This window comes from Hahella sp. HNIBRBA332 (assembly GCF_030719035.1).
In the GTDB taxonomy this organism is placed as follows: domain Bacteria; phylum Pseudomonadota; class Gammaproteobacteria; order Pseudomonadales; family Oleiphilaceae; genus Hahella.
The window spans coordinates 3,977,844-4,093,186 of sequence record NZ_CP132203.1; the positions used below are offsets into that span (position 1 = coordinate 3,977,844).

General features: G+C 54.1%; 90 protein-coding genes and 6 tRNA genes (2 of these 96 cut by a window edge). 45 read left to right on the forward strand and 51 right to left on the reverse strand.

The window, feature by feature from the left end; genetic code table 11:
• Nucleotides 1–1,634 carry the 3' portion of a biofilm-associated metzincin protease Mep72 gene (gene mep72 / locus O5O45_RS17570; RefSeq protein ID WP_305900674.1) on the forward strand. Its footprint begins 211 nt before the window's first position, so only the last 1,634 of its 1,845 coding nucleotides appear in the window; the start codon falls outside the window, past its left edge; its stop codon occupies nt 1,632–1,634.
• Nucleotides 1,635–1,679: 45 nt separating this feature from the next.
• On the opposite strand, the gene O5O45_RS17575 is transcribed toward mep72, so the two are convergent.
• On the reverse strand, nt 1,680–3,248 hold the full coding sequence (locus O5O45_RS17575; RefSeq protein ID WP_305900675.1) for an ATP-binding protein: 1,569 nt from the start codon (nt 3,246–3,248) through the stop codon (nt 1,680–1,682).
• Between the two features lie 20 nt (nt 3,249–3,268).
• The gene (locus O5O45_RS17580; protein ID WP_305900676.1) at nt 3,269–4,006 is read right to left on the reverse strand and encodes a response regulator; all 738 of its coding nucleotides are present in this window, start codon (nt 4,004–4,006) and stop codon (nt 3,269–3,271) included.
• A 294-nt stretch (nt 4,007–4,300) separates the two neighbouring features.
• Between O5O45_RS17580 and O5O45_RS17585 the strand changes: the two genes are divergently transcribed.
• Both O5O45_RS17585 and O5O45_RS17590 read left to right on the forward strand, forming a co-directional pair.
• The gene (locus tag O5O45_RS17585) at nt 4,301–5,074 is read left to right on the forward strand and encodes a GNAT family N-acetyltransferase (RefSeq protein ID WP_305900677.1); all 774 of its coding nucleotides are present in this window, start codon (nt 4,301–4,303) and stop codon (nt 5,072–5,074) included.
• A gap of 32 nt (nt 5,075–5,106) precedes the next feature.
• A complete protein-coding gene (locus tag O5O45_RS17590) occupies nt 5,107–5,901 on the forward strand; it encodes a lysophospholipid acyltransferase family protein (RefSeq protein ID WP_305900678.1) in 795 nt (264 codons plus the stop codon).
• Here O5O45_RS17590 and O5O45_RS17595 read toward each other — a convergent pair.
• From O5O45_RS17595 to O5O45_RS17620, 6 genes are all read right to left on the reverse strand, one after another.
• Complete coding sequence (locus O5O45_RS17595; RefSeq protein ID WP_305900679.1) at nt 5,881–6,336, reverse strand: FKBP-type peptidyl-prolyl cis-trans isomerase; 456 nt, start codon at nt 6,334–6,336, stop codon at nt 5,881–5,883. The genes O5O45_RS17590 and O5O45_RS17595 overlap by 21 nt on opposite strands.
• Nucleotides 6,337–6,442: 106 nt before the next feature.
• Nucleotides 6,443–8,614, reverse strand: a complete 2,172-nt coding sequence (locus O5O45_RS17600; protein ID WP_305900680.1) for an acetyl-CoA hydrolase/transferase C-terminal domain-containing protein — start codon at nt 8,612–8,614, stop codon at nt 6,443–6,445.
• 295 nt (nt 8,615–8,909) lie between these two features.
• Entirely contained in the window at nt 8,910–10,451 is a 1,542-nt protein-coding gene (locus tag O5O45_RS17605) for a methyl-accepting chemotaxis protein (protein ID WP_305900681.1), read from the reverse strand.
• A gap of 331 nt (nt 10,452–10,782) precedes the next feature.
• Complete coding sequence (locus O5O45_RS17610; RefSeq protein ID WP_305900682.1) at nt 10,783–11,103, reverse strand: hypothetical protein; 321 nt, start codon at nt 11,101–11,103, stop codon at nt 10,783–10,785.
• A gap of 153 nt (nt 11,104–11,256) precedes the next feature.
• A complete protein-coding gene (locus tag O5O45_RS17615; protein WP_305900683.1) occupies nt 11,257–12,423 on the reverse strand; it encodes an alpha/beta fold hydrolase in 1,167 nt (388 codons plus the stop codon).
• Between the two features lie 85 nt (nt 12,424–12,508).
• The gene (locus O5O45_RS17620; protein WP_305900684.1) at nt 12,509–13,546 is read right to left on the reverse strand and encodes an NADP(H)-dependent aldo-keto reductase; all 1,038 of its coding nucleotides are present in this window, start codon (nt 13,544–13,546) and stop codon (nt 12,509–12,511) included.
• A 188-nt stretch (nt 13,547–13,734) separates the two neighbouring features.
• On the opposite strand from O5O45_RS17620, the gene O5O45_RS17625 reads away from it, so the two are divergent.
• From O5O45_RS17625 to O5O45_RS17650, 6 genes are all read left to right on the forward strand, one after another.
• Nucleotides 13,735–14,982: a glycosyltransferase family 4 protein gene (locus tag O5O45_RS17625; protein WP_305900685.1), complete on the forward strand. Its 1,248-nt coding sequence runs from the start codon at nt 13,735–13,737 to the stop codon at nt 14,980–14,982.
• On the forward strand, nt 14,942–15,469 hold the full coding sequence (locus tag O5O45_RS17630; protein ID WP_305900686.1) for a phosphatase PAP2 family protein: 528 nt from the start codon (nt 14,942–14,944) through the stop codon (nt 15,467–15,469). The genes O5O45_RS17625 and O5O45_RS17630 overlap by 41 nt, the downstream gene beginning before the upstream one ends.
• A gap of 186 nt (nt 15,470–15,655) precedes the next feature.
• Entirely contained in the window at nt 15,656–16,411 is a 756-nt protein-coding gene (gene minC, locus O5O45_RS17635; RefSeq protein ID WP_305900687.1) for a septum site-determining protein MinC, read from the forward strand.
• Nucleotides 16,412–16,500: 89 nt separating this feature from the next.
• Nucleotides 16,501–17,316 (forward strand): septum site-determining protein MinD, encoded by an 816-nt coding sequence (gene minD, locus O5O45_RS17640; protein WP_127972798.1) that lies wholly within the window; start codon nt 16,501–16,503, stop codon nt 17,314–17,316.
• Nucleotides 17,313–17,561: a cell division topological specificity factor MinE gene (gene minE / locus O5O45_RS17645; protein ID WP_011395660.1), complete on the forward strand. Its 249-nt coding sequence runs from the start codon at nt 17,313–17,315 to the stop codon at nt 17,559–17,561. Before minD ends, minE begins: the two co-directional genes overlap by 4 nt.
• A 350-nt stretch (nt 17,562–17,911) precedes the next feature.
• Nucleotides 17,912–18,538: an START domain-containing protein gene (locus O5O45_RS17650; RefSeq protein WP_305900688.1), complete on the forward strand. Its 627-nt coding sequence runs from the start codon at nt 17,912–17,914 to the stop codon at nt 18,536–18,538.
• A 6-nt stretch (nt 18,539–18,544) separates the two neighbouring features.
• On the opposite strand, the gene O5O45_RS17655 is transcribed toward O5O45_RS17650, so the two are convergent.
• Nucleotides 18,545–19,012, reverse strand: coding sequence for a CBS domain-containing protein (locus tag O5O45_RS17655; RefSeq protein ID WP_305900689.1), 468 nt, complete (start codon nt 19,010–19,012; stop codon nt 18,545–18,547).
• 163 nt (nt 19,013–19,175) lie between these two features.
• Here O5O45_RS17655 and O5O45_RS17660 point away from each other — a divergent pair, with 163 nt between their 5' ends.
• Both O5O45_RS17660 and O5O45_RS17665 read left to right on the forward strand, forming a co-directional pair.
• Complete coding sequence (locus O5O45_RS17660) at nt 19,176–19,844, forward strand: TetR family transcriptional regulator (protein ID WP_305900690.1); 669 nt, start codon at nt 19,176–19,178, stop codon at nt 19,842–19,844.
• 266 nt (nt 19,845–20,110) lie between these two features.
• Complete coding sequence (locus O5O45_RS17665; protein ID WP_305900691.1) at nt 20,111–21,493, forward strand: PhoH family protein; 1,383 nt, start codon at nt 20,111–20,113, stop codon at nt 21,491–21,493.
• Here O5O45_RS17665 and O5O45_RS17670 read toward each other — a convergent pair.
• The gene (locus O5O45_RS17670) at nt 21,488–21,949 is read right to left on the reverse strand and encodes an ATP-dependent zinc protease family protein (protein WP_305906222.1); all 462 of its coding nucleotides are present in this window, start codon (nt 21,947–21,949) and stop codon (nt 21,488–21,490) included. The two genes, O5O45_RS17665 and O5O45_RS17670, sit on opposite strands and share 6 nt — an antisense overlap.
• A gap of 188 nt (nt 21,950–22,137) precedes the next feature.
• Here O5O45_RS17670 and phrB point away from each other — a divergent pair, with 188 nt between their 5' ends.
• The gene (gene phrB / locus O5O45_RS17675) at nt 22,138–23,583 is read left to right on the forward strand and encodes a deoxyribodipyrimidine photo-lyase (RefSeq protein ID WP_305900692.1); all 1,446 of its coding nucleotides are present in this window, start codon (nt 22,138–22,140) and stop codon (nt 23,581–23,583) included.
• Here phrB and O5O45_RS17680 read toward each other — a convergent pair.
• The 4 genes from O5O45_RS17680 to hemA form a co-directional block, all read right to left on the reverse strand.
• Nucleotides 23,563–24,330: a molybdopterin-synthase adenylyltransferase MoeB gene (locus tag O5O45_RS17680; RefSeq protein ID WP_305900693.1), complete on the reverse strand. Its 768-nt coding sequence runs from the start codon at nt 24,328–24,330 to the stop codon at nt 23,563–23,565. The two genes, phrB and O5O45_RS17680, sit on opposite strands and share 21 nt — an antisense overlap.
• A 17-nt stretch (nt 24,331–24,347) precedes the next feature.
• A complete protein-coding gene (gene prmC / locus O5O45_RS17685) occupies nt 24,348–25,178 on the reverse strand; it encodes a peptide chain release factor N(5)-glutamine methyltransferase (protein WP_305900694.1) in 831 nt (276 codons plus the stop codon).
• 22 nt (nt 25,179–25,200) lie between these two features.
• The gene (gene prfA, locus O5O45_RS17690) at nt 25,201–26,283 is read right to left on the reverse strand and encodes a peptide chain release factor 1 (RefSeq protein ID WP_305900695.1); all 1,083 of its coding nucleotides are present in this window, start codon (nt 26,281–26,283) and stop codon (nt 25,201–25,203) included.
• Between the two features lie 78 nt (nt 26,284–26,361).
• Nucleotides 26,362–27,636, reverse strand: a complete 1,275-nt coding sequence (gene hemA / locus O5O45_RS17695; RefSeq protein WP_305900696.1) for a glutamyl-tRNA reductase — start codon at nt 27,634–27,636, stop codon at nt 26,362–26,364.
• A 343-nt stretch (nt 27,637–27,979) separates the two neighbouring features.
• On the opposite strand from hemA, the gene O5O45_RS17700 reads away from it, so the two are divergent.
• The 11 genes from O5O45_RS17700 to O5O45_RS17750 all read left to right on the forward strand — a co-directional run bounded on the left by O5O45_RS17700 (nt 27,980) and on the right by O5O45_RS17750 (nt 37,251).
• Nucleotides 27,980–29,758: a tetratricopeptide repeat protein gene (locus O5O45_RS17700; protein WP_305900697.1), complete on the forward strand. Its 1,779-nt coding sequence runs from the start codon at nt 27,980–27,982 to the stop codon at nt 29,756–29,758.
• Nucleotides 29,759–29,843: 85 nt separating this feature from the next.
• Nucleotides 29,844–30,464: a lipoprotein insertase outer membrane protein LolB gene (gene lolB / locus O5O45_RS17705; protein ID WP_305900698.1), complete on the forward strand. Its 621-nt coding sequence runs from the start codon at nt 29,844–29,846 to the stop codon at nt 30,462–30,464.
• A 50-nt stretch (nt 30,465–30,514) separates the two neighbouring features.
• Nucleotides 30,515–31,405, forward strand: coding sequence for a 4-(cytidine 5'-diphospho)-2-C-methyl-D-erythritol kinase (gene ispE / locus O5O45_RS17710; RefSeq protein WP_305900699.1), 891 nt, complete (start codon nt 30,515–30,517; stop codon nt 31,403–31,405).
• A 26-nt stretch (nt 31,406–31,431) separates the two neighbouring features.
• A tRNA-Gln gene (locus O5O45_RS17715) sits at nt 31,432–31,506 on the forward strand.
• A 64-nt stretch (nt 31,507–31,570) separates the two neighbouring features.
• Nucleotides 31,571–32,515: a ribose-phosphate diphosphokinase gene (locus tag O5O45_RS17720; RefSeq protein WP_305900700.1), complete on the forward strand. Its 945-nt coding sequence runs from the start codon at nt 31,571–31,573 to the stop codon at nt 32,513–32,515.
• Nucleotides 32,516–32,661: 146 nt separating this feature from the next.
• Nucleotides 32,662–33,288, forward strand: coding sequence for a 50S ribosomal protein L25/general stress protein Ctc (locus O5O45_RS17725; RefSeq protein WP_305900701.1), 627 nt, complete (start codon nt 32,662–32,664; stop codon nt 33,286–33,288).
• 6 nt (nt 33,289–33,294) lie between these two features.
• Nucleotides 33,295–33,882 carry an aminoacyl-tRNA hydrolase gene (gene pth / locus O5O45_RS17730; RefSeq protein WP_305900702.1) on the forward strand — a complete coding sequence of 196 codons (588 nt, stop codon included), beginning with the start codon at nt 33,295–33,297 and terminating at the stop codon, nt 33,880–33,882.
• 242 nt (nt 33,883–34,124) lie between these two features.
• Nucleotides 34,125–35,216, forward strand: a complete 1,092-nt coding sequence (gene ychF, locus O5O45_RS17735) for a redox-regulated ATPase YchF (RefSeq protein WP_305900703.1) — start codon at nt 34,125–34,127, stop codon at nt 35,214–35,216.
• Between the two features lie 64 nt (nt 35,217–35,280).
• Nucleotides 35,281–35,357 (forward strand) — tRNA-Met (locus O5O45_RS17740).
• 230 nt (nt 35,358–35,587) lie between these two features.
• A complete protein-coding gene (locus O5O45_RS17745; protein WP_305900704.1) occupies nt 35,588–36,331 on the forward strand; it encodes a substrate-binding periplasmic protein in 744 nt (247 codons plus the stop codon).
• A 185-nt stretch (nt 36,332–36,516) separates the two neighbouring features.
• Nucleotides 36,517–37,251, forward strand: a complete 735-nt coding sequence (locus O5O45_RS17750; protein WP_305900705.1) for a substrate-binding periplasmic protein — start codon at nt 36,517–36,519, stop codon at nt 37,249–37,251.
• A 7-nt stretch (nt 37,252–37,258) separates the two neighbouring features.
• Here the strand turns inward: O5O45_RS17750 and O5O45_RS17755 are convergent, their stop codons facing one another.
• Entirely contained in the window at nt 37,259–38,032 is a 774-nt protein-coding gene (locus O5O45_RS17755) for a lysophospholipid acyltransferase family protein (protein WP_305900706.1), read from the reverse strand.
• A gap of 260 nt (nt 38,033–38,292) precedes the next feature.
• Here O5O45_RS17755 and O5O45_RS17760 point away from each other — a divergent pair, with 260 nt between their 5' ends.
• Nucleotides 38,293–39,309: a hypothetical protein gene (locus O5O45_RS17760; RefSeq protein ID WP_305900707.1), complete on the forward strand. Its 1,017-nt coding sequence runs from the start codon at nt 38,293–38,295 to the stop codon at nt 39,307–39,309.
• 144 nt (nt 39,310–39,453) lie between these two features.
• The gene (gene fnr, locus O5O45_RS17765; protein WP_305900708.1) at nt 39,454–40,233 is read left to right on the forward strand and encodes a fumarate/nitrate reduction transcriptional regulator Fnr; all 780 of its coding nucleotides are present in this window, start codon (nt 39,454–39,456) and stop codon (nt 40,231–40,233) included.
• On the opposite strand, the gene O5O45_RS17770 is transcribed toward fnr, so the two are convergent.
• From O5O45_RS17770 to rnr, 8 genes are all read right to left on the reverse strand, one after another.
• The gene (locus O5O45_RS17770) at nt 40,230–41,147 is read right to left on the reverse strand and encodes an SDR family oxidoreductase (protein WP_305900709.1); all 918 of its coding nucleotides are present in this window, start codon (nt 41,145–41,147) and stop codon (nt 40,230–40,232) included. The two genes, fnr and O5O45_RS17770, sit on opposite strands and share 4 nt — an antisense overlap.
• A 154-nt stretch (nt 41,148–41,301) precedes the next feature.
• The gene (alr, locus tag O5O45_RS17775) at nt 41,302–42,426 is read right to left on the reverse strand and encodes an alanine racemase (RefSeq protein ID WP_305900710.1); all 1,125 of its coding nucleotides are present in this window, start codon (nt 42,424–42,426) and stop codon (nt 41,302–41,304) included.
• A complete protein-coding gene (gene dnaB, locus O5O45_RS17780) occupies nt 42,426–43,853 on the reverse strand; it encodes a replicative DNA helicase (RefSeq protein WP_305900711.1) in 1,428 nt (475 codons plus the stop codon). Before dnaB ends, alr begins: the two co-directional genes overlap by 1 nt.
• Nucleotides 43,854–43,993: 140 nt before the next feature.
• Complete coding sequence (rplI, locus tag O5O45_RS17785) at nt 43,994–44,440, reverse strand: 50S ribosomal protein L9 (protein WP_305900712.1); 447 nt, start codon at nt 44,438–44,440, stop codon at nt 43,994–43,996.
• Between the two features lie 123 nt (nt 44,441–44,563).
• The gene (rpsR, locus tag O5O45_RS17790; protein ID WP_011395632.1) at nt 44,564–44,794 is read right to left on the reverse strand and encodes a 30S ribosomal protein S18; all 231 of its coding nucleotides are present in this window, start codon (nt 44,792–44,794) and stop codon (nt 44,564–44,566) included.
• Nucleotides 44,795–44,810: 16 nt separating this feature from the next.
• The gene (rpsF, locus tag O5O45_RS17795; protein ID WP_305900713.1) at nt 44,811–45,230 is read right to left on the reverse strand and encodes a 30S ribosomal protein S6; all 420 of its coding nucleotides are present in this window, start codon (nt 45,228–45,230) and stop codon (nt 44,811–44,813) included.
• A 126-nt stretch (nt 45,231–45,356) separates the two neighbouring features.
• Nucleotides 45,357–46,100, reverse strand: coding sequence for a 23S rRNA (guanosine(2251)-2'-O)-methyltransferase RlmB (gene rlmB, locus O5O45_RS17800; RefSeq protein ID WP_305900714.1), 744 nt, complete (start codon nt 46,098–46,100; stop codon nt 45,357–45,359).
• Nucleotides 46,101–46,177: 77 nt separating this feature from the next.
• The gene (gene rnr / locus O5O45_RS17805; protein WP_305900715.1) at nt 46,178–48,604 is read right to left on the reverse strand and encodes a ribonuclease R; all 2,427 of its coding nucleotides are present in this window, start codon (nt 48,602–48,604) and stop codon (nt 46,178–46,180) included.
• 284 nt (nt 48,605–48,888) lie between these two features.
• On the opposite strand from rnr, the gene O5O45_RS17810 reads away from it, so the two are divergent.
• Nucleotides 48,889–48,975: transfer RNA gene (locus O5O45_RS17810), tRNA-Leu, on the forward strand.
• Nucleotides 48,976–49,260: 285 nt separating this feature from the next.
• Here O5O45_RS17810 and O5O45_RS17815 read toward each other — a convergent pair.
• From O5O45_RS17815 to O5O45_RS17825, 3 genes are all read right to left on the reverse strand, one after another.
• Nucleotides 49,261–49,335: transfer RNA gene (locus tag O5O45_RS17815), tRNA-Glu, on the reverse strand.
• A 25-nt stretch (nt 49,336–49,360) separates the two neighbouring features.
• Nucleotides 49,361–49,435: transfer RNA gene (locus tag O5O45_RS17820), tRNA-Cys, on the reverse strand.
• A 6-nt stretch (nt 49,436–49,441) separates the two neighbouring features.
• A tRNA-Met gene (locus O5O45_RS17825) sits at nt 49,442–49,518 on the reverse strand.
• A gap of 248 nt (nt 49,519–49,766) precedes the next feature.
• On the opposite strand from O5O45_RS17825, the gene rtcR reads away from it, so the two are divergent.
• Nucleotides 49,767–51,401 (forward strand): RNA repair transcriptional activator RtcR, encoded by a 1,635-nt coding sequence (rtcR, locus tag O5O45_RS17830; protein ID WP_305900716.1) that lies wholly within the window; start codon nt 49,767–49,769, stop codon nt 51,399–51,401.
• A gap of 16 nt (nt 51,402–51,417) precedes the next feature.
• Here rtcR and O5O45_RS17835 read toward each other — a convergent pair whose 3' ends face one another.
• Nucleotides 51,418–53,106, reverse strand: a complete 1,689-nt coding sequence (locus O5O45_RS17835; RefSeq protein WP_305900717.1) for a S8 family peptidase — start codon at nt 53,104–53,106, stop codon at nt 51,418–51,420.
• A gap of 375 nt (nt 53,107–53,481) precedes the next feature.
• Between O5O45_RS17835 and O5O45_RS17840 the strand changes: the two genes are divergently transcribed.
• Nucleotides 53,482–54,801: a Na+/H+ antiporter NhaC family protein gene (locus O5O45_RS17840; protein WP_305900718.1), complete on the forward strand. Its 1,320-nt coding sequence runs from the start codon at nt 53,482–53,484 to the stop codon at nt 54,799–54,801.
• Between the two features lie 64 nt (nt 54,802–54,865).
• Here the strand turns inward: O5O45_RS17840 and O5O45_RS17845 are convergent, their stop codons facing one another.
• The 4 genes from O5O45_RS17845 to O5O45_RS17860 form a co-directional block, all read right to left on the reverse strand.
• Complete coding sequence (locus O5O45_RS17845; protein ID WP_305900719.1) at nt 54,866–56,059, reverse strand: glycosyltransferase; 1,194 nt, start codon at nt 56,057–56,059, stop codon at nt 54,866–54,868.
• A 349-nt stretch (nt 56,060–56,408) separates the two neighbouring features.
• Nucleotides 56,409–56,897, reverse strand: coding sequence for a hypothetical protein (locus tag O5O45_RS17850; protein WP_305900720.1), 489 nt, complete (start codon nt 56,895–56,897; stop codon nt 56,409–56,411).
• Nucleotides 56,878–74,787 (reverse strand): LysM peptidoglycan-binding domain-containing protein, encoded by a 17,910-nt coding sequence (locus O5O45_RS17855; protein ID WP_305900721.1) that lies wholly within the window; start codon nt 74,785–74,787, stop codon nt 56,878–56,880. The genes O5O45_RS17850 and O5O45_RS17855 overlap by 20 nt, the downstream gene beginning before the upstream one ends.
• A gap of 240 nt (nt 74,788–75,027) precedes the next feature.
• Nucleotides 75,028–75,807, reverse strand: coding sequence for a hypothetical protein (locus O5O45_RS17860; RefSeq protein ID WP_305900722.1), 780 nt, complete (start codon nt 75,805–75,807; stop codon nt 75,028–75,030).
• 218 nt (nt 75,808–76,025) lie between these two features.
• Here O5O45_RS17860 and O5O45_RS17865 point away from each other — a divergent pair, with 218 nt between their 5' ends.
• Nucleotides 76,026–77,825 (forward strand): acyl-CoA dehydrogenase C-terminal domain-containing protein, encoded by a 1,800-nt coding sequence (locus O5O45_RS17865; RefSeq protein ID WP_305900723.1) that lies wholly within the window; start codon nt 76,026–76,028, stop codon nt 77,823–77,825.
• 35 nt (nt 77,826–77,860) lie between these two features.
• Here the strand turns inward: O5O45_RS17865 and O5O45_RS17870 are convergent, their stop codons facing one another.
• Nucleotides 77,861–78,946, reverse strand: coding sequence for an AI-2E family transporter (locus O5O45_RS17870; protein ID WP_305900724.1), 1,086 nt, complete (start codon nt 78,944–78,946; stop codon nt 77,861–77,863).
• A gap of 195 nt (nt 78,947–79,141) precedes the next feature.
• Between O5O45_RS17870 and O5O45_RS17875 the strand changes: the two genes are divergently transcribed.
• Entirely contained in the window at nt 79,142–79,333 is a 192-nt protein-coding gene (locus O5O45_RS17875; protein ID WP_305900725.1) for a hypothetical protein, read from the forward strand.
• A 44-nt stretch (nt 79,334–79,377) separates the two neighbouring features.
• Here the strand turns inward: O5O45_RS17875 and O5O45_RS17880 are convergent, their stop codons facing one another.
• The gene (locus O5O45_RS17880; protein ID WP_305900726.1) at nt 79,378–79,935 is read right to left on the reverse strand and encodes a MaoC/PaaZ C-terminal domain-containing protein; all 558 of its coding nucleotides are present in this window, start codon (nt 79,933–79,935) and stop codon (nt 79,378–79,380) included.
• A 312-nt stretch (nt 79,936–80,247) separates the two neighbouring features.
• Between O5O45_RS17880 and O5O45_RS17885 the strand changes: the two genes are divergently transcribed.
• The 7 genes from O5O45_RS17885 (at nt 80,248) to O5O45_RS17915 (ending at nt 88,024) form a co-directional block, all read left to right on the forward strand.
• On the forward strand, nt 80,248–81,366 hold the full coding sequence (locus O5O45_RS17885; protein ID WP_305900727.1) for an alpha-hydroxy acid oxidase: 1,119 nt from the start codon (nt 80,248–80,250) through the stop codon (nt 81,364–81,366).
• Complete coding sequence (locus O5O45_RS17890; RefSeq protein ID WP_305900728.1) at nt 81,363–81,875, forward strand: VOC family protein; 513 nt, start codon at nt 81,363–81,365, stop codon at nt 81,873–81,875. The genes O5O45_RS17885 and O5O45_RS17890 overlap by 4 nt, the downstream gene beginning before the upstream one ends.
• A 59-nt stretch (nt 81,876–81,934) precedes the next feature.
• Nucleotides 81,935–82,855: a phytanoyl-CoA dioxygenase family protein gene (locus O5O45_RS17895; protein WP_305900729.1), complete on the forward strand. Its 921-nt coding sequence runs from the start codon at nt 81,935–81,937 to the stop codon at nt 82,853–82,855.
• A 3-nt stretch (nt 82,856–82,858) separates the two neighbouring features.
• Entirely contained in the window at nt 82,859–84,172 is a 1,314-nt protein-coding gene (locus O5O45_RS17900) for an aminotransferase-like domain-containing protein (protein ID WP_305900730.1), read from the forward strand.
• 20 nt (nt 84,173–84,192) lie between these two features.
• Nucleotides 84,193–85,095 carry a DMT family transporter gene (locus O5O45_RS17905; RefSeq protein ID WP_305900731.1) on the forward strand — a complete coding sequence of 301 codons (903 nt, stop codon included), beginning with the start codon at nt 84,193–84,195 and terminating at the stop codon, nt 85,093–85,095.
• Nucleotides 85,096–85,145: 50 nt separating this feature from the next.
• Entirely contained in the window at nt 85,146–85,349 is a 204-nt protein-coding gene (locus O5O45_RS17910; RefSeq protein ID WP_305900732.1) for a tautomerase family protein, read from the forward strand.
• Between the two features lie 290 nt (nt 85,350–85,639).
• Nucleotides 85,640–88,024 carry a glycosyl hydrolase family 18 protein gene (locus O5O45_RS17915; protein ID WP_305900733.1) on the forward strand — a complete coding sequence of 795 codons (2,385 nt, stop codon included), beginning with the start codon at nt 85,640–85,642 and terminating at the stop codon, nt 88,022–88,024.
• 60 nt (nt 88,025–88,084) lie between these two features.
• On the opposite strand, the gene O5O45_RS17920 is transcribed toward O5O45_RS17915, so the two are convergent.
• Nucleotides 88,085–88,468 (reverse strand): hypothetical protein, encoded by a 384-nt coding sequence (locus tag O5O45_RS17920; protein ID WP_305900734.1) that lies wholly within the window; start codon nt 88,466–88,468, stop codon nt 88,085–88,087.
• 326 nt (nt 88,469–88,794) lie between these two features.
• Here O5O45_RS17920 and O5O45_RS17925 point away from each other — a divergent pair, with 326 nt between their 5' ends.
• From O5O45_RS17925 to O5O45_RS17935, 3 genes are all read left to right on the forward strand, one after another.
• Nucleotides 88,795–89,679: an immunoglobulin domain-containing protein gene (locus O5O45_RS17925; RefSeq protein WP_305900735.1), complete on the forward strand. Its 885-nt coding sequence runs from the start codon at nt 88,795–88,797 to the stop codon at nt 89,677–89,679.
• A gap of 263 nt (nt 89,680–89,942) precedes the next feature.
• Nucleotides 89,943–90,605, forward strand: coding sequence for a hypothetical protein (locus O5O45_RS17930; RefSeq protein WP_305900736.1), 663 nt, complete (start codon nt 89,943–89,945; stop codon nt 90,603–90,605).
• A 341-nt stretch (nt 90,606–90,946) separates the two neighbouring features.
• Nucleotides 90,947–92,275: a glycerophosphodiester phosphodiesterase family protein gene (locus tag O5O45_RS17935; protein ID WP_305900737.1), complete on the forward strand. Its 1,329-nt coding sequence runs from the start codon at nt 90,947–90,949 to the stop codon at nt 92,273–92,275.
• 48 nt (nt 92,276–92,323) lie between these two features.
• Here O5O45_RS17935 and O5O45_RS17940 read toward each other — a convergent pair whose 3' ends face one another.
• From O5O45_RS17940 to O5O45_RS17980, 9 genes are all read right to left on the reverse strand, one after another.
• Nucleotides 92,324–93,136 (reverse strand): crotonase/enoyl-CoA hydratase family protein, encoded by an 813-nt coding sequence (locus O5O45_RS17940; protein ID WP_305900738.1) that lies wholly within the window; start codon nt 93,134–93,136, stop codon nt 92,324–92,326.
• A gap of 23 nt (nt 93,137–93,159) precedes the next feature.
• Nucleotides 93,160–93,903, reverse strand: coding sequence for a 4'-phosphopantetheinyl transferase family protein (locus O5O45_RS17945; RefSeq protein ID WP_305900739.1), 744 nt, complete (start codon nt 93,901–93,903; stop codon nt 93,160–93,162).
• A gap of 242 nt (nt 93,904–94,145) precedes the next feature.
• Complete coding sequence (locus tag O5O45_RS17950) at nt 94,146–95,354, reverse strand: IS256 family transposase (RefSeq protein WP_305900391.1); 1,209 nt, start codon at nt 95,352–95,354, stop codon at nt 94,146–94,148.
• 170 nt (nt 95,355–95,524) lie between these two features.
• Nucleotides 95,525–95,689 (reverse strand): hypothetical protein, encoded by a 165-nt coding sequence (locus tag O5O45_RS17955; RefSeq protein WP_011395591.1) that lies wholly within the window; start codon nt 95,687–95,689, stop codon nt 95,525–95,527.
• A gap of 168 nt (nt 95,690–95,857) precedes the next feature.
• Nucleotides 95,858–97,204, reverse strand: coding sequence for an ABC1 kinase family protein (locus O5O45_RS17960; RefSeq protein WP_305900740.1), 1,347 nt, complete (start codon nt 97,202–97,204; stop codon nt 95,858–95,860).
• Nucleotides 97,205–97,367: 163 nt separating this feature from the next.
• Nucleotides 97,368–97,766 carry a hypothetical protein gene (locus O5O45_RS17965; RefSeq protein ID WP_305900741.1) on the reverse strand — a complete coding sequence of 133 codons (399 nt, stop codon included), beginning with the start codon at nt 97,764–97,766 and terminating at the stop codon, nt 97,368–97,370.
• Between the two features lie 183 nt (nt 97,767–97,949).
• Nucleotides 97,950–98,909 carry a sensor domain-containing diguanylate cyclase gene (locus O5O45_RS17970; protein ID WP_305900742.1) on the reverse strand — a complete coding sequence of 320 codons (960 nt, stop codon included), beginning with the start codon at nt 98,907–98,909 and terminating at the stop codon, nt 97,950–97,952.
• A gap of 42 nt (nt 98,910–98,951) precedes the next feature.
• Nucleotides 98,952–99,968, reverse strand: coding sequence for a response regulator (locus O5O45_RS17975; RefSeq protein WP_305900743.1), 1,017 nt, complete (start codon nt 99,966–99,968; stop codon nt 98,952–98,954).
• Nucleotides 99,969–100,103: 135 nt separating this feature from the next.
• Complete coding sequence (locus O5O45_RS17980; protein WP_305900744.1) at nt 100,104–100,292, reverse strand: hypothetical protein; 189 nt, start codon at nt 100,290–100,292, stop codon at nt 100,104–100,106.
• Nucleotides 100,293–100,319: 27 nt separating this feature from the next.
• Between O5O45_RS17980 and tcdA the strand changes: the two genes are divergently transcribed.
• Together tcdA and O5O45_RS17990 are read left to right on the forward strand one after the other, a co-directional pair.
• Nucleotides 100,320–101,111, forward strand: coding sequence for a tRNA cyclic N6-threonylcarbamoyladenosine(37) synthase TcdA (tcdA, locus tag O5O45_RS17985; RefSeq protein ID WP_305900745.1), 792 nt, complete (start codon nt 100,320–100,322; stop codon nt 101,109–101,111).
• Between the two features lie 187 nt (nt 101,112–101,298).
• Nucleotides 101,299–102,066, forward strand: a complete 768-nt coding sequence (locus O5O45_RS17990; protein WP_305900746.1) for a substrate-binding periplasmic protein — start codon at nt 101,299–101,301, stop codon at nt 102,064–102,066.
• 3 nt (nt 102,067–102,069) lie between these two features.
• Here the strand turns inward: O5O45_RS17990 and O5O45_RS17995 are convergent, their stop codons facing one another.
• From O5O45_RS17995 to O5O45_RS18005, 3 genes are all read right to left on the reverse strand, one after another.
• The gene (locus O5O45_RS17995) at nt 102,070–103,287 is read right to left on the reverse strand and encodes an osmoprotectant NAGGN system M42 family peptidase (RefSeq protein WP_305900747.1); all 1,218 of its coding nucleotides are present in this window, start codon (nt 103,285–103,287) and stop codon (nt 102,070–102,072) included.
• Between the two features lie 10 nt (nt 103,288–103,297).
• The gene (gene ngg, locus O5O45_RS18000) at nt 103,298–105,058 is read right to left on the reverse strand and encodes an N-acetylglutaminylglutamine synthetase (RefSeq protein ID WP_305900748.1); all 1,761 of its coding nucleotides are present in this window, start codon (nt 105,056–105,058) and stop codon (nt 103,298–103,300) included.
• An 84-nt stretch (nt 105,059–105,142) separates the two neighbouring features.
• On the reverse strand, nt 105,143–106,915 hold the full coding sequence (locus tag O5O45_RS18005) for an N-acetylglutaminylglutamine amidotransferase (RefSeq protein ID WP_305900749.1): 1,773 nt from the start codon (nt 106,913–106,915) through the stop codon (nt 105,143–105,145).
• Between the two features lie 214 nt (nt 106,916–107,129).
• On the opposite strand from O5O45_RS18005, the gene O5O45_RS18010 reads away from it, so the two are divergent.
• On the forward strand, nt 107,130–107,597 hold the full coding sequence (locus O5O45_RS18010; protein WP_011395580.1) for a MarR family winged helix-turn-helix transcriptional regulator: 468 nt from the start codon (nt 107,130–107,132) through the stop codon (nt 107,595–107,597).
• A 79-nt stretch (nt 107,598–107,676) separates the two neighbouring features.
• On the opposite strand, the gene O5O45_RS18015 is transcribed toward O5O45_RS18010, so the two are convergent.
• Both O5O45_RS18015 and O5O45_RS18020 read right to left on the reverse strand, forming a co-directional pair.
• Nucleotides 107,677–109,851 carry a malate synthase G gene (locus tag O5O45_RS18015; protein WP_305900750.1) on the reverse strand — a complete coding sequence of 725 codons (2,175 nt, stop codon included), beginning with the start codon at nt 109,849–109,851 and terminating at the stop codon, nt 107,677–107,679.
• 413 nt (nt 109,852–110,264) lie between these two features.
• Nucleotides 110,265–110,732 (reverse strand): carboxymuconolactone decarboxylase family protein, encoded by a 468-nt coding sequence (locus tag O5O45_RS18020; protein WP_305900751.1) that lies wholly within the window; start codon nt 110,730–110,732, stop codon nt 110,265–110,267.
• Nucleotides 110,733–110,876: 144 nt separating this feature from the next.
• Between O5O45_RS18020 and O5O45_RS18025 the strand changes: the two genes are divergently transcribed.
• Both O5O45_RS18025 and O5O45_RS18030 read left to right on the forward strand, forming a co-directional pair.
• Complete coding sequence (locus O5O45_RS18025; RefSeq protein WP_305900752.1) at nt 110,877–111,770, forward strand: LysR family transcriptional regulator; 894 nt, start codon at nt 110,877–110,879, stop codon at nt 111,768–111,770.
• A 285-nt stretch (nt 111,771–112,055) separates the two neighbouring features.
• Nucleotides 112,056–112,856 carry an immunoglobulin domain-containing protein gene (locus O5O45_RS18030; RefSeq protein WP_305900753.1) on the forward strand — a complete coding sequence of 267 codons (801 nt, stop codon included), beginning with the start codon at nt 112,056–112,058 and terminating at the stop codon, nt 112,854–112,856.
• Between the two features lie 78 nt (nt 112,857–112,934).
• Here O5O45_RS18030 and O5O45_RS18035 read toward each other — a convergent pair whose 3' ends face one another.
• The 3 genes from O5O45_RS18035 to O5O45_RS18045 form a co-directional block, all read right to left on the reverse strand.
• Entirely contained in the window at nt 112,935–114,086 is a 1,152-nt protein-coding gene (locus O5O45_RS18035; RefSeq protein ID WP_305900754.1) for a methyl-accepting chemotaxis protein, read from the reverse strand.
• A 45-nt stretch (nt 114,087–114,131) separates the two neighbouring features.
• The gene (locus O5O45_RS18040; RefSeq protein WP_305900755.1) at nt 114,132–114,680 is read right to left on the reverse strand and encodes a hypothetical protein; all 549 of its coding nucleotides are present in this window, start codon (nt 114,678–114,680) and stop codon (nt 114,132–114,134) included.
• Between the two features lie 223 nt (nt 114,681–114,903).
• Nucleotides 114,904–115,343 carry the 3' portion of a fumarylacetoacetate hydrolase family protein gene (locus tag O5O45_RS18045; RefSeq protein WP_305906223.1) on the reverse strand. Its footprint extends 214 nt past the window's final position, so 440 of the gene's 654 nt are visible here — the last part of the coding sequence; the start codon falls outside the window, past its right edge — the gene reads right to left on this strand; its stop codon occupies nt 114,904–114,906.

Below are 115,343 nucleotides of genomic sequence, written 5' to 3' on the forward strand. Positions count from 1 at the left end.
TTGTCGGCTCGGAAAAGATCAACTCAAACTATGTTTATGTAAACAGCTCCAACTTAGATTCCTTCAGTCGCAATAGCACTGTTGCCTCACTGCGTCAGAAGTATGGCGCCGATCTGGTAACCCTGATCAACCTGCGCGAACCCATGAATGGCGGCTATGTGTGCGGTATCGGTTATGTTCCACCAGGAAACGCCAGCTCAGGGCAGCTTTACAGCAACGCCGCGTCAGCCGGTTTCAGTCTGGTCGGCGTAGATTGCGGATACAGCACTTTCACACACGAACTTGGCCATAACATGAGCCTTGGCCATTCCTACGTTCAAAACTCGCAAGGCGGCATCTGGTCATGGGCCCGCGGCCACGGCGTGTACGGCTCATTCAGTACGATCATGGCCTACCCACACGCTTACAACACCCGTAACCAGCTGCAGATGATCTCCAACCCTGACATCAATAAATGCGAAGGTCAGGCTTGCGGCGTCAGCGCCGGACAGAGCAACGGCGCCGATGCGGCGCAAAACCTGCGTAAGATTGGCGATCAGATCGCAGCATTCTTCCCCACCAAGATCGACGACGGTGGAGATGGCGACGACAACGGCGGGGATGATAATGGCGGAGATGACGGCGGCGATAATGGAGACAACGGCGACGACACTACCGTATGCAGCAAGCCGGAGTTGAACGACAACCTGGTAGAAGACGGCGACTTCAATGAGCTGTCCAGCTGGACAAGCTACAGCAATGCTGGCGATCTGGGGCAGGCTTACCTTAAGAAAGACTGCGGCCGCGACTATATTCTGGAAATTACCAATCGCTCAGCCTATTACTCTGGCGCTTACCAGAAATTAACAGGCAAACTGAAAGCTGGCGTTGAATACAAGTTAACCGCCAAGCTCGGCCTGGGTGAAAACGGCAGCCGTGAGAATATGCGCGTTGTATTTAAAATATCCGATGACAGCGGCACGCACTATCAGTACCTCTCCCGCGCCTCTTTCACCAGCAGCGAAATGTCCAAGTATGAACGCACCTTTACGCTGGACGCCAAAGGCTCAATCCGTGACGTAGGCATGTTGATTTACGGCGCCAGCGCTGGCGTAGACATGCTGGTTGACGAAGTGAAGATTGTTCCTCTCAACCGCGACGGTGACGATGGCGACGACAACGGCGGCGACACTAACAATCCCGGCGGCAAAGAAATCATCAATGAAGGGTTTGAGAATGGAACTCGCGGCTGGAGCAACTATTTCGGAACCAGACTTTACCTGAGCGACACCGCCGCTTCGGGCAAGTACAGCCTGCTCAGCAGCTACCGCTATCGCTGGTACTCTGGTCCTGGATTCAATGCACATGGCCTGTTGGAAGCTGGCAAGCCTTATCAGGTCAGCGCTGACGTTTACCTGACCAGCAGCCGCCGTTCGTCCGATAAAGCAGAATTGTGGGTTTACTACGTTGATAATTCCGGTGGCCACTGGAAGAAACTGGGCGGCCAGGATATCGCCACCTCGCAATGGCAGAACATTAGCGGCGAGTTGAACCTGTCTCCGAATGGGACTATCTCTCAGCTGCGTCTGCATGTGATTGGCGCACAACCATCCACCAGCATGTACATCGACAACCTGAAAGTGATCAGCAAGTAGGGAAAGCGATATAGATTTGAAAGCGCAGCTCAAGCTGCGCTTTTTTTATGCCCCTTGTTTACGGGGCCAGACCAGACTGAACTTGGCGCCGCCAAGGTTTTCGCTGCGACCGACAAAAGCTTGGCCGCCATGCCAGTATAGAATTCGACGAACAATGGAAAGACCCAAACCGTATCCACCGGAACTACGGGTGCGGCTATCATCTAGCCTGGCGAATGCCGTAAACACGCGCTCCCAATCCGACTCAGGAATGCCCGGACCATCGTCTTCAACATCAATACGGCAGGTTTCCTGGCCGAAATTACAATGCACAACTACTTTGGATTTAGCGTAGCGCGTTGCATTGCCCACTAAATTCTGCACGGAGCGATGAATATAGCGGGGCTCGACCTCAGACACTTTCCAGCGATCCGAACCTCGTACAAATTCAGCGCTGATTTCCAGGTTTGGTTTAACAGAACTCTGCTCTCCCACCACCTGATTGACAATGTCTTTAACGTTCGCTTCCTGGAAGTCCAGGATAGGCCCGCCCTGCTCCAAACGGGCGTATGTGAGGATTTCATCAATCAGCTCGTTGAGTTCCTGTATATCCGAATCGATTCCCGACAACTGCTTGTGCAGGAACTGATCTTCAGTACTGTCTTCAATCATCTGCACGCCAAAGCGGATGCGGGCGACCGGCGTACGCAATTCGTGCGATACCGCATGAATCATTTCCCGCTGCACCGCCACCAATCGCTGAATATGCTCCGCCATGCGGTTAAATACCGTTCCAAGGCGACCAACGGCGTCAAACCGGTTGTCATCCACCCTGGCGTCCAACTCTCCTCGCGCAATGCGACTGGCCACGGTTTCCAGTTTACGCAAGCGGCGCTCAAGCTTTTCCAGCAGCAAATAAAGTGTGGCGCCGATACATACCAGCCCGGCGACAATCAGCGTCGTCAACACCGGCCAGGCCCAGGGATTGAAAGTCGGCACTGGGTCAATTTGTAAGATGAACTGCTTATCGAAAGAGACAGCCAGCGCATCGCCTTTGCGCCCTTGCGACGGCAATGAGGTCCATCCCTCTTTTAGAAAGCGTCCCTGAATGTTAGCGGGCCACTCTGCAATCACACTAAGGGGGGCAAGGCTTGCTGACAGGTTGAAGGCCCTTCCCAACTCCAACAGCGTGTCTTCACGAGACTCCTTGGCGACAGCGCGAGTCTGCAACGAAATCAGTCGCGCCGCCCACAAAGCGCTTTCCAATGGCAGGTCGGCGAAATAGGCGCCCAGCATTTTATCTGGACCAGCTTGAGCGAAGGCATGTATGCCGGCGTTATTGGAGAGCACGATGGTTTGCCCGTAGGCCAGGCGCTCCCGCTCCAACCGGCTGAACTCAAACTCCGCTGGAGCGAGCAAATCAAATGTCAGATCGGCGGTGGTGATGGATTTAAGGAATTCCAGCCGTTCTTCCGGCTGTTCTATGACCCAGTTGAATAGCGGCGCCACGCGTTGTTCACGATACTGCAGGTAGCGCACGGCGTTGATGGAGTGGAAAAGGCCCAGTGCTATAACTGCATATACAAGCAACGATAACGCAACGCCGCTGTATACGCGCAGAAAGACGTTATTCACAGTGAGCCCTGTTGTCCCGGTTAGGCTTCTTTAACGAAGAGGTATCCTTTGCTACGCACCGTTTTGATTCGTCTGGGATGCACCGGATCGTCCCCAATCTTGGGTCGAATACGGGAAACTCTGACGTCGATGGAGCGGTCCTGCCCATCATACTCAATACCGCGCAGTGCGGTGAAAATCTCTTCCCGGCTGAGCACCCTGCCGGCGCTGCTGGCCAGCAACCACAATAAATCGAATTCCGCGCTGGTCAAGTCGATGCTCTGATCTTCCAACCAGGCTTCGCGCATAGAGCGATCGATTACCAGGTTATTGAATATCAGACGCACCGGGCCGTCTCCGGACTGTTCGGCGACCGGCGACTCTGCGGCCGCTTCGCCCTGCTCCTTCACCCTGCGCAGCAACGCACGGATTCTCGCCAGCAACACCCGCGGGCGCACCGGCTTACACATATAATCATCCGCACCCATTTCCAGGCCCAATACCTGGTCCAGGTCATCTGTACGCGCTGTCAGCATCAGAATGGGGCCGTTATAACTCGGTCGTACTTTACGGCAAATGGAAAGACCGTCTTCGCCCGGCAGCATCAAATCCAATACGACCAGATCGGGTTGCTCATTCTGAATTCTCTCAACAGCTTTACTGCCATTGGGCTCAACGGAAACCATCAAGCCATTCGATTCAAGATACTCTTTGGTAAGATCGGCCAAACGTTCATCATCTTCAACGATCAATATGCGCCAAGCTTCATTAGTATCCACGGTGTCCGTATCTCTCACATTATAGATTTTGAGTCCCGTCCCTGCCCCTGTCGCCACCCTTTCCTGAATGGCCCCCAATAAAATTTAGAATTATTCGTGACTTATAGAAAAATAGCACTTTTATCCACATAAGTATAACCAGTCTTACAAAAATTACCCCTTTCTCAGTCAAGCCATTTAGCAAGTACACCAACGCTTACTTAAAAACAATTGTCATAAAGCAGTAACTACAACGTCACCCCCCTGTCACGTGATCGCCATAGTATCCGCCAAAACACTATAAAGAGAATTACTATGCACACATCAGGTCAGCGAGTCGTCTTAGCCAAGGCGGAATCAAAGAAAGCGGAGCTCTTCGTTCGCGTGGCGCAGCGTAGTGAAGAGGTGATCATGGCGCAGCAACTGCGCTACCGGATATTTACGGAAGAGTTCGGCGCCAACCTCCATAGCCCGGTTCCAGGACTGGATTGCGATAGTTTCGATCCTTTTTGCGATCACCTGTTGGTGAAAGACAACATCAGCGGACAAGTGGTGGCCACCACTCGTTTGCTTGCCGATGACAAAGCCAGACTGGCGGGCAGTTTCTATTCTGAAAGCGAGTTCGATCTCAGCGCAATCTATCAGCTGCCGGGACGCAAACTGGAAATTGGCCGCACCTGCGTGCATCCGGCTTTCCGCAACGGAGCCACCCTGGCGTTGTTGTGGTCCGGCATCGCCAAGTACGTCATTGATAATGAATTCGACTATTTATTGGGATGCGGCTCTATTAGCGTGATAGAGGGTACGGCGGAAGCCTGGTCTATCACGCGCCAGTTACAGGAGCGCTGCCTCACGGCGGAAAACGCCAGAGTCATCCCCAAACGGACCTTGCCCCAGCCTGCGGGCCCTGTTCCCAGCAAGTCGGCGGTTCCTCCTTTGATCCGTGCTTATATGCGCCTAGGCGCCCAGATTGGCGGCGATCCATGCTGGGATCCTGATTTCCAATGCGCCGATTTGTTTATTTTGCTGCACATCGATGCACTGGCTGCTCGCTACGCGAAGCACTTTATGAAAGAAGCACAAGCCTGACCACTGCGCCTGACGCCTGGAGGAAGGACGCCATGAATTCAGTACGCCTGTTCCTGAGAGCCTCGATTCTGATCCCCTACCTGATGTGGGGCGCAGTGCTTGCCGCGGTTGTGAGCGTCATTGACGCCATCAAGCCAGGCCGACTGCAGCGCGCGCCAATCGCTCGCTTCTGGCTGGCGGGTTTATGCCGGGTACTGAACCTGCGCATTCACGCTTCCGGTGAACTCCATGACGGGCCGGTGATGGTGATCAGCAACCATATTTCATGGCTGGATATTCCGGTTCTCGGCGCTATTAAGCCGTTACACTTTCTGTCCAAAGCGGAAGTCAGAAGCTGGCCATTCATTGGCTGGCTGGCGGCGCAGGCCGGCACCTTATTCATTACTCGAGGCGGCGGTAAGGCGCGGCAAGTGGTGACGGAACTGGAATCCTGCATGCGCGACGGCGCCACGACGTTGATTTTCCCAGAAGGCACAACGACAGACGGCCAGCGGGTCAAGAAATTCCATGGTCGTCTATTGAATGCCGCGATTCAGGCGCAAGTTCCGATACAACCCATCACTCTGCATTACCGACGGGACAATGTGCCGGATGCTTATGCGCCTTTTATCGGTGACGACGAATTCGTGTCGCATTTGGTAAGACTGATGAAAGCCACGCCGACAGATGTCTACGTGGCGATTCACCCGGTCATGGAAGTCGCAATGGATACGCCTGCGGAAAGCGTCGCCAGGACGGCTCAACAGCAGGTTGAAACATCGCTGCAGCAAATGTACTGGAGCAACGATCCCAAGCCTGACTGGGCGTTAGCCGACGGCGTAGCCTGATTTGATTTCGTCATCGGTGGCTTCGCGCACCGATCTGACGTGAACTTCGAAGTATAGAGTCAATCCCGCCAGAGGATGGTTGGCGTCCACAAGCACTTTTTCTCCGTGGAGGCTGACCACCTTGATCACTTTGCGCTCGTCCCCGGATTGAGTCTGAAACAGCATGCCCGGCTTTAATTCGTCAACGCCTTCAAACTGATTGGCTGGCACCAATTGCACCAGTTCTTCCTTCAGGGCGCCATAAGCCAGCTCAGGAGGAATCGTCAGCGATACAACATCGCCTGCGGTATGCTCCGCCAACCCTTGCTCAAACCCTGGGGTCACCTGCCCCGCGCCCTGCATGAACACCAGAGGCTCGCCGCCAAATGACGTGTCGACCACCTCTCCTTCGGCGTTTTTCAGGTTGTAATCCACGGTAAAAACTTTCGGTCGCATAATTCTGTTCCGCAAAAAGGCGGGATTCTATCACGAAGCGCCTCGCCTGTTTTACGTGAAGCCGCTAATTTATGGCGAAGACGCTGTCTTAGACTCAGCCCTCGGTTCAGCCAGCCATTTCCGCAATCAACAGCTTCTGCTCCATGCGTTCTCTGATTTCCTGGGGCTGATCCAATTTCATACGCTTGAGTATCGGCGCAAGCTCCAATGGCGTCTCCCGCACATGAAAAGCGCGCCACAGCGCCTGCGCCAAGCCTAACTTGGTTGAAGTTTTCGCTTTCAACGCCTTCAGCGCTTTGCCTATCTTCAGCTCTTCCTCGGTAAACTCACACCCGAACGGAAAGGCGGGGAACAGGCCTTTGGCGCTGTACTTTTGATGCAAGGTGCGGAGTTTTTCGGGCGTATTGCTACGGTAGGCCTCCGGCAGAATATAGTCCGCCGGCACTTTACCCGCGTGCTTCGCCTGTTGTAGCAACTCATCCTGAAAGCGTGAATCTGCGACTTTGATCAGCTCGATGTACACATCTTTATCCGATTTGCCGCGCACATCGGCAATGCCGTATTCAGTCACGAAAATATCCCGCAAATGACGGGGTATCGTCATATGCCCATAGTTGAAAATAATGTTGGAGAGACTGCGCCCACCGGAGTTACGTGTGGATTTCAGCTTGATGATGGAACGCGCCTGAGGGATCTCGTGAGCCATAGCGACAAAGTTATACTGCCCCCCAACGCCGCTGACCACTTTCCCATTGCACAGCCCGTCCGAAATCACCGCGCCGTTCAACGTCACCATCATCGCGGAGTTGATGAAGCGGGACTCGGCGCGCTGCGCCACCTTCAACGCCTGTGCGCCAAACTTGTGGTCATACAGGTGATTAATGAAGTTGACGCTGGTCATGCAAAACTTTTGATGCTCTTCGTCGCTGAGCCCATGCAACATGTCATAAAAGCGTTGCGGGCCCAGGAAAAAGCCGCCATGCATGACAACCCCGCCTTTCAAACTCTCGCCCAGGCAGATCGCTTCGATCTTCGTACGCGCTTCCTGAGAACTTAAATCCGGTTCGATCGGCTCCCCTTGCCATACCAACGCACCGCCTTTGAATTCAACCTGGGGTTTGAAAATGCCGTACTTAATCAAATACTGCACATCCCGGGCGCGCAGTTTGGCATGAATGACATCCGCGTCGACCAGCGCGTCCAGGATGCGCAGATCCACCTTGGTGGAGATATCCCCCTGATTCAGCAGCCTTTGCAGAACCAGGTCATCAAAGACTTCACGGGTGAGAATGCCAGCCTTATAGAGATACATAAAGCCATCGACCATCATCTCACTGCATCCATATAATCCTTGGGACAAAGGATCATCTCCGCCAATGGCTTCAACGACCGGAAACTTGTCACACAAGTCCAGATCCCGCATCAGTTCACGGTATACCTGATTCTGCTCCCTGCGCAGGATCGTGCTGTAAACCAATGCGCTGCCTAGAGAACCGATCCCCACTTGCAGCGTGCCGCCGTCACGAATCAGCGTACTGGCGTGGAAACCAATAAAGTGATCCGAAGGAGATATAGTCATGTTAGGCGTCGCGAACAGAGGATGATCAAAGTCCCGGCTATCCACTACGAAATCAACCCGCTCTGGCTCCAGTACGGCATGATTGTGCATAAAAGGCAAACGGCGATTGACCATACCCACTATAGCGATCGGCGCCCCCTGCGCAGCTAGTTCGTGCAGCATGGGCTCCAGGTCGATGGACAGATCCGGATTACAGCTGAAGCTATAGTAGGGCTTACCATCGATTTCGCGATAGGCCAACATCTGCAGCACCACATTAACGCCGTTAGCAATCAGATCTCTTGCGGCGTGAGTGTAGTTGCTGCTCATGTAATTCTGCTGTTGCCGGGCGTTGTTCAAATAGCTGCCGGCTTTAAAAAAGAACTCCGCCACCTCCACATTACGGGGCAGACTGTTGTTACGAAGGTCAAGCACGTAGTCCAAGTCGGGGACGCCGGCGAATTGCCGTTCGACGAAAGGTTCCAGGAAGTTGCGCTCTAATTTGCTGCGGCCAACCGGCTTTTCCAGAGACAGTGCGGTGACAATTTTCAAACTAAGACTGGCGTCATCTTTGGCCCGCTGGTAGATCGCATTCACGAGAGGAACAGGCTTACCCAGGCCAAGAGGCAGGCCAAGCACGATCTTTTTCCCCACTCTTTCAATAATAGCGTCGACGCAATCGGACAACTTCCTGAAGGTCCGTGGACGTTCTTGACTCATAATCGCTGGTTCCTTTTGTTATTTTTCGCCAACCACAATTCGACGGCATGCAACCCAACCCGCGGTCAGCCGTCATAAACTTGACGTTGAAGACTGTCGCTCTGGGAACGCTACATGGCGTCAGGGATCGCCGCCGTGACTCACGCGCCCAGTATGTGAATGAACACTAGGAAATGACTTGACGATCGTCAATAGAGAATCAAACCGACCATAGGATAAATCCTAGCGCACTAAAAAAGCGGCGCATTTGCGCCGCTTAGCGTAGCAAGGTCGCATCCATGCGCGGTTATGAAGGTTAAATCTTGAATTGACGCACCAAGTCGCGCAGACGTTTGGCGTCCGCAGAGGACTTCTGGTTCGCTTCGACGGTTTCGCCCGCACGGACAACGGAGTCTTCCGCCACTTTGGCGATATTGACCACGTTTTCGTTGATCTCTGATACCACTAGGCTCTGCTCGTGGGCGGCTTCTGCAATGAATGTGCTCATCTCCGTAATCTTGTCCACCGCTCCGGCGATGATTTCGATAGACTTGCCCGCCTCCTGAACCTGAGTTACGCCATGTTGCGCCTGATCTTTCACCAGTCCCATACCCGCTTTGACTTCCTCGGTGGAGTGTTGCAATCGCGCGATGATCTGCTGAATTTCGTCGGTAGACTCATGAGTGCGTTGCGCCAGGGTACGCACTTCGTCCGCCACCACGGCGAAGCCCCGCCCCTGTTCGCCAGCTCGCGCCGCTTCGATTGCCGCGTTAAGCGCCAGCAAGTTTGTTTGCTCGGAAACACTTTTGATAACGTCCAGGACCGTGCCGATATTCTGACCTTCCACCGCCAGCTTCTCCGTCACGTCCGTCGCATGATCCACTTCTTTGGCCAGGCTTTGAATAACCGTGATGGCCTGCTGCACGACTTTCTCGCCCTGCTGCGCCGTTTCATCCGCCTTCTGCGTAGCCTCTGAGGCCTGCGCCGCACTTTTGGCGACGCCATCGATAGCGGAGGACATTTCCGTACTGGCGGTGGCCACCATATCTATTTGTTGCTGTTGATTGCTCATCTCCCTGGAGATTTCCTCCACCTTGCCGCTCGACTCGGTAAAGCTGTGCAACAATTGATCCGAAGTCTCCACGACCTGCCCGATAATGCCCTGTAGCTTCTCTATAAATATATTGAACTGCTCGCCCAAAGCCGCAAATTCGTCTTTACGCTTGAACTTCAGACGCTGCGTCAAATCTCCGTCACCCTGCGCGATATCACTGATGGCGCGGGTGACGTTATTCAATGGCGTCAGCACTGTGGTTTTCAGCAGCAAAATCATGACCGCCGCCAAAATAGCGTCCAGAACGATAATCTGCACCACCGCTTTCATAAAGACTCGATCCAGAGCGACCTTGATCGGCGTCTGATCAATATAGAGTTCAACTTTACCGACTTTATTTTCCGCACCACTTTCCACATAGATCAAATCGCGACTCAAAACCATATCCTGACTCAGGTCGGGCAGATCGGCGCCTTCTTCGACCTTTTTAATTTCTCCTTCGCTGCTTTCCTTATATTGGGCGGCCAACCTGTTTTCTTCGTTACTAACGACGATGCCGGCCACAATTGCGTCCTGCATTTCCGATTCGATGTTACGGTTCAGGAATTCCGTTTCGTAGTTCCATATAGGAGCCGGCAGGCTCAGCGACAACCGTCCAAGTATGTTATTCGCGCTTTTTTCAAGTCTCGCCTGTACTTCGCTTTTCGTCGTCGAGTAATCGAAGTATCCGAAACCGATCAACATAAGCGTCGCCAGACTTAGAAACAGCAACGGCAAACGGACACTGATACTTGATAAATTCATCACACAGCCTCAAACCGGATCACATGACAGAAATTTGGGCGTACGGAAAGAATTTTCAGGGTTATTCCAAGCTATCCTGGATAACGACCTGATATATGTCGGGAAAGTTTTCCGCACGTACTTAATGAATAAGTCTATACCATGCTGTGTAATTCGCCATTTTACGCAGGACAATCAGGGCGCAGGCGAAGGAAAAAATTGTAAAAGGTCAAAAAATAGATAAGAGGGGGGAAGAACTTGCTTGGAGGTCAGCTGGAAGGGATTAACGGTGGGATTTAGCGCCAGACTCGCGCCCTGACAACGCCAGGAGCGCCTACTCATCAGAAATTATTCAGAAGTTCCAGGAAACAGAAACGCTTACACCTTCTTCGATGGCGTCAAAATTATATTGGGGACGGGAAAGCACTTGTCCGAAAGTCGAAGGACGATGGCCTTGAGGTTCGACGTCTACGGCGCCTTTCAGAAACTGGTTGGCCAGCATCACCAGCGCCCGACGTACGCAATCACCAGCGCCACCTTCACTGACTGCGCCCTGAGCGGTGTAATTTTGATCCGCTGGCCACACTGCATGAACGGGTTCTGCTGCATCTACGCGGGAGACCTGACCGGCAACATTCAGAACCAGAAGGAGGGCGAATAGTCTTAACATCATGGCGCTGGTCTCCGAAAACAACTTACGGGTTCATTTCTATGGCTTTAATACTACTGTATAAAATTCACCCGCGACGTGACTAAGTTATCAAAAGCCATACTTTCGTCTTATTTTGGCCATAATTATGACAAAAAGTAGTCTTTGTCACGTTTTTTATGCCTGTGACGCTTTTTCGCCAGACCTTTGCGCCAGCCAGTCGGCGCTGATCGCCCATACGTTTTGCGGCGCTTTTGCTCCAGCAAACACGCCGGCATGGCCGCCGGGAGCCACACAGAACTCCTTGTCTTCAGTAGAAACAATGTCCAGCACCTTGTGAGCGGCTTTAATGCTGACCAATTTATCCGTGTCGCCAGCGAACGCCAGAATCGAGCACTTGATGGCGGAGAATTCCGCAGATGTCTCCCCCATCTTCATACGCCCTCTCGCCATCTGGTTCTGCAGGCCCATCGTCACCAGCATCTCTTTGATGGTTTGCCCTGGATAATCCACCATATCGTTAAACCACTGGCTCATGGTGGTGTGATTCTTGACAAACTCCCGGTCCCACAGATTCACCAGCAGCTCCAGCGAGCTGATCAGGCTGCCCATTGGATTGGTGAGCTTGAACGCCAGAGAGTTCACCCAACCTGGGATGTGCAGAAAGCGTGCAGGCAGGTCCATGAGCGAGAAGTTTAATACCCGGGAAATAATATTGGCGGGCCGGTAAACCAAGGACAGAACCCTTCCCGCCATACCGCTCTGGTGCATGTCCACAGGGCTCGCCACTGTCACCAGATTGCGAATATTCGGGTCCTGAGTCGCCGCAGCGTACATTAAAGTGAGTAACCCACCCATGCAGTAGGAGAAAAAAGAAACGTCTTCGCGACCGCTATGCAGACGTATTTGTCGCAACGCGTCGGGCATCCATTGCATGACATAGGTTTCCAGGGACAAGTGGGAGTGGTCTTCGGTCACTTCTCCCCAGTCGATCAAATAGACGTCAAAGCCTTTGGCGAGAAAGTAACGGACAATGCTGCGTTGCGGCAGAATATCGAAAATCATTGAGGTCGCCGCCAGCGGCGGAACCAGCACCAGCGGCGTGTGCTGTTTCACTCTTTCGACCGGGATGGCTTCATCGCCGACCTGAATTTCATCCTCTTCAAGCGGGAGATAATGGCGCACTGACATAATGCCGTCGCGATAGATTTCTTCATACGGGCTCAAGTTTGCGATGAAGAAATTCTCGGAAAACAGATAGCGTTCAAGGGCATTGAGGGCGCCCCACATTAGTTTCTCCGACCAGGCTGGGGTTGGGGTTTCCGCCTTTACATCCGCGACCATATTTTAGTGCTCTGTGCTGTTGTTATTGTATTTTCATCCGCTCATTCAGATTGTTACGCCAACCTGAATGAGCGAGGCATGCCTGCTAGGGGCATGGGAAAGTATAACGCTGATGCGCCTCTTCCAGATCCTGCAACACCTCGTTACTGAGGGTTATTTCGCTGCTGCCGATATTCGAGCGCAGCTGCTCCATGCTGGTGGCGCCAATAATGTTGCTGGTGACAAAAGGACGAGAAGTCACGAACGCCAACGCCATCTGCGCGGGGCCGAGTCCATGTTTCTCCGCCACTTCCACGTATGTTTGCGTCGCCAGCTCAGCTTGCGCGCCCAGATAGCGACTGAAACGGCTGAATAATGTAATACGCGCATTGGCGGGACGCTGGCCGCCCAAATATTTTCCACTAAGAATGCCGAAGGCCAACGGAGAATAGGCCAACAATCCAATACGCTCGCGATGCGCCACTTCCGCCAGCCCGACTTCAAAGGTGCGGTTCAATAAATTGTAGGGGTTTTGAATGCTCACCGCTCTTGGCAGTCCAAGTGATTCAGCATACCCCAGATACTTCATCACGCCCCAAGGTGTCTCGTTTGACAGCCCGATGTGCCGGACCTTGCCGCATTTCACCAACTCACCCAGCGCTTCAAGCGTTTCGAGAATGGGCGTGGAGTCCTCTTCTTCCTTGTGCTCGTAACCCAGCTTGCCAAAGAAGTTTGTGTTGCGATCCGGCCAGTGCACCTGATAAAGGTCCACGTAGTCGGTCTGCAAGCGCTTAAGGCTGGCGTCTATGGCTTCGTTGATATGGGCCGCCGTCAAGCGCGGTCCGCCGCGCAGATAACTAAATGAAGCAGCGGGACCAGTAACCTTGGTGGCGATAATCAATTTATTGCGGTCGCTGCGTGTCTTCAGCCAGGAGCCCAGATAGCTCTCCGTGCGCCCCTGCGTGTCCGCCTGAGGCGGCACCGGGTACATTTCCGCCGTATCAATGAAATTAATCCCCTGACCTACAGCATAATCCAGCTGCTCGTGCGCTTCTGCTTCCGTATTCTGTTGCCCCCAGGTCATTGTGCCCAGACATATGGCGCTGACGTTCAGGTCCGTTTTTCCTAACTGACGGTATTGCATGGCATCCCCTTCTGAATAATCACATTAGCGGCGAACAGGCATGCAGCCTGCGAAATATGGCGGCTGACCGCAAACCATAACGGTCGACTGCAAAAATGGCAATCGTCACAAATCTGCAATCTACGATTAGTTTTTCTGTAACTTTGCGGGAGGAAGGTAGTCCTAGCCAAGCCATATTTGTGAGATGCATGATTTTAAAGCACAGCTTGCAGGACATTCAGGGACGAGCCGTTGATGCGGACCGGGAACGTCCGCGCCCCAAAATAGCCATTGTGACCGAAACTTTCTTTCCCGAAATCAATGGCGTCGCCAATACCCTGCGCTATGTAAGCGAGGGATTATCCCGCCAATACCGGGTGCAAGTGGTGCGTCCCGATCAGCCTCTCGGAGAGAAGCGCGAGCTGATTGACGCCATGGAGCATATTCTGGTGCGTGGGCGCCCGATTCCCGGATACGGCGAGCTGAAGTTTGGCCTGCCCTGCCGCCGTCGCTTGTTGAAAGTCTGGCGTCAAGACAGGCCAAGCGCCGTTTATGTGGCCACTCAGGGCCCTTTGGGCTGGAGCGCGGTGAGCGCAGCTACTAGGCTGGGCGTACCAGTGGTCAGCGGTTTTCACACCAACTTTCACAGCTACAGCGCCTTTTACGGATTCGGCTGGCTAACCAAACTCATCACCCGCTACCTGACCTGGTTTCATCACCGCACCTTGCTGACGCTGACGCCGACCCGGCAAACTGCTGAGGCCGTTTCCGAGATGGGGGTGCGCAACACCCGGGTCTGGAGCCGCGGCGTAGATTGCAGCCAGTTCAACCCCTCGCTTCGCTGCCAGAAACTACGCGAGGAATGGGGAGTACGGGAGGAAAGCCCCGTATTCATTTATGTAGGACGCCTCGCCAGCGAGAAAAATATTCATCTCGCGATCGCCGCCTTCCGTCGCGCCCAGCAACAGGTCAGCAAGGCGCGCATGGTCATGGTGGGCGGCGGCCCCCTGCGGGAACGGATCGCCGTCAAGCATCCGGATATCATTCTGACGGGGGTCAAACGCGGCGACGATCTGGCGCGCCACTACGCCAGCGCGGACATATTCCTATTTCCCAGCCTCACCGACACTTTCGGAAACGTGGTCCTTGAGGCCATGGCCAGCGGCCTGGGCATCGTCAGTTTCGATGACGCCGCCGCCCGAGAGCACCTGGAGCATGAAGTCAGCGGCATGTTGGCGCCGCAACAGGACTGCGATGCGTTCTGCCGTCACGCCCTGACGCTGGCGCTGCGTCCGAGCCATCTCAAGCGCCTTCGCGCCGCGGCGCGCGGGCGCGCATTACCGTTGGACTGGAGTCAAATTGTCGATCGTTTCGCACACATTCTTTTGTCCGGAGAAGCCAAAGGGGAGCACCAACATGAATCAGCCAAGAGCCTCAGAGCTGTTTCGCCGAGCTGACGAGCTTGAGCAAAGCATCTGTCGCACCGCCATCGCCTGGGCCAGACGCCGCCGGCTCGCGCCGTTTTTCCGCCTAGTAAGTCGCCTCGGCGACGGAGTGTTCTGGTACGCCCTGATCGGCGTCGTATGCGTCATTGAAGGTTGGGAAACCGGGCGTTTCATGATTATTACCGCCCTCACCTGCACCCTGATCTATAAGCTACTCAAGCTCTGGCTGGTGCGTGAGCGTCCTTTTATCACCCATAACGATATTACTTGCGACGCCAAAGTGCTGGATAAATACAGTTTCCCCAGCGGCCATACTCTGCATGCGGTGTGCTTTACCCTGCTGACAGCGGAAATCAGCCCCGTTCTGGCGCTGTGCGTGCTGCCTTTTACGCTTTGTGTCGCATTATCCCGAGTGGTGCTTGGCCTGCATTATCCCAGCGACGTGCTGGTAGGCGCCGCCATCGGCTTTTCCGTTGGGGCCACGGCCTTGGCCGTATAGGCCTATAGAGCTAGAGAACAGGCTGTATAAAAAAAGCCTAGAGGGCATATGACAAATAATTAACCCTCTCCCCCAGGGGAACGCGCTGGAATCGCCTTCCGCACGCGTTTATCCCATGGACCCTGGGCGAACGATTAAAGTACAATCCCGGTAACGACAAAAAAACGATAGGGATTAACTTTTATTATGCCGCAGGCGACTGCCGACCTATTTTCGTCACCTTGCTTGCAGTTCAAGGGTAGCATGGTTCCCCTAACCACTCTGGAACTGTTGTATTTCGAACCGGATAAATTTTCCGAAGAATTACGGGAAAAGGTGAAGCAAGCTCCCAACCTGTTTCATAACCTGCCTATCGTCGTTGGACTCGAAAAACTGGCTGAAGCCCACTCTCCTCTTGATTTCTCCTTGATTCAAACGCTTTGCGAACAAGAAGGCATTCGCCTGATCGGGGTGAGAACAGATGCGCCGGAACAGACTTCCGCCGCGCAGACTGCCGGGCTGGCGGTGTTTCAACCGTCCCGAGGAACCCGTAACGCAGAAGCGGAAACACCTGCGCAGGAGTCGCCGGCCCCCGCCGCCGCTGAGACCGGGCGGGATGAAGCGCCGCCCCAGCGCATCGCCAATCGCGTCATCACCACGCCCGTCCGCTCAGGGCAACAGGTGTACGCCCCCGGCGGCGATTTGATCGTGTTGGCGCCAGTCAGCGCCGGCGCGGAAATTCTGGCCGACGGCAATATTCACGTCTACGCTCCATTACGTGGACGCGCGCTGGCCGGAGTGCAAGGAGACGTCAGTGCGCGCATATTCTGCCAGAGCCTGGAAGCCGAGCTTGTATCAGTAGCGGGGCAGTATAAAATCAGTGAAGACTTACAGGGCGAGCATTGGAAACAAGCGACGCAAATATGCCTGGACGGGGAAAAGCTGACAATAAAGGCCATGTAGCGGCTGCAAAAAACAGGATCGACGGGTTGCTTTGGGAAAGAGCTTTATAATTTTCAACTTACAGAGATTGAGTGGAAAGGGTTACCAAATTGAGCAAAATTATCGTAATTACCTCAGGTAAAGGCGGTGTAGGCAAAACAACCACCAGCGCGTCGATTGCTTCAGGTTTGTCGAAGCTGGGCCATAAAACGGTAGTCATTGATTTTGATGTAGGCCTGCGCAACCTCGATCTGATTCTCAACTGCGAGCGCCGTGTTGTTTACGACTTCGTCAACGTGATCAACAATGAAGCCAGCCTTAATCAGGCGCTTATCAAAGATAAATACACAGAGAATATGAGCATTCTGCCAGCGTCGCAGACTCGGGATAAAGAAGCCCTCTCGAAAGAAGGGGTGGAGCGGGTTCTGAACGAGCTGTCCGAAACGTTTGAATACATTATCTGTGACTCTCCGGCGGGTATTGAGCATGGCGCCATGATGGCGTTGTATTACGCCGATGAGGCCGTTGTCGTCACCAACCCGGAAGTTTCCTCGGTACGCGACTCCGACCGCATTCTGGGCATCCTGCACAGCAAATCCCGTCGCGCGGAAATGGGTCTCGACCCGGTGAAAGAGCATTTGCTGCTGACTCGCTACAATCCAGAGCGCGTGCAAAACGGCGAAATGCTGAGCGTGCAGGACGTAGAGGAAATTCTGGCGGTGCCGTTACTCGGCGTTATTCCAGAGTCCAAGTCCGTATTGACCGCCTCCAACCAGGGCGTTCCGGTTATTCACGACCAGCAGAGCGACGCGGGCCAGGCCTATGCGGACGCTGTCGCCCGTTTGTTAGGCGAGGATCGCGAACACCGTTTTCTGGACGTGCAGAAAAAAGGCTTCTTCCAACGCGTGTTTGGAGGTAAGGCATGAGCTTCTGGGATTATTTCCGCAGCAACAAACAGGCGACCGCTTCCGTAGCGAAAGAGCGTCTGCAGATCATCGTTGCCCACGAACGATCCCAGCGCAATCAACCGGATTATCTGCCGCAACTGCAACAGGAAATCCTGGAAGTCATCGGTAAGTACGTCAAAATCAACCGGGAAGACATCCAAGTGCAGATTGACCGCAACGATGACTGCGCCGTTTTGGAGCTGAACATCACCCTCCCTGAATGAGATTTCAGCCTGCGCTTCACACAGCTTGACGCGCAGGCTTGCTTCTTACCTCTCGTTTACATCCCCTTTCCCCCTTATATATCTTGCCTGTATCCTGCGCCACTCCCTCCATCCTGGACCCAGTTTAGCCGCCACCTGTAAATGGGCGTTTCTTATCATTTTGACGTTGTCGCAAGTGCTAACATAATTGCCCCACAGCGGCTCCAACCGCTCAGGCATCTTATGGAGAAACAACTATAACAATGCGGCGTTTACATCAGACACTCACTTCCCCGAGACATACCCTCAGCGGCGTTCTGCTTAGCGTCTCTCTACTGTCTACATCGATTCACGCCAGTGCGGAGATCCCAATGGACTCTGAACAATGGCGACTTGAGTTCAATAAAGACGGGGTGAAAATCTTCACTATGGATTTCCCAGGCTCCGACTTCAAAGCGTTCAAAGCGGAAACTGTATTGAATACGCCATTGCGTTCTATTCTGGCGGTCATGGCGGACCCCACTTCCTGCATGAAGTGGGTGCATGGCTGCATTGCCTCAGAAGAAGTGGAGCGCGGCAGCTTCACCAAGCGCTATGCGTATTCCGTGAATGATTTGCCCTGGCCAGTGCGCGATCGTGACTACGTGCTGGAAATCAGTACTCAGCGCGATCCCGCCACCGAGGAAGTGACCATGGATATGTACGCCGTAGATGGTAAAGTGCCGGAAAAGGACAAGTATGTGCGGGTGCATCAGCAAGAAACGCACTATTCGTTCCAGCCCCAGGGTGAGACTCAAACGCGCATGACATGGCTGCAACACACCGAGCCCGCTGGCGCCATCCCCAGTTGGCTAGTGAATTCGCTGATTGTCGACATCCCCTACAAGTCCATGCGCGCCCTGGAGAAGCTGGCCAACAGCGATCCCTATCGCAATGCCCGCGTCCGCTACGATGATGCGGGAAACGTAGTCGGTGTGGAAACCAAGGCCGAACAGTAGCCGAAATTAATTCAGACTTTCTTTCAACACTTTCAACATGTCATAGGTGGTGATGATTCCAACCACCTTCTTATCGCGCATAACGAAAATCCGGTGCAGGTGCTCTTTCATCATCAGCTCCGCCACTTCCGACAAGGGCGTGCTTTCGGTGACATACAACAGGATGGGGGACATAATGTCCCCCACCTCCACCGGCACTTTCACCATTTCCTCAAAAATGAACTGACGCAAGCGGCGGGCTTCTTTTTGCTCCTCCGGCGTCATTTGCGCGTCGTAATTGGTGTCAACGTGATTGAGATGAAAGTCCGCGATATCGGACAAGGTAGCGATGCCAACCACTTCATTGCGGTCGTTCACCACAGGACTGCCGGAAATGCCATTCTGCGCCAGAAACGCGCCGAATTTTTGCATCGTCCAGCTTGCAGGTACTGATTTGATGTGGGGCGTCATGATGTCGCTTGCGACCAGAGTCATCGTCCAAAATCCTCTTCAGGTCGGCGGAATTGTTATCGTTGCGCGAAACATTCTACTCTTCCCCCATAGCCATGCCTAGTTCACAACACGTGAAGAGAGCTTAAATGCTAGAATAACGACGTCTATCGTTTAACGATGTAGTACTAAGCAGGTAAACGTCTCAGTGAAACGCCCAACCCGGCGCAGCCGCGCTATTGATGAACAAGAAAAGGCCGCACGCCGACTCAGCATACTGGAAGCCGCCCGCGCGCTTTACTTACTGCAACCCGCACAGCTGCCGTCAGTGATCAGCATCGCCCAACAGGCTGGACTGGCCAAAGGGACAGTGTATCTTTACTTCAAAACGAAAGAAGAAATCTTTCTCGATCTGCTTGGCGGCCTGTATCAGCAGCTATTGCAAGAGCTGGCGGAGGTCGCCGAAGACAGCGACAAATCTAACGAAGACCTTATCGGCGGGCTGATCAATCAAACAACCCGGTTTGTACAGGAACACCCTCATTTCATGCCCTTGGCTTCTATGACCAGCTCCATTCTCGAACGCAACGTTGAAGCAGAGCGCGTTGCTGACTTCAAAGCGGAACTGATGGGACGCATTCAAATACTGGCTGTCGGATTGCGCCGCCATTTACCGCAGATTACCGAAACTCAATGCCTCAATTTGCTGCTTCACACTAATGCGCTGCTGTTGGGGCTATGGCAGATGCAGAGCGTGCCAGCCCAAGTCAAAGAAGTTCTAAAGCAGCGTAACCTGGACGCACTGGTTCCGGCCTTTGAACCCGCATTACGGGAATCCATGAACCTGCTTTGGCGTGGAGTCCTGCAACCAACCTAATCTATTATTTTGTTATTTCAGGTGCTTCCAAAATTACATGCGTAGGTTATTATGCAAGTAAGGGACATTAAATGACTGTTCGGTTACCGTAGAGAGAAACCCAGTTTTTTAACGTCGAACAATAACCAGACATCAATGGCAGGGAGTGGGTTGTTGATTCAAACCTACATATTCCTCACATATCCTCGCATTCGACCATCAGGCGCGACCTGCGCCAACCACTCCCAGATACGTTGCTGCTCATCAACCGGCAAAGGAAATAAAGCATGGCGCGATCCCGTTCGCAATTGAAGAACTATGTGCTTGACACCAACGTCCTTATCCACGATCCAAACGCCATTCTCAACTTCGAAGAACACCAAGTCGTCATTCCCATTACTGTGCTGGAGGAGTTAGACCGTCTGAAAACCGGCAAATCATCCATTGCCGCCGATTGCCGTCAGGCGATTCGCCTGATCGATAAATTACTGGGGGACGCCACGCCCAAAGAAATAGAGAAAGGGGTCCCTATCGTACGCGTAGCTAAAGGCGAGCCTCTGGGAACCATTTCCATCCTGATGGACCTGGAAGGCACCCATCAGGTGCAGCTGCCTGAAACCCTCAATGATAACAAGATTATTAACGCGCTGGTCACACTCCAGAGCAAGCACAAATCCCGCCCCACCATCCTGGTGAGCAAAGACATCAACATGCGCCTGAAAGCTAGGGCCTGTGGCGTGGAAGCAGAGGATTACCACACTGACCAGTTGATCGACGATATTGATCTGCTGCCTAAAGGCTACCAAGAGTTCAACCATAGCTTCTGGGACAACATCAATAAAGTGGAGACGCTGCAGAAAGACGGACTCACCGAGCACGTTATTCCGCGTCTGCCGGAGTTGAAGGACCTGAATCGCAATGATTTCATCATTGACGAACAAGGGTTCGTGGGGCGCGTTTCCGAATTTCGCGACGATCACATGGTGGTGCGAGACCTGTCTCGCGATAAATTGCTGCAGCAGGAAGCCTGGGGACTGACGCCCCGCGATATCTATCAGGCGGTAGCGCTCCAACTGTTGCTGGACCCGGATATTCACTTAGTGAATCTGACTGGCGCCGCTGGCTCAGGCAAGACCATTCTGGCTCTGGCCGCGGCCATCGAAATGACAGTGGCGAGCAAACGCTACAAGCGCATCATCGTCACCCGCAGCACCCAGGGACTCGACGAGGACATCGGCTTTCTGCCCGGCACCGAGGCGGAAAAAATGGAGCCCTGGCTGGGCGCCATTACCGATAACCTGGAGGCGTTGCATCACGATGATGAAAACATGTCCGCCAGCGTGGAGTATATCCTGCAAAAAGTGCCGATACAGTTCAAATCACTGAACTACATCCGCGGCCGCAGCTTCCAGCACAGTCTGATCGTTATCGACGAGTGCCAAAACCTCACGCCGCATCAAGTAAAAACCATCATCACCCGAGCCGGAAACGGCAGTAAGGTGGTCTGCCTTGGCAACTTGGCGCAGATCGACACGCCTTACTTGAATGCGCCCAGCTCAGGTTTGACTTATATGACCGAACGCTTCCGCGGCTTTAAGCACGGCGCGCACGTTCATCTGCGCGGTGTGCCCAGATCCGCTCTGGCTGAGTTTGCGGAAGCCAACTTATGATTTCTTGATTTTCCCCATTAGATAAGAGGCGGCCGGATTCACTTGTATCCGGCCCGCCATAGCAGTGCGTCCCAGCAGCATACGAAAGCGCATGCTGTCGCGATTGGTTAGCGTCATCTCCACTGGCCAGGCTTGGCCGCCCACCTGAAGCAGAGTGCTGATCACAAAACGCATTTCCCGATGGCCGCCGGAATCCGACACCATTCGCTGATCAATGACGGCTGCATCGCATTCAATGACTTTCTCACTATTCCCCTGAACCGGGTGGATAGCGAAGCGCACCCGAGTTCCCGTCGGCGACTCATAAGACTCCAACTCAAACGCATGCAGCGCGGAAGTTCTCGCTCCGGTATCCACCTTTGCCTTGATTCTGGGGATGCCTAATTCCGGCAACGCCACCCACTCCCGCCAGCCAACCACCAAGCGCTCTTTTCCACTTTGAGGATCGCTTTTCATCGCCTCTTCCAGCTTGTTCACTGCGCCTTCAGTCATTCTCACATCCACTCAACATGCTTCACAGCCACTCCACATTTATTTCGCGCCAGAAAATTTTATTCCGGGGCGTCCATTCATAAACTTTATGCGTAAATAAAATAACCCGAGATACGTAAATCGCAAACAAATAATCCCTTAAAGGAGACCACATGCCGCGAACCCTGCACTGGTTCCGCAACGACCTGCGCACCCGCGACAACCCGGCATTATACGCCGCCGCCCAGCGCGCCCGAGAGCAGAATTCGGAGCTCATCGCCTGCTTTTTGTTGAGCCCGGAGCAATGGCGCAGCCATGACATGGCGGATATCAAGCTGGACTTCATGTTACGCAATCTCAAAGCGCTGCAAGCTGAGCTGTCCAACTTGAATATGCCTCTGTTTATTCTAGACGCTTCCCGATTTGACGAAGCGCCGGCCAAGCTTCTTGCGTTTATGCAGCAGCATCAATGCGACGCATTAACCTTTAATGAAGAGTTCGGCGTTAATGAGAGGCGCAGAGACAAAGCCGTTAAGGCGGCACTGAACGCAGAAGGATTTGAAGCCCTCAAGTTTCGTGATCAAAGCATTCTTCCAGCTGGCTCCATCCGCACCGGTCAGGGAACTCCCTATGCCGTTTTTACCCCTTATAAACGCGCCTGGTTTTCACAATGCCCAGAGCACATTGAACTTTGGCCAGCGCCGGCGAAGCAGCCATCGCCAACGCAAACGCCCACGGGGGATATACCTGAATCCGTCCCAGGCTTTGACAAGGTCTCTTCAGAGGCTTACACCGCCGGTGAGGGAGCCGCCCTGCAGAAGCTGGACGAATTTCTGGAGCAAAAGGTTGACCGCTATCATGAGCAACGAGACTTTCCCGCTATTGATGGCGTCAGCCAACTATCCCCCTACCTCACCCTGGGCGTACTCTCCGGCCGGCAATGCTTTCACGCCGCACAACGACATCGCCATGCATCGCCAAATACCGGCCAAGGCGTGGACACCTGGATAAATGAATTGATCTGGCGGGATTTTTACATTCACATTTTGTATGACTTTCCTCGCATCAGCATGGCGAAAGCCTTTAAGGAAGAAACGGAAAATCTGCAGTGGAGGCGCTCTGACAAAGACTTCCTGGCCTGGTGCGAAGGAAAAACGGGAATCCCCATCGTCGACGCCGCGATGCGGCAGTTGAACCAGACTGGCTGGATGCACAATCGCCTGCGCATGATCTGCGCGATGTTTTTGAGTAAAAACCTGTTGTTGGATTGGCGCCAGGGCGAGCGCTACTTTATGCGCAAATTGATAGACGGCCATCTCGCAGCCAATAACGGAGGCTGGCAATGGAGCGCTTCCACTGGCGTAGACGCTGCGCCTTACTTCCGCATGTTCAATCCGATATCACAGAGTGAAAAGTTCGATCCAAACGGGGACTTTATTCGCCACTATGTGCCCGAGTTGGCCGAACTATCGACCAAACTCATCCACCAGCCCCCGTCTGACGTCAGGATTCGGCTGGGCTATCCCGCTCCGATTGTGGATTTAAAAGCCAGCCGCGAGCGGGCGCTGCAGGCGTTTCGGGGGCTTAAAGACCGGGCCTCATCTGCACACAGCGCATGATGGGTCTTTACGCACCTTGAATTCACGCCACTGCATGGTTTTTCCGTCGAACAACAACAGTCTGCCGGCGCAGGCGTCGCCAAATCCGCTAAGAACTTTTACTGCTTCCAGCGCTTGCAGACTGCCTATAACGCCCACCAGAGGCGCAATGACGCCTGCTTCAGAACAAGTCAGTTGCTGCTCGGACAACATCCCGTAAAGGCAGTGATAACAGGGCGCGTCGTCTCTGCGTGGATCAAACACCGCCAGTTGGCCTTCAGAACGAATCGCCGCACCCGACACCAGAGGCTTGCCGTGACGCACGCAAGCCTCGTTAACCGCTGATCGGGTAGCGAAATTGTCAGTACAATCCAGCACGACATCCACATCCGCAACCGCGGCGGACAATGACTCCTCCTGCAAAGGCCGGGTAATGGTCTCCACGCTGACATCCGGATTGATATCAGCAAGCGCGCGCCGAACGGACTCCGCCTTGTTGACGCCAACGTCTTGCTCTCTATGAGCGATCTGACGCTGCAGATTGGACAGATCCACCGCATCGAAGTCCGCCAGCACCATACGTCCACAACCGGCCGCGCCCAAATACATGGCGGCGGGACATCCAAGACCGCCTAACCCGATAACCAGCGCAGAGCTGTTGCGCAGCGCTTCCTGACCCGCGATATCGAAATCCGGCATCATGATTTGCCGGTTGTAGCGCATCAGCAGCGTATCGTTCATTTCATCCCGCATAGCATCATCCTCCATACCTCGGCGCGCCAGCTCTATACAGGCAAGCGACCCAGAGTGATTCGGTCATGTCCCGCCAAGTCTTGATGAGTTTGTACGTCAACGTAGCCGGCAGCGGCAAAAATTTCACGCACCGCAGCGCCTTGATCGTAGCCGTGCTCCACCGCCAGCAAACCGCCCACCTGCAAATGGCGTTCGCCGCCAGCAGCAATCAGGCGTATGTCCGCCAAACCCTGATCTGCAGCCACCAACGCAGACGCTGGCTCAAAACGCACGTCCCCTTGCTTCAAGTGGACATCCAGGGCGTCAATGTAGGGGGGGTTACTGACAATAACATGGAATCGTTCATTCGCTATTGCCTCGTACCAGTTTGAGCGCAGGCATCGCACGTTCGCCAGTCCAAGCGACTGGACATTGGCCATCGCCAAGTTAACCGCTTCCTGGCTGAGATCCACCGCAGTTAAGCGCCAGTCGGGACGCTCATGAGCCAGCGCACAGGCGATAGCGCCGGTTCCGGTTCCCAAATCCAACAATGTGGCTCCGGTAGGCAGCGCTTCCTCAAGGATCAGCTCAACCAGCAATTCGGTTTCCGGCCGGGGAATCAACGTGGCGGGACTGACTTGAAACTCCAGCGACCAAAATTCCCGCTTGCCGATCAAATGCGCTACCGGCCGACCTGTTTCACGCTCGGCGATTAGTCGCTGATACGCCTGCAAGACGCATTCATCCAACAGGCTGTCGATATGACTGATCAGATAAGTCCGACCTTTCTGCAGTACATGGGCAAGCAGCACTTCGGCGTCCAGCTTGGGACTTTCCGTCTCAAGCCGGCTTTTCGCCCAGGCCAGGGCTTCGTCTATGCGCATAAGTCCGGTCCCGGTTTATCGCTTATTCGCTGATGCTGGCCAGCATTTCCGCCTGATACTCTTGCAACAAAGGCTGGATTACCGGATCAAGATCGCCCTGCACCACTTCCTCCAGTTTATACAAAGTCAGGTTGATGCGGTGATCAGTGATACGTCCTTGCGGATAATTGTAGGTACGGATACGTTCGGACCGGTCGCCGCTGCCCACCAGCGATTTACGGGTCTGAGCCTGCTCTTTCGCCTGCTTTTCCTGGGCGGAGGACAGCAACTTGGCTTTCAGCAACGACATCGCCTTAGCGCGGTTTTTGTGCTGCGAACGCTCGTCCTGACATTCCACGACAATGCCTGACGGTAAGTGGGTGATACGAATGGCGGAATCGGTTTTGTTAACGTGCTGACCACCCGCCCCGGAGGCGCGGTAAGTATCCACACGCAAATCCGCGGGATTAATGTCGACGTCGCCCACTTCCTCGACTTCCGGAAGAATCGCCACGGTGCAGGCGGAGGTGTGAATGCGGCCTTGCGATTCCGTCTCAGGCACCCGTTGCACACGATGAGCGCCGGATTCGAATTTCAGCAAACTGAAGACATTGTCGCCGGCGACGCGACTGATCACTTCCTTATAACCGCCGTGCTCGCCAGGACTTTCGCTGACGATTTCCACCTTCCACTTTTTCAGTTCAGCGTAGCGGGAATACATGCGAAACAGGTCGCCTGCGAAAATAGCCGCCTCGTCGCCGCCAGTGCCTGCGCGGATTTCAAGAAACACGTTGGAGCCATCACGCGGGTCGCGGGGCAAAAGCAGGATCTGCAGGTCTTTCTCTAATTGCTCGCTGGATTCTTCCGCCGCCGCCAATTCCTCTTTCGCCATCTCCCGCATGTCCGCATCACTGTCATTGAGCAGCAGCTTGGACTCTTCAATAGCGTTCAACGCATTCTGATATTCCCGATAGCAATGCACCACCGGCTCCAGCTCCGCGTACTCTTTCGACAACTCTTTAAACTTTTCCTGGACGCTGATGATATCCGGGTCTGAGAGCAGCGCCCCCACTTCCTCATAACGATCTTTCAAAAGATCGAGCTTTAACTTAATCGATTCTTTCATAAACCAATAACCATAGTGAAATTACGCAGTCGACCGAAACGGGGATAGAGGTTGGCCGGATAACGGCCTCAACGGACGCTAATCGTTCTTAACTTTTTCATCCGGAAGCTGAAACAGATCCCGCAACCAGCCGCTCACTTCCTGACGCCCTTCCGCGGAAGCGCGACGAACCTGAACGGTAGGATGGTGTATCAGCTTATTGGTGAGTCCATGAGCCAGCATGCGCAGGACGGATTCGGGGTCGTCCCCCCGGTTAAGCAGTCTGATGGCTTTCTGCAGCTCTGCGTCACGGACGCCTTCCGCCTGGTCGCGAAAGCGCCGCAAAACCGACACCGAATCAAGAGCGCGCAGATGATACATGAAATCCGCAGCGCCTGCCGCAATCAAACGCTTCGCTTCTTCAGCGGCGCCTTCTCGCGACTTCATGTTGTCTTCGATGACCTGACGCAGATCGTCCACGGTATAGAGGTATACGTCGGCGAGTTCGCTGACTTCTTCTTCTATGTCTCTGGGAACAGCAATATCCACCATAAACATGGGTTTATGCTTGCGTCGCTTGAGCGCCTTCTCCACCGCGCCTTTGCCAAGAATAGGCAGCGGGCTGGCGGTGGAAGCGATAACGATATCCGCACGGTGCAGATATTCCGGAATGTCGGAGAGACCTATGGCGCTGCCATGGAATTCGGCGGCCAGATCTCTGGCCCGGGAGAGCGTACGATTGGCGACAATCAGCGAACGCACCCCGGCGCGATACAAATGACGCGCCACCAGTTCGATTGTCTCGCCAGCGCCAATCAACAGAGCGGTATTCTGCGCCATACTGGAGAAAATGTGCGACGCCATGCTCACCGCCGCATAAGCAACAGAGACCGGGTTTTCACCGATGGCGGTTTCAGTCCGCACCCGCTTCGCTACAGCGAAAGCGTGCTGGAAAAGGCGATCCAAGGGGCCGCCTAACGAACCAGCGGCTCTACCGGAAGCATGCGCTTCTTTCATCTGCCCAAGAATCTGAGGCTCGCCCAACACCATAGAATCAATGCCGCTGGCGACGCGCATCATGTGCTGCGCAGCGTCCTCATCATTATATATATTGCAGCAGGCTTTCAGTTCGGTGAGGCTGACTTGATGGTACTGTCCAAGCCACTCTATCAGGCTTATTTCATCCGGTTCTCCCGGCGTGGAGCAGTACAACTCCGTGCGATTGCACGTAGACAGGATCGTGACTTCGTCGATGTCGGGGCGGCAGCGCAGGCGCCCCAATGCATCGGCCATCTTTTCCGGGCCGAACGCCACCTTCTCCCGGATCGCAACCGGGGCGGTTTTATGATTAATACTTATAACAAAAAGCGCCATAACAACCAGGACATCTCCCAAGCCGGCGACCATTTTAACGCGCTGACCGCTGCGCACAATGACTTATCTTAAAAAATATACCGAAATCACGACGGCGAAGTTTTAATCTAGAACAAATTATAGGCGGCCAATCCCGAATTTTCCGCTTCCGGCGCCCTCCCTCAGCTCAGTCGAAAAGCATTGCAAAATAAACTACGAAGAGCAGGATTTACCTCACATCAACAAAGGCTTTGAGCGGTTAACAAGCTTTAATGAATAGAGCTATGCTAAGTAGGAGGTATATGCTAGCTTGTCAGCAAACCTCTCGATAAAACGTCATAAGACCGGTAATAAGATAGTATCAATGAAATATTTGCATCGAGCGCTGCTCAGCGCGGTGGTTTGTGTTGTTTTCCCCGGTTGCAGTCAGATCGCCGGCCTGCAAAAAACACAAGAGGTGACGGACCCCGTCACACAACGCCCCATCCCGGTGCTCCAAGCCTACGACGACTCCGAGCTTGCTCCCGCCCCGGACGAACAATCTCCATATCCGCAACAATTCAGCCGCTCCACGCTGTTGGACTTGCTTACCGCCGAAATCGCGGGGCAGCGTGGCCAAGTTGACATGTTGTTGCAAAATTACCTGAAAGTCGCCCGCGAAACTCGCGACATCGGCGTTATACGCCGGGCCCTCAACGCCGCACAATATATAAAAGATGACGCGGCCATGACCGAAATGACGCTGCTGTGGACCGAAGTGGAGCCAGAGAACGTAGACGCCCACCAATTGGCCGCCTTCCAGCTCATTAAGCAAAAGCAGTATCCAGAAGCGCTGTCTCATATGGAGCATGTGCTGGAACTTGAAGGACCGACAACGTTCGACCGCCTCGCCGTCCATGCCAAAAACCTGACCGACGAGGAAAAGAAAGAGCTGCTCAACCTGTACCAAAAGATCCTGGAGCGCCACCCAGAGAACGGCGAACTCATGTACGGCTATGCCGTGCTGCAGGAAATCAATGGCATGGAGGAAGCCGCTCTCGCCAGTACCGATCCACTGCTGAAGACCTCTCCGGATAATCCGGCGGTGATCGCCTTGCGGGCTCGCCTGCTGAAAAGCGTCAAAGGCGTTGATGTTTCTCTCGCCTATTTGAAAAAGCAGTACGCCAAGCATCCTGATGAAGTACAAGTAGGCGCGCTATACGCCCGCACGCAGATTGAAGCGCACAATTTCGACGCCGCACAGTCTATATATAAAGAGCTGATGAATCGCTTCCCGAATACGCCGCACCTCAAGCTCTCTTATGCGCTGGTCTCTCTGGAAAATCAGCATACACAGGAAGCCCGCAAGCATTTAGAAGAACTGGTCAAGCAAGGGCAGCATCTCAATGAAGCTCACTTTTATCTGGCGCGCATCGCCGACCAGGAAGACAGAGTCGAAGACGCCATCCAGCATTACCAGAACGTGACCCGTGGCGGCCATTACTTCAACGCCCTCGCGCGTTCCGCCTATCTCCTGATCCGCTCAGGCCGCCAAAGCGAAGCGGAAGCCGCGTTCACCGAAGCCCGGGAAAATTTGCCTTCCCAGGCCAGCCAGTTATGGGAATTGCAAATCAATCTCATGTTGGAATTGGATGACCTCGACGCCGCGCTGAAGCTTTCAGACCAAGCGGTAGAGGAGTACCCCGAAGACCTGCAACTGCTGTACGCCAGGGCCATGCTGAAAGACCGTATGGGATTACTGGAAGGTATGGAGGACGATCTGCGCCATATCATTGCGCTTGATCCAGATAACGCCGTCGCACTTAATGCACTGGGCTACACCCTCGCGGACCGCACTGAACGCACCCAAGAGGCATACAATCTGATCAACAAAGCGTTGGAGCTGGACCCCGGCAATCCCGCCATACTTGATAGCATGGGCTGGGTGCTGTTCCGCTTAGGCAAGTCCGGCGAAGCAGTCGGATTCCTCCAGGAAGCCTACTCCAAGTTTCCTGACCCGGAGGTCGCCTCTCATTTAGGTGAAGTGCTCTGGTCCCTCGGCAGACAGGACGATGCAAAAAATATTTGGCGTGAAGCGCTGAACACAAAACCTGATCACCGGCTTCTGAATGAGACCTTGAAGCGCCTGGACGTAGACCTTTAATTCCCTCACAACCTATTTTCGGGCGGGAGCCTCATCCCGCCCGACTGCCGATTCGGCCAAGCCATCCATATAACGGACGCGATAGATGTCAAAAACATTTTCTGGCGGACGCCTTCTTGCCGCCCTGCTTACAACACTGGTCGCTTTAAGCGGTTGTCAGCTAGTTCCCCCCAAAGAAACAACCCTGAATGAACCAAGTGACTGGCCGCAACGCAAAAGCGCCCTACTGGCGTTCGACCACTGGCGACTACAAGGCAAACTAAGCGTACGCAGAGGAGACCGATTGGATAGCGCCCTCATCAATGAGTGGAGCCAGCAGGGTGACCGCTTCGCCATTCATGTTTCTTCTTCTTTATTAGGATTAGGCGCAACACAGATAGAAGGCTCGCCAAAAGGCATCCGCCTTTCACAACCCGATAACGAACCATTATTCTCCGAACGCCCACAGCAACTATTGGAGCACGCTCTCGGATGGTCAATTCCTATTGAGTCACTCCCCTATTGGGTGCGCGGCGTGCCTGACGCGAAAGAGTCTAACCAACTTACATTCAGCGTTGATGGCGAGCTGGTCAGCATCGAGCAGAATGGCTGGTTGATAGAATATGGTCGCTTCAAACAGGTCGGCGACCTGTCGCTACCGGAAAAAATCACCCTTACCAGCGAAGACGCCCGCGTCAAGATGGCCATAACGGAGTGGCGTCCCTAAGCGCCACAGTCTCAGCCGAACAATCACCAGCTTTCATCTACTCACCCTCTATGCGCAACGAAACCCTGACACTAAGCTCTCCAGCGAAACTTAATCTTTTTCTGCACATCACTGGCAGACGCCCCGATGGCTACCACGAACTGCAAACGCTGTTTCAACTGCTGGATTACGGCGACCTCCTGAGCTTCACTCCTAGAGATGATCAACGCATAACGCTGGAGCCAAACCTCCCTGGCGTGCCGGAAGCAGATAATCTCATCATAAAAGCCGCCCATTTACTGAAAGAGCACATGACGGCGACAAGCCCAGCCATGATCGAGCAAATCAGAGGAGTCTCCATTTATATAGACAAGAAGCTGCCAATGGGCGGCGGCATCGGCGGCGGCAGTTCAAACGCAGCGACAACGTTATTAGCGCTAAATAAATTGTGGAATGCAGATCTTGATACCAAGACTCTGGCTGCATTGGGACTAAAACTCGGCGCGGACGTCCCCGTATTCGTCCACGGCTCGACGGCTTTCGCTGAAGGCGTGGGAGACATTCTCCACCCCGCCGACACTCAGGAAAAATGGTATTTAGTCATCCACCCGAACCTTCACATCTCTACCGCTAAAATTTTTTCAGATAAGTGGTTGACAAGAGACACACCAAAAAGCACAATAGCGCCCGCTCTTGAGGGAGATCTCGAAAACCTCCGAAACGACTGTGAAACAGTGGTTTGCAGGATGTACCCAGAGATTCGCGAGGCGATAAATTGGCTAGATCAATTTTCGCCAGCTAGATTAACCGGAACAGGGGCCTGCATCTTTGCAAGCTTCTCCGAAAAAAAGCGAGCGGAATATGTTCTCTCCCAAATGCCGACAAAATATCACGGCTTTGTCGCCAAGAGCATTAATGAGTCGCCAGTTCATTCAGAACTCAAAAAATGGCGTCATCATTAAAACTGATAGCAGAAATGCGACTCCACTGGGGTGTAGCCAAGCGGTAAGGCAGCGGGTTTTGATCCCGTCATGCGTAGGTTCGAATCCTACCACCCCAGCCAACTTCCAAACCCATTCCTTTAAAAATTCATTATTTGCCTAGACGCTATTATGAAGGTACGTCCCGTGTCCAAGTTAATGGTTTTTACCGGCCAAGCAAACCCCGAACTAGCCAAGAACGTTGTTGATACGCTCCATATCCCTATGGGCGCCGCCTCCGTCACCCGCTTCAGCGACGGTGAAGTATCGGTGGAAATCAACGAAAACGTGCGCGGCCGGGACGTTTTCATCATTCAGCCTACTTGTGCGCCCACCAATGATAATTTGATGGAGCTGGTGGTTATGGCTGATGCGCTCAGAAGAGCTTCGGCAGGTAGAATCACTGCAGTCATTCCCTATTACGGTTATGCTCGTCAGGATCGCAGACCCCGTTCTTCCCGTGTCCCCATCAGCGCCAAAGTCGTTGCGGACATACTTACCGGCGTCGGCATCAATCGCGTACTGACCGTCGATCTTCACGCAGACCAGATTCAAGGCTTCTTCCACATCCCAGTGGATAACGCTTACGCCACCCCGGTCATGCTTGACGATATCGAGCGTCGCAATTTTGAAAATTTCGTTGTCGTCTCCCCGGATGTTGGTGGCGTTGTGCGCGCCCGCGCATTCGCCAAGCGACTGGACGACGCCGATCTGGCGATCATCGACAAACGTCGCCCACGCGCCAACGAAGCTCAGGTCATGCATATTATCGGCGAAGTACAGGATAAAGTTTGCATCCTGGTCGACGACATCGTGGACACAGCAGGCACCCTCTGCAAAGCCGCCAACGCACTGAAAGAGCACGGCGCCAGCAAAGTTATCGCTTACATCACCCACCCTGTACTGTCCGGTCCAGCTATCGAGAACATCGAAAACTCCGTACTGGACGAGCTTGTAGTCACCGACACAATTCCATTGAGTGACAAAGCCCAGAAATGTGATAAAATCCGCCAGCTTTCTTTGGCGGGCCTATTGGCCGAATCGATTCGTCGCGTTTGCAACGAAGAGTCGATCAGCGCCATGTTCGGATAATTATCCCGCCATATTCGGGATAAAGCGACAAAGCTTCCTTCAGGGAAGCTTTGTTTGTTTAAGACACCGGCGATTGTCGACCGGTAACCACAACGCCCTTCAGGTCTGGTCGCGGGCCTGCCGGGTTTAAAACTGAGGAAATAATCATGAGTAATGAATTTAGCTTAAACGCTGAAAAGCGTGACGTTCAGGGGAAAGGTGCGAGCCGCCGCCTACGTCGCGTAGACGGCAAGGTTCCTGGCATCATCTACGGCGGCGAAACTGCGCCCGTAGCCATTTCTGTCAGCCATAACCAACTGAGCCGCGCCCTGCAGAATGAAGCGTTCTACTCTCACATTCTGACTCTGGACGTTGAAGGAACTAATGAGTCCGTCATCCTGAAAGATCTGCAACGCCACCCATACAAGCCGATCATCATGCACGCAGACTTCCTGCGCGTACAAAAAGATCAGAAGCTGCACGTAAACGTTCCTCTGCACTTCATCAACGAAGACAAGTGTGAAGGCGTACGTCAAGGCGGCGGCAACATCACTCACCAGCAAACAGAAGTTGAGGTAGTGTGTCTGCCTGCCAACCTGCCTGAGTTCATTGAAGTCGACATGACCTCCGTTCAGATCGAGCAGATTCTGCACCTTTCTGACCTGAAACTGCCTGAAGGCGTTGAGCTGGCCGAGCTGGTAAAAGGCGCGGACCACGACCTGCCTGTTGTTGCAGTACACAAGCCAAAAGGCGCCAAGGCTGACGAAGCTGAAGGCGAAGGCGAGGCTGAATAAGGCTCCATGTCGAAGCCTGTTCGCGCCATTGTCGGGCTGGGAAATCCCGGCCCCGACTATGCCCAGACCCGGCATAACGCCGGGGCTCTCTGGTTAGAGCATCTAGCCAGAAGGAAAGGGCAATTCTTAAGACCGGACAAAAAGCTTCACGGTGACTACGGCAAAATATCCATCGCCGGCGAAGACATCCATTTATTATTTCCCACCACCTTTATGAATCGCAGCGGTCAATCCGTTCTGAGCCTCAGTCAATTCTACAAAATCGAACTGGAAAACATACTGGTGGCGCACGATGAACTCGACATTGACGCCGGAACGCTTCGCCTCAAATTTGGCGGCGGACACGGAGGGCACAATGGCCTGCGCGATATCATCCGCTGCTTCGGCGGAAATAAAGACTTCCCCCGCATGCGACTCGGAATCGGCCACCCCGGAGATAAAAGCAAAGTGACAGGCCACGTCCTGGGAAGAATCAACAAAGAGGACATGGACAAGCTGGAATCAGCATTTTATCAGCTGGACACCCACCTGGAGGCAATCATTTCCGGCCAGTGGGACACCGCCATGAACCGCCTGCACAGCTTTCGCGCCTGACGCAATTCCTCCCCAGCTAACTGGCTCACGCCTCTTCGAATGCGTATAATTTGCGCCCACTAACGCGCCTAAAGCGCACCGGTTTCAAGATCACCACCCGCAGCCCTCAAAGTTTGAGCCTGCGGCTTAGTTTTTCCGCCTTCCACCCCAGACAGCAAGTTATTGCAATGTCTGCGCAGGATGGGCCGACGAGACTTAGTAGAGACCTAATTACTTAAATTTCCGAGCTTTGAGGACATATCATGGGATTTAATTGCGGCATAGTCGGACTCCCTAACGTAGGCAAATCAACTCTGTTCAACGCACTCACCCAAGCGGGCATCGACGCCGAAAACTTCCCTTTTTGCACCATTGAGCCCAACTCTGGCATCGTCGCCATGCCCGACCCTCGACTGCAAAAGCTGGCGGAAATCGTCAAACCGCAGAAAGTCATCCCAACCACCATGGAGTTTGTCGATATCGCAGGCCTGGTGGCCGGAGCTTCCAAGGGAGAAGGCCTAGGAAACCAGTTTCTGGCGAACATCAGACAGACCGACGCCATCGCTCACGTAGTGCGCTGCTTTGCAGATGAAAATGTGGTTCACGTGGCGAATAAAGTCGATCCAGCCGCCGATATCGACGTCATCAATACTGAGCTGGCTCTCGCCGACCTGGACACAGTAGAAAAAGGCATTAAGCGAATCTCGCGCATCGCCAAAGGCGGGGATAAATTCGCCAAACAGCAAATTGAGGTGATGGAAAAATTACTGCCGCACCTGAACGAAGCCAAGCCCGTACGCGCTTTGAGTCTCAGCGCAGAGGAAATGCTGGCGATCAGAGAGTTATGCTTGCTAACCGTAAAGCCAACCATGTATATCGCCAACGTTGCTGAAGACGGTTTTGAAAACAACCCTCACCTCGACGTAGTGAGAGCTATCGCAGAAAAAGAAGGCGCTATCGTCGTCCCTATCTGCAACAAGCTGGAATCTGAAATCGCAGAACTGGAAGACGAAGAGAAAGCCGAATTCCTGGCCGATCTCGGCATGGAAGAGCCCGGTCTTGACCGCGTCATCCGAGCGGGCTACAAACTCCTTGGCTTACAAACCTACTTTACCGCAGGCGTCAAAGAAGTTCGCGCATGGACTGTCAAGATCGGCGCCACCGCGCCACAGGCGGCAGGCGTCATCCACTCCGACTTCGAACGCGGATTTATCAGAGCGGAAGTCGTCGGCTACAAAGACTTCACCTCCTTCAATGGCGAACAAGGGGCTAAAGAAGCAGGAAAATGGCGCCTGGAAGGCAAGGAGTACATCGTTCAGGACGGCGACGTCATTCATTTCAGATTTAACGTGTAAACTGATGATTTTTAGGGTTGACAAGCCCTGCAAAAAACAACAGAATACGCGCCTCAAATGAGACGGCAAGGTAGCTCAGTTGGTTAGAGCACAGCACTCATAATGCTGGGGTCGGCGGTTCAAATCCGCCCCTTGCTACCAAGTTTCGAAAGCCCGCTTATAAAGCGGGCTTTTTTGTTTCTACCCGTCCATTCCCTGCACCATCATCACGCATCAAACGACCAAAACGCATCGAAATATAGCCCCTCTATTTCCAGTGTGTACTTTTGTTAATAAAATCAACAAAATAACAAAAAAAATTCTCGGCATACCGTGGATTTTTCGGATAGACGGACTATCCTTAATGGGGTAGCTACATTCGAGGTTAAGACATGTATTATTTTCGCTCCCTTCTTTTGGCGTTATTCGCCACTCTCTGCTTGCCAGCAAATGCGGAAGAGGTAACTTTTAATCTGGTTACTGAAAACTTCCCTCCCTACAACATGAGCGTTAATGATGCTGAGTTTGAACACAGACCCGAGGATATCACCGGTCTGATTACTGATGTTGTTAAACAGATTTTTACCAAGGCGAAAATCGGTTACACCATGAAGCTGCGTAATTGGAGCTACGCATACAACTACGCTCAGCGCAAAGAGTTCCGAGGAGTATTTGGAACCACTCTCACTGACGCCCGTAAACCACTTTTCAAATGGGTCGGCCCTATCGCCTCTGACGGCTGGGTGCTGTACGCCAAGGGTGGCTCAACCATTCAAATCAACTCTATTGAAGACGCAAAGAAGTACAAGATAGGCGCATATAAAGGCGACGTCAGAGAACAGTGGCTACTTTCCAACGGCTTTGAGACTTCCAGTCTCGACGACGATGCCCTGAACCCTAAAAGACTACAAAGCGGCCAGATTGATCTTTGGATATCCGGCCCGGTCTCCGGCCCCTACTACGCCGCCAAGAATGGCGTCACCAACATAAAACCTGTATTCACTGTTAAAGAGACGCAACTTTATTTGGCAGTAAACAAGGAAACGCCAGACGAGTACATAAGCAAGCTGAACGAGGCCCTGGAAAAAATGCGTTCCAGCGGCGAATTGGACAAAATTACCGCCAGATACAGATAAACAACAGAGCCTTACAAACCCTGCGAAGCCCCATACCAAGGGCCTCGCAGGGCCTTTCCCTCATTTTTCTTTTCTCTTATCCGGAAAATTACTTATTCGGAAGTCACCTACACCGGCTGTTTAATAAGCAGCCAGACTAAACGTTAGTCAGAACACCATTCCGCCCAGCCGTTTGAGGTGATTTAATGATCGCTAAGAAGCTATTGTTGGTTTCTGTTCTCTTTCTGTCCGCCATTGCTCGTGGCGAAACCTTTAACCTGGTCACGGAAAATTTCCCGCCCTTCAACATGGGCGAGGAAGACCACAAGTACGAACACAAAGCTGACGCCATCAGCGGCATCAATGTGGATATTGTCAAAGAGCTCTTCAAACGCTCTGGTTATGACTACCGCCTGAAACTCAGAAACTGGAACTACGCTTACAACTTTGCGCAACGCAAGGAGTTCCGCGGCGTATTCGGCACCACGCTGACCGACGCTCGTAAACCACTGTTCAAGTGGGTCGGACCGCTCGCCAAGAACGACTGGGTCTTCTTTGCAAGAAATGACACAACTATCAAAATTAACTCTGTAGAGGACGCCAAGCCTTATCTCATTGGTTGCTATAAGGATGACTCCAGAGCGCAATTTTTGAAGAACAACGGCTTCAACGCTTCAGAGCTGGAAGATGACAGCCTCAACCCCAAGAGACTGCAACAACGACAAGTGGATCTCTGGATCTCCAGCACCGCATCAGGCTACTACTACGCCAAGCTGGCCGGAGTTTCCGATATCAAGCCTATATTTACTATACGAGATACCAGTCTATATCTGGCGATGAACAAGGACACGCCTGACGAGCACATAGAGCACCTCAACAAAGTGCTCGATAAGATGCGTACTGAAGGCTATTTGGACAAAGTTTACTCAAACTACAAATAGAGAGCCTTTACACCTGACTTAAGGCGGCTGAAGTCCGCCTTATCCACTCCTCCATCTCCTTGTGAACTTCGTCGGTAGCTCGACCACTGGTCTCAATGGGAGCGCCTACTTTCACCTTAATCAATCCAGGGCGCTTGCTGATACTGCCTGCCGGCCAACAGTCGCCAGCATTATGCGCAACCGGCAGCAAAGGAACGCCTGCGCTGACCGCCAGCAAAGCGCCGCCCTTGTTGTACTTACCAACCTGCCCGGGACGAACCCGCGTTCCCTCAGGATAGATCACAACCCAATAACCTGACGTCAAACGCTCTTTACCTTGCTTCAGCAACTGTTTAAGCGCCGCCGACGGTTTACTTCGGTCAATAGCGATAGGCTTCAATCTTTTCAGAGCCCAACCAAAAAATGGAATTTTCATTAACTCTTGCTTAAGCACAGTGCATTGAGGACGGAATATTACCCCCAACAAATATGTTTCCCAGGCGCTTTGGTGATTGCTGACAACCACACAACTCGTTTTCGGAATATTCTCCAGCCCCTCAATCTCATAACGTATGCCACAAACAACCCGCGCCCACCAAAGAGCGAACACATTAAACCGAGACACGATGTAATAGCGCTTTTCAAAATTGACGTAAGGACCGACCAACATCCCAAACAAAGAAGTGATGATGACGCCCCAAGCATACCCAATGTAAAAAACGAAAGACCGAAATAGCTGAAATGCCTGCACTTTTGCCCGCCTTTTTTCAATGCCCGCAAAGGATATCAACTCCCCGCCCAAAGCTGCAATGAATGTTATCCCTCAACGCCCCAGAAACCCAATGTTTGAGGGCTTTTGCGACTAAAGTACACCCTCTTAAGCGGCCACCCGCTCACCCCTTGACCAATATCAAGACGCCCTATCGGGAGCTGGATACACTGAACATGGAGAGAGGGGGGATCCACTTGCCAACAAGTGTGACAGCAGGCGCGCGCGCTAAAATCGCCGACCATGATAATCAAACGCGCGCAGGTGTTTTCTTACCTGGTTGGAGACCCAATATGCCAGTTGGAAAGGTTGTCGAACAAACAAAACAAAATGGGGGTAACGATAGCTGGGTCTATTTGCTCAACTCCCCCCCCAAGGAATTCTCCAATGAGAACTGGAGCGTCTTGGACGAGGGAATCTATAACGCAGACTATCGCAACAGCTCCCTGGCTCGATATTACGAAGGCGGATTCGCATTGAGCATTCAGGCGCCTTGTTTTAATACACTCGTTAGCGCGGAAAATTACACCCGCCGACTCCCATCCATGAACGCAAATCTGCAGAAGTACATCGACTATGTCGTCAAGGAAGTGAGGCTACTCAAGCAGAGCCTTCCTATCGGTTGTCAGGTTAAGTACCTGCATTGGTTCGGCGATCTGGTGCGCCAGCTTACTCCCGCAGCGCAAACGCAGGTGATGTACTATTTAGGCCGGGAGTTCAAGCTGAACTTCGGCGCCGATGCCCGCCATGTCATTGAGCTGGACGCCCGCCCAGACTCAGAGGAAGCGCTAGCACTGATCAAGGGATTGGGTTTTAACATCATCTGCATCAATGACCCCGGTGAGTATGCACAGTCCTGCCCTATTGAGGAGCTTAAGGATTGGCTGCAAACCATCAGGGCATTCGACTTCAGAGCCGTTTACCTGCGCCTGAAAGTATCTCCAGCCACCTACCCCACACTGTCCCAGCATCTTGAGGAAATTCTGACGGAAAGACCGCAAGGCATTCTTCTTTCCAGCCATAAGCCAGAATTCGCCAGCACGCCAGGTCTGGAAGCAGCGTTAAAAGATTTCAAGCGACGCATTAAGTCCGCATCGTTTATTCCGATCACACAGGACTTTTTCGCTCTACCCTGGACGGGCTTAATAAGCCAAGGAGTCAGCTGTCTACATGGTGTCGGATTGGGCGCATTCTCTTACACGCCCCATTACCAGTTGCGCAACGCCACACAGCTGGATGACTACTACAAAATCCTCGACAAAAGCGAGCTCCCGGCAAGAGCAATTCGTTACACTCAGACACAGCTGTAACAAAAGGTGAAAGCTATGTAAAAACATTGGCGAGTGTAGGTTTTCCCTGTAAATTTCCTGCTGTGGGGATTTGCTTTTAAACAGCTATTGGCTATCCTAGAAGCCTCTTTAAGCAGTTTCACTCATTCAGCCACGAGGCGACCGATGGAAAGCAAGCATATAGCAACCTCCTCTCCTTTTACCTTACACAGGGGCTGCCATGAATGTAACTTGAGCAAGCTTTGCATTCCTATCGCAGTCGGGGCTGAAGACATTGATCGCCTGGAAGAAATCATTCGCCAAGGGAAGATGCTGAATCGCGGCGAATATATCTTTGAGCAACATACGCCATTCCGCTCCTGTTTCGCAGTTCGCAGCGGCGCAATCAAAACATTCACCGTGTCAGAGGAAGGCGAGGAGCAGGTAACTGGCTTCTACCTGCCTGGCGAGATTATCGGCTTGGACAGCGTCAGCATGGAAAAATATTCCTGCTCCGCCGTCGCCCTTGAGCGCACCAGCGTATGTGAAATTCCTCTGGAAAAGTTTGAAGACCTTGCTTCAGACATCCCCAGCCTACAGCACCATTTTTTCTCATTGATGAGCAAAGAGATCCAGGAAAGCAGGCAGCTCACCATGTTATTGAGCAAAAACTCTGCTGAAGAGCGCATTGCCTCGCTTTTACTATCCCTGTCGACTCGCTTTAGTCGTCGTCGCCTGTCCGGCACAAACTTCAGACTCCCTATGCCTCGCAGTGATATAGGCAACTATTTAGGCTTGGCCGTCGAAACTGTAAGCCGGGTTATTACCCGCTTCCAGAACAATGGCATTATTAAGGTCCAGGGAAGGGAAGTTCAGATATTGCAATTGGAAGAGCTGCAGAAAATTCTTCGCCACGATACCAAGTGTCTGGAACACCAGAAGGAATCAGCCCTTAACGCTCGTTAACGGGTCTCTTCCAAGCAGTTTTTAGCTGGCTTCACGCCGCCGCGCTGCTGACACTGCTCAATCAACGCAGGCAGATAGCGGCGCCAGGGAAGCTGCTTGACGCCGAAAGTGTTGCGCAACTTGATACACCCCAACGCCCCATTTGCGGGAAGCGCCACCCCAGGCAACACGTCAGCGCCTTTTTTCTCAATCAGAGCCTGCAACATTTCTTCCTGACCAAACGCCTGCAGCACAATCGCCTTCAACAATTCATAATGGGTGACAGCTTCAGCGCCGGCATAATGGTAAACGCCCCACACAGAGATATTACAGCTCAACTGCTTGATAACAGCGTCTACGACCCTCGCTACATCATCCACCGCAACGGGAGTCAGTTGCATATCGGTGCTGGCGTTCAGGCGCTTACCTGAAGACAGTGCTGAAAGCATGGTCTGCAGCCAGCCTTGAGCGCCCGCCTCCAGTAACCAACCAACCCTCAAGATCAGATGCTTGCTATAGTTTTCCTGAAACCATTGCTCACTCTGCAACTTTGTCCGCCCATACACAGAAAGAGGACGCCCTTTATTGGCGGAAATATAGGGATTCTTTTTGACACCATCAAAAACAAGATGACTGGAGATGTGAATAATCGGCGCCTTCCATAAACCCGCTACCTCTGCCACCGCCTCGCAAGCGGATACGTTAACTTGGTACGCCAGGTCCGGATGCTGCTCCGCCTTGAACAGATCGCTCATCTCCGCGGCATGAACGACGAAATCCGCTGACGGCATCGCCTTCATTCCCCTCACAATCGCATCGTTGGTCATCAGAAACTGCTCATAGGGAACGCCCTCCACCGCCATGCCGCTCTGCTGCAAACGCTGAGCTATAGCCCTGCCTAATGGCGAATCAATTCCCGTCACACAAACAATCACTCATGTACCCCTTAAATGCTTCTCTTAGCCTTTGGCAACCCCCAGAATGCGGGCCGCACGAAGATATTATGTTAACAATATTGGCTGCTTGATGGGATTTTCGCAAACCCGATACACCGGGCTCTATCCGCATCATTTCGCTTAACGCTGCGCTTTAAATTCCTTCCAAACGATTAAGGTATACCCTGGGAACCCGCGAGGTCATGCCCGTAAATAAAGTATAGGAGATTGTTGACGCATATCCTGCAACCTCATCAGCAGAAACAGCCCCGCCCCACAATTCCACTTCCGACCCAATGCGCGCCTCTGGAATATGAGAAATATCCACCGTCAGCATATCCATTGATACCCGACCGATTATTTTTGTCCGCTTACCACACACTGCAACAGGCGCCCCATTCTGCATCTGCCTTGGATAACCGTCGCCATACCCTACCGCAACTACCCCCATTCTGGTTGGGCCGCTCGCAGTCCAGGCGGCGCCATAGCCAATAGAATCCCCAGCTTGCAGCTCCCGAGTAGCAATCAAGCGCGACTCAAAGGTCATAACTGGCTTCAACCCAAAATCCGCCCCCGTCTTATCAGCCATGGGCGACGCGCCGTACATCGCAATTCCCGGGCGCACCCAATCCAAATGAGTTTCGGGGTATTGCAGCAAGGCTGCCGAATTAGCGGAGGAGTAGCTCCACCTGCCTGATCCCGTCGCCTGCATACCAGCCTGAAACGCCTGCCACTGTTTCTGCTGCAGCAGACTATCCAGCTCATCAGCACATGCAAAGTGAGTCATTAGCCCAATAATAGACAACCCGGGGAACTGCTGCAGCATCTCAACGACGCCAGCTAGCTTATCTAACGACAATCCCAACCGGTTCATACCCGTATTTAACTTGATCCAGGTTTGCATCCTGGCGGAGTTAGGGCCCACCTTACGCAGGGGCGCCACATCAGACAACATGTCCAGTTGCTCCAGGTCATGCACGACCCACTCGATATCACGCCAACGCGTGGAATCGGCCAACTCTTCCGAACTGTAGAAGCCTTCCAACACCAAGAGCGGCGTCGTAACGCCCGCTTCACGCAGACTCACGGCCTCATCGTAGCAGGCCACCGCCAACTTGGGAGCTTCCCCTTTCAGGGCGCGGGCAATTTCCACTGCGCCATGACCGTATGCATCAGCTTTAATTACCGCTGCGCAGCGAGCGTTTTTAGCGATGGAATTCAACAAGCGAATATTGTGACGCAGAGCGTCCAGGTCAATAAGAGCGCGGGATGGACGCATTACTCGTAATCCCCGCCATAATCGTGAGCCAAATCTTCAAACCTGGTGAATTTACCCATAAATGCTAAGCGCACTGTCCCGATGGGGCCGTTACGCTGCTTACCGATAATAATTTCTGCAATACCTTTGTCTGGACTATCCTCGTGATAGACCTCATCCCGGTAGATAAACATGATCAAGTCAGCGTCCTGCTCAATCGCTCCCGATTCTCGCAAGTCGGAGTTAACCGGTCGCTTATTGGGGCGCTGCTCCAAGCTACGGTTAAGCTGGGACAGCGCGACCACAGGACAGTTCAACTCCTTCGCCAACGCTTTTAAGCCCCGCGAAATTTCAGAAATCTCGGCCGTACGCCCCTCCGTCATCCCCGGCACCCTCATCAACTGAAGGTAATCCACCATGATCAAGCCTATTTCGCCATTGTGATCCCGAGCCACTCTTCTCGCCCTGGAGCGCATCTCCGTAGGACTCAACGCCGCCGTGTCGTCAATATATAAGGGCTTATCTTTCAGCATGTTAACGGCTGACGTCAGACGCGGCCAGTCATCTTCATCCAGCTTCCCGCTCCGCACTTTAGTCTGATCAATACGCCCCAAAGAAGACAACATACGCATAACGATAGAGTCGGAAGGCATCTCCATACTGAACACCAAAACAGGCTTGCCACCCAGTATCAGCGCGTTCTCCACCAAGTTCATGGCGAATGTGGTCTTACCCATGGATGGACGACCTGCAACGATAATCAGGTCTGAAGCCTGCATCCCCGAGGTGCGATCATCCAAGTCACGAAATCCTGTAGTAACGCCGGTGATAGCCCCATCCGAGTGGAACAGTTCATCAATTTTCTTCAGTGTCTTCGTTAGAATCGGATTGACCGATTCCGGCCCACCCTGATTGGGCCGCGACTCTGCTATCTGAAAGACCCGCCGCTCTGCGTCGTCCAATACCTCTGTGCTGGTGCGCCCTTCTGTCTGATAGGCTTCGTCGGCGATTTCATTAGCGACGGTGATCAACTGGCGCAATACAGAACGTTCGCGAATGATTTCCGCATAAGCGCGAATATTGGCTGCACTGGGGGTATTTTTGGCCAGCTCACTCAGATAAGCCAGTCCACCCGCAGAACTCAACTCATTGCGATTATCCAGCTCTTCCGAGACAGTGATGGCGTCCAAGGGGCTACCAAGATTCGCCAACCGGGAAATTGAGCCAAATATCAGGCGGTGATCCAAACGATAAAAGTCTTTCGCTGTAATGATGTCGGAAATCTTGTCCCAACTGGCGTTGTCCAGCATCAGACCACCGAGAACGGACTGTTCCGCCTCAATCGAATGGGGCGGCGCTTTTACCACAGAGGAACCAACCAGGGCGGCGTTTGGGCCTTGCCCTTCCGAAGACTTGGTCGAATCTTTACGTATTACTGACTCATTCATAATGACTTGCAGAGCTTTTAAGAGTAGCGCTTATTATCGCTAATTTGCAGGCATGGACAACACGACCATGGTGAAGTCTTGAGAGCATAAAAAAAGGCAGTGCGCATAGAGCGGACTGCCTTTTCTTGTATGACCGGAGATTACTCGCCGACTACGATTACCTTAACGGTAGCGGTAACGTCGGTGTGCATCTGCACGTCTACTTCATACTCACCAGTGTTACGCAGAGCGCCTTCAGGCAAGCGAACTTCGCTTTTCTCAACTTCAACGCCCAAAGCAGATACTGCATCAGCGATGTCTTTGGTGCCAACAGAGCCGAACAGCTTACCTTCGTCGCCGGATTTAGCAACGATGGTCACTTCTTTACCGTTGATAGCTTCTGCACGAGCTTGAGCTTCAGACAGCTTCTCGGCAGCTGCTTTTTCAAGCTCTGCGCGACGAGCTTCGAACTGCTCAACATTTGCTTTAGTTGCAGGAACAGCTTTGCCGTAAGGCACTAGAAAGTTACGGCCATAACCAGCGCGAACCTTAACTTTATCGCCAAGGTTTCCGAGGTTGGCTACTTTTTCGAGAAGAATAACTTCCATCTTGTTTACCTCAAATCTTGTAACAATCGGAAGCTTCATAGCTTCCGATTGGCAAACCTTTAAGAACCTGATTTTTCTACGCCATTTCACTAACGATGAAATGGCGGGAAATTTTTCAGGCGCTTAGTCGTCGTGGCGATCAGTGTAAGGCAGCAGAGCCAGGTAACGCGCACGCTTGATAGCAGTGGCGAGCTGACGCTGGTAACGCGCCTTGGTGCCGGTGATGCGGCTTGGCACGATTTTGCCAGTTTCAGTGATGTAGCCTTTCAGTACTTCTACATCTTTGTAATCAATCTCTTTTACGCCTTCGGCAGTAAAACGGCAGAACTTTCTTCTGCGAAAGAAACGAGCCATGATAGCCTCCTATACCTTATTCTTCGTTGCTGTCTTCGTCGTCAGTATCGTCGTCAGAGTCGTCAACAACGACGCGGGCGGGACGATCTTCGCCACGAGGAGCGCGCTGTTCGCGGGACTCAGCTGCTTTGATGGGCGACACTTCGGTCACAGCATCCTTACGACGAATAACCAGGTCACGGAGGATGGCGTCGTTAAAACGGAAGTTGTGCATCAGTTCGTCGATGACTTCTTGAGAACACTCAATATTCATCAACACATAGTGCGCTTTGTGAATTTTGTTGATGGGATAAGCCATGTGACGGCGACCCCAGTCTTCCAGACGGTGAACTTTACCGCCGCCAGCATTTACGCTGGAGGTGTAACGCTCAACCATTGCAGGCACCTGCTCGCTTTGATCAGGATGAACCATGATCACGATTTCGTAGTGACGCATTGTAGCTCCCTTCGGTTTAACAGCCTTACGTTGCGTTTTCGTAAAGCAAGGAGTTGATGGTGGTTTTAAGAGGGCAGCATTCTATGCCTGTTCAGCAAGACTTGCAAGCCCGAAAGAGAACAGAAACTAACCAAACTGGCGCTGCCGCACCGCCTCGAAAAGACACACGCCCGTGGCGACGGACACATTCAGACTACTGACTTCGCCAAGCATGGGAATATTGACAAGACTATCGCAGTTTTCACGGGTGAGACGACGCATCCCTTTGTCTTCCGCTCCCATCACAATGGCGACGGAGCCTTTGAGATCCGCTTGATACAAACTCTGCTCCGCCTCTCCGGCTGCGCCAACTAACCATACGCCATAGGTTTGAATGTGCTTTAGCGTACGCGCCAGATTAGTGACGCGTATCAGCGGCGTTACCTCCGCAGCGCCACAAGCCACTTTTCTGGCCGCCGCATTCAACGGAGCGGATTTGTCCTTAGGCACAATCACGGCATGCACGCCCGCCGCGTTGGCTGAACGCAAACAGGCTCCAAGGTTATGAGGATCCGTGACGCCATCCAGAACAAGCAACAACGCAGGCTCTTCCAACTTCTCAAGCAACTCCTCCAAATCGGTCTCATTGCTCATTCGGTCCGCTTTCAGATAGGCTACAACCCCCTGATGCGCGCCATCGGCCGCCCTATCCAGCGCCGACTTACCCACCTGCGTAAAAGGAACCCGACGCTCCTGCGCCAGCTGCGCGATTTCCTGCAGACGGTGATCATGGCGCTGCTCCGATAACAGCAAACGGTCAATTTTACCCGGATGCTTCTGCAGCAGTGCTCTTACCGCATGCATCCCAAACACAATGTTTGATTCAGACACAGTTAAACTCGTTCAGTACGTTAAAAAACCGGCATTCTACCGGTTTAGTGTTTGCTTTACGCCAGCTTTTTATACTGCTATGAGCGTTTGCGACGTCCTTTTTTTTGCGGCTTGCGCAAAGGACCACTCGCCTCGGAACGCTTGCCTCCCTTGGCGCCTTTTGCAGGCTGTCCGCCGCCTGCTTTCTTTTCCTTTTTCCACTCTTCATTCCATTGCGCCAGAATTTCCTTGCGCTTGTTCTTTTTACCCGGCGCTGAGCGCTTGGGCTCGCCAATCATTTCCAAGTCGATCTTGCGATCTTCAAGCCCGACTCGAACCACTTGCACCCTCACCTCATCGCCCAGGCGATGCGTAACGCCCGTGCGCTCTCCGACAAGACGATGCTTCACCGCGTCGAATTGATAGTAATCGCTCTTCAGCGAGGAAACATGAACAAGCCCTTCGACATACAGATCCTTCAGCTCGACAAAGAGCCCGAACGCAGTGACAGCGGCCACAATGCCATCAAACTTCTCGCCTACATGCTGAGTCAGATACTCGCACTTGAGCCAACTCATAACATCGCGGGTGGCTTCATCCGCACGACGCTCAGTCATTGAGCACTGCTCACCAAGCACCAATAGCGCCTGCATGTCGTAATGATAACGAGCGCTTTTAGGTAAGGCTGGCGCACCCTCTACACGCTGCACATTCTTGCAGGGGCGCTCACCTCTAATCAGATCTCTGATCGCTCTGTGCACCAACAGGTCCGGATAACGACGAATGGGCGAGGTAAAATGCGTATACGCCTCATACCCCAACCCAAAATGCCCCTTGTTCTCCGGCTGATATACCGCCTGACTCAACGAACGCAACATCACAGTCTGCAGTGTGGCGCTATCTGGCCGACCGCGGATAATCTCCGTCAACGCCTGATAGTCTGACGGCTTCGGATTGGCGCCGCCCCCCAGGCTTAAACTTAGCTCGCCAAGAAACGCGCGCAGATTCTCCAGTCGTTCCGCCGTAGGCCCTTCATGCACACGAAACAGCGAGGGTATTTCATACTTCTCCAACAGCTTCGCCGTCGCAACGTTGGCGCACAACATACACTCTTCTATTAGTTTATGAGCGTCATTGCGCACTACCGGCACGATCTTGTCGATCTTGCGGTCCGAGTCGAAAAGGATGCGAGTCTCAACAGTTTCGAAATCAATGGCTCCGCGCTCTTCCCGAGCCTGCCTCAACGCCAAGTACAACTTATGCAGTTCGCGAATATGCGGAGCCAAGTCCGCGTACCTTTCCGCAAAGGCTCTTCCCTCTGCAGATTCCGGGTCATCTATATAGGCGCCCACCTTGGTGTAGGTCAGCCGCGCCTTGGAAAGCATCAATCCTTCATAAAATTTATAGCCGCTCAGCTTGCCCTTCTGGCTGATGGTCATTTCGCAGACCATGCACAAGCGCTCTACATCAGGATTGAGCGAGCACAAGCCGTTGGAAAGCACCTCGGGCAACATGGGAACCACCCGATTGGGGAAGTAAACAGAGTTCCCGCGCTGAAACGCCTCTTTATCCAACGCCGTTTGCGGCTTGACATAATGAGAGACATCGGCGATCGCCACATACAAGCGCCAGCCGCCAGACTTCTTCGCCTCACAATAGACCGCGTCATCAAAATCCCGCGCATCCTCGCCATCTATTGTCACTAACGGCAGATGTCGAATATCCACTCGATGCGCCTTATCGCTCGCACTCAACTTGGACTTGAATTTGGCAGCTTCAGCATCGACCTCTTCAGGCCAGCGGAAAGGAATAGAATATGTGCGCAGAGCGACATCGATTTCCATTCCCGGCGCCATGTGCTCACCCAGCACTTCTTTAACGTGCCCCATCGGGTTAACGCGCACATCGGGCTGACGCACAATCTCCAATGTCACGTATTGTCCATGCTTGGAGCCATTCAGAGCATGTTCCGGCACCAGGATGTCCTGAGTAATACGAGGATTATCTGGAACAACGAAGGCGACCCCACTCTCCATATATATGCGCCCAACAGCTTCGAATGTTCGCCGTTCGACCACTTCAACGATCACGCCTTCACGCTTGCCTTTGAATTCGCGACCTTCTTCGCGCACCAACACAATGTCGCCATCAAAGACCCGCTTCATCTGACGCGATGACAGGTACAAATCCGAGCCGCCCTCTTCAGGAATGACAAAGCCGTAGCCATCTTTATGTCCTTGCACCCGACCGCGAATCAGATTCATCTTCTTGGGCAAGCCATAGGCGCCTCTACGGTTGCACACCAGCTGCCCATCCCGACACATAGCGATCAATCGGCGACGCAACCCCTCATAGGGCTCAGGCTGCACCACATTAAAAGAGGAAGCTATTTCTTCGATAGTCGCGGGAGCGCCGCGCTCTTCAAGAAAGGTAAGAATAAATTCGCGACTTGCGGTGGGGTGTTCATAACGGGCGGCTTCGCGCTCCGCAAAAGGATCCAAACTACTCTTTTTCTTTTTTCCCATTAAAAGGACCTTAAATCTACAAAATTCATCAACATAGCGGGACCTGCGACCGATATGGTTGGTTTTCCGTCACATTAACATAAATCCCGCATTTAAAAACTACTCGCGGATGCGTCCGCCCTATGTACAAATTTAGAACAAACTGAGCGTCCAGAGCACTTTAACGCCTGTTTTTTATTCAATTTTTTCAATTTAAACCCTGCTTTTAAAAAAGTTAAAACTGAACCTCAAAAAAGCGTTGACAAAGATCCAAGCGACGCGTAAAGTTCGCGCCATCCTGAAGTGCCGAGGTGGTGAAATTGGTAGACACGCTAGCTTCAGGTGCTAGTGGGGGCAACCCCGTGGAGGTTCAAGTCCTCTCCTCGGCACCATTTGATTTAAGGATAAAGACATCAAAGAGTTGAATTTCAACTCTGAAAAATAAGCGCCTAAGGCGCTTTTTTTTGTTTCTGCCCCGGACACCTCTCCCTTCTTTCGACAATAGACAGCGTCAATCAAAACATCCAAAAAATTGGCTTACCTCGATAAGCCTCAGCCGTCAGCCGCCAATTCATAATCCGTTAAGCCCAAATTCAAACCATCTCCTTTAAGAAAAACCGTCCGTGCGTATAGGCGCATTCTTGAACATGTCTAAATTGACTACGAAGGGAAGTTATTGGTGCGCCAGGACGGAGTCGAACCGACATTACAAGGCTGAAAACCTTGCGTCCTCACCATTAGACGACTGGCGCAATGGGAAAGTGGGTATTTATGCGTTGGAGAGGTCGGCGGGATTTGAACCCGCGATCGTCAGTTTTGCAGACTGATGCAATACCGCTCTGCCACGACCTCTTTTTTTGGTGCCGCCTGTCGGACTCGAACCGACAACCTATGGCTTATGAAGCCAGTGCTCTAACCGATTAAGCTAAGGCGGCGTAAAGTGGCTCTCTTTCGCAGACGAGCCGGATTCTGAAGGTATGGCTGCCAGCCAGAATCTGTAGTTGTTATAGCGAACGGCGTGCCAACTTATTTTCACCCCACCAAATAGAACAATAAGATGTTGTTTTATATATATTTATAAGATTACAGAGTAGAAAACACAGTATTGGACGTAGCTTATAAGCGCGACAATAAATATCATGCCGGATATCAAAATATTGCCTTGGATACGCCCCAAATTTCGATGAAAAGTAAAAATATCGTCCTATCCATTCTCGGTACGACTTTGGATGTCGTGTCCAAGCGTCGCGGTAAGTTTGAGAAGCGCTGGGAGCGCTGGCGGCCGAATGTCTCCATCACTCAGCGCGCTGAGGTCTTCCCGGTGGATGAGCTGCATTTGCTCAGCGCCAGCAAAGACATGGCGCTTGCTGAAGAAGTCTCTGCGGATATCAATGTCGTCAGCCCGGATACACATGTCGCCATCCACGACGTCAGCTTTACCTCCCCATGGGAGCTGGAGGTCACCTATCTGCAGTTGCGAGACTTTCTTACCGACTTCAGGTTTGACCCCAGCGCCAATTATTTTTTCCACATCACTACTGGCTCGCATATCCAGCAGATCGTGATCTTCCTGTTACATGAGTCGCGCCTTTTTCCCGGTAAACTGTTGCAAACAGCGCCGCCGAAGGAGGGCTCAACTGAACCGCGCCATCAGATTATCGATCTGGATCTTTCCAAGTACGACGCGATTGCGGAGCGATTTCGCAAGGACCATCTTGAAGGCGAAGATTTTCTGAAATCCGGCATTCAGACTCGCAACCCGGCGTTCAACCGGATGATTCAGCAAATCGAGCTGGTCGCGCAGCGTTCTATCGCGCCTATGTTGATCACCGGTCCGACTGGAGCCGGTAAGTCCCATATCGCACGCCGCATTTATGAGCTGAAGAAAAAACGTAATCTGGTAAGCGGCGACTTTGTGGAAACTAACTGCGCCACCCTGGTGGGCGACAACGCGATGTCCACCTTGTTCGGCCACAAGAAAGGCGCATTTACCGGGGCCGTGGATAAGCGGGACGGCTTACTGAAACGCGCAGATAAAGGCATGGTGTTTCTTGATGAAGTCGGCGAGCTGGGCCTGGATGAACAGGCCATGCTGTTACGCGCCATCGAAGATAAATGCTTTCTGCCCATGGGCGCGGACCTGGAGGAGAAGAGCGATTTTCAACTGATCGCCGGCACCAATAAAGATCTCCGCAAAGAAGTGCAGGCAGGCCGCTTTAGAGAGGACCTGTTTGCGCGCATCAATTTGTGGACTTACCGCCTCCCCGGACTGGCGGAGCGAAAACAGGACATCGAACCCAATATCGACTACGAACTGGACCGATTTGAACGCAACCATGGCGAGAGAGTGACGTTCAACAAAGAAGCCCGCGCCCGCTATCTTGAGTTCGCACTGTCCCCAGAAGCGCTTTGGCCCGCCAACTTCCGCGATCTCAACGCCAGCATCGTGCGCATGGCCACTCTGGCGGACAAAGGGCGCATCAAGACGGATCATGTAGACGAGGAGCTGCAGCGGTTACGTTACCTGTGGTCCCATGCGGAGTCGCCGGCCATGGCGAGCAGCTTATCTCTGGATGACTTTCTGGCCCAATATCTCGACCTAGAACAGCTTGAGCACGTTGATTACATTGAAAAAGTGCAACTGAAAGCTGTCATCGAAGTGTGCAGAAATTGCCGGGACGGCGCAGAGGCGGGACGCACCATTTACAATGCATCCCGACTACGCAAAAAACAGACAAACGACTCCCATCGATTGCGTCAATATCTGGCCAAGTACGGCCTTCACTTTGACAGCATCAGGCAAGTCAATTCAGTCTGAAAGGGGTAAGCATTATCTAGGGTTTACGCCAGCTGGCGGTGACGCTGACGCCGCGATAGCTATGGCGTCCACGCAACCCGATAAACCACACGCCGGGCTCGGGATTGGGAAACACACATTGCTCTTCATTGCCGTCTATAAAAGGGCGGCAGTCATATTTATTCGGCGTGGGGCGCACATCGTCGGCGACATAGAGATCCACATCACCCGTCCCGCCAAAGCTTCTGACCACCATCTCAATGGCGCCGCGCGGCACTTCAAAGCGATAGTAGTCCCATGCGTTTTCCTCCCCTCGCAGGTTCTCCAGCCTTAACACGCCACGCGCTGGCAACGGCAGGTCGCCATTCAGAGCCGCCAGCGCCCGCGCTGCGTCAGCAATGCCTGCGCCGCATCCACCATCGCAATCCCCGGGCAATGGCCTCGCTCCCAGCTTTATGGCGCTTTCTATTCGCCCTGGCGTCGCCCCAGGGTCTGCTTCGTACATGAGCGCGGCTATCCCCGCCACATGGGGCGTCGCCATGCTGGTGCCTTGGTAGAACTGATAGGACTCCCCGCCTGGTACAGTCAGGCCGGTATTCCAAATGGACAGCACCCCATTATTGAGCACATCCGTCTCGCCGCCTGGCGCAGAGACGTCGACTTTGCGCCCGAAATTGGAGTACCAGGCCCGCGCGCCCGCTCTATTATTTGCAGCGACCGCTATAACGCCCTTGCAGTTCGCCGGCAGAAACTGACGAACATCCGCATTAGCGTTACCAGCGGCAACCACCACCGTGACATTACGCTGACGCGCCATGTTGATAGCTGACTGCATGGTCCCGCCACAACGCCCCTCCCCTGTCAGGCTCATGTTGATGACCTTGGCGGGATGCAGATTCTCCGGCGCGCCATCCACCGGCGCGCCCGCCGCCCAGACCAGAGCGTCAGCAATATCTGACAGGTACCCCCCGCATTTGCCCAGCACGCGGACCGGCAAAATACGCGCGTTAAACGCTACGCCCGCAACACCGATATGGTTATTGGTGACGGCGGCGATCGTTCCAGCCACATGCGAACCATGCCAGCTTGAGTCTTCCGCTTCCGCTCCGTCGTAACATTCGTTTTGCGCCACCCAATCCCCTGGATCGCTGGCGTCAGCGTCACGCCCATCGCCATCATTGGCGACAACCGGATCGCTGATAAAGTCATATCCGGGGACGACATTAGCGTCCATATCCGAGTGAGCGACGATTCCCGTATCCAGAACCGCTGCAATCACACCCGCGCCGGTCGCCATGGTCCATGCAGGGGGCGCATTGACGCCCGCCACTTCATCGAAGTATCCCCATTGTTCGCCATAGCGCGGATCGTCAGGCGCAACCGCCTTATGTAGCAATATGTCCTCTTCCACATCAAGGATGCTGGCGTCGCTAAGTAAGTCTCGTTTCAACTGCGCCAGCTCACTCTGCGTCAGCCAGCGTTTTGCCTGATACAAACGGCGGGCGCCAACAGCGAGGGAACGTAGATAATTGATGTTTTGCATGGCGCTTTGCGCAGAGGGAGAGATTAAAGAGAAGGAAAAGGAAGAAGATGGGGACGTCGATACATCGCCAGCAAAGTGAATAATAAGTCGTTGCGGTCGGAGAGCGGAGTCTTGCGCTAAAGTGCCCTCTCCCTGAAGTCCTGTCAATACTACTGCCGTCATCAACAACAAAGCTAATCTCATAACAATCATTCCTTGACTGAAGTTGCTTAAAGTACTGCAGTGAACAGCCAGCGCTCCCTACTTCCGGGGATGTAAAGAAGACCCGACGCCCGAAAAAGCTGACAGTTCGTTGACTCTACGAAAAACTTATGTCGCGCTCAAGGCGACGTCTGAGCGCCCTGCTAGGGCTGAAAATATAAGGATCTGTTTTTACGCCAAATATTTCTTTATGACCTTAAAACGCCGCGACTTATAACCGAAACAAAGCTCCCGATCACGATAAATTATTAGAGATTAATTTTCCGTTACCTATAATCTTTCGCCTTTTTATAGTCCGCGCCCTGTATCTGTACAGAACGGGTTAGCTCTTAATCATTCGTGGAATACAGAAGTAATATGTCCCAAGCATCTCCCTTAGCTTTGCTTCCGCTGGCGCTGTTTCTGGCGCTGTTTGTCGGCAGCGGCCTCTGGTATCAGTCAGAGGGCGTTGAGTACGCCTTTTATCAAATCTCCGCGCCGGTCGCGATCTTGCCCGCCATTCTGTTGGCGGTAATGATGGCGCGCGGAACATTGAATGAGCGCATAGAAACCTTTATCAAGGGCGTCGGCGACAACACAATCATCACCATGGTGCTGATTTATCTGCTGGCGGGCGGTTTCGCCAGCGTCGCCAAAGCCGTGGGCGGCGTGGACGCCACCGTTAACTTCGGACTCAGCGTGATACCGCCTTCTCTGGTATTGCCAGGACTGTTCATCATCACCGCTTTCGTCGCTACCGCCATGGGCACGTCCATGGGCACCATCGCCGCTATCGCTCCCATTGCAGTCGGCGTCGCCGATGCAACGGAACTCCCCATGCTGCTGACCATCGGCACCGTAGTAGGGGGCGCCATGTTCGGCGACAACCTGTCTATTATTTCCGACACCACCATCGCCGCCACTCGCACCCAAGGCTGCGAAATGCGCGACAAGTTCAAACTGAACTTCATGATCGCAGCGCCAGCGGCGGTGTTGACTTTAATCTGGTTGTACTTCCAGAGCAGTAACGCCGTGGTGGAAGCGCCTAAGGATTATGAATTGATCCGCATCCTGCCCTATGTCGCCGTGCTGGCGCTGGCGGTATTGGGCGTCAACGTCATGCTGGTGCTGTTCAGCGGCATCGTGCTGGCGGGAGGAATTGGTTTGTTCATGCAGCCTGACTACAGCGTGGCGTCCTGGTCCAAGGACATCTATGCCGGCTATACCGGCATGCAGGAAATTCTGATCCTGTCTCTGCTTATCGGTGGCCTGGGCGCCATGATGAAATCGCAAGGCGGCCTGGACTGGCTGGCGAAAACCATCGACCGTATCAGCAGACTGGGCGGCGCCAAGCAACATACCAGCCGCGCGGGCGAACTGAGCATCAGCGCCACCGTTGCCTTGACCAACGTCTGCACCGCCAATAACACTGTTGCGATTCTTCTATCCGGCAGCCTGGCGAAAGATATCGCCGACCGCTATCAGGTCGATCCACGCCGCAGCGCCAGCCTGATGGACATCTTCTCCTGCGTCGTCCAGGGCGTCATCCCCTACGGCGCGCAAGCGCTATTGGCCTCATCCCTGGCCAAAGTCTCTCCCGTAGAACTGATCGGCAATATTCACTACTGCTGGCTGTTGGGACTTATGGCGCTGATATCAATCGTCATCGGACTGCCGAAAGGCAAAGTCCAAAGTTAATGACTTGAATTGGAAGCCCGCTGTTGCGGGCTTTTTTGATGCAAATAACTGCGCTTATTGGCGCCTAGTTTTGCGAAAATACTGAGCGTACTTTTTCCCGCTGCCAATCCTGAGTTATAAAACTATAACGAGACGCTATTCCTTGTGCGCTTTCAGAATAGGACACATCTGCCAGAAGCCGCTTAAAAGACTCCTCACATTCCTCAAGATCAGCATTTTCCACAACCGAGCCTGCTCCCAAGTCCTGAAGCTTAAACGCATTTAGTTGCTGTTCCTGGTGATTTGGCGCAAGTAGCTGAGGCTTGCCTTTTAATAAGGTTTGGCACAAAAGCCCATTCCCGCCATGATGGACGACAATGTCCGCACCCTCTATCAACGAAACTACATCCACTGGGCTTGAAAAGACTTTCATAGTGTCACTGACATATTCAGAGGCGGCGACTCTTTTATCAGACTTAGGGACGTAAGCGATCACGTTACATCCCGAACGCGACAGCATTAGCATCAAAGCTTCGAAGAACATAGAGTCTGGCTTAACGTAAGCCAGAACTTTGGGTTTATCATGCTCAGTCCAGCGGATTTCAGATTCACCAAGCGTCATGGATAAAGGACCAAGATAATCTCCATCCACCCTTCTCTGGTAAACATCAATTTCTGGCAAGGTTGTTAGCAACGTTCCCTTTACTCTGAAGAGTTCATCCAGAGACTCCAGCGTCGCCATTTTTAAGCGGGATAAGACCCGATTAATATTGTCTTGCACCGCCATATGAAGATCGATGTCCTCAGGCTTTTCAGTTTCGCCTGTAATTTTGAGTCCATAGCGACTGGGGTCAGGTTCAGCAAAGCTGCTCCCAACAGCAACAGTATCAATACCCAAGCCATAAGCCGCGACTTGTAGCCCTGGCGCAAATTCACAAACAACTATCTGAGGCTGGTAATTTTGAAGCACTCTCTTCCAACCGCTGACGCAGTCATATAGACAAGCAAGATCCGTAAATCCAAAGTTATATAAAACTGTTGAAAAGCTAGATACATCATGAACAATCGACCTAGCTCTTCGTCTCCATGCAGGAGCCTGAATGAGTTTAATATTCGGGTCACGAATAAGCTTAGATGCCGCAACCTTATCTCTTACTGCAACAACAACCTCACATCCGGATTCCCGCAACGACTCAGCAACGAATAACAAGTTGCTTAAATGCCCTAAACCTTCACCCCACTCCCAGGCTAGTAGGATGTTTTTTTTATTAATACACATAATCCATACATCAAACTATTGAATATCAGGAAACTCTGCCCCCCAGCAATTGGAATATTTCTAACCACCTGGGAGTTTGATAAATCCTAATCAGAAGCTGTGTCCTTAGTGTATAGCCCACATGTTCAAGAGCTCTCACAGCTCTCGACATACCTTTATAGACACCCATATCAATCTATAAAATTCACGAGCACGAAATTTTAAGCGCCCTAGAGTTATATCGCTCAATGCTTCCTATTACTTTTCTTGCAGGAAGCCAAAATACATCTCACTCGACCTTTTTTGCATGGTAAAACTACAACCCCCCCATAGTAGGAGACTTTAGCACACAAATGAAAATGCACTCAAATCAATACATTTGATCATGAGAGTTGTACTCATACCTAAACCAGGCCAACAGCAAACCGATTACCAATAAATCCAAATCAACTTCACCTTGACAGAAAGCTTTAACCTCTACAGGGCTAAATAGCTTCCACTGCTTATGCTCAGTAACTATCGAAAACAGCCCATTCAATGCATCTATTTTCAGATAATTATTTAAAAATGAGTGCTCCTCAGGCATATAATTTCGTTTAATCCTTAACAGCTCAACATCCTCAGAGTCCACCACCCTGTCAAGCAACTTACCTTTATAGCACCTATATATATCCCACCTTTTCCCAATAGGATATTCAAGCTCACTTAGACAGTCACTTCTAGCAAAAACGTCATCATTTTTAACAAGCTTGATAAAACACTCACTCATATCATATTCATACATAGACAAGTCAACATCTTGGGATTTACAAGAAACACTTTTGGCAAAAAGTGAGGATTTAATAGTCGCTGTTATCATAGTCTTCACCCTCGTTAAATATATTATAAAAATCCTCCTCATTAGAGGTCTTATGACTCGCACCTCTCCAATCGATACCGAAGTCTAGCAATGGTGTTTTAAATTTAAAGTTAACTGCCGACCGAACTTGAGATGTAGTCAAGTTGTATCTTGCCCCGACCGAAATCCCTAGATCTATATCCGCATTGTTCCATGCTTTAGGTAATGGCAAGGAGAAAGATTTTGATGTTTTTTCAAGGATTACAGAAGTCGAATTATTGCCATCCCAATCAGAAGCGTATCTAACCACGTCATCAGTATTAAACCGCCCTTGTGTTCTCTCCCCAGTCGTATTGACATTCTTAAATTGCACCCCGTAAAAATCAGTCCCAACCACCACCTTCCCATTAATCACCTTCCTATCGCTATCTATAGTAAGCCTGATATCATCCTCCCCAGAGAAGATATCTGTAGCAAGCTCATCAATGATGAGGGGCGACGTAGTAGTAAAGTCTTTCCATGCAGATTCCCACTGTTCTACTTGGTATTGGCGTACCTTTGGCGATACAGCAATTCCACCAAGAGATAAGCCTGTATCAATTAGCCCAAACCCAATCTCAGCAGGGAATTTAATAAATGCTGCTGCAAAAGTTATAATACCACCATCGTCCTGTATTGCTGCTTGGTCAAGGTTGTCTAACACCCTTTGCTTCCCTAACTCCCATGCGCCTAAGAAATAATCATATTTCGTCCCTAATTCCCACCCACCGAAGAAATAATCATATTGCGCCCCTAACGATTGCAGCATACTAGGTTCCGTGGCATCTAGCGTCCTAAGCGCACCATCAGAATTTGTATTAATCTTTTCCTTATTTACATCCCCCCCTGTATTCGTTGGGTATTCAGGGAGGTCTTCCACCAATAATAAAGGAGAGTCAGGCAAGCTTATTGATATAGTACCATCCTCATATAAAAAGCCTGGCCGACCGTCTTCATATATAATTTTTTTAGGGTAGGTTGTTTCAGATTTTACTTCCAAAGCATTGCTACTCTGGCTTTTGGCTGCTTCAGCTTTTTCTTCCAATGCATTGCCACCCTGGTTCTTTGCTGCTTCAGCTTTTACTTCCAAAGCGTTGGTGCGCTGGCTCCTTCCTGCTAATCCATCAACAGCCAATCTACCTAAAGCACTCCCAACAACCCCCGCTATCATCCCCACATAATCAGGGCGGTAATCTTCGCTGTCATAAACAGCAGTCTTCACTGCTTCAGACACGACTCCCGACGTTATTCCGCTTACCGCTGAATAGGATAGAGGCGTGCTCAGGGGGCTCGGCATCCAGCTTTGCGCTTCCAGTCCGCTGTGAAGAATGCTGCCTGTTTTACCGAGTCCGGTTCCTCCCATAATGGCGCTCGTCGCCAGACTCGCGGCGACATCTCGCCATCTGAAGTGGGTCTCTTGGTCGACGAGTTTGCCTGCGGCGTAGTTTGCGCCTACCGCCGTTAAAGCTTTGCCGGCGGTTGCCGACCAAGATATATCTTTCCCCCACCCCATGTACTGGCTGACCCCAGCCGTGGCGGCGGCAGTAAGCCCTCCGCGTAGCGCAGACCGGAGTGAAAAGTGGTCCTGAAGGTCCAGCTCTTTTGCCGCAAGTTGAGAAACAGCGCTGCCTGCAAGGCCGCCGACAAATGCCCCCGCCGCTGTTGCAAAAGCGCTTGCGCCCGCTGTTAGCGTGGTTATGGTAGCGCCGCCTGCGCCTATGCTGGTAACGGTAGTCATACCTGCAGAAAACAGCGCATCGCCAACAACGCCCGCCATTGCCGGAGCCACTATAGCGGTTACGGCGATTGCGATAATCATCACAAATATCGCTGCGCCGGCGCATTTGCCCTTCTTGGGCGGAGGCGGCGGTTCAGGCAGTGTTGGCGTCGTATCGCCCAACGCCAGACCAGGATCGTAAGGCCTAAACGTTGACGCATTATTGTGGATATTCGTTACCACGTTCGGGACGACCAGATTCAGGTCTGCTTTTAGATCCTGATCTCCTGACAACCCATTCGCGTCAGCAATCAGATACCAAAGACTGGCGTCGCCCCAGAGTCTTGAAGCAATCGTCGCCAAAGTGTCGCCACTGTTTACGCGATAATATGTCGGCGCCTTACCCGGATAGTTCGAGTTTATAGGCTGGAAGTTTTGATCGAAGTCCGCAGAGGTAACAGGAACTATTCGCTTCAGATTTGAATACCCAACCTTACGCTTAACATCCCGATTGAAGGTAAAGTGTCCCTCTTTTCCAACCGGGATCGTCACCTGCTCCTGGCCAACAACGTGTTCTGTATCCGGCATGTTAGCCAGGTGCTGAACATAGTCAGTGCGAGATGGAACATCATCACTCCCCATATCGCCTCGAACAATACCGTTCAGATAGAAGAATTTGCGTCGGACCGGCGCCTTACCTCCTTTTTCCTCCCAGTCCACTTCATCCCGGAAAAGTATTTGCCCATTATGATTATTGACATAGCTCAGGCTACGGTCCGCTGCATGATCGTACACAAACAGATTATGGCCGTTGGCGTCGTATGCGTAATACGAAGTTCCTGGTTTCCAGTTATCTACGCCACTCTTTGTAGCCGTGATGGTAACTTTGCTTTCCTTATAAGTATCCCAGCGGTCTTGAGAATCATAGAAATAGTCAGTAACACTATTCGCATCATCGCCGCTTCCTTTAAACTCCGTTTGACGCAGAGTCTGACCGTCATTTAGATAGTGATATTTAATACTTCTATCGACAGCGCGGCTATCAGCGACAGTAATCTTACTTTCTAATAGACGGTTATCAGCATTATAGTCATAGGATTCTTCACTGACCTTGAACGTCTGAACGTTTCCATTATATTTTTCGTACTTATACTCGGTCTTCTTTTTAGTTCTTCCTAACGGATCAATATTCTCTCTCCGTGAGATTAAAACATACCCACCATCAAAGTTTGCGCCAGTAGCATCTTTAAATTTTTCGTCATATAACCAGATGGTTTCCAGGTTGCCTCTTTCGTCATAGCCGTATTTCTGCCGAACCTCTTGTGGAGAACCGCTATTTTCGGATAGTTGCGCGCTATCGCTACTGAGGCGACGCCCCATAGCGTCATACTTGATAGAATATCCCGTATTCCCGGCGCCTATCGTCCGCACTCCATTAGCGGCTTGATTGAGCGCCCCCATGGTAACCAGGAAGCGATTCTCTTTATCGTAGAGATAAAAGAAATCCTGCGTTAGCTTATTTTCTCCATATTTATCGCTTGAAATAGCCGCATTGTCATATTCAGCTTTCACCCGGCGACGATTGCCTACAGCGTCATAAAAGTAATTGAGCTTGTAGTCATAATCTTCAATTTCGTAGACACGATTTAGCGCATCATATTTAGCCGTCACATTTTGATAAGGAAGCGTGTCGTTTTCGAGCCCACCCGCCAAATCAGAAAATGGCTTACTACGATAGGTTTCTCCAACGACATTTCCATTCGCGTCATATCGAAATTCAGTAAAGCTTTTAGCTCCCTCATCAAGGACTTGATGCAAACTTCCATTCGCATAGTACCTATAATCAATCTTTTGTGACTTACGCTGCCTCACCCTATCGGCAATTCCTGTGTCTGTAGGAATGATGCTATCAGAGTAGTTAAATGCTGTATTGCTGGTTTGCTTTGTTAACCAGCCAGCTTGGTTATACTCATAATAGAATTCATGCCCCCCCAGATCCTTGTGGTAGCGAATTTTTCCAAAATAATCGACATCATCGGTTAAAAGGTGATTCGTTCTATAGTTAGCGTTGGTTTCTGTATTTAGACCATTTTCCGTCGTTTTTCTGAAACCGCCAATGCCACCAATTTCAGCGTCATAGGAATATTTATAATAGGTTTCTCTTCTTTCCCATTTGGCGCTGTTATTGGAGATATCGCCATCATCGAAGCTGATATGCTTAGTGATACGCCCTTCACCGTCATAAAAATACTTCTGTTGAAAGTTCGCCGCATTAGTATGAGTGATCCTATTGCCAGCTTCGTCATAACTATAACGCTCACTGGAATATGACGAGCCCTGGAGATAGTTGCTGAGGGAGCTAAATTGACGAACTTCCTGCAAACGGTTCGCTTTATCATAAATGAAAGAATGGTAGCGACCCAACTCATCGATCATTAAACGCTTATTGCCTAACTGATCGTACTTATAAGTCTTCTTCGCTCCCATCGCATCTACTTCAGACGCGACTTGTCCTACAGCGTACTCCTGACCACGATAAAATGCTGTATCGCCTTTCCATTCATTGGAATACCCCGATTTCTGTTGATGCAGATAGCTGTTCGCATCTTGACTTGCGACGAGGTTATTCTGACCGTCGTAATAGTATTTAGTTACAGGATGGGCGTTTAGCGACTTCAATGAGCTATTAGAATCGCCTGCGGACTCAGGCCCATGATCCTGATATACAGCCACTTTCGGATCAACTTTATAAGTAAGTCTGCCTTGAGCGTCATAGGCCATGTGAGTGGCGTTACCGTTACCATCCACCTCTTTTATAATCTCGCCAAACGCGTTGTATCTCTGACTGCGGTGAATCTGATAGCTTGACTGCTCACCTAACAACCAACTAACGCGATAATTTTGGATTACATTTCTTTGCTCAGGACTCTCTAACTTCCAGGAGCCGCCTATATTTTCTGACGATGTTGTCTGGGCTGACTCTGTGTGTGTTTTCTTAGATACTACGTAATTATGAATAAACTCATACTTATAGCCATCTACATTACCAGATCCCATTCCTACATAAACGCTGGCTGAAGCTCTATTTTGAACTCCCCCTTGTGCGTTACGTGTTTCATAATCTAACTGATATGCCCCTTCAGAAAGCGTAAAGTAAAATCTCTCTTTATATTTTATAGCCCGCCCGCCTAACTCTGCGGATTCAACAAAACTAGTACTTGTAGTTGAACCAGTTTTTCTCCCTTCCTGAAGAGAATAGTTATATACGCCATCAAAAACTTTAATATTACTTATGCTTGGAACATAAATACTAAAACCTACTGTCTGACCAGGAAAGTCATTACGACCAGATCTTTCGACCCGCCCTACATGGGTGAAAACAATATTTTGCTGCCCCGGGCTAACTATCTTTTCCTCGACCTTCTCAGAACTGGAAAATTTTATTTTTAGCGGAACCCCAAGCCGTTTCAGCTCAGGAGGAATTTCAACTGTATATGAATTATTCCATCTTGCAGTAGTTGGCCAACCGTATTTTTCATCCGCATATACAACATCTTCTTTCCCGTTGATTGTGACTGTTGTTTTACTTGGAAGCCCATGATCTTTTGGAGCAGAAAGCGAGCCCACAATTGAATCCAGAGTATTTGGCTCACCGATAATCAACATACCAAATTCAGTAGGTTTAGATACCCTCGTCGTTCGTCGCCCTTGATTTAACGAAAAACTATAACTACCTTCAAATAACTTTAAACCACCGAGTGATGGAACATAAATCTTAAAGGAGACAGTCTGATCATGAATCCCCCCCTTCCCGACACTCCCATTATGTTGAAACTCAACATAGTCAGAAATATTGGTCGGCACCCCTGTGTTAACCAGCTTAGACCCGTAATAAAAATCGACTTTTAATGGAAGCCCTAATTCTCTAAGTTGCTGTGGAATTTTTACTTTATATAAATTTTTCCATATTGCCGCAGTAGCTTGACCATATGTTCCTATAGCATGCGTTACATCTATTGCTCCTTCTATTTCCACCACATCCCTGCCAATAGCCTTGACCTCTCCTTTTTTTCCGCCTACCTTCACATACTCATCAACAACACTTCTTTCAAGCCTGACTCTCTTAGTGTCATGAGTGGTTTTCATAGGGGCAGTCACTGTCACAGTTCCACCACGCTCATAACTGATCAATACGTGATAACTGTTTTCCTTCTCCTCGATTTTGAGACTTGAAAGCGCCTCCGCGTCCAACTCAAGTTCAGGTTTGAAGGTAAACTCCTGCGTCTGCACATCACGATAGATATAGTAATTATGGGTTGCCCCTACTGGCTCAGCAGCTCGCCAGATTCGGACAGTTGTTTTGATATACCTATTTTCGTTTGCTGGATCTTTTTCCACTCTCTCCGCTTGCCAGGCGGAGTCGTAGCTATTGGTGGCGTTACTTAATGCAACGTCACTTAAGCCTTTACCTACTTTTGTTAACTCATACTGCAACGCCAGCGCAGATTCGACCTGAGTTAAATCAAAGCCATCGAATCCAATAGGAGAAGTAGAAGAACTTGTGCCTGGAGCACTGGAATAATACCCAACATTCTTTTCGTTATACTCTACCGTCGTTTCCTCTTTGACATCCTCCCAAGCTGTAAGCCCAGGCTGAGGCGCCTGCGTTCCCAGCAGTCGTTGCCTGTACTCCTCAAAGTCGACGGTTGAACTCCAATTCTTATCAACCTCCTCTTCCGTCAAGGAAGCGCTCAACTGGCTGTAATCATGAGGCGCTTCAAAGGTGTCCGTATGACGGTTGCGTTCGTCATACACGCTGACTTTCATTTGCGTCTGCAGCACGCCCAGCGCCTTCACCTGTTCCGGCGACGTCAGCGTCGCCAAGTCGATCAGATTGCCTGACGCGTCTTTCAGGTCGTCCACCAGAATGAATTCCGCCGAGGCGTTGCCGTTCTTGTCGTACAGGTAAAGCTGCGGCGCGCCGGTTTCCTTGTTGGTGCTGAACAGACGGCCCAGGCGGTCATACTTGAACTGCTCCTGGTATTGCCCGTTCATCCCTTTCGCCGTGATGTCGCCGTAGCCGTTATAGCGCGTCTCGTGACTCAGGCCGGTCGTGTCCACGCGTTTGATTTCACGACCCGCGCCGTCATACCAGTAACGGTTCCAGTAGCTCTGGCTGCCGCCTTCCGCCTGCCGCTGACTCCAGCTTTTCTCCGCCACCGCGCCGAACGCGTCCGTCGCGTAATCCGTCCGCGCGCCGCTGGCGTCAATGTCCGCCACCGCAAAGCCCAGCGCGTTCACCAGCGTGCGGCGGGTCTGGTTGGCGCCCGCCTCCAGCGCCACCCGCGTCTGCGTCACCTGACGTCCTAACGCGTCATAACCATAGGTCACGGTGGCGCGCGCCATGCGGCCTTTGTAATCCGTAAAGCTCTGTCCTTTCTCCGTCGTCTTGCGACCCAGAGCGTCGTAGGTCGTCTCCAGCGTACGCAGCGTCTCCGCGCCTTCTCCCGGCGCGATCGTGCGTTGCAGGCGGTTCAGGTTGTCGTAGTCGTAGCGGGTGCTGCGACTGCTCGCCGTGGTCTTCTTCGGCGCCCCGTTCACGAACTGGTAGTCCTCCACGCCGTGTACGGTTTCCGTGATCCGGCGTCCCAGGCGGTCATAGTCGTAAGTCTGTCTGCGGTCGCCCCGCACCAGTTTCTGCGCCACTTCCGCGTCGCTCAGGTCCGCCAGGTCGCGCCCGGCCAGCTTCGCCGCGTCGCTCTCCGCCGCCGCCCGCTGCGCCGCCACGTTCGCCAGCAGCTCCGCCAGGGTCGCCGTTTCTGCAGGGTTTTTCGCCTCATAGGCGTACTGGACCTGCTCCCGGATCTGCCCCAGTGCGTCCGTCGTCCATTGCGTCAGGGCGTGATGACGGGTCACCGTCACCGCTCCCCCTTCGCGCTGGTAATCCGTGACGCCCGCCGCCAACGTCGCCTGCAGGTCGCCCTGCGCCGTATAGAAGTGACGCGTCACGCCGCCGCGACCGTCCCGCTCCGCGATCACGTCGCCGTTACGGTTGTAGAGCGTTTGCGTCACCACCTCCTCCTGGCTGTACGCGGAGCTGTAGAAGCCCTTGCTCACGGCGCTTTCGCCCTGGGTCAGCGCCGCCAGCTGCTGATTGCTCAGCGCCAGATCAAAGTGGGTCTCGCCCCGGGTCCGCGTCTCTACCTGACGGTTGTTCAGGTCGAACGTGTAACGCAGTTCCCGGTAATCGTCCGTGTCTTTGCTCAATAACGTCGCCAACGCGCCATTGCTGGGATTGCTCAAGGCCTCGCCGTAACGTCGCTCCAGGATGCGGTTGCCGCTGGGGTCGTAGCCGGAGACGGTCACGGCGCCGGCCGCGTCCACCGCCGCCGTCACCCGATTCAGGTTATCGTATTCGAACAGTTGCTTGCGCTGCGCGCCCACCGCCGTGGTGGGTCGGTTGGCGCCGTCCACCTGAAACGCCTGCACGGTCTCTTTCAGTTGGTTGCCCAAGGCGTCGTATTCGCGCTGGGTCACCTGCCGCACCCGGTTATAGCGGCGGATCTCGCCCGCGTCGTTGGCGAAGCCAATATCGATGAGGTCCGACCACACCTGAACTTCCCGGTTCAGTTTGTCGTAAACGTATTCCGTCGCGCGCGTCTGCCCGCTGATGGTTTTGTAGGCGCCGTCCGCATCGCGATAGCCGCCTTCCACCACGCGAATGCGGTTGCCCAGCGCGTCATAGCTATTGCGATCGCTCAGACGCCGCTCTCCGGTCAGGCTCGCGTCGGCGTTGAAGGTCACCCGCACGCTGGGTTTGATGGTCTCCAGCAGGCGCCCCTGCGCGTCGTAACGGTAGGCGTAAACATGGCCGCCACGGTCGGTCCAGCTGATCCGGTTGCCCTGTGCGTCATAGCCGTAGCTTTCCACGACCTGTTGCGCCGAGGTCGCTTGCGCCGTCTGCGTCTTCAGTCGGCCCAGGCTGTCGAAGTCGCTGCGGGTGAGCTGGTCATGCGCCGCGTCCGCCGTCAGCATCGCCCGCGCCTGCGCCTCGGTTTTGCCCGCCAGGGACGCCGCGTTGATCCGGTTGGCCCAGCTGCGCTGGGCGATCACCTGTCCCGCCGCGTTGTAGGTGAAGTCCTTCGCCGCGCCGCCGGCGCTGACCTGCAGCGTCTGGCGATTGAGGGCGTCATAGAAGAAGTAGCCGGTGGCGCCGTTCGGGTCGGTCACCGAGGTGACGTTGCCGAACGCGTCGTACTGCGTATACGTCGTATAGCCTTCGCCGTTGGTTTCCGAGGTTTTCAGACCCCGCGCGTCAAACGTCTGCGATTTGCTGTAAATCTGCAGCAGCAACGCCCGGTGCTCGCCCTCGGGCAGGTGCTCCCGGCTCAGGAAGCTCAGCAATAACGCATTGTCCTTCAGCCACTGCGCCTGCTGGGACTGCCACAGTCCCGCGGGATTGGCCTGATAGTTTTCCGCCAGCAGGCGCAAACGCTCCCGCTCCCCTTTGGCCCAGTCGCTTTGGCTGTCAAGAATCTCATAGGCGCGCGGATCGATCACCCGCTCCACCTGACCGAAGGCGTCGTAGACGTAGCCGGTGCTGCTGGCGTTCGCCGTGCCGAACGCTTTGGTTTCTTTCACCACCCGGTTCAGGTCGTCGAATTCGTAGCGCGTGGTGCGCTCCAGGGCGGAGCCCTCCGCTTCGATCAGGGCGATGACGTTGCCGTAACGGTCATATTCCTTACGCGTCAACGTGGAGACGCCATTGAGCTCCGGCGTGCGGATGCGCTCCTGGCGATTGAGGGCGTCGTATTCGTAACGGGTATGCCGGTCTCCGCTGACCGGATCGTTATTCGCCGGGACGTTCGCCGTGGCGTAATCCGCCGCCGTGCGTTCATGGATCGACACTTCCGTGATGTACTGGCTTTCCTGAATCAGGTTATCGAAGCCGTCGTACTGGTAGCGCGTCACGGCGCCTTTGCGCGCGCTGGCGCTGATGTCCGCGTCGTCGACGGAATCCTTCGGCGTCAGTTTGGCGATCAGGCGGTTGTCCGCATCGTAGGCGAAGGTGGTGACGTTGCCCCGCGCGTCGGTCACCGCCGTGCGGTTGCCGTGGGCGTCGTAGGCGTAGCTTTCAGTAATCCAGGTTTCCGCGCCGCCGGTCATCAGCCGCTGCGACTGGCTGATTTTACGGCCGGCGTCGTCATAGGCGTAGCGGGTGATGCGGGTTTCCGCGTCCGGATGCAGCCCCGACAGGGCGCTCAGGGTCGCCGCCTGGGTCCAGGGGGCGGCGTAACGGCGTTCTTCCGTCACCTGCCCCTGTCCGTTGTACAGGGTTTCCGAGACGTAGTTCTCGCCGTCCAGGCTGTAGCGCAGGCGTCCCAGGGCGTCGTAAACCAGACGGCTGTGCTGGTTCGCCGCCGCGCTGCGATGGGCGTCCGCCGCCTGCGTCACTTGCGTCAGGGTCGCCGCGGCTCCGAGATTCAGGCTGGCGGCGTAGCGCACGCGATGGGTCAGACGACCGGCGTGGTCGTATTTCTGTGCGATGAGATGCCCGCCGGCGTCCACCCGGTAGATTTCCAGGCCGCGGGCGTCGTAGAAGATCTGCTCCACCCGGTCGCCAGCTGAGGCATGGCCTTGCACATAAGTTTCCAGCGCCGCCGCCGTCAGCGGCTGGCTCAGGTCATAGGCCGCGACGTAACTCAGCGTGCGCGTCACCTGGCCATTGTGGTCGTATTCCAGTTCGGTGATATGGCCCTGATGATCCAGCTTGAAGCGCGCCTGGCCCAGGCTGTCGTACACCAGGTAAGTATGTTGCGCCCGGGTCTCGCCCGCGACGAACTGCGCCAGCGCCGCTTCGCTGTAATCGGCGCCGCTGTAAGCGGTTTCGTAGCGCAGCGTCTGCGTCGCCCGGCCCGCCGCGTCGTAGCGGGTCTCCGTCACCTGCCCCAGGGCGTTCAGGCTGAAGCGCGCCAGACCGCGCGCGTCGTACGCCGTGCGCTGCGTGTGTCTACCATCGGCGATGGGCAGCTTACTCTCTATTCCGGCTTCGTCGTAAACAAGGCCCGCCAGCGATAAGGGGTTGAGGTATTTGTGCGTCGCCGTCACCCGACCGGCCGCGTCGTATTCCCGCTCCGTCACATGGCCCAGCGCGTCGATCTCAAACCGCGGCTGGCCTTTGGCGTCATAAACCACGCGTTCGCGGCTGCGCTCGCTGTTCTGCGTCGCGTCGCCGCTCATCCAGGCATCGCCAATCGCCGAGCCCTGCGCGTACAGGTTCGCCTGCGCCACATAGGTCTGCGTGGCGTCCACTGCATCCTTCAGGGTATGAATCAGGGCGTAGTTATCCTGCCCCTTGCGTTGCAGCAGGATGCGGGCGTCGCCGTCCTTCAGTTCAATCCGGAAACGGTCTCCCGCCTCCACGAACTGCATCGTCGCCGGCGCGATCTGCGTCCCCTTGTATTGAATCAGAACGCTGTGTTTCTCCGCCGCCGCGCCGTCCCGGTCGCGAATAAATACGCCCAGGTCGATTTCCTTAAAGTAGTCGTTCCCCGACAACCGCTCTTCCGGGTTCAGGTTGAAGCCCACTACACCCAGGGATTGGCCATTGACCAGTTGGTCTACGGTGAATTCCAGAACGCCTTCGCCGCCCATCAGGCCGCTTCCCGCGATTGCGCGGCCTGCGGTCAGACTCGCCGGTCCGCTGCGCGTCAGGCGTCCTCCTTGTTGGGACACCGCCGCATCCGTTCCCCAGTTCAATAACTGAGGCAGGCGCGACGCCAGATCCGCAGAAGCGGCGTCCACCGGATGCGCGTAGCGGCTCTTGTTAACCACCCGCCCTTGTGCGTCGTACTCGAATTCCGTGACGTACCCCAGGGCGTCGACCTCAAAACGCACCTGGCCTCTCGCGTCATACACCAAACGAGAATGCGAAGCCGGGGTTGCGCCATTCGCGAAGGTCTGCAGGGCGCTTTCGGTAAAGGCGGCGCCCGTGTAGGCATGGCTGTAGCTGAGTTTTTCGGTTATCCGGCCCAGCGCGTCGTAGCGGCTCTCCGTCACCTGGCCCAAAGCGTCAATCGTAAAGCGCGCCTGGCCTTTGGCGTCATAGACGTAGCGGGTCTTAACGCCCTCCGGCGTCAGCGCTACATTGCGTATCTCCGCTCCTGCATCAAAGAAGGACGTGTCCACAAAGTAGGCCTTACCCGCCTCTGGCAGGCGCTCTGATACATACGCTTCCTGATACTCGCTCTGGCCCGCCGGTCTCACGTAGTAATGCACGCGCCCGTCTTTCATCATAATGCGATAACGGTTGTCCGGGTGCTGCGTCACCCCCTCCATGTTCTGCTTCCAGACACCTTCTTCCCGGATCTGGATTTCCCCACTGATGTTAAACAGCAGTCCGTAATCAATGTCCTGATACGACTTCATCGTGTCCGCGCTGTTCAGACCCACGATCACTCGCTGTTGCGGCGGCGCAGCGCTGAACTCCACATAGCCCTCGCCTCGAATCACCTGCTTCGAGCGCGCGCCTTCCGACCAGTCACCCAGGCTTGCCAGACTCTTCACGCCGCTGCCGTTCACTTCCAGATGACTGGACACATCCCTCCAGATCACCTGTCCCAGCCCCACCACCAGCTCCGACTCGCTCCACGCCCGGCTTACATCTACTTTTACGTCATGACGCGATGTTTCCGTGACACGACCGAGGGCGTCGTAACGGTTCTCCGTGACGTAGCCCAGAGCGTCAACCGTAAAGCGCACCTGGCCTTTGGCGTCGTAAACCACACGTTCGCGGCTGCGTTCACTGTTCTGCGTCGCGTCGCCGCTCATCCAGACGTCGCCGATCACCGAACCCTGTGCGTACAGGTTCGCCTGCGCCACATAAGTCTGCGACGCGTCTACCGCATCCTTCAGGGTATGAATCAGGACGTAGTTATCCTGCCCCTTGCGTTGCAGCAGGATGCGGGCGTCGCCGTCCTTCAGTTCAATCCGGAAACGGTCTCCCGCCTCCACGAACTGCATCGTCGCCGGCGCGATCTGCGTTCCTTTGTATTGAATCAGAACGCTGTGCTTCTCCGCCGCCGCGCCGTCCCGGTCGCGGATAAACACGCCCAGGTCGATTTCCTTAAAGTAGTCGTTCCCCGACAACCGTTCTTCCGGGTTCAGGTTAAAGCCCACCACGCCCAGGGATTGCCCGTTGACCAGTTGGTCTACGGTGAATTCCAGGACGCCTTCGCCGCCCGTCAGGCCGCTCCCCGCGATCGCGCGCCCGGCGGTCAGACTCGCCGGTCCGGTTCGCGTCAGGCGTCCTCCTTGCAAAGACACCTCCGCATCCGTTCCCCAGTTCAGCCACTGAGGCAGGCGCGACGCCAGATCCGCAGAAGCGGCGTCCACCGGATGCGTATAGCGGCTCTTGTTAACCACCCGTCCTTGCGCGTCATACTCGAATTCCGTGACGTAACCCAGGGCGTCGACCTCAAAGCGCACCTGGCCTCTCGCGTCATACACCAAACGAGAGTGAGACGCCGGGGTTGCGCCGTTCGCGAACGTCTGCAAGGCGCTTTCAGTGAAGACGCCGCCCGTATAAGCATGGCTGTAGCTGAGTTTTTCGGTTACCCGACCCAGGGCGTCGTAACGGTTCTCCGTCACCTGGCCCAGGGCGTCAAGGGTGAAGCGCGCCTGGCCTTTGGCGTCATAGACGTAGCGCGTCTTGATCCCCTCCGGCGTCAGCGCCACATTGCGTAGCTCCGCGCCGGCGTCATGGAAGGAGGTATCCACAAAATACGCCTTATCCGCCTCCGGCAGGCGCTCTGACACATACGCTTCCTGATACTCGCTCTGCCCCGCCGGTCTCACGTAGTAATGCACGCGCCCGTCTTTCATCACGATGCGATAACGGTTGTCCGGGTGCTGCGTCACCCCCTCCAGGTCCTGCTTCCAGACCCCTTCTTCCCGGATCTGTATCTCTCCGCTGCTGTTGAACAGCAGTCCGTAGTCAATGTCCTGATACGACTTCATCGTGTCCGCGCTGTTCAGACCGACGATTACCCGCTGCTGCGGCGGCGCAGCGCTGAACTCCACATAGCCCTCGCCCCGGATCACCTGCGCCGAGCGCGCCCCTTCCGTCCAGTCACCCAGGCTCGCCAGACTCTTCACGCCGCTGCCGTTCACTTCCAGACGACTGGACACATCCCTCCAGACCACCTGTCCCAGCGCCACCACCAGCTCCGACTCGCTCCACGCCCGGTTTACATCCACCGTCACCTCATGACGCGATGTTTCCGTGACACGACCGAGGGCGTCATAGCGGTTTTCCGTGACGTAGCCCAGAGCGTCAACCGTAAAGCGCGCCTGACCTTTAGCGTCGTAAATCACGCGCTCGCGGCTGCGCTCACTGTTCTGCGTCGCTGTTCCGCTCATCCAGACATCGCCAATCGCCGAGCCCTGTGCGTATAGGTTCGCCTGCGCCACATAGGTCTGCGTGGCGTCCACCGCATCCTTCAGGGTATGAATCAGGACGTAGTTATCCTGCCCCTTGCGTTGCAACAGAATGCGGGCGTCGCCGTCCTTCAGCTCAATCCGGAAACGGTCTCCCGCCTCCACGAACTGCATCGTCGCCGGCGCGATCTGCGTTCCCTTGTATTGAATCAGAACGCTGTGCTTCTCCGCCGCCGCGCCGTCACGGTCGCGAATAAACACGCCCAGGTCGATTTCCTTAAAGTAGTCGTTCCCCGACAACCGCTCTTCCGGGTTCAGGTTGAAGCCCACTACACCCAGGGATTGGCCATTGACCAGTTGGTCTACGGTGAATTCCAGAACGCCTTCGCCGCCCGTCAGGCCGCTTCCCGCGATTGCGCGGCCTGCGGTCAGACTCGCCGGTCCGGTGCGCGTCAGGCGTCCTCCTTGCTGGGACACCGCCGCATCCGTTCCCCAGTTCAATAACTGAGGCAGGCGCGACGCCAGATCCGCAGAAGCGGCGTCCACCGGATGCGCGTAGCGGCTCTTGTTAACCACCCGCCCTTGCGCGTCATACTCGAATTCCGTGATGTAGCCCAGAGCGTCGACCTCAAAGCGCACCTGCCCCCTCGCGTCATACACCAAACGAGAATGCGAAGCCGGGGTTGCGCCGTTCGCGAACGTCTGCAGGGCGCTTTCGGTGAAAACGCCGCCCGCGTAGGCGTGGCTATAGCTGAGTTTTTCGGTTACACGGTCCAGGGCATCGTAGCGGTTCTCCGTGACGTAGCCTTGCGCGTCCACCTCGAAGCGCGCCTGTCCCTTTGCGTCATAAACGTAGCGGGTGGCGACGCCCGCGCTGTGATAGTCCGCGTCGCCGCTGAGCGCCACCGCCTCAATGGCCGCGCCCGCGCCGTACAGGTTGGTTTGCGCCGTGTAGTTCGCGTTTGCGTCCACCACGCCCGTGAGGGTCTGAATCAGCGTGAAGCCGTGCTGGCCAGAGCGCTGAAGCAGGATGCGCGCGTCCGCGCCCCACATTTCGATGCGCAGGCGGTCGCCAACCTTGATCGGCGTCGCCGAGGGCGGCTCCGTGCGCACGCCGTTCACCTGAATCATCAGGCTGTGGCCCTGAGAACCCGCGCCGTCCGGGTCGCGGATGAAGACGCCCAGGTCCACTTCGTTCAGGTAATCGTTCCCGGTCAGGACGGTCTCCGGGTTCTTGTTGAAGCCCACCGCGCCCAGGGAGGCGCCGGTCGGCAGCGCCGCCACGGTAAACTCCAGCGCGCCGCGGCCTTGTTGCAGCGCTTCGTTCGCCACCGCCCGGCCTCCGCTGAGCCCGGTGGCGGCGCTCTTGATAATCCGTCCCGCGTCGATCTGCACGACGCCATCGCCACGCCAGCTCGGCGCATGCGCCGCCAGCGACGCCAGGTTGGCGGCGTTCAGGTCCGCCGCCTTGTCGTAGCGGGTCTTCTTCGCAACACGCCCTTGTCCGTCGTACTCGTAGCCGGTGACATAACCCTGGGCGTCGATTTCGAAACGCACCTGGCCCTCAGCGTCGTAGAAGCGTCGCGTGGTGATCGCGCTCTGGCCCCCGGCGAAGGTCTCCAGCGCCGCCAGACTGACGTCGGCGCCGCGATAGGCGGTCTCATAGCGACGCGACTGCGTCACCCGCCCCAGGGCGTCATAGCGGTTCTCCGTGACGTAACCCAGGGTGTCGATCTCAAAGCGCACCCGGTCCTGGCCGTCATAGACGTAATGGGTCTGCGCGCCCTGCGCGTCCACTCTGCGGATCACCCGGCCCTGGGCGTCGTAATACTGTTGCGCCTTGCCCAGCAGCACGCCGCCGGCGTCGCGCTCCACCACGTCGATCAGCGCGCCGGCGCTGTTGTACGTCTTCACGCTTTGCAGGCCCGCCGCATCGCGGCTCAGGATGGTCGCGCCCTGGTATTCGGTCTGCGTGGTCACCGCGCCCAGCGCGTCCTTCACCGACAGCAGCCGGCCCAGGCCGTCGTAGACGTACAGCGTTTCTCCGGTGCGATGCCCCAGGCTCTCCGGGGCCGCGCTCGCGTTCTCCGTCAGCGCCGCCTGGTCGGGGTTGACCTGCTTCAGCAGGCGCCCTTCCGCGTCGTAGATAAAGTGCGTCGTCGCCGCGCCGATTCCCGCGCCCGTGGCGTCGGTCTTGCTGTAGCGGGTCTGACGGCTCAGCTGGCCGCGGAAGTCGTAGACGTATTCCGTGAGAGTGGTTCCCTGCGCCCGGGCGGCGCCCGTCCAGGTCTTCAGAGAGCCTTCGGTCAGCGCCTGATCGTGAGCCAGACCGCTCAGATCGTAGCGCGCCAGATACCCCTGGGTCGCCGTCAACTGGCCCTGGTTGTTGTAGCGGAATTCGGTGACGCCGCCCTGGGCGTCCACGCGGTAGCGCAAACGGTGTTCGCTGTCGTAAACGTAGCGCTGGGTGGCGCCGTCCGTCGTTTCCGTCAGGGTCTGGTTCTGGGCGTTATAGGTGTAGTCAGTGGCGCGGCCCAAACGGTCGGTATGGGTCAGCAGATTGCCCATGGCGTCGTAGCGGTAGGTCTCGCTGTGGCCGTCGGCGTCCGTGCTTTGGATGAGGTTGTCGTCGGCGTCGTAGGCGTAGCGGCGCACGCTCTGGGTTCCGTCCTGCTGCGGCAGGCGCAGCTCCACCAGACGCGCGCGTTCGTCGTAGCGCAGCACCGTCTGCAGGCCGCTCAGCGTCGCTGGGTCCAGCACCCGCGTCACCGTCGCCGTGCGCTGCGCCAGATCATAGGCGTAGGCGGTGACGATGGCGTCCGCGCCGTCGCCCTGGGTGACCCGGGTCACCCGGTATTCGCCGCCGATGTTCTGGTACTGGAAGCTCACTGATACGCCGTCGCTGGCCTGCATCTTCGCCACGCGTTTGCTGTCGCCGTCGTAGCTGTAGCGCGTCACGAAAGTGCGGCCGTCGCCGATGCTGTTGTCCGCCGGGGTCAGGTCCACCGTCACCGTCGTCAGACGGCCCTGGGCGTCATAGCCGTAATAGGTCTGGTTGCGTTGCGCGCCGTCCGCGCCCACCGTCTTCACCAGCACCGCCCGCCCAGAGCCGTCGTACTGAATCTCCAGTTTCTCCCCCGACGCCGTCGTCAGGGTCGTCGCGGCCGCGCTGCGGCTGATGGTCACCCGTCCCGGTTCGTCGCGATGGGCCAGCGCGCTCAGCTTGCCCTGCCAGCTGTACACTTCCTGGGAACCGCTCTCGCCTTCCGTCCACAGGAACGCGTCAGAACCGGTTCCGCCGCGGAATTCCAGGGTGTCGTGAGCGCCTTCGCCGACGCTGGAGACATACAGTCCGCGGCTCTCGTCATAACGATAGTCTGTGCGGCTGCCGTCGCCGGCGATCCGCGTGATCACGCTGCCGGCTTTGTTCAGATTGCCGCCGTTGAATTCCAAGCGCTGGTTGAAGCTGAAGTAGAAGTTGTCGCCGTTGTCGTCGGTGAAGCGGCCCTGGCTGTTGTAGGTGCGGATCAGGCTGGCGTCGCGCCCTGCGCCTAACAGCAGTTCATCGCGGCGCTGCAGCACCAGGTTGCCCGTGGCCGCATTGACGTAGACCCGCTCGCCGCCCTGGCCCACGCCCGCTTGCGACAGTCCCGCCCCCGCGCCTGACAAGGCCGCGCCAAACAATCCCAGACCTTCCCCTGATACAACCGCAACCATTTGATGACTCCTAAATACTTCCGACTGACTTTTTTAACGCATAAAAAAGCCGCTGACGGCAGACTTTGCGCCTGTCGTCAGCGGCCGATCGCTTTATATAAATGATGTAAACTGAGCTACGAGGATGAAATGCACCCTCATTACAGTATCCTTACAGCAATTCACCCACAGCTCTCTCTAAAAGAAAATACAATGTCATTTAATCACCACACACCATAACTGGCAACAATCTGACCTAAACTAAGTTTCGAGCAAAAAACGCTCATAATCGCTCAAATATTCAACAACCGTACATCTTTCTGGCTCAAGCCAAGGAATATCTTTAGCCCGCTCTAATATATCTAAAGCCAACTGCTGTCTGAGTCCAATAAAACCAGGCTTCATATGCAATGCTTTTTCAAGACTACTGGAAGACTCACACTCCTCTAACACGCCAAGATCATGACAAAAGGGTCTCTCTGCCGAACCAAAGCTTAAAAGAACGTCTTCGAAAGGACCTATTTTTCTAGCGTGATCCAAGCCCAAAATTTTTAATAACTTAAAGGAGTTTAAAACATGCTCCTTTGTGCATGCATAAACCCGATTAAGCACATCCACGCTTCTACTTTGCCCTTGAACGCCATCAACCAGTTTGAGGCCTTTAGGTGTATTAACTATTCTTTGTCCCCATACTCCATGAGGCACAATAGGCCTTTCAAACAATCGTTCAAGCAACAGATCAATCTGCTCTACGGATAGGAAGATATCGTCATCGACAGAAAAAAAGTAGTTAGCGGGTTCATGTGCAGCAAACTCAAATCTTATCCATGGTGGATAATGAACAACCTGCTGGATTAATCTTAGTTTTGGATGCTGCTCAATATATAGACAAAGATCGACATCAGGGTTGTTATTAGAAACAATTATCTTGTCAATATATTTGCTCTTTGCAAGTTGCCCAAAAATCCTTTGTATATTTTCAGGCCGTAGGTAGCTTAGCAATATTGCTGTAACTGAACACTCTTCATGAGCGACTCGCACTTTACTCCACCCTAATCACAACGCGAAACTAGTGACTTTATCACTTTTTAGCAGTCAAAAAATCATCCCCTTTTACAAAATATCTACTCCCCCTTTCGTCTGAAGTAGCATCATTTTTGTCAAAAACCACCAACGGCTTGACCAGCCCCTACAGGTAAACTGGGTGCATTGGCTGAGTATATTTGGCTGTTCGTGATTGATTAAGACGAGGTAGGCATATGTTGAACTACAAAGCTCCGCAGCGTGATGTGGCGTTTGTGATGGATGAACTGTTGGGTTTCTTCGAGCATTACGAAAAGCTGGGGTTCGCGGATGCGACGCCGGATATGGTGCAGGCGATCCTGCAGGAGGGCGGTAAGTTTGCGGAGAATATCCTGGCGCCGCTGAATGCGGTGGGCGATACAGAGGGCTGTTCCTGGCATGAAGGCGTCGTGACAACGCCCAAAGGGTTTAAAGAAGCTTATCAACAGTATGTCGAGGGCGGCTGGCCGGCCATGTCGCAGCCATTAGAGTATGATGGCCAGGGCCTACCGTATTCGCTGTCGAGCGTTCTGTCCGAGTGGTTCTCCGGCGCCAATCACGCTTGGGCCATGTACCCCGGACTGAGCCAAGGCTGTATTGAAACCATCCTCGCCCATGGTTCGGATTCTCAAAGGCAGCGTTTCTTACCTCACCTGATTGCAGGGCGCTGGACCGGCACCATGTGCCTGACTGAACCTCACTGTGGATCAGACTTGGGACTGCTGAAAACCAAAGCTGAGCCGCAACCTGACGGCGCTTACGCCATAACCGGGACCAAAATTTTCATCTCCGCCGGCGACCATGATCTGTCCGACAACATCGTCCATGTCGTCCTGGCCCGCCTGCCGGACGCACCAGCGGGCACCAAAGGAATCTCCCTGTTTATCGTACCCAAGTTCAACGTGTCCGAAAGCGGCGAAATCACGACGCCTAATACTTTATCCTGCGGCTCCCTTGAGCATAAGATGGGCATCAAAGGCAGCGCCACCTGCGTCATGAATTTCGACGGCGCGCGCGGCTATCTGATCGGCGAGCCCAATCGCGGACTCAACTGCATGTTCACCTTTATGAATGCCGCGCGCGTCGGCGTGGGACTGGAAGGTCTGGCGGCAACCGAGGCGGCGTTTCAAGGCGCTATCAGCTACGCGCGCGATCGCTTACAAATGCGCTCGCTCAAAGGCCCCGTCAACAAGGACAAACCCGCAGATCCAATCATCGTGCACCCAGATGTACGGCGCATGCTGCTGACACAGAAAGCGATCCGCGAAGGCGGACGCGCCCTGGCGATGTACTGCACTCAGCAGATCGACCTGACTCTGTACAGCGAAGACGCTGACGCAAAAGCCTCCGCCGAGGCGAAACTGGCGCTGCTGACGCCGATCGTCAAAGCCTTTTTGACGGAAACCGCGCAGGAGTGCACAAGCTACGGCATGCAGGTCTACGGCGGCCACGGCTTTATCAAAGAATGGGGTATGGAGCAGCTGGCCAGGGATACCCGCATTTGCACCATGTATGAAGGCACCACCGGCATCCAGGCAATAGACTTGCTGGCTCGCAAAATCATCGGCAGCAAGGGAGAGTTACTGCGCCAGTTTGTTAATGAGATACGCGCGTTTTGCGAAACTCAGAACACCGCCCGCCACTTTAGTGTCTGGACGGACGCGCTCCTGCAACACCTCGATGAATGGCTGCAACTTGCTCAGGGAGTAGCAGAGAAGGCCCAGTCAAACCCGGACGAAATCGGCGCAGCCTCAGTCGAATTTCTGATGTATTCCGGCTACGTTTGTCTGGCCTATTTCTGGCTGCGCATGGCGCTGACCGCCAAGGAGAAGCTGGATGCACAGAGCGGCGACAGTGACTTCTATCAAGCCAAACTGCACACGGCGGAGTTTTACTTTGAGCGTCTGCTGCCCCGCACCCGCTCACTCGCCGCCAGCGTCAAAGCCGGCTCGGACAGCTTGATGGCGCTGCCGGAGGAGTTGTTCCACCTCAACTGATAAGCACATCCGGGCGCAATACGCGCCCGGTTTTATCAGACTCCAGACGCCTCGTCTTCATCGACGAAGGTCTCTTCTTCGCCGTTATTGAACTCCTCCATAAAGATCTGCCAGAACGCCAGGAACAACGCGGTCAGTACCGGCCCCAGCACGAATCCGTTCAAGCCGAATAACGACAAGCCGCCCAGGGTCGATAACAGCACAAGGTAGTCAGGCATTTTGGTGTCGCGCCCCACCAGCACCGGGCGTAACACGTTATCCACCAGTCCAATGACAAAGAAGCCGAACAGCACCAGCACAACGCCTTTGAAAACATCGCCGCTGAAAAACAGATATGCCGCCGCCGGCCCCCATACCAAGGCGGACCCCACCGCCGGCAACAACGACAGCACCACCATCACCACGCCCCACAATAGCGCACCTTTGATGCCAAGCGCCCAGAAGATCAAACCGCCGAGGGAGCCCTGCACCATAGCCACTACTAAGTTGCCTTTTACGGTCGCCCGGGACACCTCCGCAAACTTTTGAAAGAGGTGGATTTCACGTGTGTCGCCCAAAGGTAGAGCGCGAATCAACAGCTGTATCAAACTGCGACCGTCTCTTAAAAAGAAAAAAGTCAGATAAAGCATCAGCACAAAACTGACAGTGAACTGCAGGTATTCCTGCCCAAAATTGAACGCCTGAGTGGCGAAAAACTTACTGCCCGTCAACGCCGCCTGAGACAGCATTTGTTTGACGTTGCCCAGATCAATCTCGAAGCGCTCAGCCAGTTCCTGTATCACCGGCATGGCGGCTCTGGCTTTGTCCACCAGTACCTGTAACTGTATCTCGCCGGAGCTGACCTGCTGATAGACTCTGGCCCCCTCCTTCGCCAGCATCGTCATCATCACCGCCAGCGGAATCACCACAATCAATAAGCTGGCCAGCAATGTCAGCAACGCGCTGACGTTATCCCTGCCGGGGAACCGCCGAATCAGCCAGCGATGCAGCGGCGCGAACAGAATGGCCAACATCGCCGCCCAGAATATGGCGTAAAAGAACGGCAAAATCAGCACGCCAAACCCAAAGGTCACAGCCAGCAACAGCAGCAAAAAGGATCGGTCTTCAAGGTTTCGTTGCATCTAAGGGGATCTCTTACAGGATATTTCGAAAGATGGGCGGAGATAATCTCATGTTTTTATTGGCTGCGCACCCAAGGGAACAACGCGGCGCGCCACCCTGCGCATAAAAATATGACATTTTTTACTTTTTTGACGGGATCCGCCAGAGAAGGTCGCTACTGAATGTAAGCAACAATAACTACGGGATACGACATCATGTTCAGCAAACTGCTTAGAGCCCTTACCCAAAAAGACGATTCCGTGACCACACTGCCTTTCGACAGCCTGCGCAAAGTCGCGGCGGCCCAAGTAAAAGTTATCAGCGACCAACAAAAGCAAGCTCCTTTAAGCTTTTGCACCGTCAGCGCAGGCGAAGTCAAAAACCTCGCCAGCCTGCAAGGTTTCTAGACAATCTCCAGATAGCGCTGAAGCCAGCCACTGCGCAATACACTCTAGGGCTTCAGCTCCGCACACAACACCAATAATGCAGCCGCCAGGGCAGGCTTTTCGCGATGATTAATACGCGCCGCGCAATTTATTCGATAGAGTGTCCCACTCGGCTTTTGTTGAATACTCTCCAACGTCGCTTCTAAGCGAATTTCATCGCCGCTCCGTACCGCCTCAAGAAAGCGCACTTGCTCCAGACCATAATTAATCAGTGCATAATCGCCCTCTGGCGGCGAGATCAACTCATATAACAGCCCCGGCAACAGCGACAGCGCCAAAAAGCCATGAGCGATGGGCTGGCCATAAGGGCTCTCCCTCCGGCACCGTTCCTCATCCACATGAATCCACTGCCTGTCACGAGTGCAATCGGCAAACTGATCAATCAGCGCCTGATCAACTCTCACCCATCGACTTTCGCCCAAATTTTCGCCTACCTGAAGATCCCGCATCGATTTAGCCATGGTCTGAACTCCTTTCATCCACTCATGAAAATGGTCATGTAGACATAGTCTAGCTGCGACGCCGGGATTGCATAGAAAAGTGAAAAACTTTCTTTTTCTCATTCTCACCACCTCACAGACGCCAACGGCAAGGGGGAGTTTTAATTCATAACGCCCGTTATGAGCAATGCATTCCCAATGTTCCCAACCTTCGTCATTATTCGAAATTTCATCAAATTTTCGTTGACAGAGAATTAATGAGGCCAATAGAGTAAAAAATACGTACAAATTAGAAAATTTACGAAAATATTCAATCAGAGACGAATCTGAATATTTTCCGTTATGTCCGTCTGGAGGAGCCCTTCGGATATCGTCAGAGGGCGCACTCCTTCACATTGAACGGACAGGGAAACCATCACACCAAAGGGAGCCTGCATGGAGCCGGTTTGTATTGAGGATTGGGAAGAGCTAGCTAAACGCCGCTTAGCTCCGGAAGTCTATGATTTTATCGCTGGCGGCGCAGGGCGTGAGCGGTCTTTGCAGGAAAATATCAGCGCCCTGGAGCGGGTCAAACTGATTTCCCGAGTCCTGCGCGGCATTAGCGAAGTCGATACGAGCGCGCCGCGCTTATCGCCACTCCAGAGCGCCCGCCCGCCAGCTACCCCACTTATCGTCGCCCCCAGCGCGCACCATCAACTTGCTCACCCTGAAGGTGAGCTGGCGACCCTGGCGGCCGCCAACCAATGCGGCGCGCCACTCATTATCAGCACCATGTCAGACACGCCGCTGGAGTCCCTCTGCAAACACTCCGCAGAGCCGGTCATGTTTCAGCTTTACCTGTACAAAGATCGGGGGCGCAATCGAGACATGATTCAACAGGCGCAGGACACCGGCTGCAGCGCCCTGGTGCTGACTGTTGACGTGCCACGCATGGGCGCTCGGCTACGGGATCGTCGCAATGGGTTCGATGTTAAACGCTACCAAAGCCGCGCCGACAAGCTTGGCGAGCCGCCTTACATGCAGGCGCCCATCCCCGGCCAGTCCGGCGTCGCCGCCTTTGTCGCCGAACAACTGGAGCCTGCGCTGTCCTGGGACGATGTGGACTGGGTGAAAAATCAGACCCGCATGCCGCTGATATTAAAAGGCGTGCTGCATCCGCAGGATGCGGAAATTGCACTGGAACACGACGTCGACGCTTTGTATCTATCGAATCACGGCGGCCGACAACTTGATCATCATGTCTCCGCCATCGACATGCTGCCACATATACGCCGGCGCGTAGGCGCAACCATGCCGCTCATTGTCGACGGCGGCGTGCGCAGCGGTGCGGACATTCTCAAAGCCCTGGCCCTGGGCGCAGACGCAGTAGGGGTGGGCCGCCCGGTTCTGTGGGGGCTCGCCGCCGCCGGCGTACATGGCGTCGCCGCCGTGTTACGACAACTCATCGATGATCTGACGCTCAGCATGCACATCTGCGGTTGCGCCACTCTTGCAGACATTAGCCAGGAAATTATTTGGACCGAACACCCCTCACATCAAGGAGAACCCCTATGACGACAGGTTGGGAAAGCATGTCTAAGTTAATGCTCAGGCATAAGGCGAAAAAAATCGATCACGTAGCCATTGCAGTGCTGGATCTGGAGCAGGCCATCGGCTATTTCAGCATGATGGGATTCACCCTGTCCGACCGCATGACCACTACCGGCGCTCACAGCGCTATGCATTCCGCCGTCATGGAGGCGGGCCCGATCAAGTTCGTTTTATTGGAAGGCGCCAACGAAGCCTCTCAGATTACCCGCTTTATCAACGAATACGGCCCAGGACCGCAGCACATCGCCATCGAAGTGGAGGACGTGGAAAGCCTGTGCAAGGAACTGGAAACGCAAGGGCTGGACTTCAGCACCAAAACCATCAAAGGCCCGGATCTCATCCAGCGCTTCACCGTGCGCTGTCCTAACTCCGGCGTCATGATCGAGTTCATAGAAAGAAACGAGGAAGAAGGCTTTTCGGAACAGAACGTGGAAGACCTGTTCCGCCAACTGGAAGCCAGCGACGCCTATTGATAAACGCCGCAGCTGTTGCGGCGGCTCTCTCCGACATTAAACATAGAAAGGAATATGACGTGTACATAGCGGAATACCCACTGAGCGAGCAGGAACATGCTCTATTGCCCAGCGATGAGGACGTGCGTTTTTACCAGGAGCATGGCTGGTTCATGACCGGCAAAGTGTTCACTGACGAGGAGCTGGACGCCTTCGCTCAGGAAAGTCGCGATTATTATGCAGGCAAGCGCGACAGACGCCTGCCGACCATGCCTTCCACGTTGGCCTACTGGACCCCGGAAGACGGCGACGTGGCTCGTAACAACGACTACGTGCACTATGAAAGCGATACGTTTCGGCGCCTGCTGACCAAACCAATCATTGGCGCCATCGCCGCCCGCTTGTCGCAGACAGATGAAATTCGCGTGTGGAACAGCGCCCTCATCACCAAACCCGCCCGCGGCGACTTTGCGGCGGAGGGCATGTTCCGCCCTGTCGTTCCCTGGCACAAGGACGCCCATTACTGGTCAACCTGCACGTCCAACAAACTGCTGACCGCCTTTATCAACTTTTATGATTGTTTTGAAGGCATGGGCGCCCTGGAAATGATCGACGGCAGCCACCGCTGGCGGGAGGTCGACGCAGACGACAGTGTCACCCGTCACTTCGGGCGACGCAGCGTCGAGGAACTGCACGCCATGTTGGAAGAAACGGCTCAGTTTAATGGCGACACCGTCAGAAAAATCGCCATGACCGGCAAACGCGGCCATATCAGCTTCCATAGCTGTCACACCTTTCATGGCAGCGCGCCTAACTACAGCCAAGTGGATCGAGTCTCGATTTCTCTGCACCTGCAGGACGCAAGCAATACCTATAAGCGACACACGCTGGCGGACGGAACCCTGTTGAAATACAACAACGACTATTTCTGCCGTAAAAACAGCCAGGGCGATCCTGACTATGCCGATCCGGACTTTTGTCCACAGATCTGGAAGGAGTAAATCATGAGCGCGATGCAACCTCAGGACAATCGCGAGGAGCTGCCGTTGCACGCCTCCCTGGCGGACCCCTGTCTAAACTCCATGACCTTTCTTAACGATATCGCCGGGCAATACCCCAAGGCGATATCGTTCGCGCCCGGGCGTCCGATCGAAACGGACTTTCGGATCGATGATATCGGGCGTTATCTGCAGCGCTACGTCGAGCATCTCACTCACACTGAGCATCGACCGGAGGGCGCCGTCATTACCCAGTTGTTTCAGTACGGACCATCCGAAGGGCATATTCGCGGGCTTATCGCCGATATGCTGGAGAAGACCGATGGCGTGGTCTGTCGTCCCGAAGACATCGTGGTCACCTCCGGCGCGCAGGAAGGAATGATTCTGACTCTGCGCGCCCTGTTCGCAGACTCTCGCGATGTCTTGCTGGTCCCACAACCGGTGTACGTCGGCATTATCGGCGCAGCCAGACTGCTGGATATCCGAATCGAAACTTTCGACGTACACGATCAAGGCGTGGAAATCAGCGATATCGAGAACAAGATTCAGGCGCTGGAAGCGGAAGGCAATAAAGTCAAAGCGCTGTATATCAACGCCGACTTCTGCAACCCCACTGGCGTCTCGTTACCGCTTAGCCAACGCATGGATCTGGTCTGGCTTTCGCACACCTACAACTTCACCGTGATAGAAGATAATCCCTACGGTATTTTCGGCGCGGCGAGCGCCATCAAACCTACGCTGGCCTCGCTGGATAGACACGGCCGTTCTGTGGCGTATCTGGGTTCGTTCTCCAAGACTCTGTTTCCCGGCGTGCGCTTGGGGTTTATTGTATCCCGTCGACTGGCGGAAGCGCTTACCAAAATCAAAAGCATGCTGACGCTCAATACATCGCCGATCTGTCAGGCAGTGGTCGGCGGCGTGTTGTTGGAATGCAAGGGAGACCTGCGATTGCATTGCGAGAGCAGAATCCATTTCTATCAGCACAACCTGAAGCATTTGCTGAATCAGCTTGAGATTGCCTTTCCCAAAGGTTCGCCCCTGCGTTCGCAAATAACCTGGAACAGACCGGACGGGGGCTTTTTTCTCGTGCTCACGCTGCCGTTCACTGTTAACCTGAAGCAGCTAAAAGCCTCAGCGGAACAACACGGCGTGCTATGGACGCCGATGGAAATGTTCTATTCGCCGCCGCGGGAATCCAATGAAATCCGGCTCTCATTCAGCTACCTGACGCCGGAGCAGATCAGCGAAGGGGTTTCCCGCCTGAGCAAATTTATCAAGGAATGTCTGGCCCTGCGCGCGCCTGAGGCGGCCGCCAGCTAGAGCAAAGGAGACAAGCTCGTATGACCGCTTTTCTATATATCGCCTGTATTCTGGTGTGGGGCACGTCATGGATCGCGATCCACATGCAGTTGGGCGAAGTTCCCATCCTGACGTCCATTTTCTATCGCTTCGCCATCGCCGCGTTATTGCTGCTGCCCGCCCTGTTTCTGCTAAAAAAAATCCAGAAGACCCAGCCTGTCGACCACCTGTGGTTCGCCGGGCAGGGGTTGTGCTTTTTTTCCCTGAACTTTCTGTGTTTTTATCACGCCACCCAATACATCCCCAGCGGCATCGTCGCGATCATTTTCTCCACCGTGTTGCTGTTCAACAGCGTCAATCGCTGGCTGTTCCTGCGTCAAAGCACTTCGCAAAGCGAGTTCATCGGCATCACTTTCGGCATAGTCGGCATTGTGCTCCTGTTTTGGCGGGAACTGACTCAGCAAAACTTTGGCGCGGACTTTTTTACCGGAATGCTGTTCGCATTACTGGGCACATTAATATTTTCACTGGGTAATATGATCTCCGTGCGTAACGGAGCCAAAGGCATTACGCCGCTCACCGGCAATGGTTATTCCATGGCCTACGGCGCTGTGGTGCTGCTGCTTGCCGTGTTCGCCACCGACACGCCGCTCAGGTTCAGCTTCACCTCCCAATATATTTTTAGCCTGCTGTATCTGGCGATTTTCGCGTCGGTGCTCGGTTTTACGATCTATCTGACTTTGGTGAACAAAATCGGCATCAACAAAGCCGCGTATTGCATGGTGGCTTTCCCTGTCGTCGCGATCCTGATCTCCACGCTGTTTGAAGACTATCAGTGGGACGCCACAACGTTCTCCGGCGTTGGCGTCATCATCTTCGGTAATTTCTTGATGGTCTCCAAACTTTGGTGGCGTCCCGCTTCGCTGGCCAGACAACAAAGCTGATGCATCTATCCGTTTATATCGGCCTACCAACCTAAAATAAGGAGTCTCTCATGCCCGTCGTCACCATCGCGCAATCCCCCGGCCGGACCCTGGAGCAGAAACGGGAGCTGGTGAAAAAGATAACCGACGCCTTTGTGACCAGCTACGGCGTCAAACCGGAGTCGGTCACTATATTTTTGCAGGACTACGACGACAGCAATTGGGGAAAAGCCGGCTTGTTGCACGTTGACGCCAAAGCTGGCAAAGACGGTTAAAGGTTTCTCCGGCAAAATAGCATAACTCTCTATTTTAGCGGCGATTTTCTTCCCCCGACCGGCCTATTGCCAATAACGGGTAAAAAGGTTAAAAACTCACCAATTACTATAAAGAACTTCTGCAGTACCGGGCCGGATTCTTCGCTCCCCGCGACGAGTCCGGCCCACATAAACTGACCGTGCGCCGGTCCAGCACGGGTGCGCTCGGCCACCGCTTGGCGAAGCCATTTTGGTGGTATGACAGTTGGCTGACCCAGGATTGTTAACCAACCACACGAGAGACATGGACCATGAAGAAGCTATTGGCCACCCTCTTAATTGGCGGCGTTTGGACCATCGCCGCCAATAGCTACGCTTATGACTGCACCGACGTAGCCCCCTTTGAAACCGGCGCTATCGGCGCCAACGCCATTCGTCAACATCACGACAACGCTTATCGCTGCAACGTCAGCGGTTGGTGCGGGTTAGGCGGCGCCTATGAACCCGGCGTAGGCTGGGCTTGGGAACAGGCCTGGAACGGCCTCGGCGCCTGCGATGGCGGTTCGCCACCTGATGACGGCGGCCCCGGTGACGACCCCGGCGCCTGCGATGCTCCACAGTATTCCGCCGGAACCAGCTACAGCGCAGGACAGGTTGTGCAAAACCTTGGCGACGACTATCGCTGCGACATCGCCGGCTGGTGCTCGTCCGCCGCCGCCTGGGCGTATGAGCCGGGCGTCGGCAGCAGCTGGAGTTCAGCCTGGACCTTAATTGGACCTTGCGGAACAGACGATCCCGACAACCCTGATGATCCCGGCCCTGGCCCGGATACGCCCTTCTGCGCCAGCGCCTGGAGCGCCAGCAAAGTCTATCGCACCGGAGCCGTGGCGGCGTATCAAGGCGGCGTTTACCAGGCCCAAGTGGACGTTTGGGGCATTCCCCCTAACGATCCCACCTACCCTGATCGCTGGAAGCTGGTGGGGGTTCCTGATGACAGCCTGTGCCCAGTGCCGATTCCCAACGACATCGACTACGGCGATCCGCTGCCTGTCGACGGCAACCCCAACGCCGGCGTCACCTTCTCTGGCGGCGCCATCGGCGCGGCGCGCATCTCCAATACGCCGTCCACCGGATCGCCGCGCTCTTCAGTCCCATCCACCGATCCGGGCGGGGATCATCCCGGCTTTGACGCTGATAACGGCGCCCGGGTTTCCAAACTGCCTCCCGGAACCGTGCCGTTGCAGCACAATACGTACTCCCTGCGTGCGGGAACGGAAATTGTCACCTACATCGGCGACTGGGCGATTTATGGTCGGCGCTATGATTTCACCAAACTCCCTGTAAAAAACCTGCACCGCATCGTCTACGGTTTTTCTGGCATCTGCTATCCGGATGCGTCCAGCACTCAGGATCCGGGCTTTCCCACGTCCGCTCCAGCAGCGGTGAACCGCACTTGCAACCAAAGCAATTTGCCGGATGGAGCCATGGCTATCGCCGATTTTGAAGCAGCGTTTGTGCGCAATGTAGGCGTTCCCGGCAGCGTGACAGGGACGGAAAGCATGTATGAACTGGAACCTGCCAGTGTCGGAGGCGTATTCGGCGTACTCTATAAACTGAGAAAAGATAATCCGCACCTGAAGCTGGATCTCTCCGTCGGCGGCTGGACCCTCTCTGAAGGCTTCGGCTGGATGTCGCGGGATGACACCAGACGCAAAGCGTTCGTCGACTCCTTGATCCACTTTTTACAACGCTTTGACTTCGACGGTATCGATATCGATTGGGAATACCCCGCCTCCGACGGCGCTGTTCCAGATGCGGATACGCCGGAAGACGCCGCCAATTACGTGCGTCTGTTGAAGGAAATACGCGCGGGCATGGATTGGCTGGGGCAGAAAACCGGCAAGCATTATCGCCTGTCTTCAGCGATCCCTGCGAGGACCGGTCGTCTCGACCTGATCGACTGGCCTGCCGTGCATCCGTATATGGATCGCTTGTATGTGATGACCTATGACCTCACCGGCGCCTGGGAGCGCGAGCTGAGCAATCACACCCCCATGCAGGTCAACCCGAGCGCTCGGGGCTCGTCCGCCAATACCTCGGTCACAACCGCGATGACTTACCTGCAAGGAAAAGGCGTCCCCAATAACAAACTGATGGTCGGTGTGGCGAATTATCATCGCGCCAAGCGCCTCAATAGTGCGGCGGATATCACCGAGTACAGCAATGGCGTCGCCGGCGCGACCACCCACCAGCCCAATCAGGCGCCGGGAACCACTGACTTTATTCTCGCCATCGCCGGATACGGCAGTTGGGAAGCTGGCGTTCTGGAAGGCTATGAGATGTATCAAAGCTTCCTTGACCCGTCATTACGGCCTTACAACGGGTACAAGCTGTACACCGACAAAGCCTCCAATGCCGACTATCTTGTGCAACCCGCCATCGGCTCCTTTATCACGATAGAGACGCCGCGAACCGCTGCGTTGAAAGCGCAATACGCCAAGGACAACGGTTTCGCCGGCGTCTTCTTCTGGATGGCGGAACAGGACAACGGCTACAACCTCAACGCCGTCAACCACGTTCTCGGCAACGCCCTGGTGAACGACCTCGCCAACGGCAAACCGCAAAACCAGATTCCGGTCTGCGGTGAAAATATTAGCGCCAGCGAATGTGAAAGCTTAATCAAAAGCCTACGCTGATTGCGCTGAGTAATACGCAAAAGGCCCTCAAATGAGGGCCTTATCTCCATCCAATTCCCCTTAAAACAGCATCCAAATAAACCGGATCATCCGAATCAGAATCGCCAGGGGAAGGATCACTATCAGTAGTTGGAGATGGATCATGAATGCGATTCCGCCCTCGTTTACATGAGAGGTGCTGATAAAAAAGAGCGCCGTGTAGATCGCCATGAAAATCAGCCCTGGCTGCACAAAATTGGCGCCCCAGATGGCCATCACAGGTAACAGGAGTTGCAGTAATAGAAGGAGGACGAAGTTTGCAGAAAACAAGTAGTCATACAGCCTTGTTTGTCGACAGAACACCTCAAACATTCCAAATATAACCGTATAGACGCCACAGGCCAGCAACGCCCAATCGGTCCAGTCCGTTAGCCAGGAAGCAAGATAGTGTTCATAGAAGTTCATGGGGGGACTCATCCTTAGGTAAAGGGCGCAACAACGCTCATCTGAGCCGTTCGTAATATTAGCGACTGCACGGGCCGACCACTTTACTCGATAGCCCACAGGGCGTACATCCGCGCATTGGACTATTCAGCCCCTGTTCCAACCCTCCTTTTCCGCACGTCGAAAATTGAGAGGAACCGCACACTTTGCATACAAAGTTCAAGATTTATCCCGATTCGCCATTTTTTTGACGTTTTGCGTTAGCTGCGTGTGACGTTTTACAGTCTTTTTCATTTATAGCCATCTACTATTGATCATAAGTTGACATATAACGAAGGAAGTGACCGATGGCTGCTCAAACCACCCAAACCAGAATACTGTCCACCGCGATTTTAGCCGCGACGCTGGCGTTACATGGCTGCGGCGGCGGAGCGGCGGATGAAAGCTCGGACAACAGCTCTGTCTCCATTCAAGGGACTACCTCTTCACAGGTGGAAAACACAAGTTCAGCGTCTGACGCCAGCGCACAAACCACCACCCAGACAGATACTTCCACCACGAACTCATCCGCCACCAATGACACTGTCGCGGACAGCAGCCAGTCCAATTCAGGCTCTTCCACTCAAACCCAGCAGGACACACAACAGACAGATCAGCAGGACCAGGCCCAAAACGACACTCAGGACTCCAGTCAGGAAAGCGATGTTGCACTGGATATCGTGATCAGCCTGCAACCTGCCTCTCAAAGCGCCGGCAAAGGGGAAGCCGTTACTCTGAACGTCAGCGCATCAGGCAGCGGAGCTTTGAATTATCAGTGGCGTAAAAATGGCGCAATCATCACTGACGCCGTGCAGTCTTACCTGAGCCTGTCAAACCTGGACGACAGCGACGCAGGCGTTTATGACGTTATCATCAGCAACGCCACCGGTTCCGTCACCAGCAACGGCGCAACCTTGTCCTTAACAGTCAACCAAAGCGTGCGCCTGGTCTGGAGCACACCGAATACTCGCGAAGACGGCAGCGCACTGACCCAACAGGAAATTTCCGCCTACCGCATCTATCACACCACTGAAGACGGCTCCTGGGGCGCCAGCGTGGAAGCGCAGGCGGATGCGACAGACTACACCTTCGGCGGCCTGGACAGCGGCGTTCACTACTTCGCAGTCACCGTGGTGGACACCTCAGGCATTGAGAGCGACTTCTCCAACGTCATGAGCAAGCAGATTTTCTGAGCCCTCTCGGGCTCGTCTTATCGACTTTTCCCAACGATGTCATTCGGGGCCTTTGGCCCCATTTTTTGTTCTCCCGCCGCCCAGTAAAACCGTGTCCGTTTTTTACAAGTCAGCGTCTTCCCGCCGATTTATCCTAGTGCCACATAACTCCTCCATGCCCGGGACGTTTTCGGTTCAGCGATGAGTTTTTATATGGGTAGCGCCTGGAAACGCGATCCTGCGCTATGGCCAATCTCTTGTTACATTTTCAAGGAATATGATTTATGAAGAAGAATCTGATACTTGTGGCTGCAGCCGCAACAATGCTTTCCACTCAGGTCAGCGCCGCCGAAACCCTGTTTGAGTATTACAGAAGCACGGCCCAGGCCGGTGTTGGCGGCGAAACCCAGAGAGAATACGAAAGCAAGACATTGCACGGGGCAGAGCCTGTGCGCCAAAATTACGACCTCAGCGTCAATGGAAGCAGCGCGTCCGCCTCTCTGGATTACAATCTGGAAGTTTCCCATTTCGATAACGGCGCCACGCTGAGCTACTACATTGACGCCGATATCGACCGCAGCGAAGGAGACCGAGGCGGCGTTACGATCAGTCACGGCGGCAACTTCCAGCACAGTATCCGCGCCACCGAAGACGGCGTACTGCGCGTCAACTTCAACGTTGAGCAAATAGAACGCAACTGCCCGGAGATTGCCCCCTGCTTACCCCTGAACAGTTATGTGTCCGCTGGCGGAAATGGTTACAGAGGCAGCATCGCCTATGATCCGAAAAACGGATTCAAAGACGGTGTCGACTATATCGAGATTCCCGCCGAAAAAGGCCGCACATACAAAGTCGAGTTCAGTTCCAGCGGCAGCATATCCGGCGGCCCGCAATCACAAAGCGTTTCCGCTTCCTACTCCGTCACCTGGGAAATGGCCCCTCTTTGACGACAAGGGCTAACTAAATCCATCTTAGTAAGCCGGAAGTGAAAATTTCCGGCTTGCGCCTTTCGACAATCCGAACGTCACCTCGGCCCCCCTTTGAATGAGGGCGCATTAAATTTCTGTAAAGCGCGCCCTAAACGGTCGCAGGCAATCGCCATGGAGGCCTCTGAAAGCCCTTAAAGAGCGTCTGTAAACCCCTGCAAATCCTGGTTTTCATGACCAAATTGAAACTTGCTGACGATGGCTTTAAGCGGCTAAAAATAGCCTGACCTTAAACTGTCATTTTCTTCTATTAGTTTGTACTCTACTGATTGTGAATGAGAAATCTAATTAGGGATATAACGATGAAACAGTATTTCACTTGGCCGAAGTGTCTCCCCTGGATCGCCGCGGCCGCGCTCAGCGCAGGAGTTACCGCAGCGCAGGCCAAGCAACCGGCGGTCGCCACCGCAGCCGCCGACCACCCTATCGTCATCGGCCATCGGGGCGCTCCCGGATACCGTCCTGAGCACACGCTCGCCAGCTACTGGCTGGCTATTCGCCAGGGCGCGGATTTTATCGAACCCGACCTCGTGCCAACCAAAGACGGCCATCTGATCGCCCGCCATGAAAACGAACTGGGCGGCTCCACTGATGTGGCGGATCATCCTGAATTCACCGATCGCAAAACCACCAAAATGATCGATGGCGTCGCCATGACCGGTTGGTTCAGCGAAGACTTCACCCTGGCGGAAATCAAAACATTGCGCGCTAAAGAACGCATTCCAGAAGTGCGTCCCCGCAATACCCGCTTTGATGGCAAGTTCGCCATTCCCACGCTGGAAGAAATCATCGGCATGGTGCGCCTGATCGAACATAACACAGGCAAAAAAGTCGGCCTCTATCCAGAAACCAAGCATCCCACCTATTTCGCCAAAGAAGGCGAGTTTTTGGGCGGCGGCAAGATCAATATGTCCATCGGCCGCAAGCTGATCGAAACCCTCGTCAGCGAGAACTTCACCGATCCCACGCGGGTTTACATTCAATCTTTCGAGGTTGAGAACCTGATGGAGCTGCAGAAGGACATCATGCCCAGCAACAACGTGGATCTACCGTTGGTGCAGTTGTATGGCGACTTTGATGATATCTACGTACAGCCGGACAGCAACTTCTCCCGCCCCTACGACATGTACTACAACGCGAAACACGGCGCGGACATGGCGACAATCTATGGCGAGCTGAATGACTTGGTCGAAGGCGGCGTCAGCGATACAACCGGTTACGGCAAACTGGTCACTCCACAAACCGTCAAGTTTATTGCGGATAACTACGCGGAAGGCGTCGGTCCCTGGAAAAACAGCTTCCTGCTGCGCGCCAGCCTTGACGAGAAGCAAGACACCAACGGCGACGGCAAAGCCGAGGTCGGCAGCAAGCTGACTGGCGGCGTACATCCCTTCCTGCAGGAGGCCCTGGCGAACGGGCTGGAGATTCACCCTTACACGCTACGCGTGGAAGAACAGTTCCTGACCCTGCATCCGAACAACGAACCACAGACTCTGACCGGCGAAGCGATTCAAATGCTTGGCCTTGGGGTAAGCGGATTCTTCACGGATAACCCTGACCTGGGCGTCAGAGCGCGAGACATGTTCCTGAAAATCAACGAAGAAAGACCGAGACACGGGAACAAAAAGTAAGTCTTAACATTCCAGGGGAGGATCACCCTCCCCTTTCTTCTTGGCAGGTTAGTCCCTGAACTTGGGCTCACGCTTCTGCATCTGCGCCATCATGGCTTCCTGAATATCCTCGCTGATCAGCATGGCCGCATTCCAGGTAGCGACGTAATTCAGACTGTCCGCGACACTGTGATCACGGGTGTACTTGATCATCTCTTTCGTGCCGCGAATAGCCAAGGGCGACTTGCTGGCGATCACCTGAGCGGTTTCCATGACGCCCGCCATCAAGGCTTCCGGCGACTCATACACACGATTAACCAAACCAATGGCCCGCGCCTCCTCCGCGTCGACTTTACGACCGGTATACGCCAGCTCACGCATAACGCCGTCGCCGATAATATGCGGCAACCTCTGTAAAGTGCCCACATCCGCCGTCATGCCGATATCGATTTCCTTGATCTGCAGATAGCCTTCCGCAGAGATGTAGCGCATATCGCAACTCGCCACCATATCCACGCCACCGCCGATACAACCGCCGTGCAAGGCGGCCAGCACTGGCTTACGGCACTCCTCGATAGCGGAGAGACAGCCTTGCAGCTTGAGGATCAGACGGCGCAACTCTTCACGACGACGACCGTCGCACTTTTCCTTGCCTGTCATCACGGAAGCGAAGTCCATCAGGTCGATGCCTGAACAGAAGTGCTTACCCGCACCGCGCAGCACCACGACCCGCACAGCGCTTTCCTGATCCGCCCGGCGAAACGCCAAGCCGATTTCTTCCCACATCGCCATGTTCAGCGCATTGGCCTTGTCGGGGCGATTCAATTCAATGACGGCGACGCCGCCTTCCTGTGTAACGCTAAGTGTTGAGTATTCTGACATTATTAGTATCCACTCTCTTTCTATTATTGATGTCGCCAGTTTTCCGAACCAGCCAGAAGACTTGGCGAAACCTGGGCGGAGCCCTGTCCCGGCAAGCCTTCAAAAAAGCGCATCGGGCGCGGCTCGCTCAGGGCCACCCCCAGCAATTGCTCCTCACGCCACTGAAACAGCCCATACCCGCACTCCTCACCCTCGGCAAACTCCGCCATCGCCAAGTCATCATGCAGACGGAACGGAGCCCCGGATAGCAGCTCTGACATGGTCGAGCCGCGTCGTTTCACCTCCGCCTCCTTCAACGTCCAGATGCGGAAGAAGCATTGCGCCTGACTTTCTTCGGGTTGTCCACACACCCACTGGTATTCCTGCTCCGTATAAAAACGCCGCGCCAAAGCTTTGACGTTGCGCCGCTCCGCTCGCTCAAGATCAATCCCCACCGGCGTCTTGGCGATCGCCAGCGCCACCCATGCTCCGGCATGAGCGATGCTGAAACACCAGGTCGCCCCCTTATCTCGCAGAAAAGGCTTACCCTTGTCACTGATAGCAATGGTCACTTCCGCAGGCTCGCAACCCAGTCTTCCCGCCAGTTGCGTCCGAGCCAATGCCCGCCCCAGCAAGAAGCTTAAACGTCCCTCGGGAAAGCGAAACGAGGAAAGGCGTTGGTCTTCTCCGGGTCCCAGCATGGCGCAGTAACAGGCATCAAGATCCGGGTCGATCTGGCGAATATCAGCAAGGTATATGGCGCATTCGGGATGGTCGGCGGTAGACACGTTCACTAATCCGGGAGAATAAAGGCCTGTTATATAACAGATTTAAAGACAGGTGTAAGGGCTTGCGGGCAAACTTTCCAACATTTCGTCCACATCGCGCCAGAGTTTTCGGCGATAAGTCACAGAAGAAAGGCCCCTGGATGTATAGGAGCCGCCGGCTTAATACCGGTCTTTGAAAAAGTTTTTGAGGTTTGTTTCAGAGGGGGGGACCCTGTAAATAATTCTGTGTATCTGCCTGGTTATTAAAGATACTCCGTTAAGCGATCTTCGAACTCGATCATAAATCGGTTCAGCGCTGACTTCCAATTCCTGATCGGCATCGTCCATTTCTTCGACGCATCCATGATCGCCAGATACACCACCTTTCTCGCGGAATCATCCGTGGGGAACAGCTTCCGTTTCTTGATCACTTTCCTAATGACGCTGTTAAGGGACTCAATGGCATTGGTCGTGTAGATGGCCCTGCGAATGTCTTCCGGGTAGCGGAACAGAGTGTTGAGATTCTCCCAGTGAAGCCGCCAGGATCGGCTGATCTGGGGATATTTCTCATCCCATCGTTCGGCAAATTTGTCCAGCTCTGAGAGGGCTTCCTCTTCGGTGGCCGATTGGTAGATCCGCTTCAGATCTGTTGTGACCGGCTTATAGTCTTTCCATGGCACATACTTCACCGCATTGCGCACCATGTGCACGATACAGAGCTGTATCCGGGTTTGGGGATACACGGTATTGATCGCTTCGGGGAAACCCTTCAGACCATCCACACAGGCGATCAGAATGTCCTTCACGCCCCGGTTCTGTAACTCGGTCAGCACATTAAGCCAGAACTTCGCCCCTTCGGTTTCAGAGATCCACATCCCTAACAGTTCTTTGTGACCTTCCAGATTCACTCCCAAGGCAAGATAGATCGCCTTGTTGATCACCTGCTTATCCTGGCGGATCTTCACCACAATACAGTCCAGGTATACGATGGGATAAACCGCATCCAGAGGACGAGACTGCCATTCCACCACCCGCTCAATCACGGCATCCGTGACTTTGGAGATTAAGGTGGGAGAGACATCCGCGCCATACATTTCCTTAAAGGTGGCCACGATCTCTCGGGTGCTCATGCCTTTGGCGTAGAGGCTGAGAATCTTGTCGTCCATGGTGGTGAAGCGGGTCTGCTGCTTCTTGACCAGTAGAGGCTCAAAGCTGCCCTGACGATCTCTGGGAGTATTAACTTCAAACTGACCGTCCTCGGTACGGAGGGTCTTGCTGGAATAGCCGTTACGGCTATTGTCTGAATTTGAAGATTGATGTTTCTCGTATCCCAGATGCACATCCAGCTCTGCATTGAGCGCGGCTTCCACGGTCGCCTTGGTGAGCATCTGACGGAACTCGTTGAGATCCTTTTCTGTTTTCAGAGATTTGGCTGCCTCACGGGCAAATGCTTCTAATTCTTTCTGGTTCATTGTCTACCTATCCTTAACCCCGCTATAGGGTACTAGTGATAGGCAGATACACAAATTAAATTACAGTCTCGAGGGGGGCAAAAAAACAGGGACCATCCAGGTCCCTATTCACACAAAAGAAAGCGCTCAGCTACATCTTTTGGCGTTATGTTGTTTTGTTCAGCGGGCCATTACACCCGACGAGTCACAGTGGAAACACGCAAGGCTTCGAGTGCGCTCATTTCAAATTCCACTTGAGGAGCTTTGACTTCCGCCTTTTTCTCCTCAGCTTGCTTGCTGGAACGCTTCTCGCCGGCGATTCGTCCCATCAGTGTTTCACGAAGATTTTTCAACATGGACTTACTAGCTCACTACCGTATCAATACAACAACGCTTAGCTTTTCGCGAACGTCTATATTGCCACTGAGTTGGCTCGTTTTCCGTGAGAAATACGGCGTTCCAAACCCTAACTACGTCACACTTCCGCCCGAAAAGGGCAGAATGTGACCATTTTGGGCGCCTTGTCAGGCAGCGGAGGAAAGATCGAGGTAGTCTTCCAGTTCTTTACGGAAAGCCGCTTGCACCCCTAATCGCATCATCATCCAATAATGACCGGCGATCATTCTGTCGATAAACAGGCTTTCCACTGGCGGCTGGAAAAAGTCCATGTACTTGAACACTGTGGTCGCCTTGGACGCCACTTGCTTATGCAGATTGGAGCTGGCGAAGTCGAACGCCTCGTCCCTGCTGCGGAACGGACGTATGAAGATATCCCGCCACATGGCGTAGTAGTCCTGCTCCACCGCTGGTTTTCCGCTCACCCTGACGCCCAGGTCCACCAGATAATTGTCCAGCGCGTCGTAATCCGCATTGAGTCCCGCCGTTAAAGCCTGGCTGTAGGCGTGCACTATCTCCGGCTTCAGGCGTTTTACGCAGCCGAAGTCATACATGATGATGGAGCCGTCAGGCCGAAACGCGAAATTGCCCGCGTGAGGGTCGCCATGAATCGCGTGAAACTTGAATAACTGATCCGCCATGATGCGAAACAAGCGTCGTCCGATCAGATTAATGACGTCCTGCCCATATGCCTCTGCGCTGACCGCACTGATGTGATCTCCTTCCACGCACTCCATGGTCAACACCCGTTTGCTGGATAGCTGACGCACCACGCTGGGAATGATCAAACCTTTGTCTTTAGCGTGAAAGCGCTGAAAATCCGCAATGTTGCGGGCTTCATTCTCATAGTCGAGTTCTTCGTTAAGACGCTCGCGAATCTCCTCGAACAGCTGATCGACGCTTTCTTTCGGCAGCTTGAGCAGCCCACCCAGCTTCAGCGTCAACTTGAGCTGCTTGAGATCAGAGTCCACGGATCGGTCTACGCCCGGATACTGCACCTTGACGATAACCTCTTTGCCATCCAGGGTGATCGCCTTGTGAACCTGGCCAATGGAGGCCGCCGCGTAGGGCTCCTCGCTGAATTCTTTGAATAATTCCTGCGGCGGCGCACCCAGCTCTCTCTCGATCTGCTTGGCGATCACCTCGTAATCCATGGGTGGCGCTTCTTTCTGCAGACGCTGCAACGCCTGAGAAAACTCTTTGGGCAAAAAGTCCTGGGTCTGGGAGGCGATCTGGCCCACTTTCATCACCGCGCCCTTCAATTCGCCTAGGGTGTCGGCGATTTGGTTGGCCATCTTGTCGTAGGCCTTGGCCTGGCGCTCTTCCTTGTCTTCTTCATTGAAAGCGCGTCGCACCCGCTCCGCCGCATAACTGCCCGCCACGGACGCCGTCATGCCGGCCAGCTTCAGAAACCGCTTGGTCCTGGTTGCCGGCGCTGTTTTTTGCTTGCTGTCGTCCTTTGTCCGCTTAGCCAAAATTTACCTCCACGGCGATTAAATTCTCTGGCGGAACTAGCATACTCCATACGTTAACCAGGGTTAACATGGTTTGCTTTACAAGTTTTTCAGACAACAGCCGGTTTTGACGTGAGATTGCGTAAATATGATTGGGTTCGCGCCGGTTGGCGGACGGGAAAGATCAGCCGGGATTATTGCTGGAAAGCGGGCCGTTGCGGATTTTGTTGATCAGGGAGTCGTAGCGGGAAAGAAGGGATTCAATCTGTTTGAGGTCTTTGCGAATCCTGTCGCTCTGCAGCATGCTGCCGCCCAAATTGAACTCAACCTCATAATCGAAGCAACTACATACCTTCTGGCGGTCTTTGACATTGATTTCGACTTTGTTGATGGCGATGTCGCCGAAGTCCATGGGCAGCTTAAGAGAAATAACCGCCTTGCCCCCGACCTGAAGATTTTCATCGGTGCGCAATAGCATACCTTCCGCGGAAAATTGCAGAATCTGCACCTTTACCCACTCCCGCGACAACAGTCCTCGCTTGATTTTCAATTCAGCATGCAGGTGGGTAGCTGGATTTTTCAACCGACTCCTTGGGGACGCCTTCATTTCTGGTTCTCGCGACAAACGACCGCCGAAACTCTAACCAAACGACCGTTTAAAAGCAAAAAAATGTTGATAGCGCCCACTTTCCCTAGCGGTGACTTTTTATCACATCATAACTCCGACCCAAGCCTTTAGGGACGCGCACTTCGCTGAAATCCCTCGTTATTTTTCATAGGTCGTAGCGCGGTTACGTCCCCCCTGTTTGGAGGCGTACAAGGCGGTGTCGGCGCGTTCGATCCATTCTTTATGATCTTTAATCTTTTTATCCAATTCCGCCAGGCCCAGACTGACAGTGAAACGGATATCGCGCCCCTCGTGGGTGACTTCCAGATTCTCGATGCGGGTGCGCAGGCGCTCAGCGAAGTTCATGGCGTTTTTGCAGTCGGTATTCACCAATATGACGCCGAATTCCTCACCGCCGTAGCGGCCGGCGATATCGGTGCTGCGCATAGTGTCCCGCAATGCGGCGGAAACCGCTCGAATCACTTCATCTCCCGCCGGATGGCCATAGGTGTCGTTGACCTTCTTGAAGTGATCGATATCGAACATAATCAGCGTACTGGCTTCATTGGTGCGCTTCACCCGCTGATATTCTTTCACCAACTGCTCCTCCCAATAGCCGCGATTGTTAAGCTGGGTCAACCGGTCGATGCGGCTGAGCTTCTCCAGCTTGGAATTGGCGGCTTCCAACTGGCGCCGGTTACTGGCGATGTCGGTGACGTCGTAAATAATCAGGCAGATATTCTGCACCTCGCCGTTAGGCGACACCAAAGGCGTAATGGTGATGTTCTGGTACATGAACTCTTCCGTCCCGGTGATCGGACGGTAGTTTTTGAAGCGGAACAGAAACGGACGCTGCTCCCAGGTCGTGAAGGTGCGGTTTTTGAGCAGGAACACGGATTGGGTTTTATGCTTGAACCACTCCTCAGGGATCTCCTTGAAGACCTCAAACAACACACGATCCTTCACCACATGCGGCCGCATCCCGCTATGGTTTTCCATGAAACTGTTCCAGACGTTGATGCGGTATTCCGAGTCCAGCACCACCAATCCGACATCGATGGTCTGGAGCATATCCATTACCCAGTGGAATTCTGTAATGTCGAAGTGATTCTCAGCCATGGACTTATCGTTTTCCTTATACTTTTTATATTAATTGCGACTTTATATTAAGTACGCCACCTTATCGCGAAATACCGGCAGCGAGTCTTCCGTAAAAAGCAGCAGCAGGTCGCAATTGATGTTGTAGTTCTCAATGCTGTAGCAAATCTCGATGGCCAGGGTTTTGGTCCAGCGCCAGTTGTTGTTGCTCAACAAATCGCCGACGTTCACGTGCTGCCCCAGCACCACCGGATGCCCCTGGCTGAAGGCGATGTCCAGCTGCTCGGCGATGCCTTTGATACAGGCGCCGATCAGCACCGATGACACATCCATCAGCAGCTCCAGTTCAACCAGCTCATTCAGTTTGCCGTCATAACGCATCAGCTTCGCCATATCCTTGAAGCTGGAGTCATGGAACAGCAGGAAGGCTTCGCCGGCGATGCCTGAACCTATAAAGCCCTGACACACACCAGAATAAGTATCATTGTCCTCCGTCGCCTGCAGCGCCATCTGCAGTTCGGATATTTCCAGCAGATTCACCCGCGGTATCGGCAGCAGCACAAACACGTCCAGCAAACGCGCCAGCAGGTCGGCCGCCTGCCCCATGGCGACGTTAGCCACCTCCTGGAAGGCGTCGAACATGGAAATGGCGCCCTGATGCTTGGCGGAGCGATCCACCACCGGGGCGGTCGCCTTGGCCGGCACGCCGGTTTCGGTGTAAAGACCGGTCTTCTGCAGAATCGCCGTCAGCTCATCGCCGTTGATCGGCTTTTTAATAAAGTCGAATGCGCCCAACCCTATCACGCGTTTTTTAGCGTCGGGCTGAATATCGCCGGATACGACAATAACGACTGTCGGCAACTCTTCTTTGCTGATTACCTCGAGCGTCTGATAGCCGTCCATAACCGGCATATTAAGGTCGAGAAATAACACATCCCCCAGCCCCTGATGAATCAGATCAATCGCTTCCTGGCCGTTGGCGGCGAAACTGACCTCAACATCCCAGCCCGCAGGCAGCGACTTGGCCATCTGCTTGCGCGCTACGCCTGAGTCATCGCAAATAAGAATGGGAATGGTCATGTATAAGTCCAGTTAAAGTTGTCTGCATATACGATAGCGGTTGTTTGGATGTGACTACTGAGCCCAACGAACGGTCTCCACCTGTCTTTCGTCAGCAGCCAATTTGCAGGTGGTCAAACTCTCCCTCGGGTTGGCTTAGGTTGTCGAAATCTTAGGCGCGCCCTTGCCGATATCCTGTAGATAAGTAAAGATCATCTTGACCTTATTGGCAAAAAAGAGCAGTCCGCGACTGCTTGGAAAATTTAGAAAAATTGCCCGATGGCGCTTATAATCCGCACTTTGCTTGCGCCGCGCCAAGTTTCCCGCGCGCTCAGCCGGATTCATTCAGCATTAGTCCCGGATCAGACCGCCATGACAGATTCAGATTACAATTTTCGCTTCGGGGGCATCGCCCGCCTGTACGGCCGCCGCGCGCTGGAGCGCTTTCGCAACGCCCACATCTGCGTGATCGGCATTGGCGGCGTCGGCTCCTGGGCGGCGGAGGCCCTCGCCCGCTCTGGCGTGGGGACCATCACCCTGATCGATATGGATGACATCTGCGTGTCCAACACCAATCGGCAGATTCACGCCTTGCAAAGCACCTTTGGGCGCAACAAAATCGAAGTCATGGCGGAGCGCATCAAGGCGATCAATCCGCAATGCGACGTGCGCACAGAGTTCAAATTCGTCACTGAGAAAAATGTGGCGGAGCTGCTGAATCGCGGCTATGACTTCATCATTGACGCCATCGACAGCGTACGCCATAAATGCGCCATCATCGCCTATTGCCGGCGTAACAAGATCAAGATCGTGACTGTCGGCGGCGCAGGCGGCCAGACCGACCCTACCCGCATCGAAGCCTGCGACCTGAGCCGCACCTATCACGACCCGCTGCTGGCGAAAACCCGCAAACGTCTACGCCAGGAATACAACTTTCCCGATAATCCGCAACGCCGCTTCGGCGTGGAGGCGGTATTTTCCACCGAACAACAGGTCTATCCAGACGCGGAGGGAGAAGTCTGCCAGAGCAAACCGGGCAATATGGAGAGCACGCGTCTGGACTGCGCTTCCGGTTTCGGCGCCGCCACGGCGGTCACCGCCACTTTCGGCTTTATCGCCGTATCGCGGGTACTGAAAAAGCTGCAGGAAAGCGCAAACAAATAAGCTCACGCCTACCCCCGTCTATTCGTCGCGAATGGCGTCTCGCAGCGCCACGCCGAGCCGCTTACAAACCCTAGCGGTTTCACGACTATGGCCTATGCTTAGTCTATAGCGACCCTTCGACTTCCCGCAGCAGCCGGGCGCAGTCTTCCGAGTCGCGCCATAACCTCGGCGTACTGGGTTGAATGTTATGAACAGACGTGTAACGGCTTTTCTGGGCTCCATCATCGTGACGCTCGCCGCGACCTTCTGCGGCGCGGCGGAAACCATCACTATCAGCACTGGCGACTACTCCCCCTGGGCCGTCGAGAAATCCACCTATGGCGGCTACGTCAACCGTCTGGTGCGGGAAGCGTTCAAACGCAAAAACATTAAGGTGGAATTTGTGTATCTGCCCTGGAAACGGGCCTACGAGGAAGTGCGCACCTTGCGCGTTCACGCCAGCTCTTTCTGGTTTTTCAATGAAGAACGCAACGCGGAATTTTATCAGGTGGGGCCAGTGTCCTGGCATAACGAGGTGTTCTTTCACCTCAAGTCCAACCCGATTCCCAACTGGAGCAAGTTCTCCGACCTGAAGCCCTATCGCGTCGGCGCCACCATCGGCTACACCTATTCCGACGAATTCTGGAACGCCGCCCGCAGCAATGTGTTCGGGCTGGAGGAAACCGCCCGCGACGACATTAATTTCCGCAAACTGCTGCGGCGACGCATTGATCTCTTCCCCATTGATGAAATGACCGGCTGGCGCATCGTACGGGAGCAGTTCGACCCCGGCATGGCGGACCTGCTGACCACCCTGGCCAAACCGCTCACCACAACACAGGGCTTCATTTTATTCTCCCGCGCCCATCCTGACAGCGAACGCCTTTCTTCCCTGCTGACGGCCAGTCTGGAGGAAATGGACAAAGCCGGCGTTTTTGACAGCTACATGGACGACATGCTCAAAGGCAAGTTTTAGCGCTTACTTCATGACCTGTTTTTTGCTTCGCCCGCCTTTCTCACGCTCGCCCAGCACTTCGTTCACCGTCGGCACGGCAGTGCCGCCAAACTGCATTTCGTCCCAGGTAATCTGGTCCTGGAAATCCTCCTTGGGAATATTCGCCTGGGCGTCATGGGGACGCACCGGCTCACTTTGCGCATAACGCACCACCAGGTCGGAAATCGCAGTCAGCGCATCGATATGGGTGCGCTCGTAGCCATGAGTGGCGTCAGTGCCGAAGGTCACCAGCGCATGGCGAATATCATGGCCCGCCTGCACCGCCGACACCGCATCGCTATAGTAATAGCGGAACACGTCGCGCTGATGGGGAATATTGTGGTCCTGACACAAATGAATCAGGTGCCGGGTTAGATGCCAGTCGAATGGTCCCGAGGAGTCTTTCATCGCAATGGTGACGCCATGCTCTTTGGCGTTCTGCCCTTCCGCCACCGGGCCGATATCAATGCCCACAAACTCCGTGACGTCCGCCTCAATCGCGTGTCCGACGCCGGAACCTATTTCTTCCGTCAGGGTAAATATCGGCAGACAATCCATCGCCAGCGGCAGATCGTGCTCAACAATGGCTTTCAATCCCGTCAATAACGCGGCGGTTCCCGCCTTGTTGTCCAGATGGCGAGAGACGACAAAACCGTTGGGTAGAAATTCCGGATTGGGATCAAAGGCCACAAAGTCGCCCACGCAGATACCGATTCTGAGGGCGTCTTCTTTGGAGTAAATGCATTCGTCCACGCGGATTTCCACGTGATCCCAGGTCACCGGAAGGCGGTCCACCTCTTCGTTGTAGCGGTGTCCCGCCGCATATAAAGGTAATACCGATCCTCTGAAACAGCCGCCGTCACTGAAGATGGTCACGCGTGAACCTTCCGCGAAGCGGCTTGACCAGTGCCCGACCGGGGTCAGACACAGCCGGCCATTGGGTTTGATTTCACGCACCATAGCGCCGATGGTGTCCAGGTGCGTCACCACGGCCCGTTGCGGCGCATTCAGTTTGCCCTGCAATCGTCCTTTAATGGTGCCGCGCCGGGTCAGTTCATAATCAATACCCAGCTCGCTCAAACGCTCGCAAACATAAACGACCGCTCCATCGGTGAATCCCGAGGGGCAAGGTATCGCCAGCAGTTCGAGCAATACTTTGGTGAGGTACTCAGAGTCCAGGGTATAGCCTTTCTCTTCTATCATAACTTCGCCTCTAAGATGCATGTCGTACACTCCGCGTCAGCGGGAACAGCAAATCGATAAAACGCTGCGCCGTCGGCTGGGGCGCGTGATTTTCCAGCCCTGGGCGTTCATTAGCTTCAATGATGACGTAATCCGGCGAGGTGTGGTCCTTGACGATGAAGTCCATCCCCACCACCGGAATTTGCAGCGCTCTGGCGGCTTCTTCCGCCGCCGCTCGCAGTTCGGGATGCAGATCGTCGGTGACGTCAATCAGCGTCCCGCCGGTATGCAGATTGGCGGTGCGCCGCACAAACAGGTGCGCTTCCACTGGCAGCACGCTGTCCCAGTCATAGCCCGCCTCGCGAATACAGCGCTCAGTTTCCGCATCTATGGGGATCTGGCTTTCCCCACCCGTCGCAGCAGCGCGACGACGGCTTTGTTTTTCCACCAGTGTGCGAATGGAGTCGCGTCCATTGCCGTAGATCTCCGCCGGACGACGAATCGCCGCCGCCACAGTATCGAAGTCGATCACCACCACCCGCAAATCGAACCCCGGATGATAAGTCTCCAGCAGCACAGAAGAGGAAACGCTTTCCGCTTTGCTGATGGCTGCGTGCAGGTCATCCACATTGCGGATATCCACGGAAATGCCTTTGCCTTGCTCGCTATCCAGGGGCTTCACCACCACCGCACCATGATCGGCGAGGAACTCTTCCGCCTGTTCCCGTGATTGATAGAGCTGATATATCGGCGTCCGCAGGCCGGCGCGGGCGCAGGTGCGATGCGTCAGCATTTTGTTCTGGCACAGCGACATGGACAGCGCCGTCGTCATATCGGTGAGGGATTCATGGCAACGTATGCGACGACCACCGAAGCTAAGGGTGAACAGGTTGTTGACCTCATCGTCGATGACCACTTCTATGCCGCGACGCATGGCTTCGTTGACGATGATTTTTGCGTAGGGATTCAGCTTCGCGGATGGCTCCGGCCCAACAAATAACTTCTCGTTGATGGCGTTTTTCTTTTTCAGCGCGAAGGTGCGTATCGCCTGAAATCCGAGCTTTTCGTACAGCGCCTTGGCTTCGTAGTTGTCATGCAGCACACTGAGGTCCATGTACTGGCATTCCCGCGTCTGAAAGTATTCCGCCAGGTAGCGCACCAGCGCCTCGCCGACGCCCGGAGTCTTGCTGTCCGGGGACACCGCCAGACACCACAGGCTGGAGCCCTTGCTGGGATCGCCAAAGGCTTTGATATGGTTCACGCCCATCACGGTGCCGATGATCTTGCCGCTGCCCAACGCCTCAGCCACCAGATAGACGACATCCTTGGAGTGACGATGCGCGAGTACATGATTCACCGGCGCGCAGACCATTTTTCTCTGGGTGAAAATCGCATTCAGCGCTTCCACATCCGCCGTGCTGCTGGCGCGTCTGACGGTGACGCCCGGCAGGGCGCGAGTACGCGGACGATACTGACTCATCCACAAGCGCATGGTGTCGGAGGGGTCCAGAAACAGCGACTGCGGCGCATGACTCAGCACCACATGCGGGTCCGCTACGTAGAGCGCGATATCGCGATCGCCGGTGGATTCTTCCGCCAGACTCTTCGCCAGCTCTTTCGGGCTTTCGAACGTATTCGCCAGCAGCAGACGCCCCCAGCCGCAGTGAACGCTCACATTTCTGGGAGCGTCCGCGTCCGCGTCGGCGCGTATATGTTCCGCCTGCATGGATTCGTATGACGGCATTTGTTTGCGCAACATCCTTTCATGATGGTGGCGGGGTGTAATAGCCATATTGATGTAACCTTTCGTGCCTGAGGTTGCTTAACGCAGCGCCGGTACGACGCTGCGGGCTTCACGGCTGAATAATGCTTACCGTTATAAATTGTGGCGCTGCAGCCAAAGCTCCAGCAGGCCAAGCTGCCAGAGTTTGGAGCCGCGCAACGGCGTAATGTGCATATCGGGCGACAACAACAGGTTGTCCACATACGCCTGATCAAACAGGCCGCGCTCCCGTGCGCTTTGCGTGGACAGGGCTTCCTTCACCCATTCCAGAATGGCGCCACGCAGATACTTCAGCGCAGGCACCGGAAAATAACCTTTGGGGCGGTCGATCACTTGAGAGGGAATCACGCGGCGCGCCGCTTCCTTCAGAATCCATTTGCCTTCATCTCTCACCTTCAAAGGCGATGGGATGCGCGCGGCCAGCTCCACCAGTTCGTGATCAAGGAACGGCACCCGCGCTTCCAATCCGGCGGACATGGTCATGTTATCCACCCGCTTCACCGGGTCGTCCACCAACATGACGCTCATATCCAGACGTAACGCCTTATCCACCGGGTCATCGGCGCCAGGACGCAGAAAGTGCTGCTTGACGAACTCGCCGGCGTAATCCGGCGCTATCCAGCGGGGCTGCACTGTCTGCTTGTACTCCTCATAACTGCGATCGAAAAACGCCTCGCGATAACAGGCGTAGGGGTCCTGCGCACCCACCAGTGGCGGATACCAGTGATAGCCGCCGAACACCTCGTCGGCGCCCTGCCCGCTCTGCACCACCCGGCAATACTTGCTGACTTCCTGGGACAACAGATAAAACGCCACGCAGTCATGGCTCACCATGGGCTCCGACATCGCATCGATGGCTTTCGGCAAGGCCGAGAACATGCGGTCAGAGGCGATCTGAATCTTATGATGACGAGTACCGAAGTGATTAGCGATGATATCGGAATAGTGGAACTCATCCCCCTCTTCGCCGCCAACCGCTTCGAAGCCGATGGAGAAGGTCTGAAATCCGTCCGGGACCACTTCCGCCAGCAACCCGACCAGCAGGCTGCTATCGACGCCGCCGGAAAGCAGTACGCCGACCTCAACCGCCGCGTTATTGCGACGGCGCACGGACGCGAACAGAGCCTCCAGCAGGCGATCGCGCCAATCTTCAGCGGTCAGAGACTCATCCCCGGGTTGCATGCCGAACGCAAGACTCCAGTAACTGCTCGTCTGGATCTTTCCGGTGTTATCCAGTTCCATCCAGGTTCCTGGCTGTACTTTGTAGATGCCTTCAAAAATCGTATCAGGCGCCGGTGTCACGGAGTGAAAGTTGAGATACATATTCAACGCTTTTGGATTGATCCGCGCGTTGAAGTCCGACGCTTTCGCCAGCGCCGGCATAAAAGAAGAGAAACGCAGCACCTTGGCGTCATGTTGAAAATAAAGCGGCTTGATGCCGAGACGATCGCGGGCCAGCATAGTTTTACCACTGTCGCGCTCCCAAACCGCCAGCGCAAACATCCCGTTAAAACGGGTCAGGCAATCCTTGCCCCAAGCGTGATAGGCTTTCAACACCACTTCCGTATCGCCATCGGAGTAAAATGTATAACCCCGCCCTTCCAGTTCAGATCGCAATTCCCGATGGTTGTAGATAGCGCCATTGAACACCAGCGCCAATCCTAACGCAGGATCGTACAGCGGCTGCTGGGATGCGTCGGAAAGGTCCATGATTTTCAGGCGCCGGTGGCCGAATGCGATATTGTTCTGAACGAAGACGCCTTCGGCGTCCGGGCCGCGGGGGGTTTGAATGTCGTTGGCGTGTCGGATGAAATTTAAATCGGGCGAGTGGTTGTCGAAGCGGATCTCTCCGCATATGCCACACATAAGAACTCCTTGGTTTGTTCATACATATAGCTGATCAATATTAGCACACATTTACTTTGACAACAAAGTAAACGAATAGCACAAAGCCTCCTATACTTCTGTTATTAGGCTATTTTAAAATTTTGTCATGTAATATTTATGTCACAAATTAAAAGGTGGATAGCCCAACAAGTATGAAGGATAATATGAGTTTTTCCATTGATGTAATTTACCCATGACTCGACACGATGAAGTATTGGTCCTGATACGAAGGATTATTCGTGCAGCGGACCTCCGCTCCAAGCAATTGGGCAAAGAAACCGGACTCACCGCGCCGCAGTTATTAATTCTTCGTTCAATCGGCGACTCCAGAAACACAACCATGAGCCAGGTCGCGCAGAATATCAGTCTGAGCCAGGCGACGGTCACCAGCATCGTGGACCGCCTGGAAAAGAAAAGTCTGGTGGCGCGCATCCGCGACTCGGTGGACAAGCGGCGCATTTATCTGGTGCTGACGGATGAAGGCAAAGAAGTGCTGGCTGGCGCCCCCCGGCCATTGCAGGAACTGTTCACCTCCCGCTTCGATAACTTGCCGGAATGGGAACAATATCTGATCCTGGCCAGTCTCGCCAAGGTCGCGGACATGATGGACGCCACCGATATTGACGCTTCGCCATTGCTGGCGGTGGGTTCCGTCACTTAAGAAACTGTCGCAACGCGCCCTTCGTCCACAAACAAAAACGCCCGGCTTCAAGCCGGGCGTTTTGCATTCAGCTACGGGATCAACCGCCGAATTTGGCTTTCGCCTTACGACGATAGGCGTGCAGCAACGGTTCAGTGTAGCCGTTGGGCTGCTCGCACCCTTTCAGCACCAAGTCGCATGCGGCTTGAAACGCCACGCTGTCGTCAAAGTTCGGCGCCATATTGCGGTAACCGGGGTCGCCGGCGTTCTGACGGTCTACAATCGCCGCCATACGCTGCATGGTTTCCAGCACCTGCTCTTTCGAGCAAACGCCATGACGCAGCCAGTTGGCGATATGCTGACTGGAAATGCGCAACGTGGCGCGGTCTTCCATCAGGCCAACATCATTAATGTCAGGTACTTTGGAACATCCCACGCCCTGATCGACCCAACGCACCACATACCCCAGAATACCCTGCGCGTTGTTATCCAACTCCTGCTGAATATCCTGCGCGGACAAAGCCTGGTCGCCCAGCAACGGTATGGTCAGGATATCGTCCAGCGACGCCCGCGTACGGGAAGCGATCTCCTCCTGACGCGCCGCCACACTCACCTTGTGATAATGCAAGGCGTGCAAGGTCGCAGCAGTGGGAGACGGCACCCAGGCGCAGTTGGCGCCCGCCTGCGGATGACCAATCTTGGCTTGAAGCATCTGCGCCATTTCATCGGGAATCGGCCACATGCCTTTGCCAATCTGCGCCTTGCCTTTCAGGCCTACCGCCAGACCGGTATCCACGTTCCAGTCCTCATAGGCGTTAATCCATGGCTGCTGTTTCATCGCCGCCTTACGCACCACAGGACCGGCTTCCATACTGGTGTGGATTTCATCGCCAGTACGATCCAGGAATCCGGTATTGATGAACACCACCCGGTCCGCCGCCGCTTTGATGCAGGCCTTCAGATTGATAGTGGTGCGACGCTCTTCATCCATAATGCCGACTTTCAGCGTGAAACGGGACAGTCCCAACGCATCCTCGATACGGGCGAACAGATCGTTGGTGAACGTTACCTCTTCCGGGCCATGCATTTTCGGTTTAACAATATAAACGCTGCCGGTCTTGCTATTGCGCAAAGGACCTTGGCCTTTCAGGTCGTGAATGGCGATCAGTGACGTCATCATGCCGTCGAGGATGCCTTCTGGAATTTCTTCGCCATGGCTGTCGAGCACGGCGTCGATCGTCATCAAGTGACCAACGTTGCGCACGAACAACAGGCTGCGCCCTGGCAGACTGAAACGCTCGCCATTCGGGGCGATGTATTCACGGTCAGCATGCAAGGTGCGCGTGACAGCCTTGCCTCCTTTGTCGAAGGTTTCCGCCAGATCGCCTTTCATCAGGCCGAGCCAGTTGCCGTAAACCACCACTTTGTCTTCCGCGTCCACCGCGGCGACAGAGTCTTCACAGTCCTGAATGGTGGTCAATGCAGCTTCCATCAGAACATCTTTGACGCCAGCGGGATCGGTTTTACCAATAGGGCTGTCAGCGTCGATCTGAATCTCAAAACGCAAACCATTGTTTTGCAGCAGAACGCCTTTAGGCGCGGAGGGCTCGCCAACGTAGCCTGCCAGTTTGCTTTCATCCAGCAGGCCGACGCTTGCGCCGGACTGCAGTTTCACCGCCAGACGTCCGTTCTCCACGCTATAGCCGACGGCGTCCTTATGACTGCCTGAGGCCAGAGGAGCTGCTTCGTCTAAAAACTTGCGCGCAAACTCGATCACCATGGCGCCGCGCACCGGATTGTAACCTTTGCCCTTCTCCGCGCCGTTTTCTTCGGAGATAACGTCAGTGCCGTACAAAGCGTCGTACAGGCTGCCCCAGCGCGCATTGGCGGCGTTGAGGGCGAAGCGGGCGTTCATCACCGGCACAACCAGTTGCGGACCGGCCATGGTGGCGATTTCCGGGTCCACATTGGCGGTGGAGATCTGGAAGTCTTCCGCCTCCGGCGCCAGATAACCGATGTCTTGTAGAAATGTTTTATAGGCCGACAGATCGACCTTGCCTGGGTTCTCGCGGTGCCAGGCGTCTATCTGCGCCTGCAGCTCATCGCGCTTTTTCAATAACGCCTTATTTCTGGGAGCCATTTCATTGATGATGGCTTCCAGCTCGGACCAGAACTTATCCGCAGAAACGCCAGTTCCGGGGATCGCTTTTTCATTTACAAAGTCGTACAGAACCTTAGCGACCTGTAAGCCGCCTACTTGTACTCTATCTGTCATAGTAAGCCTCAACACACTCTCTTGTGGTTTCCTGAATCCCTTCGCGTATCGACAGACCTGTGCAACATGATGCCGCAAAGATTGCCGCAGACGCTTCATTACGGGTCCCCATCCGTTCCGAAGCAGGCGAAGAGCGCGTCATTTTACGTGAAAATACGTAGATAATCATGTGCAAAAGATTACTAGCAAAATTACGGCCCAGGTAATCGGGCGTAAGGATTAAACTACCGCCGCAGAAAAGTCGGGTGAAAATCCGCGTATCACCGATGCAAACCTATATAGAAACCTACATAGATAGAAAGAGCGCTGGCGGTGATACGGGATAGAGAGAGGAGGAGAGAGGAGGAGAAAGCAGCGGAAGGAGCGAACGCCCCCGCCGCATAGATGTAGATAGGGTCTGCGTCGTCGGACAGTTAAGAGTACTGCCCCACCTGGTAATCGCCGGGAGTATAGGCAAAAGTCTTCGCCAGGCGGTTCCAACTGTTGATCTGTGCGATAGCCAGAACAAGGTTCGCCGCCTGCGCATGCCCAAACAGGCTGATCACCTTTTCCATTAAAGCGTCTTCTACTTTCTGCTCCGCCAGCAGGGTCAATGTTTCCGTCAGCGCCAGCGCCGCGCGTTCCTTGTCATCAAAACAAGCCATTTCCCGCCACACCGCGACGGCGTTCAATTTCAGCGGGTCAACACCCTCCGCCACCGCGTCCTTGTAGTGCATATCGACACAGTAAGCGCAGCCATTAATCTGCGACGCCCGCAGACGCACCAGCTCCAGCAACTCTGTGGCGAGACCAGTTCCGCGTATGTAGCTTTCCGCAGTCATCATAGCCGCGTACAGGGGTTTGGGGATTTCAGCCAGGGCGATACGAGTGCTCATCATCATGTTCCTTCTATTAATTTAACGATATCGGCTTTAGCCAAGAACATTATCAACCTATGCAAAAAACTTAAGAATAAGACCTATAATCAAATCTGTTTTGCATAAAACGCAAAGCCAATCACTCTCCGTCAACGGTAAAATACACGCATGCTCGACGAACTCAAAACCTTTATCAAATGCTGTGAATGCGGCAGCTTCTCCGCCGCAGGCAAGGCATTGGTGCTATCTCCGTCTTCCGTCTCCCGGCAAATCGACAATCTGGAGGCAAAGCTACAGACCAAGCTTTTCAAGCGTACGACAAGACAGCTTATTCTCAGTGATGAAGGCCACTTTCTACTCAAACGCGCGGAAGACATTCTGGCTCAGGTCGACGACACCATTGCATCCTTACGCCAACAGCACAGCGAGCCCGAAGGCCGCTTGCGCATTTCGGTGTTCGAGAGCTATGGCAGATTGCGCATCGCCCCGCTGCTGCCGCGATTTCTCGCGCTTTATCCCAAGGTCAGTATCGATATCGAGCTGGAAAATCAGATAGTAGACCTTTATCGGGACGCCGTGGACATCGCTATACGCATCGGCCCGCCGGAAGACTCACGACTTAAAGCCAAGAAGTTGACCGACGGCCGCACGCTGTTATGCGCCAGTCCGGACTATGTGCAAAGATTTGGCTCACCGCAAACCCCAGACGAACTGGCGCAGCATAATTGCTTACTGATAAGTCGTGGGCGTCGTCAGGCCTGGTGGCATTTCCGCAAGGGCCAGGAGTATCGTCGTGTGCAGGTGCAAGGCTCTATCCGCTCCGTCGGCGGCACGCCGCTACTGGAATGCGCGCTACAGGGCGCCGGGGTCACGCTGCTCACACAATGGTCGATGCAACCCTATATAGATGAAGGACGTTTAGTACAACTGCTGCCGCAATGGAACGCCTCACTCTATTCAGAAAAAGGCGCCGAGATTTACGCGGTCTATATTGACAACCATTATATGCGACCGGCTATCCGCGCCTTTTTGGACTTTCTTGGCGCACACATCCCCCAATAAGGCGCCTCACAGAGGAATAAATCCATCGCCAAGCGATCTTCCTCCCCCAAAACCTTCAACATTTCTTCTTGCTTTCTCTTTTCAGATTTTCTCAGCGTGAACTAATCGGCGCCTTTGTCCCAATTAGTTCACATACCCCAAATGGACTATCTCTCAGTTCAATAAATAGCCAATTTTTTGACGCATTTTTGTACATTTTATGTGCGTTTTACAACTTTTGACTAAAAAATAATCCGTAGAATGGCCCAACAGTTACGAACCACCATTCATCTGGGGAACAATAAAATGACTACTACTACCAAATTTACCGCAAAAGTTTTCAGCGTCATTCTGGCTAGCGGCCTGCTGGCTCAATTGGCGCCCATGGCGGAAGCCGCTTCCTGGAAGCGCTCCAGCGACACTCAAGTCAGCACAAAGGGTTCCTGGAAAAAGACCACAGACGTTACTACTACTGATACTTCTACTACTGACGCCTCCACTGCTACGGACACTTCCACAACGACAACCACCGTTGCGGATACCTCCACCAGCGGCACGACCACCATAGAAGAACAAACCGTGGCGGTAGACATCAGCATTACTTTCCAGCCAGTGTCTCAGTATGTGTCAGTCAACAATCTGACCACTCTGAACGTCTCCGCTACCGGCAGCGGCACACTGTCTTACCAATGGCGTAAGGACGGCGTGGCTATCCCTGATGCGGTTATGTCTTACTACGACATCAGCGCCGCCACCATGGACGACCAGGGGAGCTATGATGTGATCGTCTCCAACACCACTGGCTCCGTGATCAGCAACAGCGCGCAAGTCACTGTATTCGTGGATAGAACCGCCAACATGTTCTGGCAGCCGCCCACCACTCGCGAAGACGGCAGCGCATTGGCTCTGGAAGACATCTCAGGCTACCGCATCTACGTCACTAACGATGCAGGTTCCCTGGAAGCGACTTATGACGTGCCCGCCGGCCAGTACTATCACTACTTCGACAACCTGGAAACCGGCACGCACTACTTCACCATTACCGCTATCGACACCAGCGGAATGGAAAGCGACTTCTCTGAACTGATGAGCAAAACGATCTTCTAAGCCAACGCTTAACACGATCAGAAAGCAAAAAACGCAGGCGGGTTAACCCGCCTGCGTTTTTTCTGTTGAATCGGAGATTCAAAACTTGAAGAGTCCAACCGCCGTGCGGATATCGCTACTGACCTCATTCAATCTTGAGGACATATCCGTGGTGGCCTCCGCCAGCCCATTGATCTCATTGGTTTGACCGCTCAGATTATCAATGCTGCGGTCAATGCTCTGCACTGCTTCGCACTGCTCCGCGGTCGCCTGGGCGACTTGATGATTCAGCTCATGCATACGCGCCACCGCGCCAGAGATAGCTTCCAAAGCTTTGCGGCAGTCGTCGATCTTCGAAACGCTGAGCTTGCTTTCGTTCAGACTGACGCCGATTTCGCCTACCGCGCTCTCCGCATCCCGTTGCAGGTTTTGCACCACCTCCTGTATTTCCGTAGTCGATTCGTTGGTGCGCTTGGCCAGGCTACGCACTTCATCCGCCACCACCGCAAAACCACGTCCCAATTCGCCCGCCCGCGCCGCTTCAATGGCGGCGTTCAAGGCCAGCAGATTAGTTTGCTCGGAAATGCCGCGAATAACGTCCAGCACGCCGCCGATGGATTCGGTGCGCTGCGCCAGCTTGCCAATGACTTCACTGGCGCTCTGAATGCGCTTGGACAGGTCCTCGATTGAGCGCACCGACGCCGCCATCGCACTGCGTCCCGCTTCGGTCAGGTCGGTCACCTCTTCCGCAATATGCGCGGCGCTGTCCGTCGTCTCCTGAATACCCTTGGCCGTCGCGGTCATCTCGTTGGTCGCCGCCGCCACCATAGAAGTTTCCGCCTGTTGTTGATTGACCTGGTCCGCCAGTTTCAAACTACCGTCAGCCCCCTCCGCCGCCACGCCTTGCAACACTTCTGTAGCTTTGCCGACATCGCTGATCAGGCTGCGGAACTTGAGCAGCATGCGATCCAGGGCCTCAGTGATATCCTGCAATTCATCTGAGTTGTCGTAATCAATAGTGCGGGTCAGATCATTCTGCGCTTCGATATCGGAAATCACCCGAGTCACTTTTCGCACCGGCCGCACCACCGACCAAATGAAAAACGCGCCCAACAACAGACAGGAGATCACCATAAAACCAAGCCCCGCCAGACTCGCCCGGCGCGCATCGTCAACGGCGCCGCCTATCGACAAGGCGCCTTCCTGCACCAGACTGCCCTGATGCGCGACCTTATCGGCCGCCGCCGCCACGCCTTCCGCAGAGGTTTTCTGCGCCGCCTCGTACTCGCCGCGAATCTAGTTCAGCATGGTAATGAACTTGATGGCTTCCCCGCGCGCCCGTTCGCTCATGGACTTGCCCATGGTCATGGAGCGCTCCTCATAGAAGCCAAACATTCTCACCGCAAAATTCTGGTAACGGTCCAGTGCATCCTGAATCTTCTTGAAGCGCTCCTCACGTTCTGGATCATTCACCGCCAGGTCCGCCAGCATTTTCTTCACCCGGCTGTATGTGGTTTCGCCCAGGCTCAATGAATTGCGATCCGCCGCCAGTGAAGCGTGAAAAAACCAGTACTGCAACTCGCTCAACAACAGCTGCGCCTGAGTGATCGCCGCCACCCGGTCATAAATTTTCTGCTGCTCTCCCATCAACTGGTTTTGCTCCCGCACCAGCTCATTTTGGGCGTCAATGCTCTGCAACTGCACGGATACAGTGTCGGATATTTCACTGATGCGGAGATTCAAAAAATACGATGACGTCGCCGAGATAAGAATAAAGACCAGGAACAAAAGAATAACGCGCGCCTTAATGGTCATTAACAAGCGCAATGACGTAGGTAACTTCATGACCAACCTCTACAAATTTATTTTTTTAGTGCGTAACCAACTAAGTATAGACGGCGCATGAAGGCTTAACCGGCGCAACTGTAACATGTTGTTGCAGGCCCGCCGACACTATGAGCGGAGTCAAGCTGCGCTAGGGTTCTGGCGTAAAAGAGAAGTCAGTTTGTGGAGTTTGTGGAGGCCGAAAAGAGCAGGAAAAGGAATGGGCGCAGCGCGCCCATTCCTATCAAGCGACGGAAGTGGCGATATCCATCCCAAGGGACAAGGACAGCTCAATGCGATCGCCGGATCGCAGTCGACCGACGCCCGCCGGCGTGCCAGTGAGCGCCACATCGCCAGGCAGCAATGTGAAGTGCGAAGACATATAGGCCAGGAGTGGCGCTATCGCAGTAATCATGTCCGACGCCTTACCGTCCTGACGCAGCTCGCCGTTCAGATACATACTGAAAGTCAGGTCGGCGAGGTCGTCCTCCGCCGTCACAGAAACGAAATCCGACAGCGGGCAGGCGCCATCGAAGCTTTTGGCGACTTCCCACGGAAGGCCTTTTTCCTTCAGAGCGGATTGCAGGTCGCGGCGGGTCAGGTCCAGAGCCAGCCCAACGCCGATGACAGCGCTACGCGCTTCCTGGGGCGTCGCGTTTTTCAACGGCTTGCCGACAAGCAGAG

Coding starts and splice junctions, on each gene's coding strand:
- rnr (WP_305900715.1), bottom strand. CDS start 48,604: ATGGGAAAAAAGAAAAAGAGTAGTTTGGATCCTTTTGCGGAGCGCGAA.
- O5O45_RS17845 (WP_305900719.1), bottom strand. CDS start 56,059: ATGTGTATTAATAAAAAAAACATCCTACTAGCCTGGGAGTGGGGTGAA.
- hemA (WP_305900696.1), bottom strand. CDS start 27,636: ATGGCGCTTTTTGTTATAAGTATTAATCATAAAACCGCCCCGGTTGCG.
- O5O45_RS17615 (WP_305900683.1), bottom strand. CDS start 12,423: ATGGTCGCGGATGTAAAGGCGGAAACCCCAACCCCAGCCTGGTCGGAG.
- O5O45_RS17750 (WP_305900705.1), top strand. CDS start 36,517: ATGATCGCTAAGAAGCTATTGTTGGTTTCTGTTCTCTTTCTGTCCGCC.
- O5O45_RS17980 (WP_305900744.1), bottom strand. CDS start 100,292: ATGAATCCGGCTGAGCGCGCGGGAAACTTGGCGCGGCGCAAGCAAAGT.
- O5O45_RS17650 (WP_305900688.1), top strand. CDS start 17,912: ATGGACTCTGAACAATGGCGACTTGAGTTCAATAAAGACGGGGTGAAA.
- rplI (WP_305900712.1), bottom strand. CDS start 44,440: ATGGAAGTTATTCTTCTCGAAAAAGTAGCCAACCTCGGAAACCTTGGC.
- O5O45_RS17625 (WP_305900685.1), top strand. CDS start 13,735: ATGATTTTAAAGCACAGCTTGCAGGACATTCAGGGACGAGCCGTTGAT.
- O5O45_RS17920 (WP_305900734.1), bottom strand. CDS start 88,468: ATGAACTTCTATGAACACTATCTTGCTTCCTGGCTAACGGACTGGACC.
- tcdA (WP_305900745.1), top strand. CDS start 100,320: ATGACAGATTCAGATTACAATTTTCGCTTCGGGGGCATCGCCCGCCTG.
- O5O45_RS17680 (WP_305900693.1), bottom strand. CDS start 24,330: ATGGAGGATGATGCTATGCGGGATGAAATGAACGATACGCTGCTGATG.
- O5O45_RS17950 (WP_305900391.1), bottom strand. CDS start 95,354: ATGAACCAGAAAGAATTAGAAGCATTTGCCCGTGAGGCAGCCAAATCT.
- O5O45_RS18020 (WP_305900751.1), bottom strand. CDS start 110,732: ATGATGATGAGCACTCGTATCGCCCTGGCTGAAATCCCCAAACCCCTG.
- O5O45_RS18025 (WP_305900752.1), top strand. CDS start 110,877: ATGCTCGACGAACTCAAAACCTTTATCAAATGCTGTGAATGCGGCAGC.
- rpsR (WP_011395632.1), bottom strand. CDS start 44,794: ATGGCTCGTTTCTTTCGCAGAAGAAAGTTCTGCCGTTTTACTGCCGAA.
- O5O45_RS17590 (WP_305900678.1), top strand. CDS start 5,107: ATGAATTCAGTACGCCTGTTCCTGAGAGCCTCGATTCTGATCCCCTAC.
- O5O45_RS17630 (WP_305900686.1), top strand. CDS start 14,942: ATGAATCAGCCAAGAGCCTCAGAGCTGTTTCGCCGAGCTGACGAGCTT.
- rtcR (WP_305900716.1), top strand. CDS start 49,767: ATGAAAAGTAAAAATATCGTCCTATCCATTCTCGGTACGACTTTGGAT.
- dnaB (WP_305900711.1), bottom strand. CDS start 43,853: ATGAATGAGTCAGTAATACGTAAAGATTCGACCAAGTCTTCGGAAGGG.
- O5O45_RS18030 (WP_305900753.1), top strand. CDS start 112,056: ATGACTACTACTACCAAATTTACCGCAAAAGTTTTCAGCGTCATTCTG.
- O5O45_RS17595 (WP_305900679.1), bottom strand. CDS start 6,336: ATGCGACCGAAAGTTTTTACCGTGGATTACAACCTGAAAAACGCCGAA.
- O5O45_RS18005 (WP_305900749.1), bottom strand. CDS start 106,915: ATGTGTGGCATATGCGGAGAGATCCGCTTCGACAACCACTCGCCCGAT.
- minC (WP_305900687.1), top strand. CDS start 15,656: ATGCCGCAGGCGACTGCCGACCTATTTTCGTCACCTTGCTTGCAGTTC.
- O5O45_RS17935 (WP_305900737.1), top strand. CDS start 90,947: ATGAAACAGTATTTCACTTGGCCGAAGTGTCTCCCCTGGATCGCCGCG.
- minE (WP_011395660.1), top strand. CDS start 17,313: ATGAGCTTCTGGGATTATTTCCGCAGCAACAAACAGGCGACCGCTTCC.
- O5O45_RS17840 (WP_305900718.1), top strand. CDS start 53,482: ATGTCCCAAGCATCTCCCTTAGCTTTGCTTCCGCTGGCGCTGTTTCTG.
- rpsF (WP_305900713.1), bottom strand. CDS start 45,230: ATGCGTCACTACGAAATCGTGATCATGGTTCATCCTGATCAAAGCGAG.
- O5O45_RS17870 (WP_305900724.1), bottom strand. CDS start 78,946: ATGCAACGAAACCTTGAAGACCGATCCTTTTTGCTGCTGTTGCTGGCT.
- O5O45_RS17970 (WP_305900742.1), bottom strand. CDS start 98,909: ATGGCTGAGAATCACTTCGACATTACAGAATTCCACTGGGTAATGGAT.
- prmC (WP_305900694.1), bottom strand. CDS start 25,178: ATGCGCATAGACGAAGCCCTGGCCTGGGCGAAAAGCCGGCTTGAGACG.
- O5O45_RS17955 (WP_011395591.1), bottom strand. CDS start 95,689: ATGTTGAAAAATCTTCGTGAAACACTGATGGGACGAATCGCCGGCGAG.
- O5O45_RS17995 (WP_305900747.1), bottom strand. CDS start 103,287: ATGATAGAAGAGAAAGGCTATACCCTGGACTCTGAGTACCTCACCAAA.
- O5O45_RS18010 (WP_011395580.1), top strand. CDS start 107,130: ATGACTCGACACGATGAAGTATTGGTCCTGATACGAAGGATTATTCGT.
- O5O45_RS17875 (WP_305900725.1), top strand. CDS start 79,142: ATGTTCAGCAAACTGCTTAGAGCCCTTACCCAAAAAGACGATTCCGTG.
- O5O45_RS17975 (WP_305900743.1), bottom strand. CDS start 99,968: ATGACCATTCCCATTCTTATTTGCGATGACTCAGGCGTAGCGCGCAAG.
- O5O45_RS17655 (WP_305900689.1), bottom strand. CDS start 19,012: ATGACTCTGGTCGCAAGCGACATCATGACGCCCCACATCAAATCAGTA.
- O5O45_RS17900 (WP_305900730.1), top strand. CDS start 82,859: ATGAGCGCGATGCAACCTCAGGACAATCGCGAGGAGCTGCCGTTGCAC.
- O5O45_RS17605 (WP_305900681.1), bottom strand. CDS start 10,451: ATGAATTTATCAAGTATCAGTGTCCGTTTGCCGTTGCTGTTTCTAAGT.
- O5O45_RS17700 (WP_305900697.1), top strand. CDS start 27,980: ATGAAATATTTGCATCGAGCGCTGCTCAGCGCGGTGGTTTGTGTTGTT.
- ychF (WP_305900703.1), top strand. CDS start 34,125: ATGGGATTTAATTGCGGCATAGTCGGACTCCCTAACGTAGGCAAATCA.
- O5O45_RS17915 (WP_305900733.1), top strand. CDS start 85,640: ATGAAGAAGCTATTGGCCACCCTCTTAATTGGCGGCGTTTGGACCATC.
- O5O45_RS17990 (WP_305900746.1), top strand. CDS start 101,299: ATGAACAGACGTGTAACGGCTTTTCTGGGCTCCATCATCGTGACGCTC.
- O5O45_RS17745 (WP_305900704.1), top strand. CDS start 35,588: ATGTATTATTTTCGCTCCCTTCTTTTGGCGTTATTCGCCACTCTCTGC.
- O5O45_RS17670 (WP_305906222.1), bottom strand. CDS start 21,949: ATGAAAAGCGATCCTCAAAGTGGAAAAGAGCGCTTGGTGGTTGGCTGG.
- O5O45_RS17585 (WP_305900677.1), top strand. CDS start 4,301: ATGCACACATCAGGTCAGCGAGTCGTCTTAGCCAAGGCGGAATCAAAG.
- O5O45_RS17725 (WP_305900701.1), top strand. CDS start 32,662: ATGAGTAATGAATTTAGCTTAAACGCTGAAAAGCGTGACGTTCAGGGG.
- phrB (WP_305900692.1), top strand. CDS start 22,138: ATGCCGCGAACCCTGCACTGGTTCCGCAACGACCTGCGCACCCGCGAC.
- O5O45_RS17925 (WP_305900735.1), top strand. CDS start 88,795: ATGGCTGCTCAAACCACCCAAACCAGAATACTGTCCACCGCGATTTTA.
- O5O45_RS17610 (WP_305900682.1), bottom strand. CDS start 11,103: ATGATGTTAAGACTATTCGCCCTCCTTCTGGTTCTGAATGTTGCCGGT.
- O5O45_RS17885 (WP_305900727.1), top strand. CDS start 80,248: ATGGAGCCGGTTTGTATTGAGGATTGGGAAGAGCTAGCTAAACGCCGC.
- O5O45_RS17910 (WP_305900732.1), top strand. CDS start 85,146: ATGCCCGTCGTCACCATCGCGCAATCCCCCGGCCGGACCCTGGAGCAG.
- O5O45_RS17600 (WP_305900680.1), bottom strand. CDS start 8,614: ATGAGTCAAGAACGTCCACGGACCTTCAGGAAGTTGTCCGATTGCGTC.
- O5O45_RS17930 (WP_305900736.1), top strand. CDS start 89,943: ATGAAGAAGAATCTGATACTTGTGGCTGCAGCCGCAACAATGCTTTCC.
- O5O45_RS17905 (WP_305900731.1), top strand. CDS start 84,193: ATGACCGCTTTTCTATATATCGCCTGTATTCTGGTGTGGGGCACGTCA.
- O5O45_RS17665 (WP_305900691.1), top strand. CDS start 20,111: ATGGCGCGATCCCGTTCGCAATTGAAGAACTATGTGCTTGACACCAAC.
- O5O45_RS17865 (WP_305900723.1), top strand. CDS start 76,026: ATGTTGAACTACAAAGCTCCGCAGCGTGATGTGGCGTTTGTGATGGAT.
- O5O45_RS17940 (WP_305900738.1), bottom strand. CDS start 93,136: ATGTCAGAATACTCAACACTTAGCGTTACACAGGAAGGCGGCGTCGCC.
- fnr (WP_305900708.1), top strand. CDS start 39,454: ATGGAAAGCAAGCATATAGCAACCTCCTCTCCTTTTACCTTACACAGG.
- lolB (WP_305900698.1), top strand. CDS start 29,844: ATGTCAAAAACATTTTCTGGCGGACGCCTTCTTGCCGCCCTGCTTACA.
- O5O45_RS17620 (WP_305900684.1), bottom strand. CDS start 13,546: ATGCAATACCGTCAGTTAGGAAAAACGGACCTGAACGTCAGCGCCATA.
- O5O45_RS17880 (WP_305900726.1), bottom strand. CDS start 79,935: ATGAGAAAAAGAAAGTTTTTCACTTTTCTATGCAATCCCGGCGTCGCA.
- O5O45_RS18040 (WP_305900755.1), bottom strand. CDS start 114,680: ATGAAGTTACCTACGTCATTGCGCTTGTTAATGACCATTAAGGCGCGC.
- alr (WP_305900710.1), bottom strand. CDS start 42,426: ATGCGTCCATCCCGCGCTCTTATTGACCTGGACGCTCTGCGTCACAAT.
- prfA (WP_305900695.1), bottom strand. CDS start 26,283: ATGAAAGAATCGATTAAGTTAAAGCTCGATCTTTTGAAAGATCGTTAT.
- pth (WP_305900702.1), top strand. CDS start 33,295: ATGTCGAAGCCTGTTCGCGCCATTGTCGGGCTGGGAAATCCCGGCCCC.
- O5O45_RS17890 (WP_305900728.1), top strand. CDS start 81,363: ATGACGACAGGTTGGGAAAGCATGTCTAAGTTAATGCTCAGGCATAAG.
- O5O45_RS17850 (WP_305900720.1), bottom strand. CDS start 56,897: ATGATAACAGCGACTATTAAATCCTCACTTTTTGCCAAAAGTGTTTCT.
- O5O45_RS18015 (WP_305900750.1), bottom strand. CDS start 109,851: ATGACAGATAGAGTACAAGTAGGCGGCTTACAGGTCGCTAAGGTTCTG.
- ispE (WP_305900699.1), top strand. CDS start 30,515: ATGCGCAACGAAACCCTGACACTAAGCTCTCCAGCGAAACTTAATCTT.
- O5O45_RS17855 (WP_305900721.1), bottom strand. CDS start 74,787: ATGGTTGCGGTTGTATCAGGGGAAGGTCTGGGATTGTTTGGCGCGGCC.
- ngg (WP_305900748.1), bottom strand. CDS start 105,058: ATGGCTATTACACCCCGCCACCATCATGAAAGGATGTTGCGCAAACAA.
- O5O45_RS17835 (WP_305900717.1), bottom strand. CDS start 53,106: ATGAGATTAGCTTTGTTGTTGATGACGGCAGTAGTATTGACAGGACTT.
- O5O45_RS17760 (WP_305900707.1), top strand. CDS start 38,293: ATGCCAGTTGGAAAGGTTGTCGAACAAACAAAACAAAATGGGGGTAAC.